Origin of the sequence: Kocuria sp. UBA5001 (genome assembly GCF_002398425.1) — a bacterium.
GTDB lineage: Bacteria > Actinomycetota > Actinomycetes > Actinomycetales > Micrococcaceae > Kocuria > Kocuria salsicia.
Map to the genome: position 1 here is coordinate 283,503 of NZ_DGYR01000009.1, position 115,033 is coordinate 398,535.

The following is a 115,033-nucleotide window of genomic DNA, read 5'->3' on the forward strand; positions in this document are numbered from 1 at the left end:
CGGAACAACGCGAAGGCCGCCGAGCGACTGACCGCGCAGCAGTAGCCGTACCCGGCCTGAGAGGCCCCTTCGCCGCTCCGACCGGGTGCGCGCGGAGGGGCCTCTCCGCGCGGGCTTAGACTGTCCGGGTGCTTGTGCTGAGTCTGGATTCCTCGTCGACCGCGTCCGTGGCGCTGGCCCGGGACGGTGAGGTGCTCGAACGCTTCGACACCACCGACACCCGCTCGCACGCCGAGGCCCTGGCCCCGGCGGTGCAGGATCTCATGGCGCGGACCGGGCTCACCGGTGAGGACCTCGACGGCATTCTCGTGGGCATCGGCCCAGGACCGTTCACCGGCCTGCGGGCCGGGCTGGTGAGCGCCCGCGCCCTCGGCTTCGCGTGGAACCTGCCCGTGTACGGGCTCTGCTCGCTCGACGCCGTGGCCCACCACGTGGTGCCCCTCGCGCTCGAGGCGGGGGAGCCCGAGTTCGTGGTGGCCACGGACGCTCGCCGCAAGGAGCTGTACTTCCGCCGCTACCGGCTCACCGGGTCGCACGACCGCCCGGAGGCCGTGCCCGCGGGGGAGCCCGGGGTTGCGGCGCCCGAAGACCTCCCCGGGATGCCCTGCTACGGCTCCGGCGCGGGCCTCTACCCGGACCGTGTTCCCCGGCTGGCCGCGCAGGGCACGGATGTCGCCCCGAGCGCGGCGGACCTCGCCCGCGCCGCCTGGGCGCTCATGAGCCGCGGCGGCGCGCTGAGCACGGACACCACCCCCCTCTACCTGCGCGAGTCTGATGCCAGGGTCCCCGGGGCGCCCAAGCGGGCGACGTCGTGACGGCGCGCGAGCCCGTGGTGGCCGCGGCGTCGTCGCTGCCCCGTGGCTACGCTCTGCGGCCCATGCAACCGGGGGACCTGGAGACCGTCCACACGCTGGAGACCGAGCTGTTCCCCGAGGATGCGTGGCCCGCGCAGATGTTCCGCGAGGAGCTCGCCCACCCCACCCGCCGCTACTGGGTGGTGACACGGGACCGGGAGATCGTGGGCTACGCCGGAATGATGTGCATACCGCCCGTGGCGGACGTGCAGACCATCGCGGTGGTACCCGCCCACGAGGGCAGGGGGCTCGGCGCCACGCTTCTGCGCGTGCTCCACGAGGCCGCCGTGGCTGAGGGGGCCACCGAGATGATGCTCGAGGTCCGCGCGGACAACCCTCGGGCCCAGGCGCTGTACCGCCGCTTCGGCTACCACCACATCCACACCCGCGCCCACTACTACGGCCCGGGCCACGACGCGCTGATCATGCGCTGCGAGCTGGCGCCCGCGGGCCCGGCGGAGCGCAGCGCGGACGGAAGGACCATCCATGAACACCACTGAGCCACTGGTTCTGGGCATCGAGTCCTCGTGCGACGAGACCGGTGCGGGCATCGTGCGCGGCACCGAACTGTTGACCAACACGGTCTCCTCCTCCATGGAGCAGCACGTGCGCTTCGGCGGGGTCATCCCGGAGATCGCCTCCCGAGCGCACCTCGAGGCCTTCGTGCCCACCGTCCGCGCGGCGCTCGCGGAGGCGGAGGTGAGCCTCGCCGAGGTCGATGCGATCGCCGTGACCTCCGGGCCCGGACTCGCCGGCGCGCTCATGGTGGGCGTGGCGGCGGCGAAGGCCCTGGCGGTCGCCACGGGCAAGCCCCTGTACGCGATCAACCACCTGGTCGCCCACGTGGGGGTCGGGCTGCTGGGGGACGGCGGCGAGCTGCCCGAGCACCTGGGGGCCCTGCTCGTCTCGGGCGGACACACGGAGATCCTGGCCGTGGAGAGCATCACGAGCGACGTGCGGCTGCTGGGCTCCACGATCGACGACGCCGCGGGCGAGGCCTACGACAAGGTCGCGCGGCTGCTCGGGCTCGCCTACCCGGGCGGGCCGGCCATCGACGCCGCGGCCGTCGACGGCGATCCTCGCGCCTTTGCGTTCCCTCGCGGCCTCACCGCCGGCAAGTACATGGGCTCTGTCGAGAAACCCGGACCGCACCGCTACGACATGTCCTTCTCGGGGTTGAAGACCGCGGTCGCGCGCGTGGTCGAGACGTTCCAGGCCGCGCGCCAGCCCGTTCCCGTGGCGGACGTGGCCGCGAGCTTCCAGGAGTCCGTGGTGGACGTGATCTCGCGCAAGACGGTGCTGGCCTGCACCGAGCACGGGATCACCACGCTGCTCATGGGCGGGGGAGTGGCCGCGAACTCGCGGCTGCGGGAGCTCGTCACCGAGCGCTGCTCACGCCACGGGATCACGGTCGTGGTTCCGCCGCTGTCCCTGTGCACGGACAACGGTGCGATGGTGGCCGCCCTCGGTGCGCGGCTCGTCTCCCGGGGCATGGCACCCACGGGGATCGGATTCACCGCGGATCCCGGCCTGCCCGTGACCACGGTGGCCGTGCCCGCCGCGAGCTGAACGGGCCGGTCCATCTGTGCCGCGACGACGGACCCGGGCAGGCGAATCCGGACCTCCGCAGCCGCCGCCGGCAGGACCGGTCGGGAAGCAGACCGACCGCGAACCGGTCCGACCACGAACCGGCCAGTGCACCGGGCAACCGGCCGTGCGGCGTCGTCCCCGGCTCAGCGCGTGGTGCGGTTGCGCTCCACGATGTCCATGACCACGGCGCGCAGGTCCCCGCCGTTCTCCTGGGCCACGCGGCGCTGGCGCTGGTAGCCGGTGGCGCCGTTCATCATGGTCTCCACGTGGGCGAGCTCGTCCGCGCAGTCGAGCTCCCGGGCCAGCGGCTCGAGCTTCTCGAGCAGCTCCGTGAGGTCCTCGGTCACGAGCCGCTCGTGGTTCTGGGCGTCCTTCACCACGATCGCGTCGAGCCCGTAGCGGGCGGCGCGCCACTTGTTCTCCTGGTGGTGCCACGGGGGCATCACGGGGATGGGCTCCCCGCGGTCCAGGGCGCGGGAGAAGGACTCCACGAGGCACTGCGTGAGAGCGGCGAGCGCCCCCACCTCGCGCAGAGTGGAGGGGCCATCGCACACGCGCATCTCCACGGTGCCGAAGCGGGGGACGGGGCGGATGTCCCAGCGGTTCTCGGAGATCTCCTCGATCACACCGGTGGCCACCAGGTCCCCCACGTAGGACTCGTACTCCTCCCAGGTGTCGAAGTGGAAGGGCAGCCCCGCCGTGGAGAGCTGCTGGAAGATCAGGGCGCGGTGGGACGCGTAGCCGGTGTCGTGGCCGTTCCAGTACGGTGAGTTCGCGGACAGCGCCAGCAGGTGCGGGTAGTAGTTCATGAGTCCGTCCAGCACGGGCAGCGCCTTGTCCCGGTGGTTGATGCCCACGTGCACGTGCAGGCCGAAGATCACCATCTGGCGGCCCCAGTACTGGGCGCGGTCGAGCACCTTGTAGTAGCGCTCCTTGTCCACCACCGGCTGCTGGGTCCAGTCGGAGAACGGGTGGGTTCCCGCACCGAAGATCTCGAGCGAGCGGGGGTCGGTGACCTCGCGGATCAGGTCCTGCGTGCTGGCCAGGTCCGTCACGGCCTCCCCGACGGTCTCGCTGATCCCTGTGACCATCTCCACGGTGTTCTGAAGGAACTCGCCCGTGACCCGTGGGTGGTCCCCCTCCTCACCGAGCTCGGGATGCTCGGCTGTCACTGCTTCGAGGACCTCGTCCGCGCGCGGGGCGAGTTCGCCCGTGGCGCGCTCCACGAGGGCGACCTCCCACTCCACGCCGAGGGTGGAGCGGTCTGAGCTGTGGAAATCAATGTGCACGGCGTGGTCCTCTCGTGGGTGCGCCGGAAACGGCGGTCGTGACCGTACCCGGGGACGCCGTCCCCGGGCCCCGCCCGTCACTGCAGCACAGGGAGCATCAGTTTACGGGGTGCACGGCGAGCACCACGCGGCGTTCCGTCCCGGCATCATGCAGCCGTGTCATCACCAGCGTCGCACGCCCGCAACCGCGTGGTGCGAGCTGCCGGCGCAGCTGCTCGGGTGTGACGTCCGTGCCGCGTTTCTTGATCTCCAGGGTGCCCACGTCGTGCTCCCGCACCCACCTCTTGAGAACCTTCACGGTGTGGGGGAGTACCTCCCGGACCTCGTACGCCCGGGCCAGCGGGGTCTCCACGAGCGTGTCCGAGCTCAGGTAGGCGATGGCGGGGTGGACGAGGTGCGCGCCCAGGTGCTGGGCCAGGTCCGTGACGAGCCCCGCGCGGATCACGGCGCCGTCGGGCTCGTAGAGGTAGCGGCCCACGGGCCCCAGCAGTTTGCCCTCCGGGGCCGGGGACTGCCAGGACGCGGAGGTCAGTTCCGCCGCGGCCGGCGCGTTCTCCGCCGTCTCGGCGGGTTCCGTGTCGCCAGTCTCGTGCGCCGTGCTTTCGAGGGCCGTGCTCCCGGGGGCCGACGACGCCGTTGCGCCGCCTCCGCGGCCCAGCACGAGTGCCGCGCGGGCCACCGTCGGGCGGCGCACCGCGTTGAACCACAGCACCGCCTCGACCACGTCCCCGCGGTCGGAGATCCACTGCGCCTCTGCATCCGCGGGCACGTGCTCGTGCGGAATGCCCGGGCCGATCTTCGCGCCCACCGCGAGGCCGTCGGCGGCCAGACCGGTCACGAAGGACAGGGGCGGGGAGAACGCCTCGGGGTCGAAGATCCTGCGGGTGCTCCCGGAGCCCGTGACCCGGCGTGCGGGGTCGAGCCACACGCCGTCGGCGGGGCCCGCCTCCAAGGAAGAGAGGTCGAGGGACTCGGCGTCAGTGCACAGCACGCGGACCCGGTCCCATCCGGTGAGGTTGACGGTGGCCACGGCGGCGGTGAGCGGATCCCGCTCCACTGCGGTGACCGTGCGGTCCAGGGCCGCCAGTGCCAGCGAGTCCGCACCGACCCCGCAGCCCAGATCGACCACGTGCTCGATCCCGGCCTGCGCAAAGCGCTGCGCGTGCAGGGCGGCCACGGACCAGCGGGTGGCCTGCTCCACGCCGTCGCGCGTGAAGACCATGTGCCGTGCGTAGGCCCCGAACTTGGCCTGTGCCTTCGCGCGCAGCCGCGACTGGGTGAGCGCGGCCGAGACCAGCTCGGGGGAGTGGCCGCGGGCGCGCAGGGACTCGCTGACTGTCAGGGATGCAGCGGGGTCGTAGGGGCCGAGCTCATCCAGCAGGCGTAGCCCCTCGGGGGTCAGCAGCCGGGCCAGACCCGCCGCCTCGGGGTCCTGGGGTGCGGGGGAGGTGTTCACCGTTCCATCACACCACGCGCGGGCAGAACACGGTGATGCAACCCGGGGAGCCGCAGGACACGGGAGGATCCACACTGGATTTTCAGCCTTTATTTAGGTTAGGCTCACCTTATGGCTGGCCGCCTGCACCAGACGACGCCCGAGATTGCGAGTACATTCATGTCTTCCAACCGACTGTTCCCCGGGATCGCCCTGTGCGCGGTGGCGTCCCTCGCGCTGGTCGGGTGCGGCTCCGGCGGCTCCTCCTCGGAATCCTCCGCCAGTCCCGCCGCTTCCACGGTCACGATCCAGGACGACAAGGGTGAGCAGACCGTCGATTCCCCGCCCAGCTCCGTGGTCGCCACGGACAACCGTGTGTTCGAGACCCTCTCGGACTGGGGCGTGCAGCTCAAGGCTGCGCCGAAGACCCTGATCCCGGAGACGATCGCGTACAAGGACGACGACAGCATCGTGGATCTCGGATCGCACCGCGAGCCGGACCTCGAGGCCATCGCGGGTGTGGACCCGGACCTGGTCATCAACGGCCAGCGCTTCTCGCAACACTACGACGACATCAAGAAGCTCGTCCCGGACGCCGCGATGCTCGACCTGGATCCGCGCGACGACCAGCCCCTCGACTCCGAGCTCAAGCGCCAGGTCTCCGCGCTGGGTGAGGTCTTCCAGAAGACCGACGACGCCGAGAAGCTCAACGACGACCTCGACAAGGCTGAGCAGCGAGCCAAGGACGCCTACAAGGACCAGTCCGCCATGGGCCTGATCGTCTCCGGCGGCGACATCGGGTACGTGGTCCCCAAGACCGGTCGCACGATCGGCCCGCTGTTCGACATGGTCGGTCTGAAGCCGGCCCTCGAGGTGGAGGGCTCCGACGACCACCAGGGTGACGACATCTCCGTCGAGGCCATCGCCAAGGCGAAGCCCGAACTGCTCATCGTGATGGACCGTGACGCGGCCATCAGCTCTTCGAAGGACGCTACCCCCGCGTCCGAGGTGATCGAGAAGTCCGAGGCACTCAAGGACGTCCCCGCTGTGAAGAACGGCAACGTCGTGTACCTGCCGGAGGACACCTACACGAACGAGGGCATCCAGACCTATACGGAGATCCTCAACGAGATCGCCGACAAGCTGGAGAGCCAGAAGAACTGACCGCACTCCGCCCAGGAATGTCGTCAACGGTGCCCCGCGGGAACGTCCTCGCGGGGCGCCGCCACGAGTGAGGAAAGCGCACAGGTGATGGTCTCCACGGCCCGACGCACGACCGCCGCCCCGGGGGCGCTGCGCGACTGGAAGTTCTGGTTGGCGCTGCTCGCGGTGGCGGGGCTGCTCGTTCTCTCGATTGTCACGGGGGTCGCGGACCTCGGCGACGGGGGCGGCGGCAGCCGTTTCCTCGCGCTGACCCGCATCCCGCGCACGATCGCCCTCGTCCTGGCCGGCGCGGCCATGGCCATGTCCGGACTGGTCATGCAGCTGCTGACCCAGAACCGGTTCGTGGAGCCCACGACCACGGGCACCACCGAGTGGGCCGGGCTGGGGCTGCTGGTCATGATGATCCTCTTCCCGGACGCGTCCCTGACCGTGCGCATGGTCGGTGCGATCATCGCCGCGTTCCTGGGCACCATGGTCTTCTTCGCGTTCCTGCGCAGAGTCACCCTGCGCTCGTCGCTGATCGTGCCGATCGTGGGCATCATGCTCGGTGCGGTGGTCGGGTCCATCTCCACCTACCTGGCGCTCGTCACGGACCGGCTGCAGAACCTGGGTGTCTGGTTCGCGGGCAGCTTCACCTCTGTGCTCAAGGGCCAGTACGAGGCACTGTGGATCGTCGCCGTCGTGGCGGTGCTGGTGTTCATCACCGCAGACCGGCTCACCGTGGCCGGGCTCGGCGAGGACGTCGCCACCAACGTGGGTCTGAACTACAACCGGATCATCCTGGCGGGCACCGGGCTCGTGGCCGTGGCCACCGGCGTGGTCACCGTGGTCGTGGGCAACATGCCGTTTTTGGGACTGATCGTCCCCAACGTCGTCTCCCTCTTCCGCGGCGACGACCTGCGCTCCAACCTCCCGTGGGTGTGCCTGCTGGGTGTTGGGCTGGTCACGGTGTGCGACCTGATCGGGCGCACGATCATCATGCCGTTCGAGGTGCCCGTCTCCCTGATCCTGGGGGTCGTGGGCGCCGCGGTGTTCATCGCCCTGCTGCTCCGGAGCCGCCGCCATGCCTGACACCGCCACGCACGACGCCGCGGTGCCCCCCGCACTGCACCACGACACCGCCCGCGAGGGCTTCGCGGCCTTCATCTCCCCGGCCCACCGGCGACGCTACTGGATCGCCCTGGTCTGCCTGCTGCTTGTGGGTCTGGCCTTCTGCCTCGGAATCCTCGCGTGGGACAACCCCCTGCCGTTCGGCACCAGGGGCTTCTGGCGCATCGCCGAGTCCCGTGCCACGAGCGTGGTGGTGATCGCGATCGTGGCGGTGAGCCAGGCCATGGCCACGGTGGCGTTCCAGACGGCCGCTAACAACCGGATCATCACACCGTCGATCATGGGGTTCGAGTCCCTCTACGTCCTGATCCAGACCTCCGTCGTCTACTTCCTGGGAGCCGTCGGCGTCACCGCGATCCAGGGCCTGCCGCAGTACGCGATGCAGGTGGGCCTCATGGTGCTCTTCGCGCTGGGACTCTACGGCTGGCTACTCTCCGGTAAGTACGGCAACGTGCAGATCATGCTGCTGATCGGCATCGTGCTGGGCGGTGGCCTGGGCTCCGTTTCCACGTTCATGCAGCGGCTGCTCGCCCCGAGCGACTTCGACGTGCTCAGCGCGCGGCTGTTCGGCTCGGTGTCCAACGCGGACGCGAGCTACTTCCTGCTCGCCGTGCCCCTGTGCGCCCTCGCGACCGTGGCCCTGTACCTGCACTCGCGCAAGCTCAACATCCTGTCGCTGGGCAAGGACGTCACCACGAACCTCGGCCTGAAGCACCGCAGGGAACTGATGCTCACGCTGTTCTGGGTCTCCGTCCTGATGGCCGTCTCCACGTCCGTGATCGGGCCCATGACGTTCCTGGGCTTCCTGGTGGCGATCCTCGCCTACCAGTTCTCGGACACCTACGACCATCGGTACGTGTTCCCCATGGCCGTGCTGATCGGCTTCGCGGTGCTCGCGGGCGCCTATTTCCTGTTGAAGAACGTGTTCTACGCAGAGGGGGCGGTGTCCATCATCATCGAACTGGTGGGTGGCACCGTGTTCCTCGTGGTGATCCTGAGGAGGGGTCGGCTGTGATCCAGCTGGGCAAGCTGTTCAAGGACTACGGGTCCGGGACGTCCATCGGGCCGGTGGACCTCGAGATCCCGCCCGGGGGAGTCACCGCGCTGGTGGGGCCCAACGGGGCGGGCAAGTCCACGCTGCTGACGATGATGGGCCGGCTGCTGGGCCCGGATGCCGGGACCGTGGTGATCGGCGGTCACGACGTGACGACGACGCACCCTCGCAAACTGGCCACGGTGGTCTCCACGCTGCGGCAGGAGAACCACTTCACCGCGCGCCTCACGGTCCGCCAGCTGGTGGCGCTCGGGCGCTTCCCCTACACGCGGGGACGGATCAACCGGGAGGACGAGCGGATCATCTCCGAGTCCATCGAGTTCTTCGACCTCGGCTCCCTGCAGAACCGCTACCTCGACCAGCTCTCCGGTGGCCAGCGCCAGCGCGCCTACGTGGCCATGGTGCTGTGCCAGGAGACCGACTACCTGCTGCTCGACGAACCGCTCAACAATCTGGACATGCGCCACTCGGTGCACATGATGCACCACCTGCGTCGTGTAGCGGACGAGCTGGGGCGCACCGTGCTGATAGTGCTGCACGACGTCAACTTCGCGAGCCACTACTCGGACTGGATCTGCGCCGTGAAGGAGGGCAAGGTCGTGGAGTTCGGGACGCCCGAGGAGATCATGACGGACGAGACCCTCACCCGGGTCTTCGAGACCCCGGTGACGTGCCACGACGGGCCCAGCGGCAGGCTCGCGGTCTACTACTGAGACCCGTGCGCGCAACCGCGCGAGCGGCGGGGTCGGCCAGCTTTCAGCCCACAGGGGAGCGGCGCGCCGCCGCCTTGACCGGGCGCGGGCGGCCTCCCTACAGTAATTGTTGGCACTCTCGTAGTGAGGGTGCTAAAAGGCCAGGCGCTCAATCGGCACCGCGACGACGGTTGGCACGCCAACTGGCCTGTGGCGCTCGCCGTCGTGGGACCCCACGACACCGCGCGGGCGCACACCGTCTCACACGCCTAGAAGAAAGGGAGAGATCGTGTCGGTCTCCATCAAGCCCCTCGAGGATCGCATCGTGGTTCAGCCGCTGGCCGCTGAACAGACCACCGCTTCCGGTCTGGTCATCCCGGACACCGCCAAGGAGAAGCCCCAGGAGGGCACCGTCCTTGCCGTGGGCCCGGGCCGCGTGGACGACAAGGGAAACCGCATCCCCGTGGACGTCAAGGAGGGTGACCTGGTCATCTTCTCCAAGTACGGCGGAACCGAGGTCAAGTACAACGGCGAGGAGTACCTCGTGCTCCCGGCGCGCGACGTGCTGGCCGTCATCGAAAAGTAACCACCCCACGTCTTTCGAGCGCGGTGCCCGAGCTTCCGCCCGCACGGGCAGCGCGGGCACCGCGCCGTCATTTCCTCTCCCTCTCTCTCCCAAGGAGCACACATGCCCAAGCAGTTGGTGTTCAACGACACCGCTCGCAAAGCGCTCGAGGCAGGCGTCAACCGCCTCGCGGACACCGTCAAGGTCACCCTCGGCCCCCGTGGCCGCAACGTCGTCCTCGACAAGAAGTGGGGCGCGCCCACCATCACCAACGACGGCGTGACCATCGCCCGTGAGGTGGAGCTCGAGGACCCCTACGAGAACCTCGGCGCGCAGCTGGCCAAGGAGGTCGCCACCAAGACCAACGACGTCGCCGGCGACGGCACCACCACCGCCACCGTGCTGGCCCAGGCCATCGTCAAGGAGGGTCTGCGCAACGTGGCCGCCGGTGCCGCCCCGGGCGACATCAAGCGCGGGGTCGAGGCCGCGGTGGCCGCCGTGTCCGAGCGTCTGCTCGACAACGCCCGCCCAGTCGAGGGCAAGGACGTGGCCCACGTGGCGGCCATCTCCGCGCAGTCCGAGGAGATCGGCGAGCTGATCGCCCGCGCCTTCGAGACCGTGGGCACGGACGGCGTCATCACCATCGAGGACGGCTCCTCCACCGAGGTGGAGCTGGACGTCACCGAGGGCATGCAGTTCGACAAGGGCTACCTCTCGCCGTCCTTCATCACGGACCAGGAGCGCCAGGAAGCCGTCCTGGACGACACCTACGTACTGCTGTACCAGGGAAAGATCTCCGCCATCCAGGACCTCATGCCGGTGCTGGAGAAGGTGCTGCAGGCCAAGAAGCCGCTGACCATCATCGCGGAGGACGTCGAGGGTGAGGCCCTGTCCACCCTGGTGGTCAACAAGCTGCGCGGCACGCTGGACGTCGTGGCCCTGAAGGCCCCCGGGTTCGGTGACCGCCGCAAGGCGATCATGCAGGACCTCGCGGTGCTCACGGACGCCACCGTGATCACCCCGGAGCTCGGCATCTCCCTCGACGGCGTGGACCTGACCCAGCTGGGCAGTGCCCGCCGCATCACGGTCACCAAGAACCAGACCACGCTCGTGGACGGCGCCGGGTCCTCCGAGGCCGTCGCGGATCGCGTGGCCGAGATCCGCGCGGAGATCGCCCGCACGGACTCCGAGTGGGACCGCGAGAAGCTCCAGGAGCGCCTCGCGCGCCTGGCCGGCGGCATCTCCGTGATCAAGGTCGGCGCCGCCACCGAGGTGGAGCAGAAGGAGCGCAAGCACCGCATCGAGGACGCGGTGTCCTCCACGCGTGCCGCGCTCGAAGAGGGCATCGTGGCTGGCGGCGGCTCCGCCCTGGTCCACGCCTCCAAGACGCTCGACGGCACGGACCTCGGCCTCAGCGGGGACGCCGCCACCGCCGTGAACATCGTGCGCCGCGCCCTGGTCCAGCCGCTGCGCTGGATCGCGGAGAACGCGGGCCAGGACGGCAACGTCGTGGCCGCCCGCGTCGCGGACATGGAGCCGGGCAACGGCTACAACGCACTGACCGGGGAGTACGAGGACCTGCTGTCGGCGGGCATCATCGACCCCGTCAAGGTCACGCGTTCCGCCCTGCAGAACGCGGCGTCCATCGCCGCGCTCGTGCTCACCACCGAGACGCTCGTGGCGGAGAAGCAGGACGACGAGGACTGAGTCCTCCCGATCCTTCCGGAAATCGCCGAATGGCCGGCGGCCCACCCCTTTCGAGGGGTGGGCCGCCGGCCATTTGTGGTACTGCCACCGGCGACGGTGCTCGACCTCTGCCCCCGCGCGACCGGGTGGCTCAACCCGCAGGCCGTGCGCGCTGCCCCCCCCCCCACGGAGACGGGTCGGGGCGGAACCGGGTGCGATGTGATCGGTGCGCCCCGTTGCGTTTAGGCTGACCGGATGCGCATTTCCCCAGCCTTGGATCCCATTGCCGGTTCATCCCCGCTTCCGGTGGGGCAGCTTCCCCGGTGGGCTGCCGGATCCTCCTCCGCGCAACGGGTGCAGCGGTACTCCGGGTTCCGCCCGGAGGTGCAGGGACTGCGTGCCGTGGCGGTCGTGCTGGTGGTCCTCTACCACGTGTTCATGGGCCGGGTCTCGGGTGGTGTGGACATCTTCCTGTTCATCTCCGCGTTCTTCATGACCCTCTCGTTCGTCCGCAAGCTCGAGGGCGGGCGTCCTCTGGCGCTGGGCCGCTACTGGCTGCACACCTTCAAGCGGCTGCTGCCGCTGGCGACCGTGGTCATCCTGGCCACACTGTTCCTCGTGTGGTGGCTGTACCCCGCGCAGGACGTGGCGGACTTCCGCTTCCAGGGCGTGGCCTCGATCCTGTACTTCGAGAACTGGACGCTCGCCTTCAACGCGGTGGACTACTACGCGGCGGACCACTCCTCGGCCTCGCCGTTCCAGCACTTCTGGTCCCTCTCGGTCCAGGGGCAGGTCTTCCTGCTGTGGCCGCTGATCTTCGGCCTGGCGTGGCTGGTCAAGCGCCGGACGGGACACAGCAGCGTCCCCGTTCTGGCCGCGTGCTTCGGGCTGGTGTTCGCGTCCTCGCTGGCCTTCTCGATGCTCTCCACGGCCGCGCACCAGGAGTTCACGTACTTCGACACCAGGGCCCGGTTGTGGGAGTTCGCCCTGGGGTCCCTGGTGGCGCTCGCCATTCCCTACGTGAAACTTCCCCGTGCGGTGCGGCTGGTCCTGGGGTGGGGCGGACTGGTGAGCATGGTGTCGGTGGGGATCCTCGTGGACGTGCAGGGCGCGTTCCCGGGCTGGATTGCCTTGTGGCCACTGCTCTCCGCCGCAGCGATCATCGTTGCGGGACAGTCCGGTTCGGCCCTCGGGCTCGACCGGTTCCTCTCCTGGGCCCCGGTGGTGAAGCTGGGCGACGCCGCCTACGCCCTGTACCTCGTGCACTGGCCCCTGCTGATCACCTATCTGGTGGTCCGGGACCGGCCGGTGGCCGGGCCGCGCTCCGGCGTGGTGATCGTGGTCGTGTCCGTTCTGCTGGCACTGCTCCTGACGAAGCTCGTGGAGAACCCGCTCAAGCGGTGGAAGTGGCCGGAGGCGAAGAACTGGCGGCTCGCGCTGGTGATCGTGGTGTGCATGGGCACGGTGCTGGTCGCCGCTGGCACGTGGTCCGTCGTCGAGCGCCACCGCACCGCGCAGCTCCAGGCGCAGGCCGAGCTGAACAACCCCGGCGCACGGGTCCTCGAGCCGGTCTACGCGTTCGCAGGGGACCCGGATGCCCCCGCGCTGCCCGCATCCATGAAGGACCAGTGGGTGGGCCTGCCGCAGGCCTGCGACGGTGAGTACAAGAGCGCGAACAAGAAGGCCCAGGGATTCTGCCGCCAGACCGAGAAGGTGGAGAACCCGACCAAGGTGGTGGCCGTCGTCGGCAACTCCCACATGGAGCAGTACATGGGCGCCGTGATCCCCGTGGCGCAGGAGGAGAACTGGCAGCTGATCTCCGTCCTGCAGCCCGGGTGCGGGTTCGGCGTGGAGGGGCAGTCGAGCACGTGCAAGGACGGCAACGAGGCCGCCATGGACTACCTGCGGGAGCTGAAGCCAGATGCCGTGCTGACCACCTCCACGCGCGCGGAGCTCACGGACGGCCCGGCAGAGCGCGTGGTGAGCGGCCTCGACGCCCTGACACGGGAGCTCACCGCCCAGGGGACCACCGTGGTCGGATTCCGCGACAACCCCCGCCTGGACTTCGACCCCACCCGGTGCGTGGCCGAGAAGGGCCGCGACGACGAGTCCTGCAGGGTCTCCGCCGACGCCGTGCTGGCGGCGGAGAACCCCGCCCAGTCCCTCGACTCGATCCCCGGGTTCGCCGGGATCGATCCCACTCCTCTGATCTGTCCGCAGGGTGTGTGCGCGCCGGTGATCGGCAACGTGGCCCTGTGGATCGACTCCCACCACCTCACCTGGGAGTACACGCGCACCATGGCGCCGCTGCTGCGGGACCAGCTCGTCGCGGCCGTCGGGACCGGTGCCACGGGGTGAGGGCCCCGCGCGGGTCGGCCGTCACGCACCGGGGTGACCGCACGGCGTCGGCACGCGGTGTGACGTCGTCCGCTCCGCGGCCCGCGCACGGTACGACGCCGTGGTCCCAGGCCCTGTCCGGAGCCTGCGACCCGCGGCGAACGGGCGGGGGGCGCGTCGGAGCCGCGCCGTAGACTGGTGGCGACATTCTCGCGCGAAAGGGACTACTCGTGGCTGAACCCGTGCCCACGGCACTGATGGACGACCCGTTCGGATTCACCGGACTGACCTACGACGACGTGCTGCTGCTGCCCGGCAACACGGACGTGATCCCGTCGGAGGCCTCCACGACGACGCGCCTGTCGCGCAGGATCACGCTGCAGGCCCCCGTGCTCTCGGCGGCCATGGACACCGTGACCGAGTCCGCGATGGCCATCTCCATGGCGCGCCAGGGCGGGATCGGCGTGATCCACCGCAACCTGTCCATCCAGGACCAGGCGGACCACGTGGACCGCGTCAAGCGCAGCGAGTCCGGGATGATCACCAACCCCGTGACGGTCTCCCCGGACGCCACGCTCGCCGAGCTGGACCGGTTGTGCGGCTACTTCAAGGTCTCTGGCCTGCCCGTGGTGGACGAGAACCAGAAGCTGCTGGGCATCATCACGAACCGCGACACCCGTTACCTGCCGGAGAGCGACTTCGAGACCCGCCTGGTGCGAAACGTCATGACCCCCATGCCGCTCGTCACCGGCAAGGTGGGCATGAGCAAGGACGAGGCCCACGCCCTGCTCGCGAAGCACAAGATCGAGAAGCTGCCGCTGGTGGACGAGCAGGACCGGCTCACCGGGCTGATCACCGTCAAGGACTTCACCAAGGCGGAGCAGTACCCGCTGGCCACCAAGGACGACGAGGGCCGGCTGCGAGTGGGTGCGGCCGTGGGCTTCTTCGGTGACGGCTTCGAGCGTGCCATGACGCTGGTGGACGCCGGTGTGGATGCGCTGTTCATCGACACCGCCAACGGCCATTCGCAGGGCGTGCTCGAGATGATTGCCCGGCTCAAGAAGGAGCCCGCGGCGGCGCACGTGGACGTGATCGGCGGCCAGGCGGCCACCCGGGCTGGCGCGCAGGCCCTCGTGGACGCGGGCGCGGACGCCGTCAAGGTGGGCGTGGGCCCCGGCTCCATCTGCACCACCCGCATCATCGCCGGCGTGGGTGTCCCCCAGATCACCGCGATCAACGAGGCTGCGCAGGTCACGATCCCGGCCGGTGTGCCGCTGATCGCCGACGGCGGGCTGCAGTTCTCCGGCGACATCGGCAAGGCGCTGGTGGCCGGTGCTGACTCCGTGATGCTGGGCTCGCTGCTCGCGGGCTGCGACGAGTCCCCGGGCGAGCTCGTGTTTGTAGCGGGTAAACAGTTCAAGGCCTACCGCGGCATGGGCTCGCTGGGCGCCATGCAGTCCCGCGGCAAGAACACCTCCTACTCCAAGGACCGCTACTTCCAGGCGGACGTCTCGGACGACCAGAAGCTCATCCCGGAAGGCATCGAGGGCCAGGTCCCGTACCGCGGCCCCCTCGCCTCGGTACTGCACCAGCTGGACGGCGGGCTGCGCCAGACCATGTTCTACGTGGGCGCGCACACCGTCACGGAACTCAAGCAGAAGGGCCGCTTCGTGCGGATCACGCCGGCGGGGCTCAAGGAGTCCCACCCGCACGACATCACCATGACGGTGGAAGCCCCCAACTACAAGCGCTGATCCGCGCCGCACCCATCCCCGTGCGCGCCGCGCGGTGAAAGGACATTTCGTGAGCTACGACATCGAGATTGGGCGTTCCAAACGGGCGCGCCGCACGTTCAGCCTGGACGAGATCGCCCTGGTCCCCTCCCGCCGCACGCGGGACCCGCGGGACGTGAGCACCGCGTGGCAGATCGACGCCTACCAGTTCGACATCCCCGTGGTGGGCGCGCCGATGGACTCGGTGATGTCCCCGGCCACGGCCATCGAGCTGGGCCGTGCGGGTGGTCTGGGCGTGCTGGACCTCGAGGGGCTGTGGACCCGCTACGAGGACCCGCAGCCGGCCCTGGACGAGATCGCGGACCTCAGCTCCGAGAACCTGCCGCAGGCCACGCGCCGGATGCAGGAGCTCTACTCGGCGCCCGTCCAGCCCGAGCTCATCAAGGCCCGTCTGGCCGAGATCCGGGAGGCCGGCGTGATCGTCTCGGGCTCCCTGTCCCCGCAGCGTGTGGTCGAGCACTACCGCACGGTCCTCGAGGCCGGCGTGGACCTCTTCGTCATCCGCGGCACCACCGTCTCCGCCGAGCACGTCTCGCGCGAGCAGGAGCCGCTGGACCTCAAGAAGTTCATCTACGACCTCGACGTCCCGGTGATCGTGGGCGGCGCCGCGGGCTACACCCCGGCGCTGCACCTCATGCGCACCGGAGCGGCCGGGGTCCTGGTGGGCTTCGGTGGGGGAGCCTCCCTGCGCACCGAGTCGATCCTCGGCATCCACGCGGCCATGGCCACGGCGGTCTCGGACGTCGCCGCGGCGCGTCGGGACTACCTCGACGAGTCCGGGGGCCGCTACGTCCACGTGATCGCCGACGGCGGTCTGGGCACCTCGGGCGACATCGTCAAGGCCATCGCCATGGGCGCGGACGCCGTGATGCTCGGAACCCTGCTGGCCCGCGCCGAGGAGGCACCCGGACAGGGCTGGCTGTGGGGCGCAGAGGCGCACCACTCGCACTCGCCGCGCGGTGTCCGCACACACGTGGGCACGGTCGGCCCGCTCGACGAGCTGCTCAACGGGCCCTCCCGGCACGTGGACGGCTCCTCCAACGTGATGGGTGCGCTGCGCCGCGCCATGGCCACCACCGGCTACTCGGACCTGAAGGAGTTCCAGCGCGCCGAGGTGGTCATCCGCAGCTGAGCCCGGGTGCCGTCGCGGGCCTGCCCGCGGGGTGCGCTGGTGTGGGAAACGCCCAGCGCGGGCCAGTAGGGTTGAACCGTGCTGAAAACCGCCCTGCGCCCCCGCTCTCTGGCCTTTCTGGCGGCCGCCCTGCTCGTGGCGGCGCTCTTCGTGAGCCTCAGCATGTGGCAGCTCAACGCGTCCTTACAGTCCTCGACCGTCGCGGATCCCGCAAAGGACCGCGTCTCGGCGCTCGCGGACGTCACCACACCCGGTGAGGCGGTCACCTCCCAGCAGGCGGACCACGTGGTCTCCGTGACCGGCACGTACGTCCCGGACTCCACCGTGCTCGTGCCTGGGCGGCTCCAGGACGGTGCGTCCGGGTACTGGGTGGTCACGCAGCTCGTGGTCCCGGACTCACAGAAGCGGTGGGACGCCGCGGACTCGGACGTCTCCCTCGCCGTGGCCCGCGGCTGGGTGGCCTCGCCCCAGCAGGCGGACGCCGCGCCGTCTGGTCGGATCCGCGTGATCGGGCGCCTGCTGCCCACCGACTCCCCGCTGCCCAGCGAGAAGCTGCCCTCGGACCAGGTGGGTTCCGTGTCCACGGCGCAGCTGAGCAACCTGTGGAACACGCCCCTCTACTCCGGCTACGTGGCGGCCTTCTCGGAGAATCCCGCCGCCCAGCCGGCCCCGGTGTCCTCCGATGGTGCGCTCGAGGACTCCGCGAGCCTGATGGGTCAAGGACTGAGCCGCCTGCAGATCGACCAGCAGCCCACGGACACATCTGTGCACGCACTGAACCTCTTCTACGCCATCGAGTGGGTGGTCTTCGCCGGGTTCGCATTCTTCATGTGGTGGCGCTTCGTCCGCGACGAGCAGCTGCGCGAGGAGAACCCGGAGGAGTACTTCTACTTCGAGGGCGACTACTTCTGGGACGAGGCTGAGCAGTCCTACTACTACTGGGACGCGCAGGACCAGTGCTTCTACTACTTCGACGACCAGCCGGCCGTCGCGGCCCGCGCCCCCGGCAACGCCCCACACGAGGACGCCGCCCGCCCGGGTGCGCGGCGCGCCGGAGCCAGCGGCGCGGCGTCGTCCTCAGAGAACCCCACCCCGCGATCCGACAACGGAGCACCCCATGACTGAGCCCACGCCGAAGAACGACCAGCAGCCCCGCCCGGTGCGCCGCACAGACGGCGTGCGGGTCACCGCGCCCCAGGACGCCACCCCGGAACGGGCGACCGTGCCGGACAGCGTGCGCGCCAAGGCCGCCGCGCTGAAGCCGCGGCGCCGCTTCGGCGGCACCGAGGCCCAGATCCGCACCGCGCTGAACGTGTACAAGGTGTGCGCGTGGGTCTCCGGCACGTTCCTGCTGCTTCTCGTGGCGGAGATGGTCACCCGCTACGGCTTCCACTACGACCTCATCGCCGGAGGCACGGACAAGGCTACGGGCCAGACTGTGGCGCTCGGGTGGCAGAACCTGGACCTCGAGAACCTCGCCGGTGGGGTCAACGTCTCCACGTGGATCCTCATCGTCCACGGCTGGTTCTACGTGGTCTACATCCTCTCCTGCCTGCGCGTGTGGTCGTTGATGCGGTGGCCCTTCGCGCAGCTGGTCGTGATGGCCCTGGGCGGCGTGGTGCCCTTCCTCTCGTTCATCGTGGAGCGCAAGATCCACCGCTCCACCGAGGCGGAGCTCGCCGCCAATCCGAGGGCCGCCAAGCGCTACTGAGACCGGCGGGGCGTGTCTGTGCCGTGTTCTAGACTTGTCCGCGTGACTGAATCCCCTGAGAACCTGAGCGACCTGGAACAACGCCCGGTACTCGTGGTCGATTACGGTGCGCAGTACGCGCAGCTGATCGCCCGCAGGGTGCGCGAGGCGAATGTGTACTCCGAGATCGTTCCGCACACCTGGTCCACCGAGAAGATCCTGCAGCGCAACCCCGCCGCCCTGATCCTCTCGGGCGGGCCCGCCTCCGTGTACGCACCGGGAGCCCCGCAGCGCGATGCCGAACTCTTCCAGGCCGGTGTTCCCGTCCTGGGGATCTGCTACGGGTTCCAGGTGATGGCCAACGCCCTGGGCGGCGCGGTCGAGCGCACGGGTGCGCGCGAGTACGGCGCCACCACCGCCACGGCCACCGCCGACACCGTGGGCACGCTGCTGGACGGCACCCCTGACGTGCAGACCACGTGGATGAGCCACGGCGACTCCGTCACGGCGGCGCCCGAGGGCTTCACCACCCTGGCCACCACCGAGGGCGCGCCCGTGGCCGCCTTCGAGAACCGTGAGCGCGGGCTCTACGGCGTGCAGTGGCACCCCGAGGTCAAGCACTCTGCCTTCGGGCAGAAGGTCCTGGAGAACTTCCTCTTCAACGGCGCCCGGCTCAGCCCCACCTGGTCCACGGGCAACATCATCGAGGAGCAGGTTGCGGCCATCCGCGCCCAGGTGGGCGACGGCAAGGCGCTGTGCGGCCTCTCCGGCGGGGTGGACTCCGCGGTGGCGGCCGCGCTCGTGCAGCGCGCGATCGGGGACCGGCTCACGTGCGTGCTCGTGGACCACGGCCTGATGCGCCAGGACGAGGTGGAGCAGGTCGAGAAGGACTACGTGGCCGCGACCGGGATCAAGCTGCACATAGCCCGGGAGAAGGAGCGCTTCCTCGGGGCGCTCGAGGGCGTCACGGACCCGGAGACCAAGCGCAAGAACATTGGGCGCGAGTTCATCCGCGCATTCGAGGCCGCGGAGCACAAGGTGCTCAGCGAGGAGGCCGCGGACGGCGAACCCGTGCGGTTCCTGGTGCAGGGCACCCTCTACCCGGACGTCGTCGAGTCCGGCGGCGGCGAGGGCGCGGCCAACATCAAGAGCCACCACAACGTGGGCGGGCTCCCCGAGGACCTGCAGTTCGAGCTCGTGGAACCGCTGCGCGCACTGTTCAAGGACGAGGTCCGCGCGGTGGGCCGCGAGCTCGGGCTGCCCGAGAACATCGTGGGCCGCCAGCCGTTCCCCGGCCCGGGCCTGGGCATCCGCATCATCGGTGAGGTCACCGAGCAGCGCCTGGACATCCTGCGCCGCGCGGACGCGATCGCCCGTGAGGAGCTGACCCGCGCCGGTCTCGACGACGAGGTCTGGCAGATGCCCGTGGTGCTGCTCGCGGACGTGCACTCCGTGGGTGTGCAGGGCGACGGCCGCACCTACGGCCACCCCATCGTGCTGCGCCCCGTGAGCTCCGAGGACGCCATGACCGCGGACTGGTCGCGGCTGCCCTCCGAGCTGCTCGCGCGGATCTCCAACCGGATCACCAACGAGGTGGAGGAGATCAACCGGGTGGTTCTGGACGTCACGTCCAAGCCGCCGGGAACCATCGAATGGGAGTGAACCCCACCGTCTGAGTCACCGTCAGTTCCGGTGCGCCGGTCCGCCCCGTCCCCCCACGGGATGCAGGCCGGCGCACTCGTGAGTAGGAGCACCATGCCGACACCCCCGTCCCAGGACCGATCGACCCCCCAGGCGGCGGACCGTGCCTCCACCGGTTCGGAGCACCCCCGCGTGTCCCTGAGGTCCTGGACCCAGCAGATGGACGCCTACACGGGTCCGGACACGCTGCTGGACTTCAACCAGGTGGACAACGTGTGCATCGACCTCACGGGGGCGAATTCCTCGGGCCAGGCGCAGCTGCTCATGCAGCGGCCCACGCGACTGTCCACGATGATCCACCAGGACACGCCCGCCTACGACCGGGCGGTACGCTCCGCGCGTGCACTGCGCACGAAGATCCACGAGCTGTCCGTGATGCACGGCCTGGACGCCGCGTACCTCGCCGCCGGGACGGCGTCGTGGCTCGCGGACCCGGTGGCAGACGGGCTGCGACGCTTCGTCGCGCCCGTGCTGCTTGCCCCGGTCACCATCAAGCTGCGTCCGGACCACAAGGATTTCGAGCTGCACATCGTGGGCCCCGCGCGGCTGAACCCGGCGCTGGTGCGTCGGCTGCGCGAGGACCACGGGGTGGAGCTGGCCACGGCGGAGATGTCCCGGCTCGCGTACGGCACGCGCAAGCTCGACCCCGCCCCGGTGCTGGAGATCCTGCGCCAGCTCGCCGTGGACGTCCCCGGGATGCACGTGGAGCACCAGCTCGTGGTCTCCACGTTCGCGGACCTGCACGAGCGCCCGGCGGACGAGCACGTGGTGGCCCGCACTGAGGTGGTCGAGGCGCTCGCCCGCCTGAAGAACCCGGAGGTGGGCAAGCTGCCGGTGGTTCGCCCGCTGCAGAACAAGGCTCCGGCACTCGACGACCGCGATCCCGCGGACGAGCTGCTGCTCACGGACCTGGACGCGAACCAGCAGGATGTTGTGGACCTCGCCGAGCAGGGTGAGAGCTTCGTGGTGAGCACGCCCGTGGGCACCCCCGCCGTGGACACTGCGGTCGCCACCGTGGGCGCGCTCGTGCACCGCGGTCGCAGCGTGCTCGTGCTGGGGGAGTCCCGCACCACCCTCGCCTCGTTCACGCGCGCCTGGAACAGGGCGGGCCTGGACTCGCTCGTGCTGCCCCTGGGCTCGCACCTGAGCCCGGACGACGTCGCCCAGCGCCTCGTGCGGGCCGTGGCCCGCAACGAGCGCGCCGCCGAGCCCGCGACCGAGGCGATCCACGACGCACTGCGCCGCTCTCGCGAGCAGCTGCGCGTGCACGAGGACTCTCTGCACTCCCGCCGCCCCCGCTGGCAGGCGTCCCCGTACGAGGCGATGCAGGCACTGGCGCAGCTCACCGCCCGGGACCCGGGCCCCGAAACGACCGTGCGGTTCCGCCGCTCGGTGCTCGACGCCGTGTCCCACCGCAGCGAGGTGCAGCGCCAGCTCCAGCGCGCGGCCTCCCTCGGAGCCTTCGACGAGGCCGCCCTGTCCAGCCCGTGGCACGGCGCCCGTCTGGTCAACGACGACGAGGCGCGCCAGGCCCACGACCTCGCCAAGTCCCTGCTGCTCGAGCTGACCACGCTCACCACCGCCATGCGCAACGTCCTGGGCGTCTCGGGCCTGCGCGTGGGCACGACCATCGCCGAGTGGGAGCAGCAGCTCGAGCTCGTGATCGACGTGGGGAACTCCCTGGATTACCTCACCCCGGACATCTACGACCGCCCCGTCACGGACCTGATTGCGGCCACGGCTTCCGCGGCCTGGCGGCGTGACCACGAGATCGAGCTGAGCGGGCTGCAGCGTTCCCGGCTGCGCAAGGCGGCCAAGGAGTACATCCGCCCCGGGGTCCACCTTTCGGACCTGCACGCGGCGCTGGTGAAGGTGCAGTCCGAGCGGGACAGGTGGCGGCAGTGGGCCACCACCCTGGAGCAGCCCGCGGTCTCTGACCGGGCCGAGGAGACCCTGCGCACGCACCGTCGTTTTCGGGAGGACCTGGAGGGGCTCGCCATCGCCCTGGAGGGCTCGGCCACGGCCGTCCGTCTGGAGTCCGCGACCGTGGACGAGCTCGGGGCGATCCTCGAGGAGCTGATCAACGACGAGCCCCACCTGAGCACCCTGCCCGAGCGCACCGTCCTGCTGGACGACCTGCGCGCCCGCGGCCTCGGGGAGTTCCTGCAGGACCTGGAGACGCGCGGGGTGCCTGCGGACCGGGTGGGGGAAGAGCTGGAGCTCGCGTGGTGGCAGTCGGTGCTGGAGGCCATGATCAGCGGCGACGACTTCGTGGCCATGCCGGACGGCTCCGAGCTGCGCAGGACGGAGTCCGCGTTCCGCCGGGCCGACTCAGCGCACGTGGCCGCAGCCCCGGCGCGCCTCGAGCACGAGCTCTCGACCCGCTGGGCCCGCGACGCCCGCCGCTTTCCGCGCGAGGCCGTAGCGCTGCGGGACATGCTGCGCAGCGGGCACGTGAACACGCAGGACCTGGACCGGGTGCAGCACCTGACACCGTCGCTCGTGCCCGTGTGGACGGCCAGCCCCCTGGTGCTCACCGCCACCCTCGGCGAGGACCAGGAGGTGGACACGGTGGTGGTCCTGGACGCCGAGTCCACGCCGCTGGCGGCTGCTCTGCCCGCGGTCGTCAAGGCGCAGCAGGTGATCGCCTTCGGAGACGAGCACGCCGGCGGTCCGCAGCCGTTCACGGTGGCGCCGCAACTGGCCGGCCGGGACACACCGCACCCCGTGGCGGAGGTGGACTCCGCCCACGAGGCACTCTCGCGGGTCGTGGACACCCGCTCCCTCACCTCGGTGCGCCGGCCTCTGGACCCGAGGCTGTTCAGCTACCTCAACGAGGCGTTCTACGGAGGCGCACTGACCCGTGTGCCATTCGCCTCCGAGCTGATGAGTCCCACCACGGGCCTGTCCGCGGAATACGTCGAGGACGGGGTGGGCGTGCTCACCGCGGGCAGTGAAGGGGTGCAGGCCCCTACCGCGGAGGTGCTCCGCACCGTGGACCTCGTTTTCGCCCACGCGGCGCGGCACCCCGAGCGCTCGCTCGCGGTGGTCACGGCGAGCGCGATGCACGCCTCCCGGGTGGCCCAGGCCGTCCAGCGCAGGCTGCGGGAGACGGGGGAGTCGGAGGAGTTCTTCGCTCCGGGGCACGAGTCCTTCCGGGTGGTGGAGCTCCACCGTGCCGCGGGCATCGAGCGGGACACCGTGATCTTCTCCCTGGGCTTCGGCCGGACGACGTCCGGTCGCAGCACCCCCCAGCTGGGGTCCCTGTCCGAGCGGGATGGTCGGCAGGCGTTTGTGCGCGGCATGACGCGTGCGCGCCGGCACACCCACATCGTGACGTCGATCCACCCCAAGGACACCGAGCCGCGCCGGCTGAAGTACGGAGCCAAGGACATGTACCACATGCTCGAGGTGCTCTTCGGTGACGGCACCACCTCCGAGAGGGCAGCCACGGAGTCCGAGGATTCGCACGATGCCCCGGATGCGCTCGTCGACGACCTCGCGCGCCGCCTGCGCGCGGCCGGCGCCACGGTGCACACGGGCTACGCCCACGCCGTGGACATGGCGGCCTACGCGGAGACGGAGTCCCTGTCCGCCGGAGCGGTGCTGCACGGCGGCGGCGTCGAAGAGGCCGTGCGGATCCCTGTGGCACTGCGCTCGGACGGCTCGGACCGCAGCCGTGCGTTGAGCGTGCGGGAGCGTTCGCGCCTGATCCCGCAGCAGCTCGAACGGGCGGGTTGGAACTATGTGAGCCTGTGGTCGGTGGAGGTCTTCACGGATCCGCAGACCGTGGCGGGACTCGTGCAGCGCTACCTCGGACTGGGTGCCGCGGACGGGGCGCCGGCAGCGGGCGCAGGCCGGGGAAGCTCCGCGCGTGGGCTCTGACGGCGACACCTCACGCACTGGCACGACGCCCGGTGAAGCGTCCGGCCGGACAGACAATGCGGTACCCGATGCGGCGTCGGCTGTGGTGCGCGCCCCGGCCCCTGGCAGGACTTCTGGCGCCGGGCCCGACGCGGTGCCAGGGCGACGCCGCGGCTCGCACCGGCGTGCCACCGGCGGCACCGTGCCGGACACGGAACGCGCACTGGGCAACACCCGGTGGGCCGGTTCCCCCGATGACCTCGGCGCGGACGCGCCGGACCCCCGGGAGGTGCAGGGCGAGGCCGGGCACGAGGAGTGGCTGAGGCGGCAGCGTCCTCCGCACTGGGGCTGAGCCCGGTCGGTTCCCGCCGTCAGGGTGACACCAGCACGAGGGAGACACGTCCCGCCCCGTCCAGCGTGGCGAGCGCGGTGGCGGTCTCCCGGGCCGCGGCCAGCACCACGAGACCGGTGTCGTCCTCCGAGCCGCCCGACGACAGGATGGACGCACCGCCATCTGAAGGCGTGCTGGCGGCCCACAGGACGGTGACCGCACTCGCCACCGTGCTCCCCGTGCCCGAGGCCCCCTCGTCGGAGTGGTGCACCACGTCCACCACGTCACCGGGCCGGATGTGCCGCAGCACGGCGGGATCTTCGACCCGCACCGTGGCCGCGGTGGTGCCCGGCGGCTGGCCAGTGAGGAGACCCGGACCGAGCACGGTGGTGGGTGTGACGGGTTGGCCAGTGGTCAGCGCGACCGCCGTCGTCAGTCCGCTCGCGTCCGAAACCGCTGCGTAGGCGCCCGAGGGGGCGAGTGCCACGGGGAAGTCGGAGACGGTCAGGTCCTTGGCGGCGATGGCGTGTCCCGCGGGGATCTCTGCGGCGGCCGTGACCACTGTCGTGGTGTGGGCGCCGGGCGGCGCGAGGCGGAGGATGACGAGAGTCAGTGCCACGGCGCACAGTGCGGCGGCCACGAGACGGTGGCGGCGCCGGACGGCGGTGCGCAGCCGCAGTGCCAGGGGATAGCGGGGACGGGAGCGTGAACTCATGCCCGGACGCTAACCGTAAGTCAGACCTGTGCCGGGAGCACGGGTGCCATGTGCAGGGCGGAGCGCCGTGACGGGAGCCCCGGCCCGCCGGGTGCAGTGCGCTCGCCGCGTGCGGGGGACAGCGCTGCGGAGTGGGCACTGCTGCGGACTGGGCAGCATCGCCCAGCACCTCGGACGGCGCGGGGCTCAGGAACCGGAGGTCGAGCGTCCCGATCCCGTGGAGCTTGCCGACGAGCTGCTGCTTGAGGCCGATCCACCGGACGTGCCGGAGTTCTTCGCGGCATCGGAGACTGCGGAACCCGAGCTCGCGGAACCGCCGCTCGACGCACCGGAGGAGGAGCCGCCGTTCTTGCCGGCGTCGGCGCGGGAGTCGTTGTGGTAGAAGCCGGAGCCCTTGAAGACCACGCCCACCGAGTTGAACTTCTTGCGCAGGTGGCCGCCGCACTCGGGGCACACCGTCAGGGCGTCGTCGGAGAAGGACTGGCGGATGTCGAAAGCATGGCCGCAGTCTTTACAGGCATAGGCGTAAACGGGCACGAGTGTTCCTTCGAGGGCTGACGGGGAGGCGGATTGCCGACGTCACATGCTACTCGCACCGCGGTGCTGGTGCCGGTCGATGCCGGCCCCCTCCGTTCGGCCTCGGCACCGCTTCCGTCCGGCCACCCCGGCCATTCGGCCACCCAGCCACTCCCGGGACCGGTTCAGGCCGCGGGACCCAGCCGGATGGTGCCCCGCCCCGTGAGCACCCCGGGCAGCACGACGTCGTGCGGCTCGCGCGGAACGGTTCCGGCGGGCAGCACCTCGTCCGCGTGGCAGCAGGCCAGGATCTCCGGCTCCCGCCCCGCCCCGGCCAGGAGGGGGAGGAAGCGGTCGTAGTACCCGCCGCCGAAGCCGAGCCGCACCCCACCGCGGTCCACGGCCACCACGGGCACGAGCAGCAGGCGCACCGTGGCGAAGACCTCGAGACCGCGCCGCGGTCCGGTGGGTTCGAGCAGTCCCGGGAGGTTCCCCGGTGCGAGGGGAGCGTCCGGTCGCCACTGCGCCCAGCTCAGCCGGTGCCCCGGTTCGACCACCGGCAGCCACACGCGGCGCCCCGCTGCGTGCGCCCGCTCCAGCCCGTGCAGCACGGGGGGTTCGCCGGGCAACGGGAGGAAGGCGGCGACATCACCAGTACCGTGCTGCGCCAGCACCCCGGACAGGTGGGTGGCGAAGCCTACCTCGTCGCGCTCGCGGACGGTCGCGGTGCGTCGCCGACGTCGCTCGAGGACCTCCGCGCGCAGCCGCGCCTTGGCGTCGGGTGTCCCTGCCGCTGCGTCCATGCGATCCATCCCTCCGGCACTGTCCGCTCTTGGGAGTACATGCCCCGAAAACCCCCGTCATTCCCGCATGTCCCGGGTCTCGCACCGGGGGTTCCGGGCCGTGTTCGTCTACCCTAATTCCATGAGTGATCACGAGAACAAGCGCGTCCACAAGGCCGTCATCCCCGCCGCGGGCCTGGGCACCCGTTTTCTTCCCGCGACGAAGGCCATGCCCAAGGAGATGCTGCCGGTGGTGGACCGCCCCGCCATCCAGTACGTAGTCCAGGAAGCGGTCGACGCCGGGCTGGACGACGTCCTGATGATCACGGGACGCTCCAAGCGGGCGCTCGAGGACCACTTCGACCGCGTCCCCGCGCTCGAGGCGCAGCTGAAGGAGTCCGGCAAGGACAAGCTGCTCTCGGAGGTGGAGCACGCCTCCGATCTGGGCGAGATCCACTACCTGCGACAGCAGGATCCCCAGGGCCTGGGCCACGCGGTGTTGCGTGCCAAGATCCACGTGGGGGACGAGCCCTTCGCCGTGCTGCTCGGTGACGACCTCATCGACGAGAAGGAGGATCTGCTCTCCCAGATGATCCGCGTGCAGGAGCGCACCGGAGGCTCCGTGGTGGCCCTCATGGAGGTCCCTCACGAGAGCATCAGCGCCTACGGCTGCGCGGACATCACCGCGGTCGAGGGGGAGGACTACGTGCAGGTCAACGGTCTGGTGGAGAAGCCGGCTCCCGAGGACGCACCCTCCAACCTCGCGATCATCGGCCGCTACGTGCTGCACCCGGAAATCTTCGGCATCCTCGAGGAGACCGCGCCCGGGCGCGGCGGGGAGATCCAGCTGACCGACGCCATGCAGACCGTCGCGGACCGCGGCGACGCCGCTCACGGGATGTACGGCGTGGTCTTCAAAGGCCGCCGCTTCGACACCGGCGACAAGCTCTCCTACCTCAAGGCCAACATCGAGCTGGCGTGCGAGCGCGAGGACCTCGGTCCCGGGCTGCGCACCTGGATCAAGGACTACGCCGAGACCCTCACGGACTGAGTCCACCTCGTGGACGGGCAGACCGCGTGGCCGGTCACGGTGCAGTGGGCGCAGCTGATGCTGCGCCCACTTGCTCTGGGCGACCGGGGTGAGTGGGACCGGGTGCGCTTCCGGAACAGGCAGTGGCTCGAGCCGTGGGAGGCGAGCAATCCCGAGCCGGGCGACACCGCGCCGTCGTACCGTGAGTTCGTGCGCCTCCTGCGCCAGCAGGCCCGCGGCGGGCAGAGCCTTCCGTGGCTGATCGTGGAACGCCGTCCCGAGGACGGGCGCCCGCAGCTCGTGGGGCAGCTGACGGTCTCGGGCATCACCCTGGGCTCCTTCCGCTCCGCGACCCTCGGCTACTGGGTGGACGGTGCGCAGGCCGGGCGGGGCATCGCGCCCATGGCTGTGGCCATGGCCACCGACTACTGCTTCCAGCATTTGCGGCTGCACCGCATGGAGATCAACATCCGCCCGGAGAACGCGAAGTCGCTGCGGGTGGTGGAGAAGCTGGGATTCCGGGACGAGGGGCTGCGCGAGAGGTTCCTGCACATCGGTGGTTCCTGGGCGGACCACCGCAGCTTCGCGCTGACGGCGGAGGAGGTTCCGAAGGGTCTGGTCCACCGGTTCACGGGCGAGGACGAGGGGATCACCGTGCGCCACACGCGTCACTGACCCCGGGGGCGAGTCCCCGCCAACCCGCAGGGTTGTGACGAAGGGCGTGTGACCAGGATGGGGGACGACGACATCGCGCGGCAGGCACTGCGCCCCAGGTCAGGGACGTGAAACGCGCCAGACAGGAAAAAATCCCCATCGAATTACATTGATGTGGGCAACACGCGCATTCCATCCGGGGAATCTATCCCCGCTGCCCTACTCTTGCACGGTGGGGTTGTCATGGGTGAGCAGTTCGGCGGTGCTGGCCGTCGTGATTGTGCTGAGTGTCATGTGGTTCGCGCCGCACGTGGTGCGGCGGACGAACCTCCCCGTCCATGCTCAGGTGGAGGCTCCTGACCTCCAGGTCGACCCCTCCCTCCACAGCCACGAGCGCAGAGGCCCCGAGCCCAGTACAGTGGTGAGCACTACCTCGGCCAAGGTTCACGAACGGGAGACCCCAGTCATGGAGACATCGGCACACGCGCCGTCCGCCACCACGCTGCAGAGCGGATCCCTGGCGGGGCTGCGCATCAAGTGGGACCGCACCATCGTGTTCCTCACCGGTGCCGTTCTGGTGGCCGCGGCGCTCCTGTCCGCGCTGATCGCGCCCTTCACCGCCCTCTCGTGGGCCGTTCCCGTGGTGCTCTTCCTGCTGGGTGCAGGGTGCGTTGCCGGGTTGCGCTACCTGGCTGTGGAGGACAAGCGCCGCGGCGCCGTCCACACCGCCGCGCCGGTGGCCGCGCCCGCCCAGCACGCCATCTTCGACAACGAGGACGAGGCCCGCCAGGACCGCGCCGAGCAGACCCGCGCGGCGGATGCGGAGCTGGATATGCCGGGCGCGGACGACCAGCCCGGGCAGCGCGCGACGGAGCGGGTCTACACGGTGGCCGAGCTCCGTGCCGAGGCGCTGAAGGTTTCACGGACCACCGGTTCGGACACCACCACGTGGGAACCGGTCCCGGTTCCCAAGCCGCTGTACACCCAGGCTCCCGTGGTCGAGCGCAACGAGCCCGAACCCCTGCGAGTGCCCACCCGGCCCGCCGCGCGGTCCACCACTCTGAAGGATGCAGTGCGCTCCGGCGAACAGGAGAGCACTGCCCTGAACCTCGACGACGTCCTCAAGCGACGCCGGGCCTGACACCACTGCACCAGCCAACTTGACGACAGCTGCGCGCCGCGGAACCCCACGAGGGCCGCGGCGCGTTTCACACAAGGGAGCCCCATGGTCACGCAACAGGTTGAGATCGAACGCAAGTACGACGTCCCCGGTCCCCAGAAGCCCGCGTTGAAGCTGCACAACCTCGAGCGTTTCACGGTGGGCGAGCCCGTGGAGCACGACATGAGTGCCACCTACTACGACACCGCGGACCTGCAGCTGGCACGTGCCAAGGTGGCCGTGCGGCGTCGTCGTGGTGGTGCGGACGATGGCTGGCACGTGAAGTACCAGGCGGGAAGCGTCCGCGGGGAGGTGCATTACGAGCCCCTCAAAAGCGCACCGGAGCGGATTCCCGCCGCGCTGCGGAAGCTGCTGCTGGGGCTGACCCTCGGTGAGGACCTCACCCCGGTGGCCACGATCGACACCCACCGCACTGAGTACCCGGTGCTCGGGGAGGACGGGCAGTACGCGGAGCTGTGCCTCGACACCGTGACCGCGCGGGACGAGCGCGCTGGCATCACCCGTGCCTGGACCGAGTGCGAGGCAGAGCTCTCCCGGGACGACCTCACGGAGAAGCAGGCCCGCAAGGTCTTCGAGGCCGTGGAGGCCGTGCTGTACGCGGCGGGAGCCACACCGTCGTCCTCCGTGGCGAAGATCGCCCGTGCCCTCGAGCAGGACGGCGGGGACGCGGTGCGCATCGTGACCCCCGAACACGTCGAGTCGACGGCGGGCGAGGACGGTCGCGGTGCCGGGAAGGATGCCGACGGTTCATCGCCCGCGGGGGCTCCCGAGGACGGGGAGCGGAAGTCATCCGAAGAGTCCAGGAAGGCGAAGAACAAGAAGGACAAGAAGAAGAGCGGGGGCAAGGACTCGGGGGAGTCTGCGGAGCCGACCAGGAAGACGTCCAAGACCAAGGACTCTGGGAAGGACGCCGCGACCAAGGCGTCCGACGCGAAGCACGCGGGTGAGGGAGCCCAGCCCACCGGCGCGGACGTGCTCACGAGGATGCTGACCCGGCTGGTGGGCGAGCTGCAGGCGTGGGACTTCGCGGTGCGGCTTGGCGCCGAGGACTCCGTGCACCAGCTGCGGGTGCGCTCCCGTGCGCTGCGCAGCGTGCTGCAGGCATCACGGGACTTCGTGGCGCAGGAGGTGGCCGAGGACCTGGAGAACCGGCTCAAGCTCCTCGCCCGCGTGCTGGGGGATGCGCGGGACCAGGAGGTCGCCCGGGAACGCCTCGAGACCCTGCTGCAGGCGCAGTCCGCGGGGCTCGTGAGCATGGCGGCGGCCCAGGAGCTGCGCGAGGCGGCCGAGCACCTCGGGGAGGACGCGGCCCGCGGTGTGCGCCGGGAGCTCGACAGCCCCGCCTACCTCCAGCTGCTGAAGGACCTGCGGCACCTGGCGGCAGGGCAGGGCTTCACGGAGGAAGCCGCGCGGCACTCGCCCAAGAAGTTTGCCAGGACCGTGCTGGGGACCGCACTGAACCGCGTGCTGGCCAGGGCCGAGACGCCCGTGCCGGAGGACGCAGGGGAGGTCACCGTGAGCACCATGGCCGAGGTGGTGGGCGAACGGATCTCCCTGCCGGGCAGGGACCCGCGGCAGACTGCGGTCTCCTTCGAGATCCTCCACGAGACGCGCAAGGCCGCGAAGTCCGCCCGGTACGTGTCGGAAGCCCTCCAACAGGCCCACGCGAAGGCGGGCAAGAAGCGAGTGCGCGCGGCGGCGGTCGCCAAGGACTATCAGGACGATCTCGGGGTCATCACCGATGCCGCCGTCATGGAGGAGTGGCTCGCCCGCGTGGCACGTTGCTTCCAGCGCACGGGCAGGGACCGCTACGCCGTGGGGCTGCTGCACGGCCTGGAGCTCTCGGACCTGCGCAACGGCATGCTCGAGGCGCCCGAGATCCTGGAGGACCTCGTGGAGGACCTGCGGGACGCGCTGCCCAGCAAGCACTGCCTGCTTCCCGCCGAGCACCGGGGCGGGTGACGCTCGCGCCCAGGCAGCGCCCGAGAGCACTCGGGGGTACGCGGGACCGTCCGAGCAGCTGGGGGAGCTCGGGAAACCACGCGCGGACTGACTCGTCGCGCACAGACATGCAGAAGGGGCCGGGTGGCCAGCCGGGAGGTGTGTCCCGGCCGGTCACCCGGCCCCTTCGTGCGTTGCAGTGCCTGCCGCTACCGGGACGGCGACGACGCGGCGCTCACGGCGTGTGCCGCGGCCCGGTCGGTGCGCCCTCCCGCGGGCTCACGCCCTGTGGCGCGGTGCCGAGCGGCGACGGCGGGAGCGTCCCGCGCGGTGGTTCGCGACGGCCCGTGTCTCGGTCGGGGTGGCGTCGGAGGTGGACGACGTGGCACCGGTGCCTGCCTGCGCGACGGAGGCGGGCGCCGTCGTCGCCGAGGACGGGGCGGCGGCCGGGTCGTAGCTCGGGCCGGCGCCCGTGGTTGCCGTGGCCACGGCGAGCTGACCGGTGGTGGCGTCCGGCTCGTCGGAGTCAGCCTCCACAACCTCCCGGTCCACGCGGGTGGACAGCGGCTTCTCCACCACGAATGCGAGCATCACCAGGGCAACGAGCGCGAGCGGAATCATGTAGAGGAAGATCGGCAGCAGGGCATCGTTGTAGGACTGGATGACGGGGTCCCGGAACATCTGCGGCAGGGCGTGCACGCTCTGCGGCGTGAAGGAGTTGGCGTTCATGCCGCCGCTGGCACCTCCCGCGCCCCCGGGAACCTGGGGCAGGTTCTCCGCCAGCAGGTCCTTGAGACGGGAGATGAACAGCGAGCCCACCACGGCGGAGCCCACCGTGGCACCGACCTGACGGAAGAAGTTGCTGGCGGCCGTGGCGGTGCCCACGATCTTGTTGGGGAACGAGTTCTGCACGATCAGCACGAGGATCTGCATGCTCAGGCCGATGCCCGCGCCGAACACGGCCAGGTAGGCGCACATCCTGAAGGTGGAGTCGTCCACCTGGAGCGTGGACAGCAGCCACAGGCCCACACCCATGACCACCATGCCGACCAGCGGGAAGAACTTGTACCGGCCCGTGCGGGAGACGACCTGACCGGAGACGATCGAGGTGATCAGCAGGGACGCCATCATGGGCGTCATGAGCAGACCGGCCTGGGTGGCGTCCACACCCTTGACCATCTGGATGTAGGTGGGCATGTAGCCCAGCGCGCCGAACATGGCCACGCCCACGGCGAGTCCGGACAGCGTGGTGAGCGTGAAGTTGCGGTCCTTGAACAGGGACAGCGGGATCACCGGGCTGCTCGCGCGGGTCTCGGCGACCGCGAAGGCGATGCCGCCGGCCACGGTGGTGGCGCACAGCCACAGGATCTGGGGGGAGTTCCAGTCGTACTGGGTGCCGCCCCACGTGCACACGAGCACCACGCACGTGGTGGCCGCGGCCAGCAGGACCATGCCCAGGTAGTCGATCCGCTGGCTGCGCTCCCGGGTGCGCTGGGGCAGGCGCAGGAACGCGGCCACCGCGATGATGGCCAGGATGCCCAGCGGGATGTTGAACGAGAAGGCCCAGCGCCAGCCGGGACCCTCGGTGATCCAGCCGCCGAGCAGCGGCCCGGCCACGGAGGACACCGCGAACACGGCGCCCATGACGCCCATGTACTTGCCGCGGTCCCGGGCGGGGACCACGTCCGCGATGGAGGTCTGGGCGAGGATCATCAGACCGCCGCCACCCAGGCCCTGGACCACGCGGGCGGTGATGAGCCATCCCATGGTCCCGGCGGACGCGCCGATCACGGAACCCGCGAGGAACAGGAGAATGGCGGCGAGCAGCACCGGCTTGCGGCCAAAGAGGTCCGAGATGCGGCCGTAGACGGGCATCATCACGGTGGACGCCAGGATGTAGCCGGTGATGACCCAGCTCATGTGGTCCACGCCGCCGAGGTCGCCCACGATGGTGGGCAGGGCGGTGGAGAGAATTGTCTGGCCGAGGGACGCGAGCAGCATGACGACCATGAGGCTCGCGAAAAGCCAGCCGAGGTGTGTGGGTTTCTCCTCGGTGGCGGGGCTGGTCCCAGCCCGGGTGACGGTGGTTGTCATGAAATCTCCTTGAGGGCGGTGCGGAAGACACCGATGGCGTGGTCGAGGGCGAGCTGGACGGCGTCGTCGTCGAGGGTGGTCGCCAGGTGGGTGTTGGTGCGGAACGCGAACTTGATGACCGCACCCGCCAGTAGAACGAAAGCGTGCGATGTCTCCTCGGATCGAGGAGTGGTGCCCTGGGCCGAGTGCTCCACGACCGTGGAGACCACGAGGCTCTCCACGGTGGTGATGTGCATCCCGACCCGGCGTTTGAGCTCGGGGTTGTTCTCCACGAGCTCGTGACGGCGGGCCGTGAACTCGGGGGGACCGGTGGCGTCCCGCAGCACGTCCATGAACAGCCGGACGGTGCGGGCGAACTCGTCTCCGGTGGTCGGATCCAGGAACCGTTCGCGCGCCGCCTCGGAGATCCGCGGTTCGGTGGCGCCCAGGACCGCGGCCTCCTTGGAGGGGTAGTAGTTGAAGAACGTGCGGCGGGAGACCCCCGCGCGTTCGGCGATGGCGTCCACCGCGGTGTCCCCGTAGCCGCACTCGCCCACGAGTTCCAGGGCTGCCTGGTGGATCTCGGCGAGGGTGCGGGTGCGGTGGCGTTCGCGCAGTGACGGGTTGGATTCGGACACGCGTCAACTTTATGCATGAGTGCAAACTTGCACAAGTGCAGACTTTGCGCGAGGGGTATGACCTCGCTCACCCCGGATCGTGTCGGAGGTGCTCGATAGGGTGAACGCGTGATCGCACCCCTCCTGGCCTGTGTGGGCCCCGAACAGCACGGCGTCCGCATGCACGCCCAGGACCTCGCCGCACACACTCCCGACGCGCGCACGGTGGCCGGTTCGCTCACGGAGCTGCGACCGGTCCTGCTGGGGGAGTCCTCACCGGTCCACCTTCACTTCACGGACCGCGTCTTCGGCCCGTCACCGCAGGCCGCGGCCTCCTCCGTGGCGGAGATCGCCGCGGTCCGCCCGGTAACGGTCACCGTGCACGACATCCCCCAGCCCTCGGACGGCCACGCCTTCGAAGCTCGCCGTGCCGCCTTCGCCCGCGTGGTCGATGTCGCCCGCGCCGTGATCGTGTGCAGCGCCTCCGAGCGCGCGCAGCTCGAGCGCCACGTCCCCGCCACCTCGGGATTGCCGGTGCACGTGAACCACCTGCCCATCGACCCTCCCGAACCGGGTCCCTGGCACCGCGCCTGGCAGTGGGCCGGTGCTCAGCCTCCCTGTCCCTTGTCCCTGTCGGACGGCGACGGCACGGAGCGGGTTCCCAGGGTCGCCGTCCTCGGTTTCCTCTACCCGGGCAAGGGCCACGAGAGCGTGATCGAGGCGCTCGCCGGTCTCGACACGCCAGTGGAGGTCGTGGCGCTCGGTCGCGCGTCGGACGGCCACGAGGACCTCGTCCCCGCGCTCGATGCGGCCGCGCGCCGTCACGGCCACAGCTTTCGGACCACGGGGTTCCTCGACGACACCGCCCTGACCCGCGCCGCGCAGCGGGTCACCGTCCCGGTGGTTGCGCCGGCCCACGTCTCCGCCTCCGGGTCCATCGGACGGTGGATCTCGAGCGGGCGCGCCCCGATCGTGACGCCGCACCCCTTCTTCGAGGAGCTCGCCGAGCGGGCACCCTGGGCGCTCACGCTGACCGATGACCTCTCCGCCGCGCTGCGGGCCGCCCTCGCGGACCCGCGCAGCACGTGGATCGACCCTGCCCGTTGGAACGGCGAGGACCTGCCCTCCACACGGGTGGCCGCAGCCCGGCAGTGGGCACTGCTCACGGGCGAACAGATCCCGGCGAACCGCGGAGGTGACCGGTGAGTGCGCCCGCCGTGAGCGTCGTCGTGCCCTACTTCGAGAACCAGCACGGCCTGGACCGGCTGCTTGCCGCGCTGGCGCTGCAGGACCACCCGGTCGCCGAGATGGAGGTGGTCGTGAGCGACGACGGCTCCGCCGTGCCCCCGGTGCTCCCGCCCCTGCCGTTCCCGAGCTCGGTGGTGCGTCAGGAGAACCTCGGCTTCCGGGCCGGGGCGGCGCGGAACCTGGGCGCAGGCGCGTCCTCCGGGGAGGTGATCGTGTTCCTGGACGGGGACATGATCCCAGAACCCGGGTTCCTCACCGCCCTCCTGGCCGGGGTGCGGGACGCGGACGACGGCCACGGGGCGCTCGCGGTGGGCGCCAGGCATCACGCGGACCTCTCCGGCTGTGACGTGCCGGCGGTGGTGGAGTGGATCAGCACCGGTTCGGCACCGGGAGCGCGGCGGCTCGAGGACCCGCAGTGGCTCGCGCAGGGATACGAGCGCACCGCCGATCTCTCCCGCGCGGGGACCGAGGACTTCCGGCTCGTCATCAGTGCGCTGCTCGCGGTGGACCGGCGGCTGTTCGAGCGCTGCGGCGGTTTCGACGAGTCGCTCGTGGGCTACGGCGGGGAGGACTGGGACCTCGCCTTCCGCTGCTGGCAGCTGGGTGCGCAGTTCCGCCACGTGCCCTCCGCACGGGCGTGGCACGACGGGCCGGACCTCGCCGGGCGCGGGATCTCCCGCGCGGTGAAGGACGCCGAGACCCTGGCGCTGGCGCAGCGCATCCCCCTGCCGAGCACTCGCGGCGCGGGCGTGGTCTTCGAGCAGCCGTGGGTGGTGGTGCGGGTGGGCGGTCACGACGACGACGCCGAGGCATACCTGAGTGCCGCCCACCTGCTGCGGGACACGGACGCCGGGATCTGGTTCGTGGACCGCGAGGACGTTCCCGCCGCGCTGGCCGCGGACCCTCGCGCCCGCGCGGGGGAACCTCCGCGCGAGATTCTCGACCGTGCCCTGCTCCTGGCAGACGTCCACGCTCCGCTCCGTCTGGAGGTCCCCTTGCGCGTCTGGTGCGCGGAGGGGGAGAGCGAGGTGCCCGGACTGCTGAGCGTTCGGGACCTCCGCGCCGTGCGGCGGGGCGAATCGTGCCCGGACCGCAGACCCGTGCCCGATCCTGGCGCGCCCGTCCACGCCGCAGACACCAGCACACGACTCGAGGACAGGGTGGGACATGCCCGCTGAGCACACGCCGCACGTGATCGACGATGTTGATCCGCAGGGCCAGGACGCCGTGCACCGCCCGCCTGCGGAGTCAACCGTGAGCGGGCAGGGGCTGCAGGACGACGGGCGGCGCCGTCACTACGGAGACTTCTACGGGCTCACAGAGCTTCCGGACCTCCCCCTGTTCGCCGTGTACGGCAACTGCCAGGCCGAGTCACTGCGCGTGCTGCTGCACGGAGCGCTGGAGGGGCAGTGGCACGGCGTGCGGATGCCCCCGGTGCACGAGCTCACCCGTGAGGACCTCCCGCACCTGCACGCCCTGCTGCCGCGGCTGGGCCTGTTCGTCACCCAGCCCGTGGCGCCCGGTTACCGTGGGCTGCCGCTGGGCACGGACGACGTCGTGCCCCGTCTGGTCTCCCGGGTGGAGGTTGTTCGCGTGCCCGCGATGCGGTGGTCCGCGTTCATGCCCACGCTCGCGATCGTCCGTGCGCCGAGCGCGGGGGATCCGCCGGTGGTGCCGTACCACGACCTCCGGGTCCTCACGGCGGCCGCCCGGGGCGAGAGCACCGTGCACCTGGAGCATCCCTCGGCCGCCGCCGCGCACGCCGGGCGGGAGGAGTCCCTCGCGCAGCTGCGGATCCGGCAGGAGGCCCACCGCACGCTCGACGTCGCCTCCGTCCTGGACGCCGCCGGTCCGAACGCGGTGCACGTGATCAACCACCCGTGCAACGACGTGCTGCGCACCGTGGCCTCCGAGATCCTCGATGCGGCGGGGCTCTCCGCGCCGGTGCCCGACCCGGGGAGGGTGCTGCTCGGTGGCATCCGCGCGCCAGTCCACGAGAGCACTCTCGAGGTCTTCGGGTACACGGCCTCCGACCTGGACGGCGGGCCGCGGGAGGACTGGCTCGTCCAGGGGTCGCACCTCACGGAGGACACCGTGGCCGCGGAGCACCTGCGCTGGTACGCCCAGAATCCCGCCGTGGTCTCGGCGGGGCTCACGCGGCACGCGCGCCTGATCGAGCGCCTGGGGCTGCGCCCGTGAGCAGGCGCAGGGACCAGGGGGAGGCGTCGGGCACCGACGCCGCTCGGGAGGCGAGCGGAGAGCACCCGGAGGGCACGGCGTCGTCGGGCCCGGAGCGCACCGCAGACGGCCACCACGTGGTGGTGAACGGCCGGCGCTGGCGCGCCACGGACCCCGGGATCCCGGAAACGCTGCGGCAGGAACTCGTCGCGGAGCTGATGGGTGCCCGCCGTGCCGTGAGGTCCGAGGGCCGGGGGGCGAGGCAGCGTGTCCAGGATGCGAAGGTTGCGCTGGGAGAGCGCGGCGAACCCTGGTGGGAACCGCCCACGGAGGAGGGCCGGCGCGCACGGGAACAGGCGACCATCCGCGCCCTGCTGAGGCACCGGGCGGGGAAGACCATCTGCCCCTCGGACGTGGCCCGCGCCCTGGGCGGCGAACAGTGGAGGGAACTGATGGACGGAGTCCGGGAGGCGGCGCGGGTGCTCGCGGACGTGGGCGAGATCACGGTGCGGCAAAAAGGTGAGAAGGTGGACATTGCGACCGCCCGCGGTCCGGTCCGGCTGGCGCCTGGACCGGCCCTCAAGGGTCTGCCCGAGCCCGGGCGATGACGCCGCGCCACCACCACCGAGGAGCCCGAACGTGTCATTCCTGGAGGACGCCCAGCTGCTGCAGCCCGAGCTCGTTGAGCTGCGAAGGCGCCTGCACGCCCACCCTGAGCTGGGCAACGACCTCCCCTGGACGCAGCGGCAGGTGCTGGAGGCACTGGACGGCTGCGACCTGGAGATCACCCTGGGCCGGTCGCTGAGCTCGGTGGTCGCGGTGCTGCGGGGCGGGCGTCCCGGGCCCGCGGTGCTGCTGCGCGGGGACATGGACGGGCTGCCGATCGAGGAGCAGACGGGGCTCGACTTCGCCTCCACGAACGGCGCGATGCACGCGTGCGGGCACGACCTGCACACCGCCGGTCTCGTGGGCGCGGCCAGGCTGCTGAGTGCACGCCGGGAGGAGCTGCCCGGCTCCGTGGTGTTCATGTTCCAGCCGGGGGAGGAAAGCCCCGGCGGCGCCGCGCCGATGATCGAGGAGGGCGTGCTGAACGCCGCGGGCGAGCGCCCCGTCGCGGCCTACGGGATCCACGTGAGCCCGGGGGAGCCCGGGGTGTTCACCTACCGCCCAGGCACCCTCATGGCGGGGGCCAACCACCTGAGCGTCACGTTCCACGGCAGGGGTGGGCACGGCTCGCAGCCGTGGACCTCCAAGGACCCGGTCACGGCGCTGTGCGAGTTCGGCACCGCGCTGCAGACCATGGTGACGCGCCGGTTCAGCGTGTTCGACCCGGTGGTCGTGACCATGACGCAGCTGTGGGCCGGGGAGGCCATGAACGTCATCCCGGACAGCGCCCGCACGGCCGGCAGCGTGCGCACCCTGTCACGCGAGACCACCGAACGCTTCCCCCACCTGGTCCGTGAGCTCGCGGACGGCATCGCCGCCTCCTACGGGCTGCGTGCGCAGGTGGACTGGAACGAGTTCTACCCCGCGACCATCAACGACCCGCAGGAGGCGCGCTTCACGGGGGAAACGCTCACCCGGCTGTTCGGCGCGGAGCACGTGCAGGGCATGGAGAACCCGCGCATGGGCTCCGAGGACTTCTCCTTCGTGCTGCGCGAGGTCCCCGGGTGCTTCGTGTTCCTGCAGTGCAGCCCGGCGGACGTGGACCTCGCCACCGCACCCTGGAACCACTCGCCGCACGTGCGCTACGACGACGCCGTTCTGGGCGCCCAGGCGGCGGCGCTCGCCGAGCTCGCGTGGGGCCGGCTGCAGCTCGGCTGACGGGCACGCCCGCCTCAGGCGTGCAAGACCTCGTCGGACTCCGCGTGCTTGATGCGTGCTGTCTCGATCTGGAACGTGGAGTGGTGCACCGAGACGGCGAAGTGCTCGGCCACGCAGGTTTTGACGTCCTGCAGCAGGTCTGCCGCGTGGCCGTCCCGAAAGCACTCGTCCTCCACCACCACGTGGGCGCTGATCGTGGGCAGGCCGGTGGCCACGGTGGAGGCATGGACGTCGTGCACGTCCACCACGTGGTGCAGGCTCATGATGTGCTCGCGGAACAGGTCCAGGTCCAGACCCCGGGGCGTGAACTCCATCAGTACGGCAGCCGTCTCCCGCATGATCCGAGCGGCCCTCGGCAGGATCAGCGCGGCGATGAACAGGGCGGCCACGGTGTCCGCGCGCTGGAAGCCGGTCGTGGCGATCACCACCGCGGCCACGATCACGCCGAGGGAGCCCAGGGCGTCGTTCGCCACCTCCAGGAACGCGGCGCGCATGTTGAAGTTGGCGCCCCTGCTGGACGAGAGCACCAGGATGGCCACCACGTTGCACGCCAGACCCAGGGCGCCGAAGACGAGCAGCTCGGTGGGCGGCACCGCGCGCGGCTCCAGGAGCCGGCGGATGCCCTCCACCACCGCGAAGACCCCCACACCGAGCAGCAGGGTGGCCTGCGCCAGCGCCGCGATCACCTCCACCCGCCGGAAGCCCCAGGTGTGCTTGGAACTGGCCGGGCGGGCCATCAGGTGCGCGGCCACGAGAGCCACCAGCAGTCCGAGGGCGTCGGTCAGGGCGTGGACGGTGTCCGTGAGCAGCGCGAGACTCCCGGTGACCGCCGAGCCGACCGCCTGGGCGACCACCATCCCCGCGGTCAGTCCGAACGCGATCCACAGCCGCCACGTGGTTCCGCCCGCCGCTGCTGCGTGCTCGTGACCGGCGTGCCCCGAGCCGGGGGAATGCCCTCCGTGGGAGTGCCCCGCGCCCATCAGCGCTCACCTCGGCCGGAGGGGACCGCGGTGAGCCGCGCGGCGCGGGTGCCGGTGGCGACGTCGTCGAGCCCCGCGGCCACAGGCGGATGGTGGAGGTGCGAGCACAGCACGGCGTCCGTGCCGGTGGTGTGCAGGACCCGTTCCGCGGCCGTGATGACCGCCGCGAGCTCCTCCGGGTGGGTCAGGGAGTACCACGTGGCACGCCCCTCGGGGCGGGCAGCCACAAGGTGGCACTGCGCGAGGAAGCTCAGGTGCTTGCTCACCGTGGACTGGGCCAGGCCCATGTGCTCCACGAGGTCCCGGACGCGGTGCTCTCCGCCGGCCAGGTGCTGGAGCACGGCCAGGCGGGTGGGTTCACTGAGGGCCTGGAAGAGATGGGAGTACGCCGCCGTCGCCCGCGCGTCGAGGGCGGGGAGCTCGTCAGGATCAATCGCCATACGACGATGATATCGCTGGAGCGCGTGAATGCGAGGGGTGAATAAGGATCTGTTTGAGGTGGACTGGCCTACCTTGTCACTCTCAGGAGGGTGACGCGGCCGAACCATGGAGTCGGATCCCCGCCAGCATCCAGGAGCACACGCCATGCCCACCCGCACCCGAGAGCCCGCCAAGGACCGCATCCTCGCGGCAGCTTGCCGCCTCTTCGACGCACGGGGGTGGCCGCGACCGCCGTCGTGCTGCTCGCCACGACCCTGTTCACCGGGTCCACCCCGGCCACCGTGGTGCGCGTGGTGCTGCTGGGTCTGTTCGGGGTGAGCGCGAACAGCGTGCTCATCCACCTGCCCGTCCGCTGCGCCGCGCCGGGCAGTGCCCGGAGGCTGAAGCCACGGAATCTCCCGTACCGAACTACCTTCCGGAACGTGCGCGGGCAATCGGCGGACGTCACGGCGGACTCGCAGGAGCGCTGCCGCTGAGCCGCCGGGCTACTGGCCGGGGCGGCCCTCGGCGGTGCCGCTCGCCGACGTCGATACCCTGGCCCTGCGTGCCCGGCGAAGTTCCCGGTAGGCGAGCAGCGTCAGCACCAGCACGACGACCCACGCCACGCCGATGACCGTGCCGTGAATCACCGTGGGCTCGGTGATGAACGCACCGATCGCGACGAGGGAGACCTGCCCCGGGACGGTGCCCAGGGCGCTGCCGATCAGAAAAGACCGTTGAGAGACCCCGAACGCGCCGCTGCCGTAGTTGACCACCCAGTAGGGCAGGCCCGGGGTCAGGCGCAGCAGGTAGGTGCCCGAGGTGCCCGCCTCCTGCAGGCGTTCCTCCACGGTGGCCGCGTGGCTGCCGAGCAGCTTGCTGACCGTGGCCTTCCCCAGGCCGCGAGCGAGCCAGTACGCCACCCAGCTGCCCAGCATGGCGCCGATCACCGAGAGCACACTGCCCTCGACGACGCCGAACAGCACGCCCCCGGCGATCGCCAGGACCGAGACGGGAATGGGGGTCACGGCGAGCGCCGCGTAGAACACGATGAACGCGGCCCACGCCAGGCCGCCCCAGCCGTCCAGCTGGTCCCGCAGGACCTGCGCCGAGGGCAGCTTGACGTGGAACGCGAGCCAGAGCATCACGAAGAGGACGAGCACCAGCAGTGCGTTGCGCAGGACCTCGCCCCACTGCACGCCGCTGCTGGCCGGTGCCACCGGGTCCACAGGTCCCGCGGGGTCTGTGGGCTCCCCCGACGTGGTGGGACGGGAGCGCGACGCAGCCGCGCGAGGATCCTCCGGTGCGGTGTGGGAGGCGGGCTCGGGGCTCATCGGTTCGTCGGTCATTCTCTCCACTTCCACGGTGCGGGCGGCGGGGGCGGGCACCTCGGGTCCATCACACACGCAGGAAGCCCGTTCCCTCCGGGGAGGGAACGGGCTTCCTGGGACTGTGGAGCTTAGGGGAATCGAACCCCTGACCTTTTCATTGCGAACGAAACGCTCTACCAACTGAGCTAAAGCCCCGAACAACAGGGAACACTCTAGTCCTCCCGGCCGGTTTTCGCACATCAGCCGGTGGGGCGGACGTGGCGGGTCGCGTGCGCCGCGGCGCCTAGGCTGGTGGCATGACCGCCGAAGACCCCACCGTGCCGCTGTCCGAGCCCGTCGAGACCGCCCACGAGACCCCCGCGGAGACCGCAGGGGAGACCCCGCAGGAGAGCGCCGGGAACGACGCCGCGCAGGCGCCCTCCGCATCCGAACCCACGGATGCCCGCCACGGCCTCACCATCGGCTACGTGCCCGGTGTGATGCCCGGCAAGTGGTTCGGGCGGTGGCGCGAGCGGCGGATGCGCCCGGTGCTGCGGGACGAGCTGGTCCCCGCCGCCGGCTGGCGTGAGGCGCTCGACGGCGGCAGCGTGACCGCATGCTTCGTGCGCCTCGGCTGGAGCCCGGCGGACCCATCGCTCGAGTCCCTGCGCACCACCCACCACGCCGTGCCGCTCTACGACGAGCTGCGGGTTGCGGTGCTGAGCACCGACGACGTCCTGGGCGTCCTCGACACCCTCACCGTCGCGCAGCTCACCGAGGAGTCCACGCCGCAGCCCCACGCGGACATCGACGACGCCGCCATGGCCGTCGAGCTCGCGGCCGCCGGTGTGGGCCCCGTGGTCCTCCCGATGTCCGTGGCCCGGCTGCACGCCCGCAAGGACGTGACCACCCGCGAGCTGACGGACGCCCCCACCGTTCCGGTCGCCCTCGTGTGGCCGAAGGGTCTGGACGACGACACCGAGGACGCCGTCCAGCGCTTCGTGGGAGTGGTCCGTGGTCGCAAGGAGACCAGCGGGCGGGAGGAAGCCGGCCGCGCGGCGTCGTCGTCCGAGCAGCGGGAGAAGAAGGCAGCCGAGCAGCCCACGGCGAAGGAGCGCGTGGAACCGGTGGCAGCGGCGTCGTCGACCCCCAAGAAGCCCGCCGCGAAGGCCCAGTCCGGGGGCTGGGCCAAGGCTGGCGCGAGCACCAAGCCGGGCCTGCGCCGCAAGCCGGGGCGCAAGGTCAAGAACGGGCGGAACAAGAAGCGCCGCTGAAAGTGCTCAGCCGTCCCCGCGGCGCTCGGAGGACGTGGTGCCCGCGCCGCCCGTCTCCTCGCGGCTGGGGGTGCGCCCGTCCGGCGTGTGGCTGTCCGCGTCCGCGGGGTGCGGAAACACCGGGGTGGTGCGCAGGTTGCCGGTGGTCGGCACGCGCGGCACGGGGAACGAGGTGGTGGGCGCATCGCCCTGCATCTCGGGCTCCGAGCCGGTGCGCACGGTGACCTGGTTGGTGGCCGGGATCCGCAGGCCCTCGCGGTCCAGCATCTTCTTGATCCGCACGCGCATCACGCGGGCCACGTCCCACTGCTGCAGCGGCGCGGTCTTCACCGCCAGGCGCAGCGTGATGTTCTCACCGGTGACGTTCTCCACGCCCCACACCTCCGGGTCCTCCACGATGCTGGGCCCGATGTCCGGATCGTCGCGCACCATCTGCGCCTCGTGGGCGATCATGTCCGCGATCAGGTCGATGTTCGTGTCGTAGGGAACGGGGATGTCCAGCACGCAGCGCGCCCAGCCCTGGGACTGGTTGCCCACGCGCAGGATTTCGCCGTTGCGCACGTGCCACAGGGTGCCCTTCACATCCCGCACCTGGGTCACGCGCAGCCCCACGTTCTCCACGGTGCCGATGGCCTCACCCAGGTCAACGGAGTCCCCGATGCCCAGCTGGTCCTCCGCGACGATGAACACCCCGGAGAGGTAGTCCTTCACGAGCGACTGCGCGCCGAAGGACAGGGCCACGCCCGCGATGCCCGCCGAAGCGAGCACGGGAGCGATGTTGAACCCGAGCTCCGAGATGACCATGAGGATCGCGATGGCCCACACCACCAGCGAGGACACGGAGGAGAGCACCGCGCCGATCGTGCGTGCCCGCAGGGCCTGCCGCTCCGCGGCGATCCCCGAGTCCTGCACCCAGCGGGCCTGCCCGTGGTCGAAGCGCCGCACGATCCGCGACTGCGTGCCGCGCGCGATCCCGCGGGTGATCTTGCGGATGAGCAGGCGCGCGACGGCGGAGACCACCACCGCGCCCACGATCACCAGGGCCACGCGGAAGGGTTTGTCGAGCCAGAATTCCCAGTTGTCCATCCCTGCCAGGCTAGAGGTGGCGGATGGGAGTGCGCTCACAGCCAGTCCTTGATCTTGAACACCGCGTAGAGGACCACGCCCACGAGCACCATGAGCACGAGGGCGAAGGGGTAGCCCAGGGTCCAGTGCAGCTCGGGCATGTTCTCGAAGTTCATGCCGTAGATGGAGCCCACGATGGACGGGGCGAAGAGGATGGCCGCCCAGGAGGAGATCTTCTTCATCTGGTCGTTCTGCACCATCGCGGCCTCGTTCTGCCGCGCGGTGGTGAGGGTTGAGTCCAGGCTCATGGCGTCCGTGAGCGAGGAGCGCATGGAGTCCAGCTTGCCGCTGACCTGGATCACGTGGTCCAGCACGTCCCGCAGCCGGTGCTGCAGCTCCTCGTGCGTGCCGTACTTGGTGAAGCCCGCGAAGTAGCGGCGCATCACCTCGCTGAGCGGCGCCACGCCGCGGTGGAACTCGTTGACCTCCCGCGCCAGCTCGTAGATGCGCTGGGAGACGTTGGACTCGCCCGCGAACAACGAGTCCTCGATCTCGTCGATGTCGTTCTCCAGGCCGCTGAGCACGGGGAAGTAGTCGTCCACGATCTGGTCCAGCAGCGCGTAGAGGATGCCGTCCGGTCCGAAGCACAGCAGCTGCGGATCCGCCTCGACCCGCTTGCGGGCCTTGCCCACACCGCTGGACTCGGAGTGGCGGATGGTGATCACGAAGTTCGGGCCGGTGAAGATGTGGATCTCCCCGATCTCCACCGTCTCGGACTCGTCCTGGTAGACCGCCGGGCGGATCACGGTGAACAGGGTTTCCCCGTAGCGCTCCATCTTGGGCCGCTGGTGCGCCTGGACGGTGTCCTCCACGGCGAGCTCGTGGAGCTGGAAGTGCTCGGTGAGGGACGCGATCTCCTCCCTGGACGGGCGGTAGAGCCCGATCCAGGCGACCACGGTGTCCGCGTGGTCGTCCTGCGCGCAGTCCTGCTGGGCCCGGTCCATGACCGTCTGCAGCAGCCGGTAGGTGTCCTGCAGGGACTGGGGGGACTCGACCTTGCGGCCGTCTCGGTAGATGGCGCTCTCCACGATGCTCACCCGGCCATTATGGGCCCCGACGGCGACTGTCAGGGACCGCAGGGGCCCGTCAGTAGACTGGCGCCCATGACTCAGCCCTTCGACTCCCGCGTGGGCGCCTACGCCCTCATCATCCGTGACGAGCAGCTGCTGCTCACCCACTGGAACCCCCGCCACCCGGGTTTCGAGGGTGCGTGGACGCTTCCCGGCGGGGGCATGGAACCGGGGGAGCAGCCCGCGGAGACCATGGTCCGCGAGGTCTTCGAGGAGACCGGTTTCCGCGTGGACTCGGACGGGCTCGTGGACGTGCACAGCTACTGGATGACCCCCGAGCAGCGATTGGACGGCCAGGACCGCGGCAACCACGCGTGCCGGGTGATCTACACGGCGCACGTCACCGGCGGGGAGATGGCGGTGGAGCAGGACGGCTCCTCGGACGACGTCGCCTGGATCCCGCTCGCGGAGGTCGGCTCGACCCCGCGGCTGGACCTGGTGGACCAGGCACTGCGGCTCGCGGGTCTCAGTGACCGTCTGGGCGCGGCGCGGACCCCCACCGAGCGCATCGCGGAGCAGGACGTCTCCACCGAGCCCGGGCGCGGCGGGGACCGGTGAACCCCGGGGTGCGCGTTCGCGCGGTGGCCGTGCTCACCCTCGGCGCGCTTGCGCTGGCCGGCTGCGGGCAGGCTGCACCGCAGGACGGCGGGGACGGCGCGCAGACCGGGGCCTCGGCAGCGTCGTCGGACGGCGGCACCGTGAAGATCGCGACCGGCGTGGACGTGCAGACGAAGGTGCTCGCGCACCTCTACCAGCAGCGGTTGCAGGCGGACGGGGTCAACGCCACCGTGGTGGACGTGGGCTCCTCCCGCGAGCAGATCGTGGACGCCCTGCAGGACGGCCGGGCCACGATGGTTCCCGACTTCACCGGCGACCTCTACGTCTACGCCCGGCAGCACGAGACCCCCGAGACGCCGCAGCCGAGTGCGAGCGGTTCCCCCGCGGCGTCGGCCACGCCCGTCGCCAGCTCGGACGCGCCCCGCGGCCTGCTGGACTCCCTGGGCCAGTTCCTGGGGATCACGGGCGAGACGGGCCCGTCCGACGACGACGTGTACCGCGCCCTGCCGGACGTCCTGCCGCGCGGGATCCGGCTGCTGGACTCCTCCGGTGCGCAGCGCACGGACCGCATGGTGGTGACGGCGGTGACCGGCGCGAAGTACTCGCTGGGGGATCTGAACTCCGTGGGAACGCACTGCGGGCAGCTGAGCGTGGGCATGCCCACGGGCTACGCGGCCAGCGCCCAGGGGGAGCGCGGACTGAAGGCGTACTACGACTGCACGCCCAGGGCCACGCCCGAGTACGGCAGCACGGGCGAACTCGTGGACGCGCTGCTGAGCGACGGCGTCCAGGCGGCGGTGCTGCCCTCCACGGATCCCGCGATCGAGGACGACGGGCTCGTGGCCCTCGACGACCCGGACAGGCTCTTCCGCCCGGAGCGCGCCGTGGTGATCGGCTCCGACTCTCTGAGCGACGACGCCGCGGCCACGGTCAACGCCGTGTCCGCGGACCTCACGTCCGAGGACCTCACCACCATCACGCGCCTGGCGGGGGGCAGCTCGCCCGCCATGACGCCGGAGAAAGCGGCCACCTACGTGCGCGAGCAGCCCCGCTGACGACGTCGCCCCGCCCGTCCGGGGCGAACCGCGCGGTGGCCTGGAGCTGGGTCACGGCCGCGGGAGTGCCGAGTAGTCTGAGCCCATGGCAAAGGTGAACCAGTCCGACAAACTGAAGAACGTCCTCTACGACATCCGCGGGCCCGTGCTGGAGCAGGCCGAGAAGATGGAGGCCGCCGGCCAGCGCATCCTGCGCCTGAACATCGGCAACCCCGCTCCCTTCGGGTTCGAGGCACCGGACGCCATCCTCGTGGACATGATCAAGAACCTGCCGAACGCGCAGGGCTACTCGGATTCCCGGGGCATCTACTCCGCGCGCACCGCGGTGGTGCAGTACTACCAGACGCGCGGGATCATGAACCTGGACACCGACGACGTCTACCTGGGCAACGGCGTCTCCGAGCTGATCACCATGACCCTGCAGGCGCTGTGCAACCCGGGCGACGAAATCCTGATCCCTTCCCCGGACTACCCGCTGTGGACCGCCTCGGTGGCGCTGTCCGGCGGCACGCCCGTGCACTACCTGTGCGACGAGGAGAACGGGTGGAACCCGGACCTCGAGGACATGGCCTCCAAGATCACGGAGCGCACCAAGGGCATCGTGATCATTAACCCGAACAACCCCACGGGTGCGGTGTACTCGCGGGAGACCCTGCAGAAGATCGTGGACCTCGCCAAGGAGCACGATCTGATCCTGTTCTCGGACGAGATCTACGAGAAGATCACCTACGACGGTGCGGAGATGGTCAACACCGCGAGCCTCACGGGCGAGGACGTGCTGTGCCTGACGTTCTCGGGCCTGTCCAAGGCGTACCGGGTGGCCGGCTACCGCTCCGGGTGGCTCGCAATCACCGGGCCGAACTGGCGCGCGGAGTCCTACCTGGAGGGCATCAAGCTGCTCGCCAACATGCGCATGTGCGCAAACGTCCCTGCGCAGCACGCCATCCAGACGGCGCTCGGCGGCTACCAGTCGATCAACGACTTCATCCTGCCGGGCGGGCGGCTCAAGGCGCAGCGTGACATCGCCCACCGCAAGCTCAACGAGATCGACGGCATCACGTGCGAGCAGGCCCACGGCGCGCTCTACCTCTTCCCGAAGCTGGACGTGGAGAAGTTCGGCATCGTGGACGACGAGCGCTTCGCCCTGGACCTGCTCAAGGAGCAGAAGATCCTGCTGAGCCACGGCACGGCCTTCAACTGGGGCAGGCCGGACCACTTCCGCCTGGTCACCCTTCCCGCCGTGGACATGCTGGACACCGCCCTGGACCGCCTCGGGGAGTTCCTCTCGACCTACCAGCAGTAGCGCCGCACGCGCGTCACTCGTTCGACGACGCCGCCTGCTCCCGGTCCTCACGACGGGCGCGGGCGGCGTCGAGGCGTTCCCGGGCGCCGTCGAGCCACTGCTCGCAGCGGGTGGCCAGTGCCTCGCCGCGCTCCCACAGCTGCAGGGACTCCTCCAGGGTGGTGCCGCCGGCCTCGAGCCGGGAGACGATGTCCACGAGCTGCTCGCGGGCCTGCTCGTAGCCCAGGCCGTCGACGTCCGAGAGGTCCGGGCCGGTGCCGGGGGCGTTGTGCGGGGATCCGGCGTTCTGCTGCGTGTCTGCGTTCTGGTTCTGCTGTGCCATGGGGGTTCCTTCCGGTGAGGTGCGGGATGGTGCTCTGGCGCTCTGTTGCGCTCGTGCTTGGGTGCGGGGGTGGCCGCCCGGTCAGTGCTCTCCGGGCTGCCTCGTGCTGCTGGAGGTCACGTCCACGCCCAGCTCGCCGCGCGCAAGACGCACGGAGAGGGACTGGCCGGGGGCGGCGTCGGCGGCGTCCGTGAGCACGGAACCGTCCGCGGTCTGGACCACCGCGTACCCGCGGTCCAGCGTCTGCTGGGGTGAGAGCGCGCGGACGCGGGCCCGCATCTGGCCCACGGCATCCCTGGCGCGCAGGGTCTGCGCGTTGGCCGCGGACCACGCGCGGGAGCGCCAGCGGTCGAGGTCCTCCTCGCGGATGAGGATCATGCCGTCCGGCTGGGACAGGGACGGCCGCGAGCGCATGGTGGCCAGGCCCTGCTGCTCGCGGTCGATCAGCGTGCTCACTGCGCGGTCCAGGGCGGCCCTGGCCTGCAGAAGGCGCAGCCGCTCGTCCTGGACGTCCGGGACGATCCGCTTGCCGGCGTCCGTGGGGGTGGAGGCCCGCACGTCCGCCACGTAGTCCAGCAGGGGCTGGTCGTTCTCGTGGCCGATCGCACTGACCACCGGCGTCCGGGCGGCGAACACGACCCGCAGCAGGGATTCGTCGCTGAACGAGAGCAGGTCCTCGAACGCGCCGCCGCCACGGGCAATGACGATGACGTCCACCGCGTCCATGCCGTCCAGCTCCTGCAGCGCCTGGATCACGGCCTTCGCCGAGCCCGTGCCCTGCACCGGGACCTCGCGGATCTCGAACTCGACTCCCGGCCAGCGGTTGGTGGCGTTGCGCACCACGTCCTTCTCCGCGTCCGAGTTCCGCCCGGTGACCAGCCCGACCCGGTGGGGGAGGACGGGCAGCCGCTTCTTGTGGGCGGGGTCGAACAGGCCCTCCTCCGCGAGGGCGCGGCGCAGCCGTTCGAGGCGTTCCAGCAGGTCCCCGAGACCCACGGGACGGATGTCCCTGCCGAGCATCGAGAGCCGCCCGGTCTTGACGTAGAAGTCCGCCTTGAGGTTCACGACCACGCGCGAGCCGCGTTCGAGGGGACGCTCCAGCCGGGCCATCTCCCGCTGGAAGAGCGTGACATTCACCGAGACCTCCTCCTGCAGGTCCCGCAGGGTCACGTAGGAGACGCGGGCGCGCTGGTTGACCTCGATCACCTGGCCCTCGACCCACGCGTCCGGGGCCTTCTGCACCCAGCCGTGCAGCGCGTGGGAGAGCGTGCTGAGCGGCCAGGGGTTCTCGGGCGTGGTGTCACGGGCCAGCTTGGGCAGCTCCGGGGGGCGTTCCTGCTCTCCGGCGCCTTCGGGGGAGGACGAGGTGTTCATGGGACATGACTACCATCCGCCGAGGACACGCACAGTGGATTCTCCTTAGAGTGGAGTGGTGAGCACCCCCGAGCACTCCCCACGTCCACCGATGCTGCGCAGTCTCGCGGCTGCACTGTGCGCCCTGCTGGCCGGCGCCGGTTTCGCCCTGTGGCTGGGGATCTCGTGGCTGCAGGACCACGTGCTCTCGCCCTCGGGCTTCCAGGACACGGCCGCCTCCGTGGTCACGCAGACCTCGTTCCAGGAGGACCTGGTGAGCACCCTGGTGGACCAGGCCACGCTCCACGCTGGCGACACCCCTGGAACCGGGATCGACGCCCTCGACGGCGTGCTCCAGCGGGTCCGCGACTCCGCCGTGAACGCGGCGCAGCAATGGCTCACCGCGCCCGAGCAGGAGGGCACCTGGATCCAGGTGCTCGACGACACCCACGACGCCAACGTCCCCGTGACAGCGAGCGCGGGCAAGGCACCGGACGAGTTCGTGGTGGACGTCTCCGCCCTTGGCGCGGCGGTGGAGCAGCAGGTGGAGAAGACCGTGGGGTTCTCCCCGGGGATCGCAGACCAAAACCTCACCATCACCGTGCCGGGCGCCCACACCGGTGTGGTCGTGGACACCCTCGTGCAGCTCGCGCAGTGGCGATACGCGCTGCCGTGGTTCGCCGGGATCCTGGCGGTGCTCGCGCTGGTGGTGGCACCCCGCCGGTGGCTCGCGCTCGCGGGGGTGGGACTGTCCGGCGTGCTGTTCACGGGCGTGGTGCTCGCCGTGGCGCTGAGCTCGGCCCAGAAGCTCGTGGACGCCTCCGCCGTCGAGCCTGTGGCGCACGTGGTCACGGAGCAGATCGTGGCGCAGCTGCGTGAGTCCTTCGTCACCTCGAGCGTCACGGGGATGCTCGGCGCGGGCGCCGTGGCGCTGTTCGGTGTGATCCTGGCCGTGGTGCGCCCCAGGGCGGTCACCTACCATAAGAGGCATGTCCACAGTGGTTGACCTTTCCATGCCCACCGTCCCCAGGGTGCGCCGTACCCCGGAGGAGATCGCCGCGGCCGCCCCGGTCACGGGGGAGCGCCGGGTCCTGCTCGCCGCACCGCGCGGCTACTGTGCCGGGGTGGACCGTGCGGTGATTGCCGTGGAGAAGGCCCTGGAGCACTATGGTGCTCCCGTGTACGTGCGCAAGGAGATCGTGCACAACAAGCACGTGGTGCAGACCCTCGAGGAACGCGGGGCGGTGTTCGTGGAGGAGACGGATGAGGTTCCCGAGGGCGCGATGCTCGTGTTCTCGGCCCACGGCGTCTCACCGGCTGTGGTGCAGTCCGCCCAGGACCGGAACCTGCACACCATCGATGCCACCTGCCCGCTGGTCACCAAGGTGCACCGGGAGGCCGTGCGATTCGCGAAGAACGACTACGAGATCCTCCTGATCGGCCACGTGGGCCATGAAGAGGTCGAGGGCACGTTCGGGGAGGCGCCCGAGCACATCCAGATCGTGAACTCCCCGGAGGACGTGGACACCCTGGAGGTCAACGACCCGGACAAGGTGGTGTGGCTCTCCCAGACCACCCTGAGCGTGGACGAGACCATGGAGACGGTGAACCGGCTGCGGGCCAAGTTCCCGAACATGATCGACCCGCCCAGCGACGACATCTGCTACGCCACCTCCAACCGCCAGGCGGCCATCAAGGAGATCGCCCCGCAGGCGGACCTGGTGATCGTGGTGGGATCGGCCAACTCGTCCAACTCCGTGCGGCTCAAGGAGGTGGCGCTGGAGTACGGCGCCGCGCGCGCCGAGCGAGTGGACTTCGCCCACCAGGTGGACGAGTCCTGGTTCGAGGGCGTGGCTACCGTGGGGGTGACATCCGGTGCGTCCGTACCCGAGGTGCTCGTGCAGCAGGTCCTGGAGCTGCTGGCCGAGTACGGCTACGGGTCCGTGGAGGAAGTGGAGACCGCCCAGGAGGACATCCTGTTCTCCCTGCCCAAGGAGCTGCGCGCGAAGCTCGCCAAGGACGGGGACACCGCCCGCGGTCTGGGCGGCCGCGGCACCAAGCCCTCCCGCTGAGCCGCGTCAGTCCTCCACGAACTCCGTGGCCGTCAGCGGCCGGGGCACCGCGTCCACGGGGGTGGTGTCGAGGGTTCCGGCACCCGTGACGGTCGGGTCCAGTTCCGCGATCTTGCGGGCCGAGGGCAGCACGCGCGACTCCATGGAGCCCACGAGTTTGTTGTAGCCCTCCACCGAGCGCCGCAGGGACCCGCCCATGTCGGACAGGTGCTTGCCCACCGAGCCCATGCGGTCGTAGAGCTCCCGGGACAGTCGGTACAGCTCTCGCGCGTTGTCCGTGAGGGTGGCCTGGCGCCAGCTGAACGCCACGGCCTTCAGGGACGCGAGTAGGGACACCGGGGACACCAGGGCCACATTCGCACGCGCCGCGTGATCCAGCAGGGAGGCATCCGCATCCAGCGCGGCGGCCAGGGCGGACTCGACCGGGACGAAGCACATCACCAGCTCGGGAGAGTTCTCCTCCGCGGACCAGTACTTCTTGGTGCCCAGCGTGTTCACGTGCGCCCGCAGGGCCTTGGCGTGGGCGGCGAGCAGCTGGGCGCGGCGCTGCTCGTTCTCGGGGGAGCCGTCCGCGGGGACGGCCTGGGCGTCCAGGTAGGAGGACATGGGGGCCTTCGCGTCCACCACCACGGTCTGCGCGCCGGGCAGGTTGACCACCATGTCCGGGCGCTGGATACCGGATTCCGTGGCGCGCACCGTCTGCTCCGTGAAGTCCACGTGGCGGGTCATCCCGGCGGCCTCCACCACGCGGCGCAGCTGCATTTCACCCCATGCACCGCGGGCGGTGGTGGAGCGCAGGGAGCCCTCCAGGGAGGTGGTGGCGTGCAGCAGCTGCTGGTCCGTGGTGCGGGCCGCTTCCAGGGCCTGGGCCACGGCCCCGAACTGCTGTGCACGGTCCCGCTCCAGCTGGTTAACGTGCCGCCCCACGGAGGAGAGCTGGTCGTTGAGCGGTGCCAGCGCGCGCATGACGTCCTGGTCCTGCACGGCCCGCGCCTCGAGGGACTCCACACGCTGCTCGAGCTGCTCGGCCGCGGCCCGCGCGGAGGCGGCGTCCTGCAGGGCGGCGAGCCTCTGCCCCTGGGCATCCTCCAGCTCGGTCTCCAGCGCCGTGGACTTCTGGTGGGCCAGCACGTACCCCAGCACCACACCCACCACGAGGGCGAACAGCGACCACAACCACCACACCTGAGCCATCACCGAAGCATCCATGCGCTCACCATGACAATCCCGTCCGACACGCATAAGCGCCCCGGCGGAGCTCGTCACCGGATCCGGAGGGCTACAGCCACCCGTTGCGGGCGGCGACGGCCACCGCCTCGGTCCGGTTGGCGGTTCCGGTCTTGCCGATCGCCGAGGACAGGTGGTTGCGCACCGTCCCTGCGGAGAGGTGCAGGGCCCGCCCGATCTGCCCCGCCGAGGCCCCGTGGGACGCTTCCCGCAGCACGTCCTGCTCCCGCGGGGTCAGGGGGTTCGGTCCGGCCAGCAGGGACTTCTCGGCCAGCGCCGGATCGACCACGCGCAGCCCGGCGTGCACCTTCCGGATGGCCTCTGCGAGCTCCGCAGCGGGGGTGTCCTTGACCACGAAGCCGGACGCACCGGCATCGAACGCGCGCCGCAGGTAGCCGGGGCGGTCGAACGTGGTGACCATCAGGCACCGCGTCCCGCGCCCGGCGGCCACGATTCGCTCGGTGGCCTCCAGCCCGGTGAGGCCGGGCATCTCGATGTCCAGCAGGGCCACGTCCAAGGCGAGCTCCCCGGCAAGAGCGACCGCCTCGGCACCGTCGGCGGCCTGGGCCACCACGGTGATGTCCGGTTCCAGGCCCAGCAGAGCGGCCAGTCCGGCGCGCACGAGGGCCTGGTCGTCCGCGATCAGCACTCGGATCTCGGTCATGCCCGCCACACCTCCACGATCGTGCCGCCCCGGGTATCCCGCGCGACCGTCACCTCACATCCCGCAGCCCGAGCCCGCTCCTTCATGCCGCGGATGCCGTTGCCCTCTCGAAGCGCCGGTCCGGCGGCGCCGGCCTCGGAACGCGCCTCGGTCCCGGAGCACGACGACGCCGCCTCACCGCGGTACCCGGCCCGCACCGGCCGCTGCGGGTCCGGGCCGACGCGCCCCACACCGGCCCGGTCGGGCGCATCCGCCGCGGCGTCGTCGGTGCTCGGACGGCTCGTCGAGGGCGCCGCGCCGCCCGGACTAGCCAGGGTGTCGGTCCGGGCTGAGTGGTGAGTGGGGGCACCCGCGGTCCGTGCGCCGTCGTCCGCGATGCGAAGCGAGGAACTGGTGAGCGTGACGCGGCAGTGCGCCGCGCCCGAGTGGCGGACCACGTTGGTCACGGCCTCGCGCAGGATCCACGCGAACGCGGAACGGGTGGCGGCGTCCAGGGGCGGGACCGAGGACGGCAGGTGCGGGGTGATCCCGGCGGCGCGCAGGGCCGCGCGTGCCTGGACGAGTTCCACGCCCAGGTCCAGGTCCCGCAGCTTGCCGACCGTGGAGCGCACATCCGTGAGGGCTTCGCGGGACAGGGCCAGGACGTCGTCCAGCTCGGCGACGGCGCGCTGCGGGTCCGCCTCCACGAGCCGCTGGGCGAGCTGCGTCTTGACGGTGATGACCGTGAGGGAGTGGCCCAGGATGTCGTGGACGTCCCGGCCCACGGCCTCGCGCTGCCGGGAGATCTCGAGCTCGCGGGCCAGGCGCTCGTGGGTCTCGGAGCGCTCCACGGCGAAGCGGGAGAGCAGGATGATCGGCCCGGGCAGGACCAGGCCGAACAGCGGCCAGAACCACTGCTCCCGGGGGAGCAGCATGAGCAGCGGAACCAGGGCGGCCGTCTCGATCAGGAGCGAGGCCAGGATGCCCTGGCGCAAGGGCAGTCGGAACGCGCACACGGCCACGAAGAACGGTGCCGTGTAGGCCATGCCCCACGGCGAGGCCGGCAGCAACAGGGTGAGCGGCACCAGCAGGACCGCGCACCACAGCACGGCATTGCCCAGCACGCTCAGGCGCGGGACCAGGATCTGCCGGATCCAGGAGACCGTGTAGAGCCCGGCGAAGAGGGCCAGTCCGAGCAGTCCCAGGGCACTGGCCCAGATCGGCTCGTCACTCTGCAGCAGTGCCGCGGCGGGGATCACGAGGAACACGAGCCAGACGGTGGCAAACAGCAGGTCGGACCAATGGTGCTCGGGTTCCTCGGTGCGTGGGCGCGGGGCGGTCCCCGTGGGGGCGCTCATCGGCGGCCCGTGGAGGACCGGGCGGCCAGCAGCGCGATGATCCCGAACACGGCGGCCCAGGCCACGGCGTTGACCACGAGCCACAGCAGGCTGTCGGTCTGCGGGGCACCGCCCATGGTGGCCACCTCTCCTCCGGTCACGGGATAGCGGGCAATGCCCACGATTCCATACATGGGGGTGAAGCGGGCGACGGCCAGCATCCCGCCGGAGAGCGGCATGAACACGTTGCCGAAGAACGCGAAGACCACCAGCGCGCCGGTGGCGGCTCCCACTGCGGTGTCCGAGCGGAAGATCAGGCCTGCGGCAAGCCCGTAGAGGGCGAACACCACGGAGACCACCACGCACAGCACGGCGGCCAGCGCCCAGCGCCAGAGGTCGTCCATCGAGGCGTTGGTGAACGCCCCCACCAGGAACACGATGACCACGGGCAGCACCGCGATCAGCAGGGCCACCGCCACCTTGGTGGCCGCGTAGCCGCCCGTGCCCATGGGAGTCAGGGCGAGCTGCCGGCCCCAGCCCTGCAGCCGTTCCACGGCCGCGCCGGCGGAGATGGCGGTGGTGGCGGTGACGGCCCCGTACACGGCCATCGACACCATCACGTACGCGGACACGTTGCCCCCGGGCAGGCGGGCGTCGGACCAGCCCTGCACCGCGCCGAACAGGATGAACAGCACGGCGGGCAGCAGGGCCACGAACACCAGGTTGGGGATCGCGCGGACGTTCCGCAGGACGTCGTGGGCGGTGTAGGTCAGGGACATGACGGGCTCCTTGGGGTCTGGGTGCGGTTATAAACGCACGAGCTGCGGGGCGAGGGGAGGGGGCGGGAGAACGGTGCGGTCACCCGCGGTGCGCTGCGCGCGGGGTCACGCGGCCGCGTCGTCTCGATGGATCAACGCCGCGAACGCCTCGTCCAGGCCGCCGCGGGAGATCTCCAGCGCGCTCGCGGGGGTCCGGGTCAGCAGCTCGCGCGCGAGGGCGTCCGCGTCCTCGGTGCGCAGGTGCACGCGGGACTCCGATCGGCGCGAGACGGCAGCGCCCGCGAACTCGGGCAGCGGTTCGCCCGCCGGCCACACGAAGGAGACGGTGTGGTGCCGAGACATGGAGCGCAGCTCGTCCACGGAGCCGTCGAACGTGACGCGCCCGGCATCCATGAGGACGATCCGCTCGGCGACGTCCTCCGCCTCCTGGAGGTAGTGCGTGGCGAACACGACCGTGAGTCCGCGCTCGGTCTCGGCGCGCATCGCGTCCCAGAACTCGGTGCGGGACTGCACGTCCATGCCCGCGGTCGGCTCGTCCAGCACGAGCAGCTCGGGGCGCGGCAGCAGGGCCAGGGCGAAGCGGACGCGCTGCTGCTGCCCGCCCGAGCACTTGGCCACCTTCCGGCGCGCGAACGACGCCGCCCCCGCCCGTTCCAGCGCCTCGTCCACGGGCAGGTGGTGCGGGTAGAGAGACGCGATCATGGTCACGGTCTCGCGCACGCTCAGGTCCGCGAGCAGCCCGCCCACCTGCTGCACCGCACCCACCTTCCCGTGGGCCACGGCCGCGCGCGGGCGCTCGCCGCACACGCTCACCGCGCCGGAGGTGGGCTCGCTCATGCCGAGCACCATGTCCAGCAGGGTCGTCTTCCCGGCGCCGTTCGGCCCCAGCAGGGCGACGACGCCGCCGCGCGGGATCTCCAGCGAGACACCCTGCACGGCGCGGACCGTCTCGGAGCGGGTGCGGAAGGTCTTGACGGCGTCCTGCACCTGGATGGCGGGGGAGTGGGGCTGCGGTGGGTGTGTGGTGTTCATGGGTCCAGAGTCCCGTGCGGCGGGTCGCCGCTGAACTGCTGATTGTCACGAGTGGGGCGTGACATGTGTCAGGGGTGGGGTGGGCCGCGGAGTCGCGTGGCGGCGTCGTCGGGCGGCCCCGGTAAGATGGCGGACCGTGGCTCTTACTATTGGAATCGTCGGTCTGCCGAACGTCGGAAAATCAACCCTGTTCAACGCGCTCACGCGTAACACGGTGCTCGCCGCGAACTATCCGTTCGCGACCATCGAGCCGAACGTGGGCGTGGTGAACCTGCCGGACGAGCGGCTGGACAAGCTCGCGGAGCTGTTCGACTCGCAGAAGATCGTGCCGGCCACGGTGTCCTTCGTGGACATCGCGGGCATCGTGAAGGGTGCGTCCGAGGGGGAGGGACTGGGCAACCAGTTCCTGGCCAACATTCGTGAGGCCCACGCGATCGCCCAGGTCATCCGCGTGTTCGACGATCCAGACGTGATCCACGTGGACGGCAAGATCGACCCGGCCTCGGACCGTGAGACCATCAACACCGAGCTGATCCTCGCGGACCTGCAGACGCTGGAGAACGCGATCCCCAAGCTGGAGAAGCAGGTCAAGATCAAGAAGGGCTCGCCCGAACAGCTCGCGGCGTACCAGGCCGCGGAGAAGGTGCTGGCGGAGGGCCGCACGATCTTCGAGGCCGCCGGGCCCGAGAAGCTGGACACCGACAACCTGCGCGAGCTGAACCTGCTCACAGCCAAGCCGTTCATCTACGTGTTCAACGCGGACGAGGGCGTGCTGTCCTCGCCGGATCGCCAGTCCGAGCTGGAGGCGCTGGTGGCTCCCGCTCAGTGCGTGTTCCTGGACGCGAAGCTCGAGGCGGATCTGGTGGAGCTCTCCGAGGAAGAGGCCCGCGAGATGCTCGAGATGGAGGGCCAGGACGAGTCCGGCCTGGACAAGCTGGCCCGCGTGGGCTTCTCCACCTTGGGTCTGCAGACCTACCTCACCGCCGGCCCCAAGGAGGCCCGCGCGTGGACCATCAACCAGGGCGACACCGCACCCAAGGCCGCCGGGGTGATCCACTCGGACTTCGAGCGGGGCTTCATCAAGGCGGAGATCGTCTCCTACGACGACCTCATGGCCGCCGGATCCATGGCCGACGCGAAGGCCGCGGGCAAGGTGCGCATGGAGGGCAAGGAGTATGTGATGAAGGATGGGGACGTGGTGGAATTTCGTTTTGCGCTTTAATCTCTGGCGTCCATGACAGGTCGCGAACGGACCCTTTTTCTGCGCCCCTTGACGTCGCCCAGAGACCAAGCTGATCAAGCGAACGGATAGTGAGCATGGGGAGGAGCCTCGACATGAGTCTGAAAGATGAACTGGATGCGTACGTCCAGAAGACCGTCGACGAGCAGTGGGAGCGTCGCGCAGGCCAGAAGGTGCCCGACGCCGATGACCTTCCGCTGAAGAACCTTGCCGTCGAGCTCGACGCAACCGTCCTTTACGCGGATCTTGCGTCGTCGACGAAGATGGTTAAGGGGCGCAAGGACTGGTTCGCTGCGGAAGTCTACAAGAGCTATCTCTACTGTGCAGCCAAGATCATTCGAGCGCGGGGCGGCATCATCACCGCCTACGACGGGGACCGTGTCATGGGTGTGTTCATCGGAGAATCGAAGAACACCGACGCTGCGAAGTGCGGGTTGCAGATCAACTGGGCGTCGAAAAAGATCGTGGCAGCGAAGATCGCCGAGAAGTACCCGAAGAACACCTTCGTGCTCAAGCAGCGGGTTGGCATCGATACCTCGAAGCTTTTCGTCGCCCGAACAGGCATCCGAGGCAGCAACGACTTGGTGTGGGTCGGGAACGCGGCAAACAATGCGGCGAAGCTGGCCGCGCTGGATCCTCGTTACCCGACCTACATCACCGCCGACGTCTACAGCAAGCTGAACGAGACCTCGAAGCTCGGGGGCGACCCGAAGCGGAACATGTGGACTGACCTCGGTACCTCCGACATGGGCTATCAGATCTACGGGTCGACGTTCTGGTGGTCGGTCTGACGCCGGATCTCAACTGAGGGAGCTGATCCAGTCGTCCATCGGAGGGATGATGGGATTTCCCTGGTACACAGTTCCGATGCTGGACGTCCACTGCGGGCGTAGCAGGCTCTTGTTGTTCTCGTTCAGGTTCGAGTAGAAGACGTCGCCGACGACGATCGGGCTCGAACCCCAGCCACGCCCCGCCAGGTGCGCCAGATGGGCTGCCCTGTTAACGACGTCGCCCATGTACACGACGTCGTTGATCGTGCTGCCGCTGTACCCCGCCTTGATCATGAGGACCCGCCCGTACTCGACGCCTATGCCGATGCTGAGCTGGGTGATCCCTGCTTTCTCGTAGTGGTGGTTTAGGAGCTTCACGAGGGTATTGGCCTGCGCCGCGACAGCGAACACATCGTCGATGTGGTTGACCTGCGTCGTCTTGTAGGAGGCCCACACGCAGTCGCCGACGATATTCACCTCGCGCACATAGGGGTCGGAATTCAGGACTGCAACCATCTCCGAGATGAACGACCGGTAGATCATCGCAAGAACGGGCCTCTTGTGCTTCGACGTCAGGCCGGATGAGTCTCGGATGTCAATGAAGATCGCCGAGCACATGCCGTAGAAGCCGTTGGAGAACGTGAGCTTGTCCCGGTCAGGGAGCCCGTCTACCTCCTCGTACGCCCCCGCAGGCTGATCCAGGATCGCTTTGATCCGGGCCGAGCTGGCCGTCCAATCATATGGTCTGTAATTGCCGTCCATTTGCGCCCTAGCTATTCGCGTTGCCGACAACGAGGGACAGGACTGCGATCGCGGCTCCTGCAGCGAGAGCGCACCGAATGGACCACTTTGCGGCGGTCGCTTTCACCGTGGCAATCCGAGCATTGACATGGATCTGGTCAGCGAGATCTTTCGTCAGCTCAACAGGGTCAGAGGTCAGTGTGTGGAGCACCTCGCTGTACTCCTGTCGCTTGCCCCTGAAGTTTCGATCGATGCTGGCGAAGAAGAGCCTGTTGATCGCGTCCCGATCTGCATCCTTGTCCTTCACTCTCGGTGTCAGCGTCCATCCGCACATAGCGCCGGTGATGAGAAGCAAGGAGCAGGCGATCACAACGAGAGTGTCGAACAGCGCAGTCCGAGGAGTAAAGTCCTTTGCGAGGTTGAACGTCGTCGTTGCCATCACCCCAGTAAAGGCCAGCGTTACGCCGGCCTTCGCATCCGAGTGGCGAATCCACTCGTTCATCAATGCGAGTGTCTTCCATGCGTGATCTGGGTTCGGCTCGGGTGAGCTGACGGGCGTGGTCGCGTCGCGCGGATGGCCCCCGCTCGCCCGTCGTCCACCGCGCCATGACGGGATTCGAAACATAGCTCTAGGGTACTAAGGTCGACATAGATGCTTCAGGGCCGTCCGTTACGCGCGTGACTCAAGTGGGGCCCATCAGCTGGCAGTCACGGGGTTGAGCTTGAAGCGGTTCGCGCTCCTGCCCCCGCAGCTGCAATGCGACCGCGGCGGACGCGCCACCTGTCGATCCAGAGGTTGCTCTGTGCCGGAACGTGGTGGACTTTCGCTTTGCCGCCTACCGTCGGACAAGTCCAATGGGGGCTGTGGGAATGACGGGCCGTCGTCTGATCCTGCAACAGCCCGACTTGCCCGTCTATTGGTTGAGGGTGAGGTTCCCGCACCGGCACGCACCGCTCTTGCGGACCCAATCCCCGCACCCACTACAACAAGTACTGTCGTAGATCTCTAGAGCCGCGCTCGCCAATTGCTCGACTTCGCTCCAGGGGATCTCTTCAGCCCAGTCGTTGTAGTGGGCTCCGAGAAGGTTCCGGATCGTCAGTCGCATGTGTACCGTCTTCACGGCCTCGGCGATCGATGTTTTCCGCAGCCGGCTCTCGACTCCCTGCCAGAGATCACCAAGTGTGTACCTGTCTCCTTCTTTCCTATGGATGCTGATCTCGAACCGCCACGAGAGTTCCTGACAGATCTGCTCTAGGAGTAGCCCGGTCGCACTGGCCGTTGCTCTTGCTCGGCCCCGCCTGATCCCTTCCCTGACGTCATCGGCGATGCTTCCGTCCGCGTCACTAAGCTCGATCCCCCTATCGAACGTCCATCGCGTAATCATGCGCTCGTTGAAAGACCGCTGGTGAGCCTGATAGAGACGGCGCAGCTGGTTTAACCAGGAGCGGTCGTGACCGGTAATAATCAGCTGCCAATCGCTGAAGTTCTCTAGAACGAAGTCCATCACGTCGAGCCGCACAGATGCGTCCACGCTCTGCAGTGCGTCGTCGAGCACCAGAACCCGCGCTTGCCCTAGGTCGCCGGCCCGCTTCGTCACGGCGAGGAAGAACAGAAGCGCGATCAAGTCGCGATACCCCTCGCTGAAGGTCTGCTGAGGTAGTGCCGCGGAGCCGTTGGTGAACTCAATAACGACATCGAGACTGACGGGACCAGACTTGCCGACGAGAACCTTGATCGTCTTGACGTGATCTGCACGAGTGATGCGCGCGAAGCTGTTAGTAAGATCCTCTGAGATCGCTTGAAGGACAGGTACAATTCTCGCTTGCTGATCGTTGTACGCTCTAGGGTTCAGGCTCTGAACGCCAGCTGCTAATTTCTTCTTGATCTGGGCGAGACGAGCCTGCGTCCGATGGAGGCCGGAGATGAGGTCACGGACCGACTCGGGTAGTGCATCGATCGGGTCCACGACGCCATCAGAATCAATTTCCTGGAGAAGTTCCTTCACGAACTCGTCTAAATGCTTTTTGTTGGAGAAGTCGCAAGAAGCGTGCGGATACTTGGCCCGCATTTCATTCGAAAGCTCATCGCGTGCGACCCGCAAACTGAATTGCTCCTCGCGGAGCATGTTGAGCTCCTCATCGGGCCGAGCTCCCAACTCGCCGGCCGGATCAGGGAAGTAGTCGAAGAAGATCGTGCCTCGGGCCAGTGCTTCGGTGTCGAGGAATCGGAGGATGTCCGCCCGGCGGATCGCGACTGGCGCAAGCCGGAAGCCGGGGCGCACTGGCTCGCGAGAAGCGTGATCACGACCCTCTTCGCTTCGTACGAGGCTCCGGCTTTCCACACTTCCGTCGCTAAGCGTGACTGCGGCACGGGCCTGCTCAACCGAGAGATTCCGTACCTTGGCTCGGAGGCTGCTATTGAAATCGGCGGATCGGTCAATGCGTCCTTGCAGGGCGAACTCGATGCCGTCGATGAGCGTAGACTTTCCAACGCCATTGTCTCCCCAAAGCAAAAGATCGACTGGCTTGCTGTTCTTCGTTAAGGTCATCGAGATTTCTGCTGCGGATCCTCTGAAGCCCGCCACCGTGACCGAGATGAGCCGCATATCGGATTCTGATCGGTCATAGACCGGAAGTGCTCCGATATCCTCTTGCTCTTCGGAGAACGCAATCTTCGATAGGTTGCGCGCTACGTCGAGATCGACACGCGCGCTCACAGAGTCGGCAACTAGTTTCCCGGCTGGAACCGCAAGAATTCTCGTCTGAGTGTGCAGTCGTTCGAGGACTTCTTCCCACGCGGGCGGCGCGAGACCAGTGAGGCGCTTAAGATCGTGGAAATTCTCCCGTGGCGGAGCGCCCTGTATGTAGCGTGCTGCCCATTGCGGGACGGACGGGACCTGCTCCAGCAAACGACTCGCCATCGTCCGTGCCGTTGCTCCGCCAAACCCGAGCGCTGATGCCGTAGATCGGATGACACTGACAAGTCCCAGGATTACCTTCGCGTGCGTCCGCAAGTTCGGTCGATCCGCGTACGCGCGAGCTTCTCGCTTGAGGATATGAAGGCCGGCCGTCGCGGCAGATGAATGATCTCGCTTTTTTGTGAACTCTGCGCGGAGCGAGTACAGCGAGGCGACCTGTCCCTGGTCGAGTAGCAACATCCGTGTGTCAGAAGTTAACGGCGAGACCGCGCGCTCAGCGATCTTGACGAGGTCGCTGTGGACGATATGAACTTCCGTCACGAGACACTCCCTTGTTTGATCGCATTCATGACCGACGCATGCATTCCAATCGGCGCTCCCAATTCTTGCGTGTCGAGTGTGCCATCCTCCCGGACTTGAACGGTGGGAATCGCTAGGCTGCGCCAGACGCCGATGATGTCGTCCCCGTCATCGATGGCCACGACAGGAGAATATGCACTGAGAATCTTCTCGCCGATGTCCGTTTTCACCTGAACATCGGCGCGGAAGTCCTTGTCGGGCCGCAGGTAGATTTCTTCGTACTCGATGTCCCATTTCTGTAACCACTGCTTCGTGAGTTCCGTCCAGCGTTCCCCTCGTCCGCTGACGATTAGAATGTGAATGCCTTCGGAGTGGAGTTTCTGAGCGAACTCTCGAACGGGGGTATGGGGCCGGCAACCGAGTGACTCCTGGTGGAACCGGGCAAAGTCCTTCTTAAAATGATGATTCGTCTCGTCCGGAACCACATACTTTCGCACGGGTCGAACATCGCAGAGGGTGCCGTCGACATCGAATATAGCTGCCGAAGGGTGGGGTCTGCGGGGCGCGATGGAACTTCTGACCACAGTTCCGAGTGTATCCCTGATAGGCGAACCGGCGCGGACGTCGGTGTGTCGAAAGCTCAGTCTAGGATGTCGTACTTCGAGGACCAGCGTCAGAGATGCTTGCTCGGCCACCAGGTCTCGGTCGCACCCTCAAGTCACCTCTAGACGCGTGCGAGGGCCTGCTGCCCGGCTCGAAGGCGATCCGTGCCGTCGGCTGGCCGTTCGAATCAACGTTTCGAGCCTGAGCCGCCCAAGAGACTAGGCGCAGACTGTGGCTTCTCTAGGAGCTCGACGCTCTGGCGCGACGATAGAGTGCGACGGATTCATTGCCATGGCCTAGCGCCTCCTGCTGTGCCTGCGGTCGGCCTTCGTCCAGAGTGGCTGTGCGAGGCAGGATCACGGACGGCGCACTCTGAACTCCCAGCAGATGGCTGGAGCCAGAGGTTATTCGGCTACGGAACGTGGTGGAGTTCCGGTTTGCGCTTTAACCTCTGAAAGCTGTCACTACCTGTCGTGGTGGCCGTCCCGGAGGTGGATTGTCGGTCAGGGCCCCGGGGGTCGAGTCCCGTCATGGATCACGGCAGTCCGTGGCGGCAGGTGCGCAGCCTCTTGACCTACCGCCTCGTTCGTGAAGTTCAGTGTCCTCGAGAAGGTGGCGTTGGCTGAGTGTGCGGGTGAGGATGCTCTGGAGTGCCCTGTGTACCGCTGTTGTAGCGCTGTTCGTCGAGGCCGGCTTCCTGTGTGTCGCTGTCGAGTCCGCGAACTCGATGCGCACTCGAAGCGGTGATACTCTCATTTATGAGAGAACACAGTAGCGCTACTACGAATCTGACTCGGCCGATACTCTCTCGTGCAGGTCTCTGGTGGGGCCTGCTCGGGGTGACAGCGTTCTCGTTCACCGTTCCGTTCACCCGCGTCGCGGTCGAGAACGGCCACATGTCCGCGCTGTTCGTCGGCGCAGGCCGCGCGGTGGTCGCCGCGGCGCTGGCCGCCGCAGCGCTGCGGCTGACCCGTCAGAGCCTGCCGCGCGGGAGGCAGTGGCTGCAGGTCGCGATCGTCGCCGGCGGGGCGGTGCTCGGCTTTCCGCTGCTCACGTCCTATGCACTCACGGTCGCTCCTGCGAGCCACGGCGCAGTGGTGATCGCACTGCTTCCTGCGGCCACGGCCGTGATCGCCGTGCTGCGGACCCGAGAACACCCCGGACGGGCGTTCTGGATTTCGGCCGCCGTCGGCGCGGTCGCGGCGCTCGCCTTCGCCGCCGTGCAGGGCGGTGGGCTCGCGGGTCTGCGGTGGCCGGACCTGCTGCTGTTCGCCGCAGTGATCGTGTGCGCGATCGGTTACGCCGAGGGCGGCGTGCTCTCCCGCGACCTCGGCTCCTGGCAGACCATCTCCTGGGCGCTGGTGCTGGCCTCGCCTCTGACGATCGTGCTCACCGGCGTCGCCGTGGCACAGCAGCCGCCGACCGGAGCGCCGGTCGAGTGGGCCGCGTTCGGCTACCTCGCCGCCGTCAGTGCCTTCCTCGGCTTCTTCGCCTGGTATCGCGGCCTCGCGATCGGCCCGATGGCACAGGTCAGCCAGGTGCAGCTGTCGCAGCCGGTTCTGAGCATCTGCTGGGCCGCGCTGCTGCTGGGCGAGGAGATCACCGGAGCGACGGTCGTCGGCGGACTGGCGGTCATCGCCTGCGCGCTGCTGGCCGTCCGGTCCCGCAACAGGAGCAAGGAGGTCGCTGCCCCGGCGCTGGCCCGCACCGGAGGGGAGACCTTCACAGAGGGGACGTCGCGATGAGCACTGAGCAGCACTCTCCCGTTACCGGGGCGGCCCGTGATATCGGTGCATCCTCGCGGCTGGACGGCGTCCTCTACGACCTTCGCGGACCGGTGCACGAGCGCGCCAGCGAACTCGAGGCAGAGGGTCAGGAGATCCTCCGCCTGAATATCGGCAACCCAGCGCCGTTCGGATTCGAGGCCCCGGAGGTCATCGTCGAAGCGCTGCGCGGCTCCCTGCCCGACTCGCACGGCTACTCCGACTCGCAGGGCCTGCCCGAGGCGCGCGAGGCGATCGTCGAGCACTATCGCGAGCGCGTGGGCTTCCCCGCCCTGGCTATCGGGAACGTACTGATCGGCAACGGCGTCTCGGAACTGGTGGGCCTGAGCCTGCAGGCGCTGTTGGAGCCCGGCGATGAGGTCCTCATCCCCTCTCCGGACTACCCGCTGTGGACTGCCTCGACGGTCTTCGCCGGTGGTACTCCGGTGCCGTACCCCTGTGACGAGGCTCAGGGGTGGGAACCCGATGTCGAGGCGATGGCGGGCCTGATCACCCCGAGAACGCGGGCGATCGTGGTCATCAACCCGAACAACCCCACCGGCGCGGTCTACTCCCGGGCCGTCCTGGAGGGCATCGCGGGACTGGCCCGACGCCATGGACTGGTGCTCCTCTCCGACGAGATCTACGACAGGATCGTCTACCCCGGCCACGTCCATGTCAGCACCGCCCAGGCGGCACATGACCAACCCGTGCTGACCTTCGCGGGGCTGTCCAAGACGCACCGGGTCGCCGGATTCCGCGCGGCATGGGTCGCCGCGACCGGGTTCAGCCCCACTGACGGGTACCTCGGTGGGCTGCGCCTGCTTGCCTCGATGCGCATGTGCGCCTCGGTGCCCTCCCAGCACGCGATCACCGCAGCGCTGCGGCACGACGACAGCCTCAGAGGGCTTCTCGTGCCCGGCGGCCGGCTGCACGACCAGATGAAGGTCACGGTCGAGGCGCTGCGGGCGATCCCGGGGGTCACCGTGCACGAACCCGGCGGGGCACTCTACGTCTTCGCCCGCCTGGACGCCGAGGTGCACCCGATCATCGACGACGAGCAGCTCGTGCTGGACTTCCTCGAGGCCGAGCACGTCCTGATCGTGCACGGCCGCGCCTTCAACTGGCAGCGTCCTGACCACGTGCGCTTGGCGTTCCTGCCCGAGCAAGGCACCCTGCGCGACGTCATCGCCCGCTTCGGCAGCTTCCTCGACTCCTATGAGCAGCGGCCCCGGCCAGCTTGAGCACCCGCTGTCCATCCATCCCCCGATCGGCCCCGCGAGAGGAACCCACACTTACCCACGGGCCTGAGTGCCCTTCCGCTCACCCCATTCGCCCAAGGTCGTTCCGATATCGGGGCGTTCAGTGGCTACCGTACCGGCTCGAACACCGGCGCGGCGGCGATGTTCTTCAGCACGCCCACCACAGCTGTCGCTCATCTGGGCCCGGACCCGCTGATCGCCGTGGCCGGGCAGAACGTCGCGGGCTCGATCGCCATCATCGCCTGCCCGCCGCGGATCGCCTTGATGGTCGGCGTCGCCCTCGGCGCGGGCGAGCAGCTGCCGGGCTTGGCCGTGCGCACACTGCTGGCCGCGGTCGCGACGGCCGCCGTGCTCCTGGGGGTCTGGTCCTGGTGCTGGCATGCCCGATGCGGGAGATGCTCGGCCCGCGTGCTTGTCAGAGCAACTGCGACCGCAGGACCTCTCCGATGATCCTGGTGGCATCCGGGAATCGTGACGGGTCGGGTCCAGCGAAGTTCAACCGGACGAACGGCCCCGAAGGGTCGGAAGGGAACCACTCCGTTCCGGCCGCTATCAGTACGCCTTCGGCTTCGCAGGCCCGAGCGAGCCGCTCGACGTCCACGCCGTCGGGAAGCCTGACCCAGAGGTTCAGGCCGCCACGGGGCAACCGGTCGAGGGCAGCTGTGGGCATGTGCTCGGCCACGCTGTGGGCGAGCAGGTCGCGCCGTTCTCGCAGCTGTCCGCGCAGGCCCCGTAGGTGTGTCCGCCAGCCGGGCTGCAGCACTACCTCCAGTGCCGCCGTCTGCAGGACCCCGGAGACGTACATGGACTCCGCGCTTCGGTCGGCCAGCAGTCGCTCCCGTACTGGTCCGCGTGCGATGACGGCACCGATCCGCACAGCGGGGGAAACGCTCTTGGTGAGCGAACGGATGTAGACCACGTGCCCGGTGTCATCGTAGGCGGCCATGGGTACCGCCTCACCGTCGATGGCGAAGTCATGGGCCCAATCGTCCTCGACCAGGAACGCCCCGTGCTCGCGTACCACTGCGAGCACCCGGTCTCTTCTTTCCTGTGACCATTGGGCCCCAGTTGGATTGGCAAACGTCGGCTGGGCGTAAAACACTCGCGCCCCGGACTCGTCGAAGGCGCGCTCTAGGTCCTCCGGATCCGGGCCCCCGGAGTCACTGGTCACCGGCACGATCCGTACGCCGGCCAGCTTCGCTGCAAGGATTGCGCCCCAATAGGTGGGCGACTCCATGATCACGGTGTGCCCAGGGCCGGCCAGTGACCGGAAGACGGAACTCAGCCCGCTCTGCGTCCCGGGTACGACGAACACATCCCTGGGGGCAACGGGCGTCACACCGGACGGGGTGGACGCCGCGAGCTCGCTGGCGAACCACGCCTGGAGCTCCGGTAGTCCCTGCGCCGGCGACTGCGTCAACGCCGTCTCCCCGCGCGACGCTCGTGCTAGCGCCGATCGGACGACGCGCTCAGGCAGGAGCTCTCTGGCGGGGTAGCCGGAGTGCAGACCGATCGCGTCGACCGCGAGGTCTCGCATGGGCGTCGAAAGGCTCGGCAAGCGGGTGGCAGCAGTGCGAAGCGCACTCGTTTGCCAATCGAAGTCGAGGGCTTTCGGGGCCCTGTGGCCCAATACGAAGCTGCCCGCTCCGGGGCGGCTCTCTACCAGGCCGAGACCGACCAACGTGCGCATTGCCCGCGCGACTGTCACGGGACTCGCTCCGTGCCGCTCCGCCAGCGCGCGGCTCGAGGGTAGCCGTGTTCCCGGTGCTGCCTCCGCGATCCACTTGCGGAGTTCGGCGACTATCCGGTCAGCGCTACTCATGACCGCGACTCTATGGGATAGCAGCCGCGGCGACCGCTATTGGGGGACCGCTCATCGCTGAGCCCTTCGTCCAGTGTGTACTCATGTGGAGTCTGGCCGGCGTGCCATGGCGCTAGGGTGCAGGGGCGATCCCTTCTGCGAAGGCAGAAGTTGTTCCGTGCGGGACTGCTGCACGGTGAGGGGACAGTTGTAGTGTCAAGCCGCGAGGTCCACGGCTGGGTTCATGATGGTCTTGCACTCCCGCGGGGTCAAACGGCCCAGACGGACCTGTCGGCGGCTCCGGTGGTAGGCCCGTTCGATCCAGGTGATAATCGTGATCCGCAGCTCGTCACGGGCCTGCCCGCGACGGCGGTCGAGGACGTTCTTCTGCAACAACGCGAAGAAGGACTCCATCGCCGCGTTGTCACCGGCGGCACCGACCTGGCCCATCGACCCGTGCAGGTGCTGCTCGTTCAGTGCGTGCACGAATGACCTGACCCGGAACTGGGACCCAGAGCGCTTCACCCAGGACCAGAGGAGGTCGAGATCGTTGACTACCATTGACAAGATCGAGCCGATCCACCCTAGAGAAGTTCTGATGAAGGACTTCATCGAAGGACTCGGCATCACCCAGCGCAAGCTCGCCGTCTCCATCGGGATGCCTCCCCGGCGGATCAATGAGATCGTGCACGGCAAGCGGGGGATCAGTGCGGACACGGCCCTCCGTTTGGCACGGTATTTCGGGACATCAGCCGAGTTCTGGCTCAATCTTCAGAGCCACCACTAGTTGGACTGCGCGGAGGACCGGGCGGGAGAGCGCATTGCAGCGATTACTCCTCTTGTGGTCGCGTGACTCCTGAGTTGCCTCGTGCAGCCAGCCCTGGAGATTCCCGGCTGCAGTTCTCTCTCGCCTCGGCAACTTCCTCAATGTGGGAGGCTCATGCCTGATCGTCGTCATGCGGACCACGCCAGGATGTCGACTGGTACCATAAACGTGTACCAGTCGACGCAGGGAAGGGACCCCATGTCCATCAGCGCAAGCGAGGCCCGCAAGACGCTCTTCCCGCTCATCGAGCGCGTGAACGAGGACCAGGAAGCGGTCGAGATCGTCTCTCGGAAGGGCAACGCGGTGCTCATGCCCGCCGACGAGTACGCGGCGTGGCAGGAGACCGCCTACCTGTTCCGGTCCCCGTCGAACGCCCGCAGGCTTCTCGACGCCTACGATCGTGCCCGTGTCGGCAAGACCCAGGTCCACGAGCTCGACCGCTCCGATGAGCCGGTCAGCCAGGCCCGGGACGTCTGAATGCGGTTGGTCTGGGACGAGGCCGCCTGGGAGGACTACACGTACTGGCAGACCGCCGACCGGAGAATCCTCAAGCGGATCAACCTGCTCATCGATGCCTGCCTGCGCGAGCCGTTCGAGGGCATCGGCAAACCGGAGCAGCTGAAGTACGGGGCGCGGGGCTCGTGGTCGCGGCGCATCAACGAGGAGCACCGGCTCGTCTACCTCGTGGCTGGTGAGGATCTCGTGATCTTGCAGGCTCGATACCACTACTGAGCCGGGCTGAACTGTCGTTGTTCGGATCGGCTGTGCCAGGTGACTTCGCTGCCGTCGTCCAAGGCGCATCTCTGGGAAGCCCGCGAGGCTTGTCCGACCATTGACTGGTGAGGAATGGTGCCGTGCCCGATGAAGCCCTGTTACTTCGCAGATTGCGACAGGCGGACGCCCCTGCTGCTCACCAGGCTTTCGCCTCCAACCCCGACATGGCCCGTCAAGGCGTGGTCACCACGGCCGAGGAGGCCTCGGCGTACGTTGCCCGCCTCGTGAGCCCGGACTCGCCCCACGAGCCCTGGGCCGTCGTCGAGTCCGACGCACTGATCGGCCTCGTCTGCGTCACGGTGGACGAGGACAACAGGAACGGCTGGTTCTGGTACTGGATGACCGACCGGGCGCGCGGCAGGGGAGTCATGAGCCGAGCGGCGGCAACGGTCGCCGAGTGGGCTCTCGCGGAGCGCGGACTGGAGCGCCTCGAACTTGGCCACCGCGTCAACAACCCGGCGTCCGGCGTCGTCGCGAAAAGAGCTGGTTTCGTCAAGGAAGGAACCCAGCGTCAGAAATTCCTGGTGGACGGAGAACGCCTCGACGTCGACACCTACGGACGGTTGAAAACCGACCCGCATCCGGCCTTTGACCCCCTGCCCATGGTCACCCGATGAATGGTGACGGGAAACACCTATCAGGTCGTCCCCACATGCCCGGGGAACCGTATTTCCCCTGGCCCCAGGTCTAAAATTTGGGGGGAGAAGAGTCTCACACCGGAGCGACACTCGGAGGCAGAAATGTCCGGCCATCAGGTTGATTCCACCCACGAATCCAGAACCATGAGTCGGGACACCGTCTCCATGCTCTGGAAGTTCGGACTGATGGTGCTGGTGGGAGCGGTGATCTTCTTCATCCCCGCGCCGGAGGGCGTGGACCCCCGCGGCATGCACATGCTCGGGATCTTCGTCGCGACCATCCTGGGGCTCATCCTGCAGCCCCTGCCCACCCCGTCGGTGGCGCTGATCGGTCTGGCCACGGCCATGATCACCGGTGCCATGGATGTCAAGAGTGGGGAGGCGCTGAGCGGATTCTCCAACTCCGCCGTGCTGCTCATCGTCGCGGCGTTCTTCATCGCGGACGGCTTCTTGCTCACCGGGCTGGGGCGCCGCGTGGCCCTGATGTTCCTCAGGGTCCTCGGCAAATCGCCCCTGGGCATCGCCTACGGCATGGCCGTCACGGACCTCTTGCTCGCACCGGCCACCCCGTCCAACACGGCCCGCGCGGGTGGTGTGATCTACCCGATCGTCCGCTCCGTCGCGGAGGTGCAGGGCTCCACCCCGGACACCGACGAGTCCCGCAGGAAGCTCGGTTCCTACCTCACATTCACCGCGGCCCACGTCAACGTGATCACCAGCGCCATGTTCATCACCGCGATGGCCGGCAACCCGCTGGCCGTGGCCTCCGCCGAGAAGCTCGGCGTGCACATCTCCTGGGGCCAGTGGGCCCTGGCCGCGCTGATCCCCGGCCTCGTGAGCCTTGCGGTGGTCCCGTGGCTGCTCATGAAGGTCTACCCGCCCACGCTGAAGAGTACTCCGGAAGCACCCACCATGGCCCGCAGCGAGCTGCAGAAGATGGGCTCCATGACCCGCGGCGAGATCATCATGGCGGCCACGTTCGTGCTGCTCCTGTTGCTGTGGGTCTTCGGCACGGCCATCGGCGTCAACGCCACCACGGCGGCCTTCGTCGGCATCGCGGTGCTGCTGGTCACCAAGGTGCTCACCTGGAACGACATGGCCAAGAACGGCTCCGCCTGGAACACCCTGATCTTCTTCGCGGTCCTGGTGGGCATGGCGGAGAACCTGAACAACCTGGGCGTCATCACCTGGATCGGCTCGGTGGTCTCCGGCGCCGTCGGCGGCATGCCCTGGGCTGTTGCCTTTGCCATCCTGGCGCTCGTCTACTTCTACGCGCACTACTTGTTCGCCTCGAACACCGCGCAGATCGTCGCGATGTACGGCGTCTTCCTGGGTGCGGCCATCACCGCGGGTGCCCCGCCGATGTTCGCGGCCCTCGCCCTCGGCTACATCGGCAACCTGTTCGGCGCCATCAGCCACTACGCCTCGGGCCCGTCCGGGGTGGTCTACGGCTCCGGGTACGTCAAGGTCTCCGAGTGGTTCAAGGTCGCCTTCATCATGTCCGTGGCCATCATCATCATCTGGACCGTCGTGGGCAGCGGCTGGATGTGGATCCTCGGCGACCTCGCCATGTAGTCCGCCCGGCAAACCCTCCCCGCACGACGACGCTCGGTGCCCTCCCAGGGGCACCGAGCGTCGTCGTCTGTCGACGGGGGAGCGGGTCAGTCGTCCTTGTTGCGCAGCACCTGCCGCAGCTTCTCCTTGTTGAGACCGGCAATCGCGGTCAACGGGATCCCAGCGGGGCACACCTCCGCGCACTCGCCGTAGACCGAGCACGGACCGAACTCCTCCTCGGCCGCGCGCGTGATGCCTTTGGCCCGGCGGCCACGCTCCTTCTGGCTGGAGGGCAGCGTGGCCAGGTGCATCGTCTTGGACCCGGCGAACAGCTGCGCGGAACCGTTGGGGCACGCGGCCACGCACGCACCGCAGCCGATGCACGCTGCCAGGTCCAGCGCCCACTCCGCGGCCTCGTGCGAGACCGGGATGGCGTCCGCGTCCGGCGCCGTGCCCACGGAGGTGGAGACGAACCCGCCGGCCTCGATCACCCGGTCCAGCGCGCTGCGGTTCACCGCGAGGTCCTTGACCACGGGGAACGCTCCGCTGCGGAACGGTTCGAGCTGCACGGTCGCGCCGTCCTCGAAGGACCGCAGGTGCTGCCGGCAGGACGGCGTGTTCTTCTGGGGGCCGTGCGGAGTGCCGTCCACGGTCACGCCGCACGCCCCGCAGATGCCCTCGCGGCAGTCCGAGTCGAACGCGATCGGCTCCTCGCCACGGGCAACGAGATCGTCGTTGAGCTTGTCGAGCGCCTCCAGGAGGGAGAACTCGGGTCCGACCTCCTCCAGCAGGTACTCCTCGAAGTGCCCCTCCGCGGCGCCGGACTCCTGACGCCATACTTTCAACGTGAGTTTCATGAGGATGGTCCTCTCATCGGTAGTCGCGGGTCTCGGGCGGGACGCTGGGGAACTCCAGGGGCTCCTGGTGCCTGATGTAGCGCGGTCCCGTTTCGCCGGTCTCGCCGGAATCAGCACGCTCCCACGCGGACGCGAACAGCCAGTGCTCGTCGTCGCGCTGGGCCTCGCCGCCCTCGGTCTGGTGCTCCTCGCGGAAGTGCGCGCCGGCGGACTCGTCCCGGTCCAGCGCGTCCAGGCACATGAGCTCGGCCATGTCCAGGTAGTCGGCCACGCGGCCGGCGCGCTCGAGCTCCTGGTTGAAGCCGTCCGGGCGCCCCTGCACCCGCAGGTCGCTCCAGAACTCCCTGCGCAGCTTCCGGATGCCTCGCAGACCCTCGGCCAGCCCCTCGGCGGTGCGCGTCACCCCGCACTTCTCGTAGAGCAGGTCGCCCAGCCGGCGGTGGAAGCGCTCCGGGCCCTGCGTGCCGCCGATGTCGACCAGCGCCTGCACGCCCGCCTCGGCCTCGGCAACCGCGGCCCGCACGACGCCGTCGTCCGGTGAGAGCTTCGACCTGCCCAGCAGCGGTGCCAGGTAGTTGGGCACCGAGTAGGGGAGCGTGAACCACCCGTCCACGCACGCGGAGAGCAGCGAGTTGGCGCCCAGGCGGTTGGCGCCGTGGTAGCCCCAGCCGGCCTCGCCGCCCACGAACAGCCCGGGGATCGACGTCATCATGTCGTAGTCGCTCCACAGCCCGCCCATGGCGAAGTGCGCGCCGGGTCCAATGCGCATGGGCTCCTCGTACGGGTCCTCGCCGGTGGCGTCCGAGTACATCTCGAAAAGGTTGCCGTAGCGCTCCGCGATCACCTTGCGGCCCAGACGCTCGATGGCGTCCCGGAAGTCGAGGTAGACGGAGTTCTTCAGCGGCCCGACGCCGCGCCCCGCGTCGATCTCGGTGCGCGCGGCCCGGCTGGCGACGTCGCGCGGTGTGAGGTTGCCGAAGGCCGGGTACCGGCGCTCCAGGTAGTAGTCGCGCTCGTCCTCGGGAATCTCGTTCGGGGGCCGGCCGTCCCCGGCCTTCACGGGAACCCAGATCCGGCCGTCGTTGCGCAGGGACTCGCTCATGAGAGTGGTCTTCGACTGCCACTCGCTGGAGACCGGCAGGGCCGTGGGGTGGAACTGGATGAAGCACGGGTTGGCGAACAGCGCGCCGCGCCGATGAGCCCGGAATGCGGCGGTGACGTTCGAGTTCTTGGCCAGCGTGGAGCGGTAGTAGACGTTGCCGTAGCCGCCGGTGGCGAGCACCACGGCGTCCCCGGTGACCGCCGAGATCTTCCCGGTCACGAGGTCGCGCACCACGATGCCCTGGGCGCGGCCCTCCACGACGATGAGGTCCAGCATCTCGGTGCGAGTGTGCAGGTTCACCTGTCCCGTGGAGACCTGCCGCAGCAGCGCCTGGGCGGCGGCAACCTGCAGCTGCTGACCGGTCTGCCCGCGCGTGTAGTAGGTCCGGGAGACCTGTACGCCGCCGAACGAGCGGGTGGCCAGCCCGCCCCGTACTCGCGGGCGAAGGGCGCGCCGATCGCGTTCATGTGGTCGATGACCCGGATGCTCTCCTCGGCCAGCCGCCAGGCATCGGCCTCGCGGCCGCGGAAGTCGCCGCCCTTGACGGTGTCCTTCACGAACCGGGCGATCGAGTCGTTGTCCACCGTGCGGGCGCGTGCGGCGTTGATGCCGCCCTGGGCGGCCACCGAGTGGGCGCGGCGCGGGGCGTCGTGGAAGGTGAACGACTCCACGTTGTAGCCGAGTTCGCCCAGGGCCGCCGCCGCACCTGCACCGGCGAGTCCGGTGCCCACGACGACCACGGTGAACTTCCGACGGTTGAGCGGGCCCACCATGCGGTAGTGCAGCCGCCGGTCCGCCCACGTCTGGGACGGGGGCACGTCCGAGCCCAGGCCAGGGAGGTCCGAACCCACGGTGCGCAGCTCGTCCAGCAGGGCGTGCGGCTGGGTGGTCGAGGATGCCGTCATCACTGAATCACTCCCAGGAGAACCAAGACGGGGATCGAGATGTTGCCCAGGCAGATGGCAATGGCGACCAGCCCTGCCACCCACGCGGCGAGCTGCCGCAGCCGCCTGCCGGTGGCGCCGAGGTCGTTGGCGGCGGTCCACGTCCCGTGGGCCACGTGCACGGTGAGCACCAGCATGGTGAGCATGTAGAACAGGGCCACCACGGGCCGCTGGAAACTGGCGACCAGATTGGCGTACGCCGATCCGCTCTCGAACGCCCCGGATGCGGCCGGCTGGACACCCAGCGTGAGGTCCAGGATGTGGAAGATCACGAACAGCAGGATCACCAGGCCGGTCCCGAGCATCGAGCGCGCCATCAGGGCGTCGCCGCGGCGCAGCCCGGTGCGTTTGAACGGCCCGCGGGCTCGACGGGCGCGCGTCCACAGCAGGAGCCCGCAGCCCACGTGCAGCACCAGGCTGATCAGCAGCACGACGCGCAGCACCCATAGGACACCCGCGTAGGGCATGAGCGGCATCAGGATCTCGCGCAGCCAGTGTGCGTAGTGGTCGAACTCCTCCTGGCCGCGGAAGATGTGCAGATTGCCGTACATGTGCACGAACACAAATCCGACGAAAATGAGACCGGTGACGGCCATGGTGGTTTTCGCGGCGAAGTTCGACACCGGCAGCCGTGTGCGCGGCGGGGCTGACGTGCGTTGTTTTCGCTGAATGGTTGCCGTCATCGTTGCCCCTCGTCAGTGGGTGAACCGAGTGCTGAACTCCGGGAGTTCATCATCCTCAATTCTACGCCGGGAGGGGCATTGCAAGACGCGTTCCGGGGCGTTTCCGGTACTGCCGCCAGAAAGGGTTGCGGCGGGTGCCGAGGGCATTGAGAATAACTAAGGTTTGCCTATCGTAATTTCACAGTGTGGGTGTTTTTACGGTGTTCCGTTCCCACTCACGGGGTCGCGGACCCACTGGGCGGCTGTGCCGTTCCCCAGGGGGTCCGCAGCCGGGTGTCCCACTTCGCACCTGTCACTCTCCGCGGAGGGTTCCCGCCCGAACTGCCCGGTTCAGGACTAGCGTTGACCCTGTGATCAAGGCGTCGCTGCGGCGCGTGGCAGGCGGTGGTACGAGGGTCCGCTGGCTCCCGGAACCCGCCCCGCTGCGCGACCGGCGGCCGACGACGGCGCGCACCGCGGCGACGTCGCGAGCCCGCCTTGAGGACTGCTCACCCGCCGGACGTCGTGGAGGCTCCAATGTGGACCCAATCTCTTGACACCCTGGGCAGCCTGCCCCTCACCGCGCTCGTGGCCGCGATCCCGATAGTCGTGTTCCTGGCCTGCATGATGCTGTTCAAGCTCACGGGGTTGAAATCCGGGCTCATCGCGCTGGTGGTGCAGATCCTGGTGGCACTGCTCGTGTTCCACATGCCCGTCTCCGCCGCGGCCGGTGCAGGTCTGCTGGGGCTGCTGACCGCGCTGTGGCCCATCGCGTACATCATCGTCATGGCGGTGTGGCTGTACCGGCTGAGCGTGCGCTCGGGCCGCTTCGACGTGATCCGCTCCTCGATCGCCGCGGTCTCCGCTGACCAGCGCGTGCAGGTGCTGCTCATTGCGTTTGCGTTCGGCGCGTTCCTGGAGGGCGTGGCAGGCTTCGGCGTGCCCATTGCGATCTGCGCGGCACTGCTCGTGCAGCTGGGGTTCCCGCCCGTGCGCGCCGCAGTGCTGTGCCTCGTGGCCAACGTGGCCGCCGGTGCCTACGGCGCCATTGGCGTGCCCGTGCTCGTGGGCGCGCAGGTCACCGGCATGGAGACGCAGGAACTCTCGCGAGCCCTCGTGCTGCTGCTCCAGCCGCTCACGTTCCTCGTTCCGTTCCTGCTCGTGTGGATGGTCGACGGGGTGCGCGGCCTGCGCGAGACCTGGCTCCCGGCGCTGGTCTCCTCGGTGGTCTTCTGTGCGGTGCAGGGTGGCCTGCTGTGGTTCATGGGTCCCGAGCTGGCGGATCTCGCGGCCGGCCTGCTGGCCATGGTCGCCCTGTTCGCGGTGTGCCACGTGTGGTCCCCGAAGCGCGTGTCCCGTGCCCCGGAGGTCCCCGAGACCGCCGAGGGGAAACACCCCCTCGGCGAGGTGGTCCGCGCCTGGAGCCCCTTCTACATCCTCACCGCCGTGATCCTGCTGTGGTCCGTCCCCGCCGTGCAGAACCTCTTCACCAAGGGTGCGCTGAGCTTCACGACCTTCACGGTGCCCATGCCCGGGCTCACCGGTCACGTGACCACCGCCGCCGGAACGGTCGTCAATGCCACCTGGACCTTCTCGATCCTTGGTGCCACCGGAACGGCCATCCTGATCGCCGTGCTCATCACGTTCTTCACCACCCCGCAGCTGCACGCCAAAGAACTGGGGGAGGAGCTGGCGGGCGCTCTCAAGGCACTGGGCCCGGCCATCCTGCTCATCGCCGTGATCCTGGTGCTCGCGAACATCGCCAACTACTCCGGCGGCTCCACCGCCATGGGCACCGCGCTCGCCGCGGTCGGGCCCATCTTCCCGCTCATCGCCCCGGTGATCGGCTGGATCGGCGTGTTCCTCACGGGCTCGGTGGTCAACAACAACACCCTCTTCGCGCCGCTGCAGGTGGCGACGGCGCAGGGCATCGGTGCCGCCCCGTCCCTCCTCGTGGGGACCAACACGGCAGGCGGCACCACCGCAAAGGTCATCTCCCCGCAGTCCATCGCGATCGCTGCCGGGGCGGTGGGTCTCAACGGGCGGGAGAGTGAGATCATGCGCGGCTCCATCGCCTACAGCCTGGGCATGCTCGCGGTGGTGTGCGTGTGGACGTTCGTGCTGGCCCTCGTGTGAGCGCCCCTCGGGCGAGTGTCTGGGGGCGCGTCCTCAGGCGGGCCACGACCTCCTCGCGGGTGGGCCGTTCGGTGCACCGGGTCAGCTGGGAGGTGCCTCAGGAGGAGGGCGGCTGCCCCTCGGTGGTTCCGGCCGGGTGGAACCCCCGTTGATCCAATAACTTGCAGGCAATATGCTTATTATGTTTCGAGCAATTCACGGAAGGGGACCTGAGAAGCCATGGCGCACCACTCGTTCGAGCACACCACCCACCACGGCTCCGGGAGTGGAGTCGCCACCCTTTCAGAGCTGGTCGGCCGCAGCGAACCCCGTCCGGGCCGCCCCAGTGCTGCCACGGTGGTGGAGGAGGACGGCGTCAAGGTGGTCGCCTTCGAGTTCCACGAGGGCGACGAGCTCCACGAGCACGCTGCACCGCACCCGGCGCTGATCCAGGTGGTCCGGGGGAGCGTGGACTTCCAGCTCCCGGAGGGTCCCGTGCAGCTGCGGCCGGGCCAGGTGCTGCACCTCACGGAGGGGCTGCTGCACGCCGTGAAGGCCCTCGAGCCCACGACGCTGTCCGTCACACTGCTGCTGCACTGATCCCGCTGCTGCGCTGAGCCCGGGCGGGCGGGCCCGGCCCGGAGCGGTCCGTGAGCCACGCAGGGGGTGGGACCTTGCCAGTCTGACACCGTCCACGTGACCGACGCACCCCGGCGGGAATGGGCGCCGCCGTCCTCGCCTGATCGCGGAGACCATCGAGTCCACACCGTGGCACCCGCACCACCGGGCCATCAACACGTTCGCCGGCTCCATGTTCTACGGCTACACGCACTTCTTCATCTTCGCCGCGGCAGGCGCCTTCTCCGCCGGCATCGAGGTGGAGATCGACGTTCTCACGGGCGACAGCGAGCTGCACGCCCCGTGGTCCTCCTTCGCGTCCAGCATTCCCCTGGCCGTCTTCCTGCTCGGCGTGTGGGCGGTGGCCATCAGGTGCAACGCGGAGAGGACCGTCAGGACGGTCCTTCCCCTGGCAAGGCTGCTGGTGCCCATCGACCCGCTGCTGCCCGTGCCGTTCGGTCTCATCGCCGTGGTGCTCATGCTGACCGTGGCGGTCCTCGTGTGGCGCCAGCCGGTGGACAGGCCCATGCACCGACCCGTCAACGCCTGAGCGCCCAAGGCGACGTCGCGGCTGCCCTTCTCCACCCGGCGCGTGCAGTCCCGGGAAGCCGGGGCCGTTCAGCCCTGGGGTGACGGCGCGGTGAGCCAGTCCACGAGGCCCGGCCACACGGCGTCGGCGGCGGAGCGGCGGAACAGGCCGTGGTGGCCGATGCGCGCCACGCCCAGCTGCTCCGGGGTGAACGTGCGGTGCTCCACCGCGGCGGAGGTGAGCCGCCCGGTCAGGGCCCTCATCTGCGCGGGGCTGGCCCAGGGATCGTCGGAGGCGCCGAGCGCGAGCACATCCTGGGTGACCGCGGCCGCACGGGCCGTCGCGTCCATGGACGGGTCGTCGAAGAAGTAGCCGGGACGCCGTGCCCACGACCCCCACTCGACCATCGCGGCTGTGGGCATGTTTTCTCCGATGCCGAGCCGCTTGCCGGGCATGTACCCCAGGGTCCGGCTCAGTGCCGGGCCCACGGCATGCAGCACGGCGGCCACGCGCAGCTGCTCCTTCCGCGGGGCGATCGTGCGGGTGTGCGCCAGGTGGGAGGAGACCACCGCGAACCGGTCGAGGCCCTCGAGCCCGTGGCCGAGGACCATGGCGTGCCCGCCGATGCTGTGACCCACGGCGTGCAGTGGAAGCGCGGGGAACCGTGCGCGGGTCCAGGCAGCCACAGCGTGCCCGCCACGGCGTCCGAGGCGACGGGAATGCTCAGGTTTTCGCGGCGGACGCCGGCTACGGGGGAGTTCCGGTGGTCAGACATAGAAGTTACTCTAGGGTATTTCCAGCGGCTCAGCCCTGGGCCGTCACGGTGACGGTGGCTCCTGTCGCACGCAGGGACGCCACGTCCGTCTCGGGGGCGGGAGAGTCAGTGACGATCGGGGGGAGCTCCGCGCGAGCGCAGCCTGAAGGACGCGCTCGGTACCTCCGCGGGCACCGCGGCCGTCGCCTGCGGTGCCTTCTCCGCAACCATGACGATCGGCCGTCTGCCGGCAGACCGGGTCGTGGAGTGGCTCGGCTCCGAGGCCGTCCTGCGCTGCCGTGCGGCCATCGCGGCGGTGGGTGCGCTCGTCGTCTCGTTCACCCCGTGGGTGTGGCTCGTCGTCGTGGGCTGGGATCGGCTCGGTGTCGGTCTCTCCGGCTGCGTCCCGACGCGGCGGGTGCTCGCGGCGCAGTGACGGGCGGCTCGCTCTGTGCGGCCGCGTGCGCTCCCGGCGGCGGGCTCGGTCTGCCCGTCGTGGCGCCGTCGCGAGGTCGCGTGGTCGCGTGGTGACGCTCACGCCCCCAGGTAGAACGACGCCGCGTTGTTCCAGAAGACGTCCGCTACGCGGTCCGCGGGCAGCGCGTCCACGATGAGGGCAAGGTCCTCGTCCCGGAACGGGCGCAGGGCCCGCGTGGAGGGCAGGTCCGTGCCGACCATGAGCGCCGTTGGGTCGGTGGCGTCGATCGCGCGGACCGTTGCCGCGGGATCGAGCTCCACGCGGCCGAATCCTGTGGCCTTGACCTTCACGCCCCGCTCCACGAGCCGCAGCAGGTTGGAAAGGCCGTCCTCGTGCATGCCCAGGTGGTCGATGCTCGCCGCGGGCAGGGCGGCGATGCGGCGGGAGAGGTTTTCGTCGATCGTGCGGGCGTCGATGTAGAACTCCGCGTGCCAGCCGGCGAGGTCGTGGACGCGGCGCGCCAGGCGGTCGATGTCGTCCAGGTTCGCGGAGCCCCCACGGGCCACGTTGAAGCGCACCGCGCGCACCCCAGCCTCGTGCAGCTCGAGGATCCGCGTGTCGCTGGTGTCCCCGGGGACCTGGGTGACACCCACGTAGTTCGGCCCCAGGGCCTTCAGCGCGTCGATCAGGTAGCCCTGGTCGAAGGCCTGGAACGAGCCGGAGACCACCGCGCCGCCCTTTATCCCGAGCCCGTCGATGCGCCGCTGGTAGTCGTCCACCGTGAACGGGCCCGGCATGAACCCGTTGTTCTCCACGAGTGGGTGCGCGGGATCGATGATGTGCAGGTGGGTGTCGAAGATGCGCTGCGTCATGCGGTGCTCCTGGGCTGTTGTGCTGGGTGCCCGCCGATGTCCACGGGGTGATGACGGGAACGACGAGATTCTAGAAGTCTGTGGTGTTGCGCGTGACGACCGCCATTCCCTGCCCGGTGGCGGTCGCCGCACTCGGTGCGTCACGCTCCGGTTGCGGATCAGGTGTGTGGAGCCGTGCGGCACAGTGCCCCGACCAGCGTGAGGCCACCGGCGAGCGCCAGGGCGGCCACGGCATCGTGCTCCCCGAACGCCGCGCCGGTGAGATAGCCGCCCACCACGCAGCACGTGACGATCCAGCGGTAGGCGGCCCACGCGCGGGCCTGCTCGGCCAGCGGAACCGCGGCGAGGATGGTGCGCGAGACCGCCGCGTTGAACGCGCCGTTCCCCGCGCCGCCCACCAGGAACAGCGGTGCGCCGATGGCCACGCCGGGCAGCCCCAGGGCCAGCACGAGGAAGACCGCGCCCATGCCCCCGGCACCCAGGACAAGCAGCACCGTGGCCGGGCACCTGCGGAGACGGCCCGCACCCTGCCCGCCGAGGACCGCGCCGAGACCCCACAGGCCCCACGCGAGACCGACCCACGCCGGGTCCCAGTGCGCGTGGTGTGTGAGGACGAAGACGCCGGACACGCCCTCGACCGACGTCGCGAACACGGTGCAGACCAGCAGCCCGAGGCCGCCGACACCGAACGTCCCCGGGCGCGCCAGGCGCTGGAACCCGAGCGGCACGCCCCGCTGCGGAGAGGCGTCCACCGGCACGGGCGACCGGCCGGTGACGGCCAGGGCGACCACCGCCAGCAGCGTGAACGTCGCCGCGTTGGCGCACAGCAGAGGCCCGATCCCGCCCACGCCGAACGCGATGCCGCCGAGCGCCGCACCGCATGCCTGGGACAGCCCGTTGACGGTGGCCAGGTGGCCGCCGATGCGCTGGTGGTCGCTGCTGTGCAGCGCGATGAGCTTGCTCGCCACGGGCCCTGTCACGGCGCAGACCGCGCTCACCACGGCCACGCACGCGACGATCAGCACGTCCGAACGGGCGCCCGCCATCACGAGGAACAGGGTCGCCTGCACCGCCAGGGACAGCGGCCACCACCACCAGCGCAGCGCCCGGTCCACGAGCACGCCGCCCAGAAGCCCCAGCCCGATCGTGGGCACCGTCTGGGCGAGCAGGATCGCGGCCAGCAGTCTCGGCGCCCCAGACTCGGCGGCGCGCAGCGAGAAGCCGACGGCGGCGACGTCGTCCCCGCACGCGGAGACCAGCAGACCGAGCAGCAGCACCGCGAGCTTCACGTCCGACCGGGTGCCGGCGCGGCTCACGACGCGCTCAGCCCGAGATGGACCGGCAGCCACAGGTCCTCCCACGCGGGGGTCTCCTGCCGCATGGACGCGGACCGCTGGGGCATGCGCGCGGGCAGCCAGTAGGCGCCGGCCTCACGCTGCAGATAGCCGTACTCCACGAGCTCGCGCCGCCAGAACGCCTGGTCCTCGACCAGCGTCCGCAGGATCGCATTGACCTCCACCTCGCTCCAGGTGCGCCCGGCGGGGAACGCGGCGAGCAGGTGCAGCAGCACGAATACCCGGGCACGACGGCGCGCGGGCACCGTGTGCACGCGGCCGTCCCGCACGAACCGGCCCAGGACCCGGCGGTACACGGTGTGGGCGCGTTCCCACTCGGCGGGGTCGGTGCTCGCGGGCACCGGGGGAGCGGAGGACGACGACGCCTGGTGGCCGACTGCCGTGCTCGCCGCGTCCTGGGCGGGCAGGGAGTTCCCGATGGCCCCGGATTCGGCGGGCCTCTCGCGGTGGGGCACGCCGGCCGTGCGCCCGGTGGGCAGTCGCCGATGTGCGAGGGGCTCCGCGGGAGCGGGCGCGGGGGAGTCCTGTGCTCCGTGGAGCGGGGCGGCTAGGTCGTCGTCGCGCTCGCGGAGCAGGTCGGCACGGGCCGCGGTGTAGGTCTGACCGGTCGAGCGCATGCGCGCGCGCACCAGAGTTTTGAAGTCGTTGTGCTGAGTCATCTCGTACCTGGACCGCGCGCACCGCCCCCAGCACGATCGCCCGGTCGGACGAGGTCTCGACAACGTCTGACGGCCCGAGAATTCTCTCCCCTTCGCCGCTGCGCCGGAGCTGGGGTCCGTGCGCGGGCTGGGCGCTGGGCACGCCGACTGCACGAGAGTATGCCACATCACAGTGCGTGGCGGTGACCCTGGATAGACTCGGGCTCTCACGGCGGGTGCCCAGGGCCTGCCCGCCGCCCCCACGCAGCGCCACAGGAACGCGAGGACCGCGCATGGTCGAGACGGCAACGATCACCGACTACCTCGCGCGGATCCTTCGGCGCGGGCAGCTGGACGAAGTGAGTTTCGGTGACGGCCCGTACGTGGCGGTGCCGCGGTCGTTGCTGCGTGCGGGTTTCCTGCCGGAGGAGCAGACGCGGACCCTCTTCGATGCGCACGACGACGCCACGGGGCGGCGCGGGCGGGCCACGTCGTCGTCGGAAGAGACAGCGGAGGTCACCGCCACCCCGACGGCCCAGGTTCGCGGCGGGGGAGCCGCGAGGACGCGGGCGGCGGATGCGGAGGAGGGCGGAACCCGCACCGGTGCCGATGCCGCCGCCCCCGCCGGGGAGCACAGGGGTGACAACGGGACCGGACCGTTCGACGGCGAGCCTTCGGACGGGGCGACACGTGATGAAGGCGGGTCTGACGAGCAGGACCGCACACCGCTCTCCGTGGTGGTCTCCTGCGTGTCCCTGGAACTGCCCGGCGGCGGACACACCGGCCTGCTGCTGCTCGAGGCCACGCTGTTCCCGGACGGGCGGCTCGAACCGGTGCTCGAGACCGCGAGTTCCCCGTGGATTCCCTCGGAGCGGCTGTCCTCCCCAATGGTCGGGGACCGAGAGGTCATGGTCGGGGACCTCGAGGCCTTCTGGGCGTTCTCGCGGCAGCAACTGGGCGCAGGAGTGTCACAGACGACGTCGCTCGCGGGCGCGCTGGACCTCGCGGACAGCCTCTTCGCGGCCCTGGCGGGACGCAGCGTGGCGGAGTTCGCGGCCGTGCTCTCGGGCGACGGCCAGCACTCTGAGAGCGCTACCCCTCCGGCTCACTGCGACACGTCGGGGAACGGGCGCGTGGAGCACGAGCTGTGCTTCGTGCGGGAGCTGGAGCGGGTCAACGCAGTGGGCCCGCTCCTGGACCTCTACGACCACGTCGCGGACCACGGCGCCCCGGTCCTGCTGGAGCGGATGTGCCAGGGGTGGTCCGGTGCACGGATTGCCGAGCGGGCGATCCACGAGGGAGAGGGCCTGCACGAGGCGATGAAGCTGTCCTGCGGGTCGATGAGCGACGGCTTCCCGCTCACCCCGTCGCAGCGCCGGGCGGTGCACGCGTTCCTGAGCGGGGAGGAGGGGGACGTCACCGCGGTGAGCGGTCCGCCGGGCACGGGCAAGACCACGATGCTGCAGGCCGTCGTCGCCAACATGCTCACGCGTCACGCACTGGAGGACCGGGACGCCCCCGTGATCGTGGGAACGTCCACCAACAACCAGGCGGTCACCAACATCATCTCCTCGTTCAGCTCCGTGACGAGGAACGATCCCGGCACCCTGGACCTGCGGTGGCTTCCGAGCGCGGAGGGGATGGGCAGCACGGAGCTCAGGACGTCTGAGGAGATCCAGGAGGCCCGGAAGACGCCGGAGATCCAGGAGACTGAGAAGGCGCAGGAGCCCGCGACAACCGGGCAGAGCGAGGGCAGCGGGGCATTCGAGGCCACGCCGCTGCGGTCCCTCGCCGTCTACTGCCCGGCGTCGTCCCGACTCAGGGAAGCCCGCACGAAGTACCTGCTCGAGCAGCGGAACAAGAGCGAGACGTACACCGTCTACAGCGACCCGCGCTACCTGGGGCGCGCACGGGACACGTTCGTCGCGCGGGCCAGTGCACACGTCGGCAGTGCCCACGACCTCCCAGGCATCAAGGGGTGGATCACAGACGCGCTCGCCGAGCTGGAAGAACTGCGGCTGGTGCTCGTGGAGGAGATGGCCCGGCACGGCGCCACGGACCGGTACGCCCGGCTGTGCGCCGAGGCGGTGTCGTCGCCGCACCTGATGAGCCTGGAGAAGGTTGCCGGACTCGCGGCCTGCACCACCCTCGAGGAACTCGACGCCGTCCTGGACGTCACCCTGCGCTACGCCGAGTTCTGGCTCGCGGTGCACCACTACGAGGCCTGCTGGTTGCTGACCGAGGACTTCATCCCGGAGGACGAGCGCTTCAAGAACACGGCAACGGTCATGTCGACGTACTGGCCGCAGGCCGCAGCCCTGACCCCGTGCTTCGTGATGACCGCCTACCAGGTGCCCAGGTACTTCGGTCTCTACTCGAGGAGCGGGGAGCCCGCGCGGTTCGACGTGGGCCGCATCGACCTGCTGATCGTGGACGAGGCCGGTCAGGTGGACACGCCCGTCGGCCTCCCGGCGTTCGCGCTGGCCCGCCGCGCGCTCGTGGTGGGGGACGAGAAGCAGCTGGCACCCGTGTGGTCGATCGACGAGGACACCGACCGCGAGGTCGCCGAGAGCGCCGGCATCCCCGCCGAGACCTGGGCGCAGAACCTCCGCCCGCGGGGCATGACGTGCTCGCCCCACTCCAGTCTGATGCGCGCGGCCAGTCACGCCTCGGCCTGGAGCTACCACGACGGGGCTCCTGGGATCTTCCTCTCCGAGCACTTCCGATGCCACCCGGAGATCATCGGCTACTGCAACGACCTGCTCTACAACGGGCTGCTGGAGCCGAAGCGCCCGGCGTCCTCCTCGCCCGTCGAGGGCCCGGCGTTCCTGTTCCGGGAGGTCCCCGGATCGCAGGACGAACGGTCCGGGTCCAGCCGGGTGAACCGGACGGAGGCGCAGTGCGTGGCACGCTGGATCGTCGCGAACTACGCCTACTTCCGCGACCTCTACACCACGCGGGAACCCGACTCGAACAGGGCACCGGGAGAGGACGAGCTCATCGGCGTGGTGACACCGTTCAGCGCGCAGGCACGGCTGATCACCAGGGAGCTACGAGCCGCGGCCACCGCCGAGGACGCCCCGGCAGACCTTCCCTCCCGGTTCGCCGAGAGCATCACGGTGGGCACCGCACATCGGCTGCAGGGCGCGGAACGGCCGGTCGTGCTGTTCTCCGCGGTCTACGGCCAGAACAGTCCACGGTCCGGGTTCATCGACTCGAACCTCGAACTGATGAACGTGGCTGTGTCCCGCGCCAAGGACCTGTTCATCGTCTTCGCCGCCGCCAACCGGTGGGGCAACGGGCCGGTGTTCGAGCGGATGACCGAGTGGGCGCACCGATCGGACGCCGTGTTCGCCGCCACGGTGCCGGAGCCGGAGCCTGCGGGCAATTCGGTGCCGGAGGCAGCGTCGTCGTCCGCGGAACCGCTCACGCTGACCGCGGTCGTGAAGGAGTGGAAGGCCCGCGGGGTGCTGAGCGAGGAAGACGCCGCGATCACCACAACCGCGTGGAACTTGCGGCTCGCTGAGGCCGGAGTGCTGGTGGGCGGAACCGGTGCCTGGGAGCCGACGGCGCTCGCCGAGCGGCTGGGCGTGGTCACCGAGCAGCGGCACAACGCGAAGGGCGATGAGTACACCGCGATCGCCTACACCCCGCGCATGCAGGCACTGCTCCAGCAGCTGTACCGGGACGGCCGACTCTGACGAGAACCAGTCCAATCGCGCCCAGTCCAGCCAAGCTCAGTCCAACCGCGGCGCCGCGTCGATCAGCTCCCTCGTGAACGGGTGTGTCGGGTGCGAGAGGACGTCCTCGGTGGGGCCGGACTCGACGACCACCCCGTTCTGCAGGACCACAATGTCATCGGAGGAGTGCCGGACCACCCCGAGGTCGTGGGAGACCAGCACAATCCCGAGCCCGCGCTGCGCCTGCAGCTCGTCCAGCAGGTCGAGCACCTGCGCCTGGACGGAGGCGTCCAGCGCGGAGACGGGCTCGTCCGCGAGCAGCACGGCGGGCTCCACGGCGAGCGCCCGGGCAATGGCGACCCGCTGCCGCTGACCGCCGGACAGTGTCCGCGGCCGGGCGTGCGCGGCGGCGGGGTCCAGGTGCACGGATTCCAGCAGGTCGGCGACCCGCCGAGGATCGCGCCGCCCCAGTGCATCGGTGAGCACCTGGCCCACGTCCCAGCGCGGTTCGAAGGATCCCAACGGATCCTGGACGATCATGGCCAGCTGACGTCGGCGCGCTCGCCGTCGCCGTTCGGGTAGCGCTGACCACGGTTCACCGCGCAGCAGCACGTCCCCGGACTCGACGGGCAGCAACCCGGCAAGGGCCCGCAGCAGCGTGGACTTCCCGGACCCGGATTCGCCCACGAGCCCCACGGTCCGACCGGCGCGCAGCGTGAGGTCGGCACCGCGCACCGCGGGCTCAGAGGTACCGCCGTAGCGCACGACGACGCCGCGGGCCGAGAGCAGTGGGCTCGCCTCGCGCGGTGCGTCCAGGCCGCGGCGTTCTGGTTCCTGAGGTGCAGGGTCCGAGCGGTACGAGGAGGCGGGACCTGGCACGGCGCCACCCACCGAGACAGCCGGGGTGGCTGGTGCTGGGGCGTTGCCCTGCGTGGCGACGGTGCCGGGTCTCGCGTCTCCGGGAAGCCGCGCCGCGGCGTCGGGCAGCAGGGCCTCGCCGCGGGGCCGCCCCCACGGAACCGAGGCGACCAGGCGGCGCCCCTCCGTGGAGGCCGGGTCGGCCATGACCGTACGGAACGGGCCGGTCTCGACAACGCGTCCGGCGTCCAGGATCACGACGTCGTCCGCGACGCGACGCGCCGCACCGAGGTCGTGCGTGATGAACAGCAGCGATCCGCCGGCGTCCACGCGTGCCCGCAGCAGGTCCAGGACCACGGCCTGGCGGGTGGTGTCCAGCGCGGTGGTGGGCTCGTCCGCGACGACGACCTCCGGGTCCGCCGCGAGCGCCGCCGCAATGAGAGCGCGTTGGCGCATGCCGCCGGAGAGCTCGTCCGGGCGACGCCGGGCCGCGGCCGGGTCGAGTCCCACGGACTCCAGCAGGGCGGGGACGTCCACGGCGGTGCCGGCCAGGCGGGCGGCGTCGGCCACCTCGGCACCCACGCGGCGCAGGGGATCCAGCGAGCCCAGGGCATCCTGCAGCACGGTGCCGACCACACGCCCCCGGATCCGCCGCCACGCGCGCTCGGCGCGGGATCCGCGTTCGCCCAGCCCGGCGACGTCGTGTCCCGCGATCCGCAGCACGTCCGCGGTGACGACGCCCCCGGTGAGGCCGATCAGCGCGCGCGCCGTCACGGACTTGCCGGACCCGGACTCGCCCACGAGTGCCACGGCGCGCCCGCGGGGCAGCACGAGGTCCACGCCCCGGACCGCCGCCACGTCCCCGAAGCACACCCGCAGGTTTCGGGCGCTGACCACCGGATCCTCAGCCACCGGCGCTCCGTCCCGCCAGGTGCGCGGAGAGCCTGCGTCCCAGGAGGGTTGCCACCACTCCGACCGCCACGATGGCCAGGCCCGGGAAGACTGTCATCCACCACGCGCTGGTGACGTACGTGCGCCCGGCGTTGAGCATCGCGCCCCACTCCGGCGCGGGCGGCGGTGCGCCGAGCCCCAGGTAGCCGAGCGCCGAGGACCACACGATCGCCTGCCCCAGCCCCAGGGTGGCGACGGCGAGAAGTGGCCCGAGCGCCCCGGGCAGCACATGGCGCACGACGATGCGCAGGGGGGAGTGGCCCAGCATCCGCGCGGCCTCTACATGCCCCGAGCGGGAGACGCGGCGCACCTCGGCGCGCAGCAGACGCGCGTAGCCGGGGGCTGAGGAAAGTCCCACGGCCACGACGACGCCGGCCACGCCGGGTCCGCGCACGGCGATCAGCAGCAGCGCGAGCAGCAGGGTGGGGAAGGCGAGCATGGCGTCGATCAGCCGTGACCCGGCGGCGTCCAGCCAGCGTCGCCCCAGGCCCGTGAGCAGTCCGAGCACCGCGCCCAGTCCCACGCCCAGCACGGTGGCCGCCACGCCGATGAACAGGGAGGGCCCGGCGCCGTGGACCACGCGGGTGAAGACGTTCCGGCCGGACTCGTCGGTGCCGAACGGGTGGCTCCAGCCGGGGGCCTGGAACGCCTGCGCGGGGTCGACCGCGAGCGGATCACCGGGAGCGAGCAGCCCCGGGAACAGGCCCGCGAGGGCGAGCACCGCGGCGCACGCCAGCAGCACCCACAGACCGATCTGCGAGGCCAGGGGGCCCGGTGCTTGGGAGCCGGGCGTGCGGCGCCGTCGTGCCCGGCGATCCGGGGCGTCCAGGGAGGGGACGGCGCTCACGAGGCCCCCCGGGTGTCGACGGCGGCGGTCAGGGCGTCCGCGGCCATGGTGACGAGCACGTACCCGAGTGCCGCGAACAGCGTCACCCCGAGCACGAGGGGAACGTCCCGGGAAGTCACTGCGGAGACCAGAGAGCGCCCCAGACCGGGCCGCGCGAACACCGTCTCGATCACCACCGCCCCGGAGATCAGGTAGCCGAAGGACCACCCGGAGAGGTTGATGCCGGGCACCAGACCGTGGCGCAGGGCATGGCGCACGCGCAGTCCCCCGCGGGTCTCACCGCGGGTACGGGCGGCGAGGGCGAAGGGGGAGTCCAGGGCGGTGAGCATGGCCTCGCGCATGGTCTGGGACAGGTAGCCCGCCAGCGGGACCGCCAGGGAGAGCACAGGCAGCACCAGGCCGCGCGGCGTGGCGTCGGAGACCGGCGGGAACCAGCCCAGGTGCGTGGCGAAGACGATGATCAGCACGGAGGCGAGCCAGAAGCCCGGCAGCACCGAGGCCACGATCTCCACTGCGGAGGCCACGCGCGCGGCGAGCCGGGACGTCCCCGTGGCCACCATCGCGGTGCCCAGCGCGAGCAGCCACGCGCACAGCAGGGCCAGCACGGCCAGCGTCAGGGTGGGGCCGATCAGCGGGGCCATGACCTCGGTGACGGGTGCGCGGTGCGAGTAGCTCGTGCCCAGGTCCCCGGTGAGCACGCGGCCGAGGTAGGCGAGGTACTGGACGGGCAGCGCCCGGTCCAGGCCGTACTGCTCGCGGGCTGCCTGCAGGGCTTCGGCGCTCGCCTGCGAGCCGGGCCCGCCCAGGGCGGCCTCAGCCGGGTCGCCGGGCAGCAGCTGCAGCACCCCGAACGCCACGGTGGCCACGAGCCACAGCGCCACCAGCGCCCCGCCCAGACGGATCAGGACGGGGCGCCAGGGCCGACGCCGATGCACGGTCGCGGTGGCCACTCAGCCCACCGGTTCCCGGCTCGCGCTGCGGGCGCTCACGAGGCGGGCAGCGGTTCCACGTCCAGGAACGTGGGAGTGTTGACGGTGGGCAGCGCGCGCAGGCCCTTGACCCCGGTGGAGTGCAGGAAGTGGTTCTGCTGGTCGTACAGGGGCAGGATCACCTGGGCGTCCGCGATGATCTGCTGGGCCTGCTCGTAGAGCTTCGCGCGCTCGTCCGCGTCCGTGGAAGCGCGGGCCTTGTCGAGCACCGTGTCCAGCTGCTCGTCGTCGATCTGGGCGTGGTTCGCGAAGTACCCGGACGGTGCGGGCTTGATCGAATCGGAGTGGTACAGGATCCGCAGCACGTCCGGGCCCACCTTGGTGTAGGGGGCGTCCACGAGCTCGTAGTCGTCCTTGCCCAGCGCGGAGTACCAGGACTGCAGGTCCACCGGCTGCAGCTTCACGTCGATGCCCACCTCCTTGGCGCCGGCCTGGATCTGCTCGAAAAGCGACTGCTCAGCCGGGATGGACTGGTTGGTGCTCACCGGGAAGCGCGCGGTGAGCTTCTTCCCGTCCTTCTCGCGGATGCCGTCCGAGCCCTTCGTCCAGCCGGCCTCGTCCAGCAACCGGTTGGCGGCGTCGACGTCGTGGGGGTAGGAGCCCGGCATGTCCTTGCTCAGCGGCTCGGTGGAGCCCAGCGCGGAGGTGGAGCGCGGCGCCGTGCCCATGAACAGGGACTGGATCCCGTCGTCCACGTTCGCGGCGCGGATGAAGGCCTCCCGTACCTTCTTGTCGTTGAACGGCGCGTGCCCGGAGTTCAGCTCGATGCGGTTGGAGGAGCCGGGGCGCGGGGCGTTGAGGTCCTCGAGCCCGGAGTTGTCCCCGGCCGCGGTGATGTTGTTGGGCTGGGCGTTGTCGATCACGTCCACCTCGCCGGAGGACAGCGCGTTGTACCGGGTGGTGGCGTCCGGGATGAAGCGCCAGACGATCTCCTGGAGCTTCGCCGGGCCGTCCTGGTTCGCGGCGTCCGCCGGGGCGGAGGTGTAGTTCTCGTTGCGCGTGAGCACCACGCGGTCCTGCTTGGTCCAGGAGTCCACCACGAACGGGCCCGTGCCCACGGGGGAGGCACAGTTCTCCTCCTGGGAGCGCTTGAGCGCGGTGGGGGACTCGATGGCGTTCCAGGGCTGCGCGAAGGACTCCAGCAGCGCGGAGTCCGTCTGCTTCAGGTGCACCACGGCCACATGGTCGTTCGCCCCGCGGGTGACGTCTGCGATCTGCTGGAAGGCCAGGTAGCCGGTGGAGGAGGCGGTGTCCGGGTCCAGCAGGTGGTCCACGTTCGCCTTCACGGCCTCCCACGTCAGGGGCGTGCCGTCGGTGAACTTCACGCCGTCCTTGAGCACGAACTCCCAGGTCTTCCCGTCCGCCGACTCCTTCCAGGACTCCGCGAGCCAGGGGATGATCTTGCCGTCCTTGTCCCGGCTGACCAGGGACTCGGCGAAGTTGGTGCCCAGCAGCGCCTGCGGGTAGTTGCCGCCCACGTGCGGGTCCAGGCACTCGGGCTCGGCGTCGCCGGTCGCGTAGTTCAGGGTGGTCCGCGTGCTCTGCGCGTCCTGGGCGCCGGAGCAGCCGCTCAGCGCAAGGGTCGCGGCCGCGAGGGCTGCGGGCAGGGCGAGCAGACGGGTGGTGCGGGTGCGCATGCTTCTCTTCTCCGTTCGGCGCGGGGTGGTCCACGACGTCGTGTGCCGGGCAGGGCGCGTCCCTTGCGGCGGGGGCGCTGCGTCCGGCCGCGCCCGGCGACGATCGGGCCGTCTCACGCCCCGGCCACCGCCCGCGGTGGGCCAGATCCACCCTACGTGCGATCACAGCTTCCTGGGAGGTCGCCGAACGTGTTTTACGCCGCACGACTGGCGCCTCCGGGGTCCTCCACTTCCGCGGCCGTGCGGGTCAGTCTGCACACCGTCGCGTTCGGGAGCTGGTGGTGTCACGCCGGGGCGAGTTGCCCCGGATCCTTGTACGGATTCCACGACCTCAGTAGGTTCGAGACGAGGTTGAGCGAGGCTCAACCCGCTCGGCTCGTTGGAGGTGAAGGGCATGGGCCACACCGTGGTCATCCCGCTGGTCCTGCGGGACGGGCGTGTCTGCACCGGTGCCCGCACCGCAGGGTGGGGTTTGGTGGTGAACTGATGTTCGACGCCTTCCTCTCCGACCACGACTACCAGCGCGAGGTGCGCAGGGCACACGCGGGGCTGGACCGCCTGGCAATCGACGGTGACCGCACCCCGGCGGTGCGGGACGTGGTGCTGCGCTCCTGGATCCGTTCCGTGCGCCACCTGGAGTCACCGGAGGGCGTCCTCGTCCAGACTGTCCACGAGCGGGCCAGCCTGGAGGAGGCACGCCGCGCCCACCCGTTCCACGACGTCCTGGGGCTTCTCCACACGCGGCTCGTCGAGCCTGCAACTCGAGCAGGGCTGCTCGTGGCACTCAGCGACGCCCACGGAACACTGCTGTGGGTCGAGGGCGGCGGAGACACCCGTCGCCGGGCCGAGGGGATGGGATTCGCACCGGGCGTGGACTGGTCCGAGGCCGCGATGGGGACCTCTGCCCCAGGACTGGCCATTGCGAGTCGAACGGGCGTCCAGGTCAGCCAGGCCGAGCACTTTGCGGCCCCGGCGCAGCAGTGGAGCTGCAGTGCGGTGCCCGTCCTGCATCCCGTCACGGGAGAGGTGATCGGCGTCATCGACGTCACGGGTGGCGAGGACGCGGTGTCGTCCCTCGTGCTGCCCCTTCTCGAGTGCACGTCCCAGGCCGTGACTCGAGAGCTCGGATCTCTGCTGGACCCGCGCGCAGCGGGTCGTGGGTGGGCAGACAGAGCGCGTGAGGACCTCGGCGGAACCGTGGCGTCTCGCGCGACGGCGGTGAACGCCGGGTTGCCTCGGACAGAGGCACCCACGGTCCGGCTGCGGGTCACCGGTGCCCCTCCCGCAACCATCGGCTGGGGAGGGCAGAGCCGGGACCTCTCGACCCGCCACGCCGAGTTGCTCACTCTGCTGCACTGGCACGCCGGCGGCCTCAGCGCGGCGGAACTCGCCGAGGCGTTGTGTCCCGGTGGCGGTCAGGAGGTCACGGTCCGGGCGGAGATCGCCCGTCTCCGCAAGGGGATTCTGCTCCACGGGGACGGCCTCATCGGCGTGGCATCCCGGCCGTACCGGTTGACAGGGTCACTGGTCAGCGACGTCGCACTGTGCCACCGAGCGCTGGGCCTCGGGGATCTCGCCGCCGCAATGCACCACTACCGCGGCCAGACTTCTTCCCGGTTCCGAGGCTCCCGGAATCAGGGAGATCCGTGACGAGGTGTCCGCGCTGCTGCGCGAGACGGTCCTGCAGGCGGGATCATGGTCGCAGCTGTGGCACTACTCGACCCTCCCGGAGGCCCACGCGGATTCCGAGGTGCTCATGGCCGTTCTTGCTCGGGCTCCCAGGGCTGCTCCGGAACGTTGCGCGGCCATCGTCCGCCTCGAGTCCCTCGAACGCTGAGATCCGACGTTGCAACCCTCCTGCAACCTTGCTCTCGGTAGCGTCGAAGGACATCACGGACCGGACGGTCGGACAGGGTGGACACGGACCTCGTCCACACCCGTCGTTCCCACCGGACGTGGACACAGAGAACTCAACGAGGAGTTGGACATGTCTTCCATGAACGCGGCAGTTGTCAAGGGATTCGGCGAGGACCTGGTCGTGGGGCCGAACGAGATCCCCGAACCCGGACCGAACCAGGCGCTGGTGAAGCTCATCGCCTCCGGGGTCTGCCACACGGATCTCCACGCCGCGGGCGGCGACTGGCCCGTCAAGCCGAAGCTCCCCCTGATCCCGGGCCACGAGGGCGTGGGCATCGTGGAAAAGGTGGGCGAGGGAGTCACGGAGATCGAGGTCGGGCAGATGGTCGGCAACGCGTGGCTGTGGTCCGCGTGCGGCCACTGCGAGCACTGCCGCCAGGGTTGGGAGACGCTCTGCGAGGAGCAGGTCAACGGTGGCTACGGCGTTGACGGCTCGTTCGGCGAGTACATGCTCGTGGACGCGCGCTATGCGGCCATCATCCCGGAGGGCGCCGATCCCTACGAGATCGCCCCCGTCCTGTGCGCGGGCGTCACCGTCTACAAGGGACTCAAGCGCACGGAGGTCAAGCCCGGTCAGTGGGTCGTGATCTCCGGGATCGGCGGTCTCGGGCACATCGCAGTGCAGTATGCGGTGGCCATGGGTATGCGCGTGGTGGCGGTGGACGTCGCCGACGACAAGCTCGCTCTCGCGAAGCAGCACGGTGCCGAGCTCACTGTCAACGCATTCGCGGAGGACCCCGCGGAGGTCATCCAGCAGGAAATCGGGGGCAGCCACGGAGTGCTCGTGACCGCGGTCCACCCCCAGGCCTTCGGGCAGGCGATCAACATGACGCGTCGCGGCGGGACGATTGTGTTCAACGGCCTGCCTCCGGGCGACTTCCCCGCTCCGATCTTCGACATCGTGCTCAAGGGACTCACGATCCGCGGATCGATCGTGGGCACGCGGCAGGACATGATCGAGGCCCTCGAGTTCTACGCGGCGGGCAAGATCCACCCCACCTTCAGCAAGCGTCCCCTCGAGGACATCAACGCCATTTTCGAGGAGATGTCACACGGCAAGATCGATGGCCGCGTGGTCATCGAGTACTGACCCGTAGCAGCCGAGCCGGCCACGGGAACGAGGGTGGTCCGGTGACCAGACCGCACGGCGTCGTCGTGCCTTGCACACCATGCCGACTGCCCCGGGGATCCCCCCCCCGGGACAGCCGGCACGGTGCCGTGGGGTGCTGACCGGTGGTGGAGGACTGACTACAGCAACGCCGCGAACCCCGTGCTGGCCATCCAGAAACCAACGATCCCGGCGATCCACAGCAGCGTGATCTTCGTCTGGTGCTCCAGAGTGGGGACGACTCGCTCGAGCCTGGGCCAGATCCGTTCACCCAGCAGCGCGGCTCCTGTGATCAGCACCAGCGCGGGGACGATCATCACGAGGCAGTACCCGGCTAGGAGCACGAGTCGCGCGGTCCATCCCACGGGCATGGCCGTGATGATGCCGTTCGCCGCGAGGTAGGGGACCATCGTGGCCGCCTCCGTGAGCGCCGCGCCAGCGCCGAGGACGATCATGGCCGCGGGATTCTGCCGGGACGGCACTCGGCCCAGCCCCTCCTTCTTGACGGGATCGGGAGCGAAGACCCCGTAGCCGAACAGGCCGAGACCGGCGATCAGCTTGAACCACTGGGCCGGCCGGCTCGCCCACACATCCGCCGCGAGATGCGAGAGCAGGTCGAAGCCCAGGGCTATGCCCACGCCGAGACCGAAGTAGATGAGCACGACCGTCGCGAAGTAGACCGCGAGCAGTACCGCGTCCACACGCCGGCGGGCGATCACGAGGACGAGCGGGATCACCAGGGTCCCCAGGCTCGTGCTGTCCAGCAGCGCCAGCCCGACCAGTGCCAGGAGATCGCCCATGCCCCTCCTCTTCCCATACGAACGTAAGATCCAAGAACGACAATACGTTTGTACGAGAGCGGGGGCAATACACTCGTGCGAGAGGTGAGGCGCGATGACCGGTGACCGAGACGTCCCTTCGGGCGGCGGGACGCGAGAGAAGATCGCCGAGGCCGCGATCCGGGTGATCGCCCAGCAGGGCTTCGACGTGGTGAGTGTGCGCAGCGTGGCCCAGGAGTCCGGGCTCTCGGCGGGTACCGTGCAGTACCACTTCAGGACCCGCAGGGACCTGCTGGTGGCCGCGCTCGAACGCTCCGTGGAGCGGCAGACGGAGCGTGTCGTGGCGGCCCGAGGGCTGCCGGGCTACCGGGCGTCGCTGTGCCGGACCCTGCGCGAACTCCTGCCGCTGGAGGGCGTCCGTCACGAGGATGCCGCGGTGTGGGTCAGCTACGGGGCCGCAGCGTCCACGCGTGACTGGCTTGCCGAGCTCTATTGGCAGGCCATGCGCACGTTCCACGACCTCGTGCGCGCGGCACTGGAGCGGGCGCAGCAGGACGGGAAGTTGCGGGACGGACTCACACCGGAGACCGCAGCTCCGCTCGTCACGGCACTGGTGAACGGTCTGACGATCGACCACCTGAATGCACCGGAGGAGGTGAGAGCGCGGGTCGAGACTGCGCTCGACCGTGGCCTGCGGCTGATCCTCAGTGACTGACTGACTGACTGACTGGCGACGACGCCCGGGCCGGCTTCGCCCGCCCCGCGGGGGTGCTGCCGTTCCCGGCCCCGGCGAGCATCACGAACCCCACGCAGAACCGGGCGATCGACAGCCCGTAGTCCATCACCTTCGCCACGACCATCGAGGTGATCGAGCGGAAGGCCCCGCCGTGGGACTGGGCCCGGAAGCAGCTGCCGTACTGCTGCATCTCCTGTCCCGAGGCCGAGTCGCCTCACCCGCTGCGCGCGGGTCACGGTGGTTGCCGGGGCGCCGTGCATTCAGCGCAGCGGGTCGCCCGCGCCGCGGTGCAGGGCCGTCCGCACCAGGCCGGAGGCCAGGACCGGCAGCTGGTCGGGACGCACGAGATCGGCCAGGCGGGCGGCCTCGTCGGGAAGGCCGAGCCTCACCGCGCCGGACAGTGCCTTCTTGTCGAGGAACGGGGCGAGGACGGGCCACACGCCCTGTGCCTCGCGGGCGAAGATCGCTGCGCCCGCGGGTCCGATGCCCGGGAAATCCTGCAGCCGTTCGAGGATCTGCCCGGGGCCGTCGCACGCGTCGCGAAGGCGGCGCAGGTCGCCGTCGTCGTCCTGGAAGAGCTGCTGCGCGCCATCGTGGAGCATCGTGGCGGTGCGTTCGTCGTAGCGTCTGTACCCGCCGCGACCCAGCGCCGCCAGCAGCGCGGGGCGCGACGCCCCACGCATCGCCTCGGGGGTGCGGAACCCTGCCGCGAACAGCTCCCGTGCGGTGGCAACGGCCGCGCCCGCGCCGATCCGGGCGGACAGCAGATTGGCCAGGACGAGCAGCTGGAACAGGGGAGCGGGCATGTCCGCCAGCTCAATCCCCGCCTCCTGCGCGTACGTGCGGTCGTGGCGCGCCAGCAGCAGCTCCACCATCTCCTCGTGCGATCGGCTCAAACGGAGTGCCTCCCTCCCCGGTCCGGGAACCCGTCGTGTTCCCTGTCAATGCTAATTAGACTGATGGTGCGTGCCGCGTCGGCAGGCCCGTGAGACCTCCGGCAGGACACGCGACCACAGCCTCAATTCGAAGGAGCGTCACGGTGGAAGACAACGAGCAGGTCCAAAAGGTCCGGGACATCATCAAGAGCACCCGCATTGCGATGCTCACGCACCTGGACGACGAGGGCCACCTGATCTCCCGGCCCATGGCCACCCAGGACGTGGACTTCGACGGCACGGTGCGCTTCATCGCCGAGCGCGCCTCGGCGCAGGGCCAGGCCATCCAGAAGAACCCCGAGGTGAACGTGGCCTACTCGGGCAACGGCGCGTGGGTCTCCCTGTGCGGCACGGCGCGCATCGTCAACGATCCGGACCAGCTGCGCGAACTGTGGAGCTCCTTCACGGAGTCGTGGCTCGAGGGCGGCCCGGAGAACCCGAACAACGTGCTCATCGAGGTGGACGGACACACCGCCGAGTACTGGGACGCCCCGGGTGGCAGCAAGATCACCCAGGTGGCCAACCTCCTCAAGGCCAAGGTGACGGGCGAGACGGTGGACGGCGAGAGCGGGGCCGTGGACCTCTGATCCACACGTTCTCGTCACGCCTCAGGGGCCGCGTCCGTTGTGCACGGGCGCGGCCCCTGTCGTTTCTGCGGATCGTCCGGGTCTGGGGTGCAGAGACACACTTGTGGACCGGGGACGACGCCGGCGGGTCCGCAATGATTGCCGGCCACCCGTTCTGCCGGCTCCCGCGACGTGGAGTGCGGCCCGTCAGGGGCGCACGTCCGGGGCGTCCATGGTGGTGGGCAGGCCCGCCTCCTGCCACGCCTCGAAGCCGCCGACGACGTCCGTGACGCGTGAGAGCCCCATCTCCCGCAGGGTCCAGGCGGCCAGGGAGGTCGCGTAGCTGTGGCGGCACACGAGGATCCACCGCTGCTCCGGTGACACCGCCTCCGGAACGGACCAGGCGAAGTCCGGGTCCAGCCGCCACGGCAGCACCGTGAGGTCGATGACCAGGGCGCCCGGGATGTGCGGGCCGTCCCCGCGGTGGGTCTCGGTGCGCACGTCCACGATGATCGCGCCCTGCTGCTGCTCCCGGTGCGCCTCTTCGGGGCTCAGCCGGTCGAGGTTCTCGCGCACGCGGTCGAGGAACTGCACGGAGCGGGGGCGGGTGTCGTCGGGATGCTCGGTCATGGCCCCAGGCTACGGCCCTGCCCGCTGTGAGGGTGCCTACCATGGGCCATGACTGTTCGCATGCTGTCGATCGCCACCGAGCTCCCGGACACGACGATCCGCCAGGAGGATGTCGCGGAGGTCTTCGCCGAGCAGCCGGGCATGACGCGGCTGGGCTCCCGCCTGGTCCGCGCCACGTTCCGCGCGGCCGGGGTGGACACACGCCACACCGTGCTTCCCGAGCTGGGCACCCTTGCCGACGCCGCACGGCAACGCCGGGGCGACGCCGTGCCGTCGGGTCCGGAGGGCACCGTTTGTCCGCACGAGGAAGGTGGCGGTGCGGCGGCGTCCTCGTTCGTGGCAGCCGCCGAGGGTCAGCTGCTCTCCCCGGGCACGCGCGAGCGCAACCGGATCTACACGGAGAACGCGCGGCGCATGTTCGTCTCGGTGGCGCGCGCCGCCCTGGAGCGCGCGCCGGTCGAGGCGGCGCACGTGACCCACGTGGTCACCGTGTCCTGCACCGGTTTCTTCGCGCCGGGCCCGGACGTGCGCGTGGCCAAGGATCTCGGGCTGCCCGCGGACGTGACGCGCACGCACCTGGGATTCATGGGTTGCAACGCGGCGTTCCCCGCCCTGCGGGCCGCGGCCACCGCGTGCCGCGCGGACCCGCGGGCCGTGGTCCTGGTGGTGTGCCTGGAGCTGTGCACACTGCACCTGCACGTGCGCAACGATCCGGACACCGTCATGGGCAACGCCCTGTTCGCGGACGGTGCGGCCGCCGCGGTGGTCAGCGCGCGGGAGGTCCCTCTCGCGGGGCCGAGCTTGGAACTGGTGGACTTCGAGACAGCACTCGCTCCCGTGGGAGAGGACGAGCTCGCGTGGAGCGTGGGGGACGAGGGCTTCGAGATGATCCTGGGCGCGTACGTGCCGCGGATCATCGACGACCACGTGGCCGATGCGCTGGCCCCGCTGCTGCGCCGCACGGGCGAGACAGTGGAGCACGTGCCGCAGTGGGCGGTGCACCCGGGCGGGCGCAGCATCCTGGACAAGGTGCAGTCGCGGCTGGGCCTCTCGCAGGAGCAGATGGCACCCTCCCGGAGCGTGCTGAGCGAGGCCGGGAACATGAGCAGTGCCACCATCCTGTTCGTGCTGGAGCGGATCCTCGCCCGCGGGGCTCCTGGCGCGGTGGCTGCCATGGCGTTCGGGCCGGGGCTGAGCATCGAGAGCGCGCTGCTGCGGGTGCTGCCCGGGCCCGCCGACGGTCAGGGCGAGTGACCCGTGGACCCGCTGCTGCGCCGTCGGGCCCTCAACGAGCCTGAGCTCATGGACGATCCCGCGTGCGATCCGCGGGCCCTGGACACCACCTACCGGATGTTCGGCGTCATCAACCCGCTCGTGGCCTCCTGGAGGGCGGTCTACGTGCGTGACCTCCGCCCGGTGCTGCGTGCCGCGGCGGCGGAGTCCCGCCCGGCCGCGGTCCTGGACGTGGGCTGCGGGGGCGGCGACGTCGCACGGGCCGTGGCGCGCTGGGCCGCCCGGGACTCGCTGGACGTGCGGGTCACGGGCATAGACCCGGACTCCCGGGCCATCACCTGGGCCCGAGCTCACGACCGCGGGACGGGAACCACCTACCGGGCGGAGTCCAGCGCGGACCTCGTGGCAGCGGGGGAGCGGTACGACGCCGTGCTCTCCAACCACGTGCTGCACCACCTGGAGGCGGCCGACCTGACCGGACTGCTGGAGGACTCCGCGCTCCTGGCCCGCGGAATCGCGGTGCACAACGACCTGCGGCGCTCACGCCTGGCATGGCTCATCTACTGGGCGGCCACCCTGCCGCTGGCTCGTGCCCGCACCTTCGTGCGCTTCGACGGGCTGCTGTCCATCCGGCGCAGCCGCACACCGGGCGAGCTGGCCGCGCTCATGCCGCCCGGGTGGCGGGTGCGCGGCCAGCGTTTCTTCCGCGTCCTGGCGGTGCACCGGGGAACGGACTGACCCGCGACCCCGACTGACGCGTGGACCCGACTTGCCCGTGGGTCGGGCTGATCCGGGGGCCGGTGCAAGAAGGGGGCAGACCGGGCCGGGGTCAGGTCGTACCGGGGCGGGAGTCCTCGTCCCACCCCAACTGCGGCGTGGCGCAGGTCTCCCGGAAGACGAACTGGGAGGGGTGCTTGCGCTCGCGGCTGGACCAGTCGATCGCGGGTCGGTGCGTGCTCTCGGGGACGTAGCCCAGCCGGTACACGGCCATGAGCTCCAGGTCCTCCGGGACATCGAGCAGCTCCACGATCCGCGCCCACTGGTGCGGTGCCTCCATGGGGAAGGAGACGAACTGGATGCCCATGCCCAGTTCCACGGTGGTCAGCCACAGGTTCTCCATGGCCGCGCCCATGCTGAACACGGAGTAGAAGCCCGAGAGCTCCTCAGGCCGGTACTCCCCGCGCTCCAGCATCACGCCGAGCAGCAGCGGGGAACCGGCAACGAGCTTGCGGTTCTCCTCGCCGAGGGTCTGCGGCACCCGCAACCGGTTCATGAGCTTCTGCCCGGACGGCGTGAACGCCCGGGAGGTGAACGGGCGCAACAGGGCGGGCAGCCTGTCGAAGAGCATGCCGCTGCGCAGGGTGTCCATCTCCTTCTGGCTGAAGCGGAAGTACTTCTTGTACCGGTCGAAGAACGTTCCCGCGCCCATCACCTCGGTCATGCTCTCGCCGCTGATGCGGGCGATCGTCCCGATGGTCTCCCTGTCCTCGACCAGCACGAACCGCCACGGCTGGCTGTTGAACTGGGACGGCGCCGCCGCGGCCGCGCGGATCAGCAGCTGCTGGTGCTCGGGGCTCACCGGATCCGGGCGGAACGGGCCGTTGGTGGTCCTGCGGTTGAAGACAGCGTCCAGGAACTCCATGGTTCACCTCCAGGCCAGCGCGAGGCCGGCCGCGTAGCACGGTGCCGCCGCGAGGGCGTCCCGCGTGTGGCGTGGCAGCGGGCGGGCGCCGTGGCGCTGCAGCAGGACGAGGGGGACGAGCGCGGGGACCAGGGCGAACGCCGTCGTCGACCCCTCCCGCAGCCCCGCCACCACGGCGGCCGCGGTGAGCGAGGACGTGCTCACGTACAGCGCGTGGTGCACCCACCGGAAGGGGGACGTGTCCACCCAGCCGAGCGCCGCGGCCGTGCCCAGCGCGCAGTTCGCGCCGTAGGAGCCCGCGGCGGCGGTCACGAGCGTGCGCACCAGTTCCACGGTTCCTCCCTCGACGGCGTCGTACCCCTCGCAGTCATCGTGCCACAGCTCACACGCGGGGCCGGGAAGCAGATGTCCGCCGGACACTGTCGGAACGACGAGGGCCGACCAGCGGTCTGGTCGGCCCTCGTCCTTCGTCACCCGGGGAACTGTCGAACCGCTGGGGTGGTGCTGGTCAGGCATCCCGCGGCGGGAACTCACCGGTGTGCACCACACGACCCGAGGCGGCGTCGTCGTGGAACTCGGAGACGGCTCGGCCCCGGGGTGCCGCGTTGGCGTCCCCCTCGATGGGGAAGCGGTATGTGACCCGCAGGGTGGCGTCGTCAACGCGCTCGACCTTGGGCTCGAAACCGAAGTGCGTCGCGGACGCGGTGCCCAGGTACCGGCCGTGGGAGAAGAGCACGATCGTCTGCGGTGAGGACGCCGTCGCACCGGCCACGGTCAGGGAGACCCAGGAGGGGCCCTCGCAGCCGCTGTAGGTGGACGCGTCAGCCTGGTCGACGGCCCAGCCCGGTGCGTTCGGCACGTCCGGGCCGTAGGGCGGGGGCAGCAGTTTTGCCGCCTGCTGCACGGCGTACTCGTTGGAGTCGTCGAGGCAGGGGTCGGCGGCTGTCTGTGCCGTGGGCGGCGCCACGTCCTGCGAGCCCGCACCCGATGCGAGGGCGGGAGCGGAGAGACCTCCGGCGAGCAGCAGTGCTCCGGCTATGGCGGCGGCGGTGCGAGTGGAAAGGCGTGTGAGGTGTCCCATGACGTGACTCCCTTGGCGTTTTCCGTACGGCCGTCACTCGACGACCTGTTGCCGCACTGGGGCTCGACCGCATGTGTGCAATAGAAAACACGGGAAAGGGGCTGCGTTTCGATGACCTTCGCGAGCCGTTCGCAGGTGGTCGTTCCTGCCGAGCGGGCATTCCTGGTCCCTGGCCAGGGTGCTGCCCCTGTCGAGCGCGGACCAAACCTGTGCGTCTGGGGGGAGACAACGGTGCAGGCACGACGTCGGGGCCGCCCACCGGTGTCCGGTGGACGGCCCCGACATGCAGGGCGTCAGGCGCTCCGGCGCCCTTGCCACGGGGAGGATCAGGAGTTCAGGTGGGGAGGCAGCTGGCCCTCCTGGGTGAGCGTCCCGGTGGCCTGGTCCCACGAGTACGTGGAGGTCGCCTGGCCGCGCGGGTCGGCATTGCTGTCGCCGGCCTGCGGGTAGTGGAAGGTCACGTCCAGCGTGGAATCGTCCACGCGGGCCACATCCGGGGCGAACCCGAAGGAGCCGTTGGTTGCGGTGCCCAGATAGGCGCCCTTGTGGAAGAGCATGATGGTGCTCGGGGAGGAGGCCGTGGCGCCCTCGGTCTGCACCGTGATCCAGGACAGCTCCGCGCACTGGTCGTAGGTGGAGGTGTCCACGTTCTTGGCGTCCCACGCGCCCTGGTCCTCGTGGTCCGCGCCGAACGGCGGGGTCAGCACGGGGATCCAGCGCTGTGCAGCCTGGTGACCGGTCTCAAGGCCGCAGTCGGACGCGGCGGAGGACGACGTCGCGGCCTCGGATGCCTGCCCCGAGGCCAATGCCGGGCCTGCAATGCCACCGGCCAGCAGAAGTGCTCCTGCGGCTGCGGCGGTGGTGCGGGTGGAAAGACGAGTGAGGCGTCCCATGAAGTGACTCCTTGGGTGTTTTCCGTACGGCCACCGGTGTGGCGACCTGGTTCCTCCATGGGGTCTCAGGCGCGACTGTGCAAAGGAAAACACGGTGTCACGGCCGTCGGGGGGTGTCAGCCGATGCCCGGGGGCCACTCGCCGGAGTGGTCAATGGACTCGGTGTCCGGGTTCCAGCTGTAGACGGAGACGGCGCGGCCGCTGGCTTCTGCGTTGCTCTCGTTGCCGCGGTTGTACGTGTAGGTGACCTGGATGGAGGAGTCGGACAGTCGCACCGTGGCGGGGTGGAAGCCGATGGGGGTGGCCGTCGTGGTGCCCAGGTAGTCGCCGTCGTGGAAGAGCATCTGCTGTCGGATGGAGGAGCCCGTCCCGCCTCCGGACAGGGTCACCCATGAGAGCGCGGCGCACGGGTCGTAGGTGCCCAGATCGTCAATGGTCCACATCGAGGGATCGTCCACTCCGGGCACCTTGTCGAGGTTGTCGTCGACGGCCTTCGTGGCACTGTCGGTGCCGCAGGACCCGGACAGTTCCGGTGTGGCCGACGACGTCGCCTCCTCGTCCGCACCGTTGGGCGCGTTGCTCGGTTGTGCCGTGGGCTGGGTGGCGGGCCGGGTGCCGTCGAGGGTGGACGGCGTCGTCGTCGGGGCCTGCGAGCGGATGCCCGAGGTGGGCGCGTTGCGGGCGGCGGTCGACGTCGCCTGCGGCTCCTGCGCGGACTGCGAACCGCACGCCGTGAGCCCGCCGAGGGCGAGCACGAGCAGCGTGGGGATGACGACGGCGTGGCATGTCCTGGGCATGGCGGGCCTCTCGGCGAGTCCTTGACCCGCAGTGGTGCGGGACTCCGCCGGAGGAGCGGAGTGCCCCAACTCAACCACCATATAGATGCAAAGTGATGCAACGCGGCCGTGTCGACGTCGTGCCACCAGCTTCCAGGCGTCGAAACGGTCCCTGAGCGGTACGGCACCGGTCTCGGACCCGCCCGCGGCGAACCTCCGCCGGGGCGGTGGAGGTGGCGCGCACGGCGCCGTAGTCTGGCGGTGCCCGTGACAGCACGCGGCTCCAGATCCCGCGAAGGAGCAACCATGACGCAGCCCATCCCGGACCCCAACCCGCTGGACGATCCCGAGGTGCACAACGAGATCCTCGGCAAGGACGAGTTCTCCGAGACCTCGGGGGACGAGGACGACGCCTGGGAGGAGGACGACGCCCAGTGGGGCCAGGACGACGACCCCCTGAAGCACCCCGAGGGCGCGGACGCCCGGCAGCTCGCGGACGACGAGGACCTCATGGTTGAGCCGGGTACGGACCCGGAGCTCACCGACCCGGAGGTCGAGCGGATGATCGACGACCCGCAGGCTGACGAGGAGGTCAACGAGTCCCTCGAGGACGCAGGCTTCGACAGCTCCGATCCCCTGGTGGACGAGGACTGACCGTCCGGGGGTGCCCTCTCCAGCAGCGGAGGGGGCACCCGCCCGGGTGACCGGACGCCGCGGCGTCGTCGATCACTCCGGACGCGGCGGTCGGCGCCCCGCGGGGAGTGGACACGGGAAACACGTGGTGCGCAACCGTGTCCGGGCGGAGGTCTATCCTGTTCCCATGACTCGTTTCAGCCCCCTGGAGTGGCCGGTCATCCGCCAGCTCCGCACGGGGGACCGCACCGGCCGCAGCTCTGCGGTGGAGTCCCAGCACACCCGTGACCTCACCGCCCGCACCGCCACGGCGGACCGGGTGGTGCAGAGCATCTGTCCCTACTGCGCGGTGGGCTGCGGACAGAAGGTGTACGTCAAGGACGAGCGCGTCATCCAGATCGAGGGTGACCCGGACTCGCCGATCTCCCGCGGGCGGTTGTGCCCCAAGGGCTCCGCGAGCGAGCAGCTCGTGAACTCCCCGGGCCGCCAGACCCAGATGCTCTACCGGGCGCCCGGCGCCTCGGAGTGGCAGCCCCTGGAGCTTGACACCGCGATCGACATGATCGCGGACCGCTTCCTCGAATCCCGACGCCGAGGCTGGCAGGACGCGGACGAGGACGGCCGTCCGCTGCGGCGCACCATGGGCATCGCGTCCCTGGGCGGCGCCACGCTGGACAACGAAGAGAACTACCTGATCAAGAAGCTGTTCACCGCGGCAGGGGCGGTGCAGATCGAGAACCAGGCCCGGATTTGACACTCCGCCACGGTTCCCAGTCTGGGAACCTCGTTCGGTCGCGGTGGCGCGACCCAGTCCCTGCAGGATATGGCCAACGCCGACTGTATCGTGATCCAGGGCTCCAACATGGCCGAGTGCCATCCCGTGGGCTTCCAGTGGGTCACGGAGGCCAAGGCGCGCGGTGCCAGGGTCATCCACGTGGACCCGCGCTTCACACGCACTTCCGCGGTCGCTGACAAGCACCTGCCCATCCGGGCGGGATCGGACATCGTGCTGCTCGGTGCGCTCATCAACCACGTGCTGAGCAACGACCTCTGGTTCCACGACTACGTGGTCAACTACACGAACGCCTCCAACCTGATCAGCGAGGACTTCGAGGACGCCGAGGACCTGGACGGACTGTTCTCCGGCTACGACGAGGAGAGCGGCGGCTACCACCTGAAGTCGTGGGCGTACCAGACCGAGGACTCCGAGGGGCAGGACTCCCGCGGAGAGGCGTCCGACGACGCCGCGGGCCGCGGCGTCGACAACCACGTCTTCGGCGTCGAGCACGAGCACGCCAAGGGTGCCAAGCAGCGGGCCGAGGCCGGTGGCGACAAGTTCGGCAGCGGCGGCGCACCCGTGGGCGGGGGCGCTTCAGTGCGGGACGAGACCCTGCAGCACCCGCGCACGGTGTTCCAGATCCTCAGGCGCCACTATGCGCGGTACACGCCGCAGATGGTGCGGGAGGCGTGTGGCATCTCGGAGGCGGACTTCGAGTACCTGGCACGCTCCGTCACGGAGAACTCCGGACGGGACCGCACCACGTGCTTCGCGTACGCGGTGGGCTGGACCCAGCACACGCTGGGAGCCCAGTTCATCCGCACCGCGTCCATCCTGCAGCTGCTGCTGGGCAACATGGGCCGGCCCGGTGGCGGCATCATGGCGCTGCGCGGGCACGCGACCATCCAGGGCTCCACCGACATCCCCACCCTGTTCAACCTGCTGCCCGGCTACCTGCCCATGCCCTCGGTGACCCAGCAGTCGTTCTCCGACTACGTGGACGGCATCCGCACCACGGAGCAGAAGGGCTACTGGGCGAACGCAGAGGCGTACGCCGTCAACCTGCTGAAGGCGTGGTGGGGCGATGCCGCCACGGCCGAGAACGAGTGGGCGTACGACTACATCCCCCGCATCAACGGTGCCCACGGCACCTACCAGACGCTCATGGCCATGCTCGAGGACAAGGTGGAGGGCTACTTCCTCCTGGGGCAGAACCCCGCCGTGGGCTCGGCCAACGGACGGATGCAGCGGCTGGGCATGTCCCACCTGAAGTGGCTCGTGGTGCGGGACCTGAACATGATCGAGTCCGCCACGTGGTGGAAGGACGGCCCGGAGATCGCCTCGGGGGAGCTGAAGACCGAGGACATCCAGACCGAGGTCTTCTTCATGCCCGCGGCCACGCACGTGGAGAAGTCAGGCTCGTTCACCCAGACCCAGCGGCTCGTGCAGTGGCGCCACCAGGCCGTCACCCCGCCCGGGGACGCGCAGAGCGAGCTGGAGTTCTTCTTCGAGCTCGGCAAGCGCATCCGGCAGCGGCTCGCGGACTCCGAGGATGCGCGGGACCGTCCCCTGCTCGACCTCACGTGGAACTACCCGCTGGACGAGCAGGGTGAGATCGATCCGGTCTCCGTGCTGGCCGAGATCAACGGCCGATTCGAGACCGGAGAGGACGCAGGGGAGCCCCTGAGCAGCTACGGCCAGATGACCGCGGACGGCAGCACGTCCGGTGGGTGCTGGATCTACGCGGGCATCTACGCGGACCGCGTCAACCGGGCGGCCATGCGTGTTCCGGGGTGGCAGCAGGACGAGATCGCCTCGCAGTGGGCGTGGGCCTGGCCCGCGAACCGCCGCATCCTCTACAACCGCGCCTCCGCGGACCCGCAGGGCAGACCGTGGAGCGAGCGCAAGAAGCTCGTGTGGTGGGACGAGGAGAGCCGGCGCTGGACGGGAAAGGACAATCCGGACTTCCCCGTGGACAGGGACCCCTCGGCGCGGCCGGGACCGGACGTCGCCGGGCCTGACGGCCTGGCGGGCAACGACCCGTTCATCATGCAGGCGGATGGCAAGGGCTGGCTCTTCGCGCCCAAGGGCATGCTGGACGGGCCCCTGCCCACGCACTACGAGCCGCAGGAGTCCCCGGTTGCCAATCCGCTGTACGCGCAGCAGCAGAACCCCACCCGGGTGATGTTCCCGCGGGAGGACAACCTCTCCGCGGCCAGCGGTGACGCACCAGGCACGGACGTCTACCCGTTCATGTTCACCACGTACCGGCTCACGGAGCACCACACGGCCGGCGGCATGAGCCGGTGGCTGCCGTACCTCTCCGAGCTGCAGCCCGAGATGTTCTGCGAGATCTCGCCGGAGCTCGCGCAGCTGAAGGGGCTGGAGCCCTACGGGTGGGCCACCATCGTCTCGCCGCGCTCGGCCATCGAGGTCAGGGTCCTGGTCACGGACCGCATGACCCCGCTGACCGTGGCGGGCAAGACCATCCACCAGATCGGCCTGCCGTACCACTGGGGTGCGGGCACGGACGCGGTGGTCACCGGTGACGGGGCGAACGACCTGCTGGGCATCACGCTGGACCCCAACGTGCAGATCCAGAACTTCAAGACGGGTTCGTGCGACATCCTCCCCGGGCGGCGGCCGCGCGGTGCGCGGCGCAACGAGCTGGTGCGGGAGTACCAGCAGCGGGCGGGCCTCACGGTGCGCACGGGCATGGAGCGCATCACGGATCCCGAGCGGGAGCTCAACCAGGATCCGCTGCGGGCACGCGACAGCGGTGACACCGCTGGCCGGTCCACGGCCTACCGCCCGGGGGTGCACCCGGAAGACCACCCCGCGGACCAGGAAGAGGACACGTGAGCACGGACCGGATGACGCCCACCTCGGCCTTCGAGGATGACACCTTCTGGGAGCACTCCCACCCGCGGCGCGGGTTCTTCACGGACACCTCCATCTGCATCGGCTGCAAGGCCTGCGAGGTGGCGTGCAAGGAGTGGAACCGCAACCCCGCGGACTCGGACTACCAGATCCTCGGTTCCTCCTACGACAACACGGGCGGGCTCGGCGCGGACACATGGCGCCACGTCGCGTTCATCGAGCAGTCCCACGAGCGGATCGAGGAGGCCCGGGAGTCCGGGCGCGCCCTCGTGAGCCTGGGGATGCCGCGGGTGGGACCCCCTGCGACGTCGCCCGCGCCGTCGTCCGGTGGGTGCGCATGCGGCTCCGCAACCGGGGCCGACGCCGCGGCGGCGGCCACCGCTTCGCAGGGCGGGGCGTGCGGCTCGGGCGCGTGCGCGTGCGGTTCCACTCCGGACCCGGTCGACGCCGACGCGGCGGGGCCCGGGTGCGCGTGCTCGTCGCAGTCCACGCCGGGCGTCACCGCGCCCCTGGGCTGCGGCTCGGGGGGTGGCTGCGGCGGTGGCGCCGCGGCGTCGTCGACCCGCGGCACGCACGGCACGGACGCGGACGACTCGCCCGTGCTGGACACCCCGGACTTCCGCTGGCTCATGTCCTCGGACGTGTGCAAGCACTGCACCCACGCCGGCTGCCTGGACGTCTGCCCCACGGGGGCGCTGTTCCGCACGGAGTTCGGCACGGTGGTGGTGCAGGAGGACATCTGCAACGGCTGCGGCACGTGCGTGGCCGGGTGCCCGTTCGGTGTGATCGAGCGCCGCAACGACGGTCTCGTGGAGCCCAAGACTCAGCGCGGCGCCCCGCCCATGCCGGACACCGTGAAGGTCCCGCAGGACGGCATCGCCCAGAAGTGCACGCTGTGCTACGACCGCATGAAGAACGACCAGACCCCGGCGTGCGCGCAGGCGTGCCCCACCACGTCCATCAAGTACGGCGAGCGGGAGAGCATGCTCGAGACCGCCCAGCACCGCGTGACCCAGCTGCACGAGCAGGGCAGGACCGAGGCGCGGTTGTACGGCGCAAACCCCAGGGACGGCGTGGGCGGCACGGGCTCCATCTTCCTGCTGCTCGACGAGCCGGAGGTCTACGGCCTGCCGCCGGATCCCCGCGTGCCCACCGCGGACCTGCCGCGCATGTACAAGCGGGCGGGCGCCGCGGTGCTGGGGATGCTGGCGCTGGGTGCGGTGGCCTTCACGGCGGGTGACCGCGCATGAGCATCTCGCCCTACGACAGCTACCGCCCGCCCGAGGAGCCCCACCGCAAGCGGCGGCGCCGCAACCGGCCCGCCGGCGGGGGTGCCTTCCGCCGCGGTGGTGGGGACGGCTCCCGCGAAGTGGCCATGGTGCCCGAGCCGGAGTTCACCTCCTACTACGGCCGTCCGATCGTGAAGGCCCCGCCGTGGGACTCGAAGATCGCCACGTACCTGTTCCTGGGAGGGCTCTCCGGCGGCTCCGCGATCCTGGCGCTCGGCGGCTGCCTCACGGGCAGGTCCGCCATGCGCCGCAACGGTCGGCTGGCGGCGCTGACCGCGGCTGGGCTGGGCGGCATCGCACTGGTGGCAGACCTCGGGCGCCCGGAGCGCTTCCTGCACATGATGCGCACGTTCAAGCCCACCTCTCCCATGAGCGTGGGCTCGTGGGTGCTCGCGACGTTCTCCACGAACGCGGGGGTGGCCGCGGCCGTGGAGCTGGACCGCATGACGGGAGAGCGCCTGCCGCTGGGCCCGCTGCGCCCCGTGCTGCACGCGCTGGAACTTCCCACGAGTGTGGCCGCCGGTCTGCTCGGGGCGCCCATGGCCACGTACACGGCCATACTGCTCAGCGACACCTCTGTGCCCACGTGGCACGAGATGCACGGCCACCTGGCGTTCGTGTTCGCGTCCTCGGCATCCCTGGCCTCGGGCGGGCTGATCCTGCTCACCACACCCACGTCAGAGACGGGGCCCGCGCGCTTCTTCGCGGTGGCCGGTGTGGCCGGTGAACTCGTGGCCATGCACGTGATGAAGGGTGAGATGGATCCCGTGACGGTGGAGCCCCTGGAACAGGGCAAGCCCGGTGAGTGGCTGGAGTGGAGCGAACGGCTCTCGATCCTCGGGGGTCTCGGCGCGCTGCTCGGCGGACGACGCCGCTGGGTCGCCGCGGTCTCCGGCGCCGCCTTGATGACGTCCTCGGCGCTCACCCGTTTCGGCGTTTTCTGGGCCGGCAAGGAGTCCGTGAAGGACCCCAAGTACACGGTGATCCCGCAGCGCAACCGCCTCAACAAGCGGCGCGCGGCGGGTATCACCGACGACTCGATCACCACGGGCCCGCAGCACCCGGAGGGCTGAGACCACGCTTCCGCGCGGCTGCCGCCGGATGGTGCGCCCGCCGCCACCGCAACGGTCTCTTCACCGCGTGCTGCGGTGGCGCGGACGAGCAGGCGCCGCACCCTCGGTTAAGCTCACGCCTCAGCGCACGGTGACGAAGGTCTGCGCCGCCTCCGGAAGCACGGTGGTCTCGCCGATCACCGGGTATCCCGGGACCTCGCCGATCACCAGAAGCCCGCCGGAGGTCTGGGCGTCCGCGAGCAGCAGGAGTGTCTCCTCCGGGACGTCGGCCCCGGCGGTGAGGGAGGGACGCACCCAGTCCAGGTTGCGGCGGGTGCCGCCGGAGACGAAGCCGTCCCGCAGGGCCTCCGCCGCGCCGTCGACCAGGGGAACGGCGGCGGCGTCGATTGTGGCGCCCACGCCGGAGGCCCGGCACATCTTGTAGAGGTGGCCCAGCAGGCCGAAGCCGGTGACGTCCGTGGCGGCCTCCGCCCCGGCGGCCAGTGCCGCCTCGGACGCCGACTTGTTCAGTGACGTCATGGTCTTGATGGCCGCAGGGAAGATCTCACCGGTGGTCTTGTGGCGGTTGTTGAGCAACCCCACGCCGATCGGCTTGGTGAGGGTGATCGGCAGACCGGCCCGGGCGGCGTCGTTGCGCATCAGGCGCTGCGGGTCCGCTGTGCCCGTGACGGCCATGCCGTACGTGGGCTCCGGAGCGTCGATCGAGTGCCCGCCGATCACCGGGCAGCCCGCCAGCTGGGCCACGTCCAGTCCACCCTGGAGCACCTCCGACATCAGCTCCATCGGCAGCAGCTCGCGCGGCCAGCCCACCAGGTTGATCGCGACGACCGGGGTGCCGCCCATGGCGTAGACGTCCGAGAGGGCGTTGGCGGCGGCGATCCGCCCCCAGTCGTACGCGTTGTCCACCACGGGGGTGAAGAAGTCCGCCGTGGAGAGCACAGCGAGGTCCGGGCGCACGAGGACGGCCGCGGCGTCGTCGCCGTCGTCCAGCCCCACCAGGACGCCCGGCGCGTTCTGACCGGTCAGTCCGCGAACCGCGTCCTCCAGCTCTCCCGGGGGAATCTTGCACGCGCAGCCTCCACCGTGGGCGTAGCTCGTGAGCCGGCCGGTGCCGGATGTGGAATCGGGGTCGGAGACGGACGGGGACGCGGGGGAGTTGCTCATGGGCCCAGTGTAGGAACGGCCGCGGACACGCTCTCCCGCGGTGCTCGTGCCGCGGCGATCAGCGGGCGGGGCGGCTCGGGGCGTCCGGGGCCGGTGATACATTCGCTGGCGGAGGCGTACGTGTCCTGGTGGGCGCCCCGGTCTTCAAAACCGGTGAGACCGAGCACCTCGGTCTGGCGGGTTCGATTCCCGTCCGCCTCCGCCACCGTTGGGTGCAGGCACGTCCGGGACGGCGACGCCGCCGTGCCCGGCAAGGCCCCTGCAGCCGGTCCCGTGCGCACGCCCGCCCGCGGCCCGAGTCACCATGCTCGCCGCGTACTGAGCAAGCACACCCGGCACGGCCCGGGTGACCGCCCCCGTCGCGGCCTGGGTGACCATGCCCGGCACGGCCACGAGACCGCACGCACGAGAACCATCCACGGCACCGCTGCCACCGTCGAGATCCCAGGAGCACCGTGAGCACTCAGGACCCCCGCCGCCGGATCCCTCGCACGGACCGCGTCCTCGCGGAGCCCGAGGTGGTGCGCGCCGGGACCGGACTGGCGGACGCCGCCGTGCGCCGCGCCGTCGTCGCCGCCCAGGACCGTGCCCGCGCGGGGGAGATCGCCCCGGAGGACGTGGTGGGCGCCGTCGTCGCCGCGCTGACGGCCCAGGGCCCGAGCTCCCTGACCCCGGTGCTCAACGCCACCGGCGTGGTCGTGCACACCAACCTCGGCCGGGCCCCGCTCTCGGACGCCGCCCGGCAGGCGGTGCTCGACGCCTCCGGCTACGTGGACGTGGAGCTCGACCTGCGGTCCGGGCAGCGCTCGAAGCGCGGGGTCGGGGCGCGCCAGGCGCTGCTGGAGGCGTGCCCGGCCGCCGAGGACGCGCTCGTCGTGACCAACGGCGCGGCTGCCCTCGTGCTCGCCACCACCGCGCTCGCCGCGGGCCGCGAGGTGGTCATCAGCCGCGGCGAGTTCGTGGAGATAGGCGCGGGGTTCAGGCTCTCGGACCTCATGGAGTCCACGGGCGCACGGCTGCGCGAGGTGGGCACCACCAACCGGACGCACCTCGCCGACTACCGCGACGCCCTCGGCCCGGACACCGGGTGCCTGCTGAAGGTGCACCCCAGCAACTTCCGGGTGGCCGGCTTCACCTCCTCGGTGCCGCTGCGCGAGCTGCGGGCGCTCGCGGACGAGCACGGCGTGCCGCTGGTCGTGGACGTGGGCAGCGGGCTGCTCACCCCGGACCCCGCGTTCCCGGACGAGCCGAGCCTGTCCGAAGCACTGGAGGCCGGGGCGGACGCGGTGATCGCGAGCGGGGACAAGCTCTTCGGCGGGCCCCAGGCCGGTCTGCTGCTGGGCCGCGCGGAGACGATCACCCGCCTGGCGCGTTTCTCCCTGGCCCGGGCGGTGCGTGCGGACAAGCTCACCCTGGCGGCGCTGGAGGCCACGCTGCGCGGCGGGCCCACTCCCGTCGCCCGGTCCCTGCACGCGGACCCCGAGCGGCTGCGCGAGCGCGCGGAGGCACTGGCCAGCGTGGTCGGCGCGGAGGCGGTCCCGCATGACGGCCGCGTGGGCGGGGGCGGCGCACCGGGGGTGCCTCTGCCGGGCTGGGCGGTGCGACTGCCGGAAGCGGCCGCCGAGGCGCTGCGGCTGGGCACCCCCGCGGTGCTGCCGCGCGTGCACGACGGCGCGTGCCTCGTGGATCTGCGCTGCATCCCGGAGGCGGACGACGCCGCACTGACCGACGCCGTGCGCGCCGCGCTGGAGGGACTGCGCTGATGTACGTGGTGGCAACCGCCGGTCACGTGGACCACGGCAAGAGCAGGCTCGTGCGGGTGCTGACGGGTATTGAGCCGGACCGCTGGGACGAGGAGAGGCAGCGCGGGCTCACCATCGACCTCGGCTTCGCCTGGACCGCGCTGCCCTCGGGGCGGCACGTGGCGTTCGTGGACGTCCCCGGGCACGAGCGCTTCCTCGGCAACATGCTTGCCGGTGTGGGACCGGCACCCGTGGTGTGCTTCGTGGTGGCCGCCGACGAGGGCTGGCAGGAGCAGTCCGGCGACCACCGGGACGCCGTGGCGGCCCTGGGGATCAGCGACGGGCTGATCGTGGTCACCAAGGCGGACCGCGCGCCGGAGCGGGTGGCCGACGTCGTGGCCCAGGCCCGCGCGGAACTGGCGGGAACGGGACTCGCCGAGGCCCCCGCCGTCGTCGTGTCCGCGCAGGACGGCACGGGGCTCGACCGGTTCCGCACCGCGCTCGACGACGTGCTGGCCCGCGTTCCCGCTCCTGACCCGGACGCGCGCGTGCGGCTGTGGATCGACAGGACGTTCACCATCTCGGGCGCTGGGACCGTGGTCACGGGGACGCTCACGGCGGGCACCCTGCGCGCGGGGGACCGCATGGTGCTGCGCGGGGCCGCGGGGGAGCAGGACGTCACGGTGCGCTCCCTGCAGAGCCAGAACACGTCCGTGCCGGAGATCGGGCCAACGAACCGCGTGGCCGTGAACCTGCGCGGCACGAGCAAGGACACGATCCACCGCGGGGACACGCTGCTGACCCCGCGGGCCTGGCCGGTCACCGACGTCCTGGAGGTGAGGAGGGAGCGCGGGGAGCCCTTCACGGAGGTCCCGGAGCAGGTGGTGGTGCACGCCGGAACGGCCGGGGTGGGCGCGCGGCTGCGACCGCTGGACGCCGAGCACGCCCGCCTGCAGCTCGACCACCCGTTGACGCTGGTGCCGGGGGAGCGGCTGGTGCTCCGCAGCCCGGGGGCGCGCGTGGCGCTCGGTGGTGCTCGCGTGCTGGACGTGGACCCCCCGGCTCTAAACCGCCGCGGTGCCGCGTCGCGGGAGGCGGCGCGGCTCGCGGAGATTCCCGAGCACGGGGACCCCGTGGCCGAGACGGTCAAGTACGGCGCGGTCTCTGCCGCCCGGCTGCGGCTGCTCGGATTCCCCGCCGAGGCCGCACCCGCCGGTTCGCCCGTGCTGGTCACGGACGGATGGTGGATCCACACCC

General features: G+C 70.1%; 104 protein-coding genes, 2 tRNA genes and 3 pseudogenes (2 of these 109 only partly in view). 61 read left to right on the forward strand and 48 right to left on the reverse strand.

Annotated features, from left to right (window positions below; translation table 11 throughout):
* The 4 genes from B3G12_RS05285 to tsaD all read left to right on the forward strand — a co-directional run.
* A protein-coding gene (locus B3G12_RS05285) for an MFS transporter (RefSeq protein WP_260983307.1) crosses the window boundary here: on the forward strand, positions 1-45 show its final stretch. It extends 1,320 nt beyond the left edge of the window; 45 of the gene's 1,365 nt are visible here — the last part of the coding sequence; its start codon lies off the left edge, out of view; the stop codon is at positions 43-45.
* A gap of 83 nt (positions 46-128) precedes the next feature.
* On the forward strand, positions 129-815 hold the full coding sequence (gene tsaB / locus B3G12_RS05290) for a tRNA (adenosine(37)-N6)-threonylcarbamoyltransferase complex dimerization subunit type 1 TsaB (protein WP_144941830.1): 687 nt from the start codon (positions 129-131) through the stop codon (positions 813-815).
* Positions 812-1,354: a ribosomal protein S18-alanine N-acetyltransferase gene (gene rimI, locus B3G12_RS05295; RefSeq protein WP_414672726.1), complete on the forward strand. Its 543-nt coding sequence runs from the start codon at positions 812-814 to the stop codon at positions 1,352-1,354. The genes tsaB and rimI overlap by 4 nt, the downstream gene beginning before the upstream one ends.
* On the forward strand, positions 1,341-2,423 hold the full coding sequence (tsaD, locus tag B3G12_RS05300; RefSeq protein WP_290499487.1) for a tRNA (adenosine(37)-N6)-threonylcarbamoyltransferase complex transferase subunit TsaD: 1,083 nt from the start codon (positions 1,341-1,343) through the stop codon (positions 2,421-2,423). The genes rimI and tsaD overlap by 14 nt, the downstream gene beginning before the upstream one ends.
* A 164-nt stretch (positions 2,424-2,587) precedes the next feature.
* Here the strand turns inward: tsaD and B3G12_RS05305 are convergent, their stop codons facing one another.
* Positions 2,588-3,733, reverse strand: a complete 1,146-nt coding sequence (locus tag B3G12_RS05305; protein WP_290499489.1) for a glutamate--cysteine ligase — start codon at positions 3,731-3,733, stop codon at positions 2,588-2,590.
* A gap of 97 nt (positions 3,734-3,830) precedes the next feature.
* Entirely contained in the window at positions 3,831-5,189 is a 1,359-nt protein-coding gene (locus tag B3G12_RS05310; protein ID WP_145009822.1) for a class I SAM-dependent methyltransferase, read from the reverse strand.
* Positions 5,190-5,348: 159 nt separating this feature from the next.
* Between B3G12_RS05310 and B3G12_RS05315 the strand changes: the two genes are divergently transcribed.
* From B3G12_RS05315 to B3G12_RS05375, 13 genes are all read left to right on the forward strand, one after another.
* Entirely contained in the window at positions 5,349-6,332 is a 984-nt protein-coding gene (locus tag B3G12_RS05315) for a siderophore ABC transporter substrate-binding protein (protein WP_290499493.1), read from the forward strand.
* Between the two features lie 87 nt (positions 6,333-6,419).
* A complete protein-coding gene (locus B3G12_RS05320) occupies positions 6,420-7,403 on the forward strand; it encodes an ABC transporter permease (protein WP_290499495.1) in 984 nt (327 codons plus the stop codon).
* Entirely contained in the window at positions 7,396-8,457 is a 1,062-nt protein-coding gene (locus B3G12_RS05325) for an iron chelate uptake ABC transporter family permease subunit (RefSeq protein WP_290499497.1), read from the forward strand. The genes B3G12_RS05320 and B3G12_RS05325 overlap by 8 nt, the downstream gene beginning before the upstream one ends.
* Positions 8,454-9,209 carry an ABC transporter ATP-binding protein gene (locus tag B3G12_RS05330; protein WP_144941842.1) on the forward strand — a complete coding sequence of 252 codons (756 nt, stop codon included), beginning with the start codon at positions 8,454-8,456 and terminating at the stop codon, positions 9,207-9,209. The genes B3G12_RS05325 and B3G12_RS05330 overlap by 4 nt, the downstream gene beginning before the upstream one ends.
* 268 nt (positions 9,210-9,477) lie before the next feature.
* A complete protein-coding gene (gene groES / locus B3G12_RS05335; RefSeq protein WP_095798825.1) occupies positions 9,478-9,774 on the forward strand; it encodes a co-chaperone GroES in 297 nt (98 codons plus the stop codon).
* A 102-nt stretch (positions 9,775-9,876) separates the two neighbouring features.
* The gene (groL, locus tag B3G12_RS05340; protein WP_144941844.1) at positions 9,877-11,460 is read left to right on the forward strand and encodes a chaperonin GroEL; all 1,584 of its coding nucleotides are present in this window, start codon (positions 9,877-9,879) and stop codon (positions 11,458-11,460) included.
* 234 nt (positions 11,461-11,694) lie between these two features.
* A complete protein-coding gene (locus tag B3G12_RS05345) occupies positions 11,695-13,797 on the forward strand; it encodes an acyltransferase family protein (RefSeq protein ID WP_290499500.1) in 2,103 nt (700 codons plus the stop codon).
* 236 nt (positions 13,798-14,033) lie between these two features.
* On the forward strand, positions 14,034-15,530 hold the full coding sequence (gene guaB, locus B3G12_RS05350) for an IMP dehydrogenase (protein WP_094395213.1): 1,497 nt from the start codon (positions 14,034-14,036) through the stop codon (positions 15,528-15,530).
* Between the two features lie 49 nt (positions 15,531-15,579).
* Positions 15,580-16,701, forward strand: a complete 1,122-nt coding sequence (locus B3G12_RS05355) for a GuaB3 family IMP dehydrogenase-related protein (protein ID WP_094394888.1) — start codon at positions 15,580-15,582, stop codon at positions 16,699-16,701.
* 78 nt (positions 16,702-16,779) lie between these two features.
* On the forward strand, positions 16,780-17,826 hold the full coding sequence (locus B3G12_RS05360; RefSeq protein ID WP_144941846.1) for an SURF1 family protein: 1,047 nt from the start codon (positions 16,780-16,782) through the stop codon (positions 17,824-17,826).
* Positions 17,819-18,412 (forward strand): DUF3817 domain-containing protein, encoded by a 594-nt coding sequence (locus tag B3G12_RS05365; RefSeq protein WP_144941848.1) that lies wholly within the window; start codon positions 17,819-17,821, stop codon positions 18,410-18,412. The genes B3G12_RS05360 and B3G12_RS05365 overlap by 8 nt, the downstream gene beginning before the upstream one ends.
* A gap of 42 nt (positions 18,413-18,454) precedes the next feature.
* Positions 18,455-20,053 (forward strand): glutamine-hydrolyzing GMP synthase, encoded by a 1,599-nt coding sequence (gene guaA, locus B3G12_RS05370; protein ID WP_144941850.1) that lies wholly within the window; start codon positions 18,455-18,457, stop codon positions 20,051-20,053.
* A 93-nt stretch (positions 20,054-20,146) separates the two neighbouring features.
* On the forward strand, positions 20,147-23,977 hold the full coding sequence (locus B3G12_RS05375) for a hypothetical protein (RefSeq protein WP_290499506.1): 3,831 nt from the start codon (positions 20,147-20,149) through the stop codon (positions 23,975-23,977).
* A gap of 350 nt (positions 23,978-24,327) precedes the next feature.
* Here the strand turns inward: B3G12_RS05375 and cpaB are convergent, their stop codons facing one another.
* The 3 genes from cpaB to B3G12_RS05390 all read right to left on the reverse strand — a co-directional run bounded on the left by cpaB (position 24,328) and on the right by B3G12_RS05390 (position 26,321).
* Entirely contained in the window at positions 24,328-25,002 is a 675-nt protein-coding gene (cpaB, locus tag B3G12_RS05380; protein ID WP_144941854.1) for a Flp pilus assembly protein CpaB, read from the reverse strand.
* Between the two features lie 186 nt (positions 25,003-25,188).
* Complete coding sequence (locus B3G12_RS05385; RefSeq protein WP_144941856.1) at positions 25,189-25,539, reverse strand: FmdB family zinc ribbon protein; 351 nt, start codon at positions 25,537-25,539, stop codon at positions 25,189-25,191.
* 164 nt (positions 25,540-25,703) lie between these two features.
* Entirely contained in the window at positions 25,704-26,321 is a 618-nt protein-coding gene (locus tag B3G12_RS05390; protein ID WP_290499509.1) for a 5-formyltetrahydrofolate cyclo-ligase, read from the reverse strand.
* Positions 26,322-26,442: 121 nt separating this feature from the next.
* On the opposite strand from B3G12_RS05390, the gene galU reads away from it, so the two are divergent.
* The 4 genes from galU to B3G12_RS05410 all read left to right on the forward strand — a co-directional run bounded on the left by galU (position 26,443) and on the right by B3G12_RS05410 (position 31,126).
* Positions 26,443-27,351: a UTP--glucose-1-phosphate uridylyltransferase GalU gene (gene galU / locus B3G12_RS05395; protein ID WP_145009795.1), complete on the forward strand. Its 909-nt coding sequence runs from the start codon at positions 26,443-26,445 to the stop codon at positions 27,349-27,351.
* A gap of 9 nt (positions 27,352-27,360) precedes the next feature.
* On the forward strand, positions 27,361-28,005 hold the full coding sequence (locus B3G12_RS05400; protein WP_290499512.1) for a GNAT family N-acetyltransferase: 645 nt from the start codon (positions 27,361-27,363) through the stop codon (positions 28,003-28,005).
* Positions 28,006-28,450: 445 nt separating this feature from the next.
* Positions 28,451-29,125, forward strand: a complete 675-nt coding sequence (locus tag B3G12_RS05405; RefSeq protein WP_290499514.1) for a hypothetical protein — start codon at positions 28,451-28,453, stop codon at positions 29,123-29,125.
* Between the two features lie 84 nt (positions 29,126-29,209).
* Positions 29,210-31,126: a CYTH and CHAD domain-containing protein gene (locus tag B3G12_RS05410; RefSeq protein WP_290499515.1), complete on the forward strand. Its 1,917-nt coding sequence runs from the start codon at positions 29,210-29,212 to the stop codon at positions 31,124-31,126.
* A gap of 258 nt (positions 31,127-31,384) precedes the next feature.
* Here the strand turns inward: B3G12_RS05410 and B3G12_RS05415 are convergent, their stop codons facing one another.
* Positions 31,385-33,199, reverse strand: coding sequence for an MDR family MFS transporter (locus B3G12_RS05415; RefSeq protein WP_144941868.1), 1,815 nt, complete (start codon positions 33,197-33,199; stop codon positions 31,385-31,387).
* Complete coding sequence (locus B3G12_RS05420) at positions 33,196-33,816, reverse strand: TetR/AcrR family transcriptional regulator (RefSeq protein WP_144941871.1); 621 nt, start codon at positions 33,814-33,816, stop codon at positions 33,196-33,198. Before B3G12_RS05420 ends, B3G12_RS05415 begins: the two co-directional genes overlap by 4 nt.
* Positions 33,817-33,924: 108 nt before the next feature.
* Here B3G12_RS05420 and B3G12_RS05425 point away from each other — a divergent pair, with 108 nt between their 5' ends.
* Genes B3G12_RS05425 through B3G12_RS05445 form a run of 5 tightly spaced genes read left to right on the forward strand, consistent with a single transcriptional unit; the run spans position 33,925 to position 39,045 of the window.
* On the forward strand, positions 33,925-35,001 hold the full coding sequence (locus tag B3G12_RS05425) for a hypothetical protein (RefSeq protein WP_290499516.1): 1,077 nt from the start codon (positions 33,925-33,927) through the stop codon (positions 34,999-35,001).
* Entirely contained in the window at positions 34,998-36,221 is a 1,224-nt protein-coding gene (locus B3G12_RS05430) for a glycosyltransferase family 2 protein (RefSeq protein ID WP_290499517.1), read from the forward strand. The genes B3G12_RS05425 and B3G12_RS05430 overlap by 4 nt, the downstream gene beginning before the upstream one ends.
* Entirely contained in the window at positions 36,211-37,242 is a 1,032-nt protein-coding gene (locus B3G12_RS05435) for a WcbI family polysaccharide biosynthesis putative acetyltransferase (RefSeq protein WP_290499518.1), read from the forward strand. The genes B3G12_RS05430 and B3G12_RS05435 overlap by 11 nt, the downstream gene beginning before the upstream one ends.
* Entirely contained in the window at positions 37,239-37,829 is a 591-nt protein-coding gene (locus B3G12_RS05440) for a DUF3253 domain-containing protein (RefSeq protein WP_144941877.1), read from the forward strand. The genes B3G12_RS05435 and B3G12_RS05440 overlap by 4 nt, the downstream gene beginning before the upstream one ends.
* Before the next feature lie 31 nt (positions 37,830-37,860).
* Positions 37,861-39,045, forward strand: coding sequence for a M20 metallopeptidase family protein (locus tag B3G12_RS05445; RefSeq protein WP_290499519.1), 1,185 nt, complete (start codon positions 37,861-37,863; stop codon positions 39,043-39,045).
* A 14-nt stretch (positions 39,046-39,059) separates the two neighbouring features.
* Here the strand turns inward: B3G12_RS05445 and B3G12_RS05450 are convergent, their stop codons facing one another.
* Both B3G12_RS05450 and B3G12_RS05455 read right to left on the reverse strand, forming a co-directional pair.
* On the reverse strand, positions 39,060-40,025 hold the full coding sequence (locus tag B3G12_RS05450) for a cation diffusion facilitator family transporter (RefSeq protein ID WP_055086422.1): 966 nt from the start codon (positions 40,023-40,025) through the stop codon (positions 39,060-39,062).
* On the reverse strand, positions 40,025-40,465 hold the full coding sequence (locus tag B3G12_RS05455; RefSeq protein WP_094394551.1) for an ArsR/SmtB family transcription factor: 441 nt from the start codon (positions 40,463-40,465) through the stop codon (positions 40,025-40,027). Before B3G12_RS05455 ends, B3G12_RS05450 begins: the two co-directional genes overlap by 1 nt.
* Before the next feature lie 219 nt (positions 40,466-40,684).
* Between B3G12_RS05455 and B3G12_RS05460 the strand changes: the two genes are divergently transcribed.
* A complete protein-coding gene (locus B3G12_RS05460; protein WP_290499520.1) occupies positions 40,685-40,942 on the forward strand; it encodes a hypothetical protein in 258 nt (85 codons plus the stop codon).
* A 9-nt stretch (positions 40,943-40,951) separates the two neighbouring features.
* Here the strand turns inward: B3G12_RS05460 and B3G12_RS05465 are convergent, their stop codons facing one another.
* A complete protein-coding gene (locus B3G12_RS05465) occupies positions 40,952-41,794 on the reverse strand; it encodes a TVP38/TMEM64 family protein (RefSeq protein WP_157053172.1) in 843 nt (280 codons plus the stop codon).
* A 104-nt stretch (positions 41,795-41,898) separates the two neighbouring features.
* Positions 41,899-41,971, reverse strand: a tRNA-Ala gene (locus B3G12_RS05470).
* Between the two features lie 101 nt (positions 41,972-42,072).
* Between B3G12_RS05470 and B3G12_RS05475 the strand changes: the two genes are divergently transcribed.
* A complete protein-coding gene (locus tag B3G12_RS05475; protein ID WP_145009777.1) occupies positions 42,073-43,029 on the forward strand; it encodes a LysR substrate-binding domain-containing protein in 957 nt (318 codons plus the stop codon).
* Positions 43,030-43,035: 6 nt separating this feature from the next.
* On the opposite strand, the gene B3G12_RS05480 is transcribed toward B3G12_RS05475, so the two are convergent.
* Both B3G12_RS05480 and corA read right to left on the reverse strand, forming a co-directional pair.
* Positions 43,036-44,115 (reverse strand): mechanosensitive ion channel family protein, encoded by a 1,080-nt coding sequence (locus B3G12_RS05480; RefSeq protein WP_290499521.1) that lies wholly within the window; start codon positions 44,113-44,115, stop codon positions 43,036-43,038.
* 35 nt (positions 44,116-44,150) lie between these two features.
* Entirely contained in the window at positions 44,151-45,191 is a 1,041-nt protein-coding gene (gene corA / locus B3G12_RS05485; RefSeq protein WP_290499522.1) for a magnesium/cobalt transporter CorA, read from the reverse strand.
* Between the two features lie 66 nt (positions 45,192-45,257).
* Between corA and B3G12_RS05490 the strand changes: the two genes are divergently transcribed.
* From B3G12_RS05490 to B3G12_RS05500, 3 genes are all read left to right on the forward strand, one after another.
* Positions 45,258-45,782, forward strand: a complete 525-nt coding sequence (locus B3G12_RS05490) for an NUDIX hydrolase (protein WP_144941896.1) — start codon at positions 45,258-45,260, stop codon at positions 45,780-45,782.
* A gap of 8 nt (positions 45,783-45,790) precedes the next feature.
* Positions 45,791-46,837: a glycine betaine ABC transporter substrate-binding protein gene (locus tag B3G12_RS05495; RefSeq protein ID WP_244944708.1), complete on the forward strand. Its 1,047-nt coding sequence runs from the start codon at positions 45,791-45,793 to the stop codon at positions 46,835-46,837.
* A gap of 85 nt (positions 46,838-46,922) precedes the next feature.
* Positions 46,923-48,140 carry a pyridoxal phosphate-dependent aminotransferase gene (locus tag B3G12_RS05500; RefSeq protein ID WP_144941900.1) on the forward strand — a complete coding sequence of 406 codons (1,218 nt, stop codon included), beginning with the start codon at positions 46,923-46,925 and terminating at the stop codon, positions 48,138-48,140.
* Positions 48,141-48,153: 13 nt separating this feature from the next.
* On the opposite strand, the gene B3G12_RS05505 is transcribed toward B3G12_RS05500, so the two are convergent.
* Positions 48,154-48,462, reverse strand: a complete 309-nt coding sequence (locus tag B3G12_RS05505; protein WP_144941902.1) for an exodeoxyribonuclease VII small subunit — start codon at positions 48,460-48,462, stop codon at positions 48,154-48,156.
* Between the two features lie 81 nt (positions 48,463-48,543).
* On the reverse strand, positions 48,544-49,836 hold the full coding sequence (gene xseA, locus B3G12_RS05510) for an exodeoxyribonuclease VII large subunit (protein WP_290499523.1): 1,293 nt from the start codon (positions 49,834-49,836) through the stop codon (positions 48,544-48,546).
* Positions 49,837-49,894: 58 nt separating this feature from the next.
* Here xseA and B3G12_RS05515 point away from each other — a divergent pair, with 58 nt between their 5' ends.
* Both B3G12_RS05515 and B3G12_RS05520 read left to right on the forward strand, forming a co-directional pair.
* Entirely contained in the window at positions 49,895-50,821 is a 927-nt protein-coding gene (locus B3G12_RS05515) for a hypothetical protein (RefSeq protein WP_244944707.1), read from the forward strand.
* Complete coding sequence (locus B3G12_RS05520; RefSeq protein WP_144941906.1) at positions 50,805-51,887, forward strand: 4-hydroxy-3-methylbut-2-enyl diphosphate reductase; 1,083 nt, start codon at positions 50,805-50,807, stop codon at positions 51,885-51,887. The genes B3G12_RS05515 and B3G12_RS05520 overlap by 17 nt, the downstream gene beginning before the upstream one ends.
* Positions 51,888-51,893: 6 nt before the next feature.
* Here the strand turns inward: B3G12_RS05520 and B3G12_RS05525 are convergent, their stop codons facing one another.
* The 5 genes from B3G12_RS05525 to B3G12_RS05545 form a co-directional block, all read right to left on the reverse strand.
* A complete protein-coding gene (locus B3G12_RS05525) occupies positions 51,894-53,096 on the reverse strand; it encodes a DNA recombination protein RmuC (protein WP_244944706.1) in 1,203 nt (400 codons plus the stop codon).
* A 70-nt stretch (positions 53,097-53,166) separates the two neighbouring features.
* Positions 53,167-53,778 (reverse strand): response regulator transcription factor, encoded by a 612-nt coding sequence (locus tag B3G12_RS05530; protein WP_144941908.1) that lies wholly within the window; start codon positions 53,776-53,778, stop codon positions 53,167-53,169.
* Positions 53,775-55,115 carry a sensor histidine kinase gene (locus B3G12_RS05535; protein ID WP_290499525.1) on the reverse strand — a complete coding sequence of 447 codons (1,341 nt, stop codon included), beginning with the start codon at positions 55,113-55,115 and terminating at the stop codon, positions 53,775-53,777. The genes B3G12_RS05530 and B3G12_RS05535 overlap by 4 nt, the downstream gene beginning before the upstream one ends.
* Positions 55,112-55,873, reverse strand: a complete 762-nt coding sequence (locus B3G12_RS05540; RefSeq protein WP_290499526.1) for an ABC transporter permease — start codon at positions 55,871-55,873, stop codon at positions 55,112-55,114. Before B3G12_RS05540 ends, B3G12_RS05535 begins: the two co-directional genes overlap by 4 nt.
* A 105-nt stretch (positions 55,874-55,978) precedes the next feature.
* On the reverse strand, positions 55,979-56,905 hold the full coding sequence (locus B3G12_RS05545) for an ABC transporter ATP-binding protein (RefSeq protein ID WP_290499527.1): 927 nt from the start codon (positions 56,903-56,905) through the stop codon (positions 55,979-55,981).
* 136 nt (positions 56,906-57,041) lie between these two features.
* Between B3G12_RS05545 and ychF the strand changes: the two genes are divergently transcribed.
* On the forward strand, positions 57,042-58,127 hold the full coding sequence (gene ychF / locus B3G12_RS05550; RefSeq protein ID WP_290499528.1) for a redox-regulated ATPase YchF: 1,086 nt from the start codon (positions 57,042-57,044) through the stop codon (positions 58,125-58,127).
* Between the two features lie 113 nt (positions 58,128-58,240).
* Entirely contained in the window at positions 58,241-58,936 is a 696-nt protein-coding gene (locus B3G12_RS05555; protein WP_290499529.1) for an adenylate/guanylate cyclase domain-containing protein, read from the forward strand.
* Between the two features lie 9 nt (positions 58,937-58,945).
* Here the strand turns inward: B3G12_RS05555 and B3G12_RS05560 are convergent, their stop codons facing one another.
* From B3G12_RS05560 to B3G12_RS05575, 4 genes are all read right to left on the reverse strand, one after another.
* Positions 58,946-59,677 (reverse strand): adenylate/guanylate cyclase domain-containing protein, encoded by a 732-nt coding sequence (locus B3G12_RS05560; RefSeq protein ID WP_290499530.1) that lies wholly within the window; start codon positions 59,675-59,677, stop codon positions 58,946-58,948.
* A 7-nt stretch (positions 59,678-59,684) separates the two neighbouring features.
* Positions 59,685-60,158 (reverse strand): Pycsar system effector family protein, encoded by a 474-nt coding sequence (locus tag B3G12_RS05565; protein ID WP_290499531.1) that lies wholly within the window; start codon positions 60,156-60,158, stop codon positions 59,685-59,687.
* A 412-nt stretch (positions 60,159-60,570) separates the two neighbouring features.
* Positions 60,571-62,895 carry an AAA family ATPase gene (locus tag B3G12_RS05570; protein WP_290499532.1) on the reverse strand — a complete coding sequence of 775 codons (2,325 nt, stop codon included), beginning with the start codon at positions 62,893-62,895 and terminating at the stop codon, positions 60,571-60,573.
* Complete coding sequence (locus B3G12_RS05575; RefSeq protein WP_349678114.1) at positions 62,892-63,569, reverse strand: HAD family acid phosphatase; 678 nt, start codon at positions 63,567-63,569, stop codon at positions 62,892-62,894. Before B3G12_RS05575 ends, B3G12_RS05570 begins: the two co-directional genes overlap by 4 nt.
* 666 nt (positions 63,570-64,235) lie before the next feature.
* Between B3G12_RS05575 and B3G12_RS05580 the strand changes: the two genes are divergently transcribed.
* Both B3G12_RS05580 and B3G12_RS05585 read left to right on the forward strand, forming a co-directional pair.
* The gene (locus tag B3G12_RS05580) at positions 64,236-65,222 is read left to right on the forward strand and encodes a DMT family transporter (protein ID WP_290499535.1); all 987 of its coding nucleotides are present in this window, start codon (positions 64,236-64,238) and stop codon (positions 65,220-65,222) included.
* Positions 65,219-66,484, forward strand: a complete 1,266-nt coding sequence (locus B3G12_RS05585; protein ID WP_290499536.1) for a pyridoxal phosphate-dependent aminotransferase — start codon at positions 65,219-65,221, stop codon at positions 66,482-66,484. The genes B3G12_RS05580 and B3G12_RS05585 overlap by 4 nt, the downstream gene beginning before the upstream one ends.
* A 433-nt stretch (positions 66,485-66,917) precedes the next feature.
* On the opposite strand, the gene B3G12_RS05590 is transcribed toward B3G12_RS05585, so the two are convergent.
* Together B3G12_RS05590 and B3G12_RS05595 are read right to left on the reverse strand one after the other, a co-directional pair.
* Positions 66,918-68,324, reverse strand: coding sequence for a PLP-dependent aminotransferase family protein (locus B3G12_RS05590; RefSeq protein ID WP_290499538.1), 1,407 nt, complete (start codon positions 68,322-68,324; stop codon positions 66,918-66,920).
* Positions 68,325-68,519: 195 nt separating this feature from the next.
* Positions 68,520-68,816: pseudogene (locus tag B3G12_RS05595) on the reverse strand (integrase core domain-containing protein); the annotation flags it as partial.
* A 37-nt stretch (positions 68,817-68,853) separates the two neighbouring features.
* Between B3G12_RS05595 and B3G12_RS05600 the strand changes: the two are divergent.
* From B3G12_RS05600 to B3G12_RS05620, 5 genes and pseudogenes are all read left to right on the forward strand, one after another.
* Positions 68,854-69,156, forward strand: a pseudogene (locus tag B3G12_RS05600) (HigA family addiction module antitoxin).
* A 171-nt stretch (positions 69,157-69,327) separates the two neighbouring features.
* On the forward strand, positions 69,328-69,606 hold the full coding sequence (locus tag B3G12_RS05605; protein ID WP_290499539.1) for a type II toxin-antitoxin system Phd/YefM family antitoxin: 279 nt from the start codon (positions 69,328-69,330) through the stop codon (positions 69,604-69,606).
* A complete protein-coding gene (locus B3G12_RS05610; protein WP_126874389.1) occupies positions 69,607-69,861 on the forward strand; it encodes a Txe/YoeB family addiction module toxin in 255 nt (84 codons plus the stop codon).
* Between the two features lie 122 nt (positions 69,862-69,983).
* Positions 69,984-70,520, forward strand: coding sequence for a GNAT family N-acetyltransferase (locus B3G12_RS05615; protein ID WP_290499540.1), 537 nt, complete (start codon positions 69,984-69,986; stop codon positions 70,518-70,520).
* A 165-nt stretch (positions 70,521-70,685) separates the two neighbouring features.
* The gene (locus B3G12_RS05620) at positions 70,686-72,116 is read left to right on the forward strand and encodes an anion permease (RefSeq protein WP_290499543.1); all 1,431 of its coding nucleotides are present in this window, start codon (positions 70,686-70,688) and stop codon (positions 72,114-72,116) included.
* Between the two features lie 86 nt (positions 72,117-72,202).
* Here the strand turns inward: B3G12_RS05620 and B3G12_RS05625 are convergent, their stop codons facing one another.
* The 4 genes and pseudogenes from B3G12_RS05625 to B3G12_RS05640 form a co-directional block, all read right to left on the reverse strand.
* Complete coding sequence (locus tag B3G12_RS05625) at positions 72,203-72,952, reverse strand: succinate dehydrogenase/fumarate reductase iron-sulfur subunit (RefSeq protein ID WP_290499545.1); 750 nt, start codon at positions 72,950-72,952, stop codon at positions 72,203-72,205.
* Between the two features lie 13 nt (positions 72,953-72,965).
* Complete coding sequence (sdhA, locus tag B3G12_RS05630) at positions 72,966-74,561, reverse strand: succinate dehydrogenase (quinone) flavoprotein subunit (RefSeq protein ID WP_290499715.1); 1,596 nt, start codon at positions 74,559-74,561, stop codon at positions 72,966-72,968.
* Positions 74,543-74,959, reverse strand: a pseudogene (locus B3G12_RS05635) (FAD-binding protein); the annotation flags it as partial. The gene sdhA and the pseudogene B3G12_RS05635, both read right to left, overlap by 19 nt.
* Positions 74,959-75,681 (reverse strand): succinate dehydrogenase cytochrome b subunit, encoded by a 723-nt coding sequence (locus B3G12_RS05640; RefSeq protein WP_145009728.1) that lies wholly within the window; start codon positions 75,679-75,681, stop codon positions 74,959-74,961. The pseudogene B3G12_RS05635 and the gene B3G12_RS05640, both read right to left, overlap by 1 nt.
* Before the next feature lie 516 nt (positions 75,682-76,197).
* On the opposite strand from B3G12_RS05640, the gene B3G12_RS05645 reads away from it, so the two are divergent.
* The 3 genes from B3G12_RS05645 (at position 76,198) to B3G12_RS05655 (ending at position 78,943) form a co-directional block, all read left to right on the forward strand.
* Positions 76,198-77,796 carry an L-lactate permease gene (locus tag B3G12_RS05645; protein WP_145009725.1) on the forward strand — a complete coding sequence of 533 codons (1,599 nt, stop codon included), beginning with the start codon at positions 76,198-76,200 and terminating at the stop codon, positions 77,794-77,796.
* Between the two features lie 219 nt (positions 77,797-78,015).
* A complete protein-coding gene (locus B3G12_RS05650; RefSeq protein WP_055086325.1) occupies positions 78,016-78,375 on the forward strand; it encodes a cupin domain-containing protein in 360 nt (119 codons plus the stop codon).
* A gap of 190 nt (positions 78,376-78,565) precedes the next feature.
* Entirely contained in the window at positions 78,566-78,943 is a 378-nt protein-coding gene (locus tag B3G12_RS05655; protein WP_260983327.1) for a low temperature requirement protein A, read from the forward strand.
* A 68-nt stretch (positions 78,944-79,011) separates the two neighbouring features.
* Here B3G12_RS05655 and B3G12_RS05660 read toward each other — a convergent pair whose 3' ends face one another.
* A complete protein-coding gene (locus B3G12_RS05660) occupies positions 79,012-79,560 on the reverse strand; it encodes a hypothetical protein (RefSeq protein WP_290499550.1) in 549 nt (182 codons plus the stop codon).
* A 345-nt stretch (positions 79,561-79,905) separates the two neighbouring features.
* Here B3G12_RS05660 and B3G12_RS05665 point away from each other — a divergent pair, with 345 nt between their 5' ends.
* Complete coding sequence (locus B3G12_RS05665) at positions 79,906-80,112, forward strand: hypothetical protein (RefSeq protein ID WP_290499552.1); 207 nt, start codon at positions 79,906-79,908, stop codon at positions 80,110-80,112.
* Positions 80,113-80,210: 98 nt separating this feature from the next.
* On the opposite strand, the gene B3G12_RS05670 is transcribed toward B3G12_RS05665, so the two are convergent.
* The 3 genes from B3G12_RS05670 to B3G12_RS05680 form a co-directional block, all read right to left on the reverse strand.
* A complete protein-coding gene (locus tag B3G12_RS05670; protein WP_290499554.1) occupies positions 80,211-80,966 on the reverse strand; it encodes an amidohydrolase family protein in 756 nt (251 codons plus the stop codon).
* Positions 80,967-81,124: 158 nt separating this feature from the next.
* The gene (locus B3G12_RS05675) at positions 81,125-82,282 is read right to left on the reverse strand and encodes an MFS transporter (RefSeq protein ID WP_290499556.1); all 1,158 of its coding nucleotides are present in this window, start codon (positions 82,280-82,282) and stop codon (positions 81,125-81,127) included.
* Positions 82,279-82,980, reverse strand: a complete 702-nt coding sequence (locus B3G12_RS05680; protein WP_290499557.1) for a DUF2087 domain-containing protein — start codon at positions 82,978-82,980, stop codon at positions 82,279-82,281. Before B3G12_RS05680 ends, B3G12_RS05675 begins: the two co-directional genes overlap by 4 nt.
* Before the next feature lie 272 nt (positions 82,981-83,252).
* On the opposite strand from B3G12_RS05680, the gene B3G12_RS05685 reads away from it, so the two are divergent.
* Positions 83,253-86,660 carry a DEAD/DEAH box helicase gene (locus B3G12_RS05685; protein WP_290499558.1) on the forward strand — a complete coding sequence of 1,136 codons (3,408 nt, stop codon included), beginning with the start codon at positions 83,253-83,255 and terminating at the stop codon, positions 86,658-86,660.
* A gap of 36 nt (positions 86,661-86,696) precedes the next feature.
* Here B3G12_RS05685 and B3G12_RS05690 read toward each other — a convergent pair whose 3' ends face one another.
* The 4 genes from B3G12_RS05690 to B3G12_RS05705 are packed head-to-tail and all read right to left on the reverse strand — an operon-like array spanning position 86,697 to position 91,921.
* Positions 86,697-88,409 (reverse strand): ATP-binding cassette domain-containing protein, encoded by a 1,713-nt coding sequence (locus B3G12_RS05690; protein ID WP_290499559.1) that lies wholly within the window; start codon positions 88,407-88,409, stop codon positions 86,697-86,699.
* On the reverse strand, positions 88,402-89,295 hold the full coding sequence (locus B3G12_RS05695; protein WP_342353650.1) for an ABC transporter permease: 894 nt from the start codon (positions 89,293-89,295) through the stop codon (positions 88,402-88,404). The genes B3G12_RS05690 and B3G12_RS05695 overlap by 8 nt, the downstream gene beginning before the upstream one ends.
* Entirely contained in the window at positions 89,292-90,245 is a 954-nt protein-coding gene (locus B3G12_RS05700) for an ABC transporter permease (RefSeq protein ID WP_126874373.1), read from the reverse strand. The genes B3G12_RS05695 and B3G12_RS05700 overlap by 4 nt, the downstream gene beginning before the upstream one ends.
* Before the next feature lie 35 nt (positions 90,246-90,280).
* Positions 90,281-91,921 carry an ABC transporter substrate-binding protein gene (locus B3G12_RS05705; RefSeq protein WP_126874372.1) on the reverse strand — a complete coding sequence of 547 codons (1,641 nt, stop codon included), beginning with the start codon at positions 91,919-91,921 and terminating at the stop codon, positions 90,281-90,283.
* 486 nt (positions 91,922-92,407) lie between these two features.
* Between B3G12_RS05705 and B3G12_RS05710 the strand changes: the two genes are divergently transcribed.
* The 3 genes from B3G12_RS05710 (at position 92,408) to adhP (ending at position 94,928) form a co-directional block, all read left to right on the forward strand.
* A complete protein-coding gene (locus B3G12_RS05710; protein WP_290499561.1) occupies positions 92,408-93,571 on the forward strand; it encodes a helix-turn-helix domain-containing protein in 1,164 nt (387 codons plus the stop codon).
* A 4-nt stretch (positions 93,572-93,575) separates the two neighbouring features.
* Positions 93,576-93,758, forward strand: a complete 183-nt coding sequence (locus B3G12_RS05715; RefSeq protein ID WP_290499562.1) for a hypothetical protein — start codon at positions 93,576-93,578, stop codon at positions 93,756-93,758.
* Positions 93,759-93,908: 150 nt separating this feature from the next.
* Positions 93,909-94,928, forward strand: coding sequence for an alcohol dehydrogenase AdhP (gene adhP, locus B3G12_RS05720; RefSeq protein ID WP_126874370.1), 1,020 nt, complete (start codon positions 93,909-93,911; stop codon positions 94,926-94,928).
* A gap of 158 nt (positions 94,929-95,086) precedes the next feature.
* On the opposite strand, the gene B3G12_RS05725 is transcribed toward adhP, so the two are convergent.
* A complete protein-coding gene (locus tag B3G12_RS05725) occupies positions 95,087-95,746 on the reverse strand; it encodes a GAP family protein (protein WP_290499564.1) in 660 nt (219 codons plus the stop codon).
* Positions 95,747-95,840: 94 nt separating this feature from the next.
* Here B3G12_RS05725 and B3G12_RS05730 point away from each other — a divergent pair, with 94 nt between their 5' ends.
* Positions 95,841-96,440, forward strand: a complete 600-nt coding sequence (locus tag B3G12_RS05730; protein WP_290499566.1) for a TetR/AcrR family transcriptional regulator — start codon at positions 95,841-95,843, stop codon at positions 96,438-96,440.
* On the opposite strand, the gene B3G12_RS05735 is transcribed toward B3G12_RS05730, so the two are convergent.
* Together B3G12_RS05735 and B3G12_RS05740 are read right to left on the reverse strand one after the other, a co-directional pair.
* On the reverse strand, positions 96,430-96,651 hold the full coding sequence (locus B3G12_RS05735) for a hypothetical protein (protein WP_290499568.1): 222 nt from the start codon (positions 96,649-96,651) through the stop codon (positions 96,430-96,432). The genes B3G12_RS05730 and B3G12_RS05735 overlap by 11 nt on opposite strands.
* 70 nt (positions 96,652-96,721) lie before the next feature.
* Positions 96,722-97,357 (reverse strand): endonuclease, encoded by a 636-nt coding sequence (locus tag B3G12_RS05740; RefSeq protein WP_290499570.1) that lies wholly within the window; start codon positions 97,355-97,357, stop codon positions 96,722-96,724.
* Between the two features lie 143 nt (positions 97,358-97,500).
* On the opposite strand from B3G12_RS05740, the gene B3G12_RS05745 reads away from it, so the two are divergent.
* Positions 97,501-97,983: a pyridoxamine 5'-phosphate oxidase family protein gene (locus B3G12_RS05745; RefSeq protein ID WP_144941949.1), complete on the forward strand. Its 483-nt coding sequence runs from the start codon at positions 97,501-97,503 to the stop codon at positions 97,981-97,983.
* Between the two features lie 186 nt (positions 97,984-98,169).
* Here B3G12_RS05745 and B3G12_RS05750 read toward each other — a convergent pair whose 3' ends face one another.
* Entirely contained in the window at positions 98,170-98,592 is a 423-nt protein-coding gene (locus B3G12_RS05750) for a rhodanese-like domain-containing protein (protein ID WP_144941951.1), read from the reverse strand.
* 48 nt (positions 98,593-98,640) lie between these two features.
* On the opposite strand from B3G12_RS05750, the gene B3G12_RS05755 reads away from it, so the two are divergent.
* On the forward strand, positions 98,641-99,846 hold the full coding sequence (locus B3G12_RS05755; RefSeq protein ID WP_145009690.1) for a type III polyketide synthase: 1,206 nt from the start codon (positions 98,641-98,643) through the stop codon (positions 99,844-99,846).
* A 3-nt stretch (positions 99,847-99,849) separates the two neighbouring features.
* Complete coding sequence (locus B3G12_RS05760) at positions 99,850-100,563, forward strand: methyltransferase domain-containing protein (protein ID WP_145009686.1); 714 nt, start codon at positions 99,850-99,852, stop codon at positions 100,561-100,563.
* 91 nt (positions 100,564-100,654) lie between these two features.
* Here B3G12_RS05760 and B3G12_RS05765 read toward each other — a convergent pair whose 3' ends face one another.
* The 5 genes from B3G12_RS05765 to B3G12_RS05785 all read right to left on the reverse strand — a co-directional run bounded on the left by B3G12_RS05765 (position 100,655) and on the right by B3G12_RS05785 (position 104,238).
* Positions 100,655-101,467, reverse strand: coding sequence for a nitroreductase family protein (locus B3G12_RS05765; RefSeq protein WP_144941957.1), 813 nt, complete (start codon positions 101,465-101,467; stop codon positions 100,655-100,657).
* 3 nt (positions 101,468-101,470) lie between these two features.
* Positions 101,471-101,800, reverse strand: a complete 330-nt coding sequence (locus tag B3G12_RS05770) for a hypothetical protein (RefSeq protein WP_144941959.1) — start codon at positions 101,798-101,800, stop codon at positions 101,471-101,473.
* A 175-nt stretch (positions 101,801-101,975) separates the two neighbouring features.
* Complete coding sequence (locus B3G12_RS05775) at positions 101,976-102,548, reverse strand: LppP/LprE family lipoprotein (protein ID WP_290499574.1); 573 nt, start codon at positions 102,546-102,548, stop codon at positions 101,976-101,978.
* A 326-nt stretch (positions 102,549-102,874) separates the two neighbouring features.
* Positions 102,875-103,441: an LppP/LprE family lipoprotein gene (locus tag B3G12_RS05780; RefSeq protein ID WP_290499576.1), complete on the reverse strand. Its 567-nt coding sequence runs from the start codon at positions 103,439-103,441 to the stop codon at positions 102,875-102,877.
* 116 nt (positions 103,442-103,557) lie between these two features.
* Positions 103,558-104,238, reverse strand: a complete 681-nt coding sequence (locus B3G12_RS05785; protein WP_290499578.1) for an LppP/LprE family lipoprotein — start codon at positions 104,236-104,238, stop codon at positions 103,558-103,560.
* A gap of 285 nt (positions 104,239-104,523) precedes the next feature.
* Between B3G12_RS05785 and B3G12_RS05790 the strand changes: the two genes are divergently transcribed.
* From B3G12_RS05790 to nrfD, 4 genes are all read left to right on the forward strand, one after another.
* Positions 104,524-104,871, forward strand: coding sequence for a hypothetical protein (locus tag B3G12_RS05790; protein ID WP_144941966.1), 348 nt, complete (start codon positions 104,524-104,526; stop codon positions 104,869-104,871).
* Between the two features lie 166 nt (positions 104,872-105,037).
* Entirely contained in the window at positions 105,038-108,490 is a 3,453-nt protein-coding gene (gene fdh, locus B3G12_RS05795) for a formate dehydrogenase (RefSeq protein WP_290499581.1), read from the forward strand.
* Positions 108,487-109,758 (forward strand): 4Fe-4S dicluster domain-containing protein, encoded by a 1,272-nt coding sequence (locus B3G12_RS05800; protein WP_144941972.1) that lies wholly within the window; start codon positions 108,487-108,489, stop codon positions 109,756-109,758. The genes fdh and B3G12_RS05800 overlap by 4 nt, the downstream gene beginning before the upstream one ends.
* The gene (gene nrfD, locus B3G12_RS05805) at positions 109,755-110,870 is read left to right on the forward strand and encodes an NrfD/PsrC family molybdoenzyme membrane anchor subunit (RefSeq protein WP_144941974.1); all 1,116 of its coding nucleotides are present in this window, start codon (positions 109,755-109,757) and stop codon (positions 110,868-110,870) included. The genes B3G12_RS05800 and nrfD overlap by 4 nt, the downstream gene beginning before the upstream one ends.
* 120 nt (positions 110,871-110,990) lie before the next feature.
* Here nrfD and selD read toward each other — a convergent pair whose 3' ends face one another.
* Complete coding sequence (gene selD, locus B3G12_RS05810) at positions 110,991-112,034, reverse strand: selenide, water dikinase SelD (protein WP_290499584.1); 1,044 nt, start codon at positions 112,032-112,034, stop codon at positions 110,991-110,993.
* 110 nt (positions 112,035-112,144) lie between these two features.
* Between selD and B3G12_RS05815 the strand changes: the two genes are divergently transcribed.
* From B3G12_RS05815 to selB, 3 genes are all read left to right on the forward strand, one after another.
* Positions 112,145-112,239, forward strand: a tRNA-Sec gene (locus B3G12_RS05815).
* A 250-nt stretch (positions 112,240-112,489) separates the two neighbouring features.
* The gene (gene selA, locus B3G12_RS05820) at positions 112,490-113,797 is read left to right on the forward strand and encodes an L-seryl-tRNA(Sec) selenium transferase (RefSeq protein ID WP_144941978.1); all 1,308 of its coding nucleotides are present in this window, start codon (positions 112,490-112,492) and stop codon (positions 113,795-113,797) included.
* Positions 113,797-115,033, forward strand: partial view of a selenocysteine-specific translation elongation factor gene (selB, locus tag B3G12_RS05825; RefSeq protein WP_290499587.1) — the 5' portion only. Its footprint extends 554 nt past the window's final position; 1,237 of the gene's 1,791 nt are visible here — the first part of the coding sequence; it begins with the start codon at positions 113,797-113,799; its stop codon lies beyond the right edge, outside the window. Before selA ends, selB begins: the two co-directional genes overlap by 1 nt.

Coding starts and splice junctions, on each gene's coding strand:
- tsaD (WP_290499487.1), top strand. CDS start 1,341: ATGAACACCACTGAGCCACTGGTTCTGGGCATCGAGTCCTCGTGCGAC.
- B3G12_RS05315 (WP_290499493.1), top strand. CDS start 5,349: ATGTCTTCCAACCGACTGTTCCCCGGGATCGCCCTGTGCGCGGTGGCG.
- B3G12_RS05320 (WP_290499495.1), top strand. CDS start 6,420: ATGGTCTCCACGGCCCGACGCACGACCGCCGCCCCGGGGGCGCTGCGC.
- B3G12_RS05325 (WP_290499497.1), top strand. CDS start 7,396: ATGCCTGACACCGCCACGCACGACGCCGCGGTGCCCCCCGCACTGCAC.
- groL (WP_144941844.1), top strand. CDS start 9,877: ATGCCCAAGCAGTTGGTGTTCAACGACACCGCTCGCAAAGCGCTCGAG.
- B3G12_RS05345 (WP_290499500.1), top strand. CDS start 11,695: ATGCGCATTTCCCCAGCCTTGGATCCCATTGCCGGTTCATCCCCGCTT.
- guaB (WP_094395213.1), top strand. CDS start 14,034: ATGGACGACCCGTTCGGATTCACCGGACTGACCTACGACGACGTGCTG.
- B3G12_RS05365 (WP_144941848.1), top strand. CDS start 17,819: ATGACTGAGCCCACGCCGAAGAACGACCAGCAGCCCCGCCCGGTGCGC.
- B3G12_RS05375 (WP_290499506.1), top strand. CDS start 20,147: ATGCCGACACCCCCGTCCCAGGACCGATCGACCCCCCAGGCGGCGGAC.
- cpaB (WP_144941854.1), bottom strand. CDS start 25,002: ATGAGTTCACGCTCCCGTCCCCGCTATCCCCTGGCACTGCGGCTGCGC.
- B3G12_RS05390 (WP_290499509.1), bottom strand. CDS start 26,321: ATGGACGCAGCGGCAGGGACACCCGACGCCAAGGCGCGGCTGCGCGCG.
- galU (WP_145009795.1), top strand. CDS start 26,443: ATGAGTGATCACGAGAACAAGCGCGTCCACAAGGCCGTCATCCCCGCC.
- B3G12_RS05405 (WP_290499514.1), top strand. CDS start 28,451: ATGGAGACATCGGCACACGCGCCGTCCGCCACCACGCTGCAGAGCGGA.
- B3G12_RS05410 (WP_290499515.1), top strand. CDS start 29,210: ATGGTCACGCAACAGGTTGAGATCGAACGCAAGTACGACGTCCCCGGT.
- B3G12_RS05415 (WP_144941868.1), bottom strand. CDS start 33,199: ATGACAACCACCGTCACCCGGGCTGGGACCAGCCCCGCCACCGAGGAG.
- B3G12_RS05435 (WP_290499518.1), top strand. CDS start 36,211: ATGCCCGCTGAGCACACGCCGCACGTGATCGACGATGTTGATCCGCAG.
- B3G12_RS05450 (WP_055086422.1), bottom strand. CDS start 40,025: ATGGGCGCGGGGCACTCCCACGGAGGGCATTCCCCCGGCTCGGGGCAC.
- B3G12_RS05455 (WP_094394551.1), bottom strand. CDS start 40,465: ATGGCGATTGATCCTGACGAGCTCCCCGCCCTCGACGCGCGGGCGACG.
- B3G12_RS05465 (WP_157053172.1), bottom strand. CDS start 41,794: ATGACCGACGAACCGATGAGCCCCGAGCCCGCCTCCCACACCGCACCG.
- B3G12_RS05475 (WP_145009777.1), top strand. CDS start 42,073: ATGACCGCCGAAGACCCCACCGTGCCGCTGTCCGAGCCCGTCGAGACC.
- B3G12_RS05480 (WP_290499521.1), bottom strand. CDS start 44,115: ATGGACAACTGGGAATTCTGGCTCGACAAACCCTTCCGCGTGGCCCTG.
- B3G12_RS05490 (WP_144941896.1), top strand. CDS start 45,258: ATGACTCAGCCCTTCGACTCCCGCGTGGGCGCCTACGCCCTCATCATC.
- B3G12_RS05500 (WP_144941900.1), top strand. CDS start 46,923: ATGGCAAAGGTGAACCAGTCCGACAAACTGAAGAACGTCCTCTACGAC.
- B3G12_RS05505 (WP_144941902.1), bottom strand. CDS start 48,462: ATGGCACAGCAGAACCAGAACGCAGACACGCAGCAGAACGCCGGATCC.
- xseA (WP_290499523.1), bottom strand. CDS start 49,836: ATGAACACCTCGTCCTCCCCCGAAGGCGCCGGAGAGCAGGAACGCCCC.
- B3G12_RS05520 (WP_144941906.1), top strand. CDS start 50,805: ATGTCCACAGTGGTTGACCTTTCCATGCCCACCGTCCCCAGGGTGCGC.
- B3G12_RS05525 (WP_244944706.1), bottom strand. CDS start 53,096: ATGGATGCTTCGGTGATGGCTCAGGTGTGGTGGTTGTGGTCGCTGTTC.
- B3G12_RS05530 (WP_144941908.1), bottom strand. CDS start 53,778: ATGACCGAGATCCGAGTGCTGATCGCGGACGACCAGGCCCTCGTGCGC.
- B3G12_RS05535 (WP_290499525.1), bottom strand. CDS start 55,115: ATGAGCGCCCCCACGGGGACCGCCCCGCGCCCACGCACCGAGGAACCC.
- B3G12_RS05540 (WP_290499526.1), bottom strand. CDS start 55,873: ATGTCCCTGACCTACACCGCCCACGACGTCCTGCGGAACGTCCGCGCG.
- B3G12_RS05545 (WP_290499527.1), bottom strand. CDS start 56,905: ATGAACACCACACACCCACCGCAGCCCCACTCCCCCGCCATCCAGGTG.
- B3G12_RS05555 (WP_290499529.1), top strand. CDS start 58,241: ATGAGTCTGAAAGATGAACTGGATGCGTACGTCCAGAAGACCGTCGAC.
- B3G12_RS05560 (WP_290499530.1), bottom strand. CDS start 59,677: ATGGACGGCAATTACAGACCATATGATTGGACGGCCAGCTCGGCCCGG.
- B3G12_RS05565 (WP_290499531.1), bottom strand. CDS start 60,158: ATGAACGAGTGGATTCGCCACTCGGATGCGAAGGCCGGCGTAACGCTG.
- B3G12_RS05580 (WP_290499535.1), top strand. CDS start 64,236: ATGAGAGAACACAGTAGCGCTACTACGAATCTGACTCGGCCGATACTC.
- B3G12_RS05585 (WP_290499536.1), top strand. CDS start 65,219: ATGAGCACTGAGCAGCACTCTCCCGTTACCGGGGCGGCCCGTGATATC.
- B3G12_RS05590 (WP_290499538.1), bottom strand. CDS start 68,324: ATGAGTAGCGCTGACCGGATAGTCGCCGAACTCCGCAAGTGGATCGCG.
- B3G12_RS05605 (WP_290499539.1), top strand. CDS start 69,328: ATGTCCATCAGCGCAAGCGAGGCCCGCAAGACGCTCTTCCCGCTCATC.
- B3G12_RS05610 (WP_126874389.1), top strand. CDS start 69,607: ATGCGGTTGGTCTGGGACGAGGCCGCCTGGGAGGACTACACGTACTGG.
- B3G12_RS05620 (WP_290499543.1), top strand. CDS start 70,686: ATGAGTCGGGACACCGTCTCCATGCTCTGGAAGTTCGGACTGATGGTG.
- B3G12_RS05625 (WP_290499545.1), bottom strand. CDS start 72,952: ATGAAACTCACGTTGAAAGTATGGCGTCAGGAGTCCGGCGCCGCGGAG.
- B3G12_RS05640 (WP_145009728.1), bottom strand. CDS start 75,681: ATGACGGCAACCATTCAGCGAAAACAACGCACGTCAGCCCCGCCGCGC.
- B3G12_RS05645 (WP_145009725.1), top strand. CDS start 76,198: ATGTGGACCCAATCTCTTGACACCCTGGGCAGCCTGCCCCTCACCGCG.
- B3G12_RS05650 (WP_055086325.1), top strand. CDS start 78,016: ATGGCGCACCACTCGTTCGAGCACACCACCCACCACGGCTCCGGGAGT.
- B3G12_RS05665 (WP_290499552.1), top strand. CDS start 79,906: ATGACGATCGGCCGTCTGCCGGCAGACCGGGTCGTGGAGTGGCTCGGC.
- B3G12_RS05670 (WP_290499554.1), bottom strand. CDS start 80,966: ATGACGCAGCGCATCTTCGACACCCACCTGCACATCATCGATCCCGCG.
- B3G12_RS05680 (WP_290499557.1), bottom strand. CDS start 82,980: ATGACTCAGCACAACGACTTCAAAACTCTGGTGCGCGCGCGCATGCGC.
- B3G12_RS05685 (WP_290499558.1), top strand. CDS start 83,253: ATGGTCGAGACGGCAACGATCACCGACTACCTCGCGCGGATCCTTCGG.
- B3G12_RS05705 (WP_126874372.1), bottom strand. CDS start 91,921: ATGCGCACCCGCACCACCCGTCTGCTCGCCCTGCCCGCAGCCCTCGCG.
- B3G12_RS05710 (WP_290499561.1), top strand. CDS start 92,408: ATGTTCGACGCCTTCCTCTCCGACCACGACTACCAGCGCGAGGTGCGC.
- adhP (WP_126874370.1), top strand. CDS start 93,909: ATGTCTTCCATGAACGCGGCAGTTGTCAAGGGATTCGGCGAGGACCTG.
- B3G12_RS05725 (WP_290499564.1), bottom strand. CDS start 95,746: ATGGGCGATCTCCTGGCACTGGTCGGGCTGGCGCTGCTGGACAGCACG.
- B3G12_RS05730 (WP_290499566.1), top strand. CDS start 95,841: ATGACCGGTGACCGAGACGTCCCTTCGGGCGGCGGGACGCGAGAGAAG.
- B3G12_RS05735 (WP_290499568.1), bottom strand. CDS start 96,651: ATGCAGCAGTACGGCAGCTGCTTCCGGGCCCAGTCCCACGGCGGGGCC.
- B3G12_RS05750 (WP_144941951.1), bottom strand. CDS start 98,592: ATGACCGAGCATCCCGACGACACCCGCCCCCGCTCCGTGCAGTTCCTC.
- B3G12_RS05755 (WP_145009690.1), top strand. CDS start 98,641: ATGACTGTTCGCATGCTGTCGATCGCCACCGAGCTCCCGGACACGACG.
- B3G12_RS05765 (WP_144941957.1), bottom strand. CDS start 101,467: ATGGAGTTCCTGGACGCTGTCTTCAACCGCAGGACCACCAACGGCCCG.
- B3G12_RS05775 (WP_290499574.1), bottom strand. CDS start 102,548: ATGGGACACCTCACACGCCTTTCCACTCGCACCGCCGCCGCCATAGCC.
- B3G12_RS05780 (WP_290499576.1), bottom strand. CDS start 103,441: ATGGGACGCCTCACTCGTCTTTCCACCCGCACCACCGCCGCAGCCGCA.
- B3G12_RS05785 (WP_290499578.1), bottom strand. CDS start 104,238: ATGCCCAGGACATGCCACGCCGTCGTCATCCCCACGCTGCTCGTGCTC.
- B3G12_RS05790 (WP_144941966.1), top strand. CDS start 104,524: ATGACGCAGCCCATCCCGGACCCCAACCCGCTGGACGATCCCGAGGTG.
- nrfD (WP_144941974.1), top strand. CDS start 109,755: ATGAGCATCTCGCCCTACGACAGCTACCGCCCGCCCGAGGAGCCCCAC.
- selD (WP_290499584.1), bottom strand. CDS start 112,034: ATGAGCAACTCCCCCGCGTCCCCGTCCGTCTCCGACCCCGATTCCACA.